Annotated in this window: 110 protein-coding genes and 5 pseudogenes (1 of these 115 cut by a window edge); 68 read left to right on the top strand and 47 right to left on the bottom strand. The window is 71.3% G+C overall.

Features of this window, described 5'->3' with window-relative positions; translation table 11 throughout:
• On the top strand, window positions 1-100 hold a 100-nt coding region (locus AB0C26_RS18540), incomplete at its 5' end, for an integrase core domain-containing protein (protein ID WP_139338199.1).
• Between the two features lie 9 nt (window positions 101-109).
• Here the strand turns inward: AB0C26_RS18540 and AB0C26_RS18545 are convergent.
• Window positions 110-1402 (bottom strand): annotated as a pseudogene (locus AB0C26_RS18545) (acetyl-CoA C-acetyltransferase); the annotation flags it as partial.
• Between the two features lie 52 nt (window positions 1403-1454).
• Between AB0C26_RS18545 and AB0C26_RS18550 the strand changes: the two are divergent.
• From AB0C26_RS18550 to AB0C26_RS18565, 4 genes are read left to right on the top strand one after another with little or no spacing between them, the layout of a single operon-like run.
• Entirely contained in the window at window positions 1455-2777 is a 1323-nt protein-coding gene (locus tag AB0C26_RS18550) for a 3-oxoacyl-ACP reductase (protein WP_360248359.1), read from the top strand.
• 4 nt (window positions 2778-2781) lie between these two features.
• Window positions 2782-3600 carry a MaoC/PaaZ C-terminal domain-containing protein gene (locus AB0C26_RS18555; protein WP_360248361.1) on the top strand — a complete coding sequence of 273 codons (819 nt, stop codon included), beginning with the start codon at window positions 2782-2784 and terminating at the stop codon, window positions 3598-3600.
• Window positions 3601-3610: 10 nt separating this feature from the next.
• Window positions 3611-4822, top strand: coding sequence for an acyl-CoA dehydrogenase family protein (locus tag AB0C26_RS18560; RefSeq protein ID WP_360248363.1), 1212 nt, complete (start codon window positions 3611-3613; stop codon window positions 4820-4822).
• On the top strand, window positions 4822-6354 hold the full coding sequence (locus tag AB0C26_RS18565; protein WP_360248365.1) for an AMP-binding protein: 1533 nt from the start codon (window positions 4822-4824) through the stop codon (window positions 6352-6354). Before AB0C26_RS18560 ends, AB0C26_RS18565 begins: the two co-directional genes overlap by 1 nt.
• Here the strand turns inward: AB0C26_RS18565 and AB0C26_RS18570 are convergent.
• On the bottom strand, window positions 6329-7129 hold the full coding sequence (locus AB0C26_RS18570) for a GNAT family N-acetyltransferase (RefSeq protein WP_360248367.1): 801 nt from the start codon (window positions 7127-7129) through the stop codon (window positions 6329-6331). The genes AB0C26_RS18565 and AB0C26_RS18570 overlap by 26 nt on opposite strands.
• A 72-nt stretch (window positions 7130-7201) precedes the next feature.
• Here AB0C26_RS18570 and AB0C26_RS18575 point away from each other — a divergent pair, with 72 nt between their 5' ends.
• Window positions 7202-7999 (top strand): SDR family oxidoreductase, encoded by a 798-nt coding sequence (locus AB0C26_RS18575; protein ID WP_360248369.1) that lies wholly within the window; start codon window positions 7202-7204, stop codon window positions 7997-7999.
• The gene (locus AB0C26_RS18580; RefSeq protein WP_360248371.1) at window positions 7996-8748 is read left to right on the top strand and encodes a hypothetical protein; all 753 of its coding nucleotides are present in this window, start codon (window positions 7996-7998) and stop codon (window positions 8746-8748) included. The genes AB0C26_RS18575 and AB0C26_RS18580 overlap by 4 nt, the downstream gene beginning before the upstream one ends.
• Here the strand turns inward: AB0C26_RS18580 and AB0C26_RS18585 are convergent.
• Genes AB0C26_RS18585 through AB0C26_RS18595 form a run of 3 tightly spaced genes read right to left on the bottom strand, consistent with a single transcriptional unit; the run spans window position 8699 to window position 12529 of the window.
• Complete coding sequence (locus tag AB0C26_RS18585) at window positions 8699-9151, bottom strand: hypothetical protein (protein ID WP_360248373.1); 453 nt, start codon at window positions 9149-9151, stop codon at window positions 8699-8701. The two genes, AB0C26_RS18580 and AB0C26_RS18585, sit on opposite strands and share 50 nt — an antisense overlap.
• 33 nt (window positions 9152-9184) lie before the next feature.
• Window positions 9185-11599: a glycogen/starch/alpha-glucan phosphorylase gene (locus tag AB0C26_RS18590; RefSeq protein WP_360248375.1), complete on the bottom strand. Its 2415-nt coding sequence runs from the start codon at window positions 11597-11599 to the stop codon at window positions 9185-9187.
• Window positions 11600-11617: 18 nt separating this feature from the next.
• Window positions 11618-12529 carry a LysR family transcriptional regulator gene (locus tag AB0C26_RS18595; protein WP_360248377.1) on the bottom strand — a complete coding sequence of 304 codons (912 nt, stop codon included), beginning with the start codon at window positions 12527-12529 and terminating at the stop codon, window positions 11618-11620.
• 66 nt (window positions 12530-12595) lie between these two features.
• Here AB0C26_RS18595 and AB0C26_RS18600 point away from each other — a divergent pair, with 66 nt between their 5' ends.
• The 3 genes from AB0C26_RS18600 (at window position 12596) to AB0C26_RS18610 (ending at window position 15660) form a co-directional block, all read left to right on the top strand.
• Window positions 12596-13423: an inositol monophosphatase family protein gene (locus AB0C26_RS18600; RefSeq protein ID WP_360248379.1), complete on the top strand. Its 828-nt coding sequence runs from the start codon at window positions 12596-12598 to the stop codon at window positions 13421-13423.
• Window positions 13424-13425: 2 nt separating this feature from the next.
• Entirely contained in the window at window positions 13426-14034 is a 609-nt protein-coding gene (locus AB0C26_RS18605) for an NAD(P)H-binding protein (RefSeq protein WP_360249968.1), read from the top strand.
• A 504-nt stretch (window positions 14035-14538) separates the two neighbouring features.
• On the top strand, window positions 14539-15660 hold the full coding sequence (locus AB0C26_RS18610) for a glycosyltransferase (protein WP_360248381.1): 1122 nt from the start codon (window positions 14539-14541) through the stop codon (window positions 15658-15660).
• Between the two features lie 38 nt (window positions 15661-15698).
• Here the strand turns inward: AB0C26_RS18610 and AB0C26_RS18615 are convergent, their stop codons facing one another.
• Complete coding sequence (locus AB0C26_RS18615) at window positions 15699-16481, bottom strand: hypothetical protein (protein WP_360248383.1); 783 nt, start codon at window positions 16479-16481, stop codon at window positions 15699-15701.
• A complete protein-coding gene (locus AB0C26_RS18620) occupies window positions 16478-17395 on the bottom strand; it encodes an alpha/beta hydrolase (RefSeq protein ID WP_360248385.1) in 918 nt (305 codons plus the stop codon). The genes AB0C26_RS18615 and AB0C26_RS18620 overlap by 4 nt, the downstream gene beginning before the upstream one ends.
• Window positions 17396-17488: 93 nt before the next feature.
• On the opposite strand from AB0C26_RS18620, the gene AB0C26_RS18625 reads away from it, so the two are divergent.
• A complete protein-coding gene (locus AB0C26_RS18625) occupies window positions 17489-17926 on the top strand; it encodes a MarR family transcriptional regulator (protein WP_360248387.1) in 438 nt (145 codons plus the stop codon).
• 292 nt (window positions 17927-18218) lie between these two features.
• Here AB0C26_RS18625 and AB0C26_RS18630 read toward each other — a convergent pair whose 3' ends face one another.
• Window positions 18219-18506: a helix-turn-helix transcriptional regulator gene (locus tag AB0C26_RS18630; protein WP_360249971.1), complete on the bottom strand. Its 288-nt coding sequence runs from the start codon at window positions 18504-18506 to the stop codon at window positions 18219-18221.
• Between the two features lie 28 nt (window positions 18507-18534).
• The gene (locus AB0C26_RS18635; RefSeq protein WP_360248389.1) at window positions 18535-18909 is read right to left on the bottom strand and encodes a cupin domain-containing protein; all 375 of its coding nucleotides are present in this window, start codon (window positions 18907-18909) and stop codon (window positions 18535-18537) included.
• 69 nt (window positions 18910-18978) lie between these two features.
• Between AB0C26_RS18635 and AB0C26_RS18640 the strand changes: the two genes are divergently transcribed.
• Entirely contained in the window at window positions 18979-19341 is a 363-nt protein-coding gene (locus AB0C26_RS18640; protein ID WP_360248391.1) for a hypothetical protein, read from the top strand.
• 136 nt (window positions 19342-19477) lie between these two features.
• Here the strand turns inward: AB0C26_RS18640 and AB0C26_RS18645 are convergent, their stop codons facing one another.
• The 3 genes from AB0C26_RS18645 to AB0C26_RS18655 all read right to left on the bottom strand — a co-directional run bounded on the left by AB0C26_RS18645 (window position 19478) and on the right by AB0C26_RS18655 (window position 23044).
• Window positions 19478-20944, bottom strand: coding sequence for a GGDEF domain-containing protein (locus AB0C26_RS18645; RefSeq protein WP_360249974.1), 1467 nt, complete (start codon window positions 20942-20944; stop codon window positions 19478-19480).
• 82 nt (window positions 20945-21026) lie between these two features.
• Complete coding sequence (locus tag AB0C26_RS18650) at window positions 21027-22604, bottom strand: DHA2 family efflux MFS transporter permease subunit (RefSeq protein WP_360248393.1); 1578 nt, start codon at window positions 22602-22604, stop codon at window positions 21027-21029.
• The gene (locus AB0C26_RS18655; RefSeq protein ID WP_360248395.1) at window positions 22601-23044 is read right to left on the bottom strand and encodes a MarR family transcriptional regulator; all 444 of its coding nucleotides are present in this window, start codon (window positions 23042-23044) and stop codon (window positions 22601-22603) included. Before AB0C26_RS18655 ends, AB0C26_RS18650 begins: the two co-directional genes overlap by 4 nt.
• Before the next feature lie 142 nt (window positions 23045-23186).
• Between AB0C26_RS18655 and AB0C26_RS18660 the strand changes: the two genes are divergently transcribed.
• Window positions 23187-23642, top strand: a complete 456-nt coding sequence (locus AB0C26_RS18660; protein WP_360248397.1) for a hypothetical protein — start codon at window positions 23187-23189, stop codon at window positions 23640-23642.
• A gap of 4 nt (window positions 23643-23646) precedes the next feature.
• Here the strand turns inward: AB0C26_RS18660 and AB0C26_RS18665 are convergent, their stop codons facing one another.
• On the bottom strand, window positions 23647-24504 hold the full coding sequence (locus AB0C26_RS18665; protein ID WP_360248399.1) for an acetyltransferase: 858 nt from the start codon (window positions 24502-24504) through the stop codon (window positions 23647-23649).
• Between the two features lie 184 nt (window positions 24505-24688).
• Between AB0C26_RS18665 and AB0C26_RS18670 the strand changes: the two genes are divergently transcribed.
• Entirely contained in the window at window positions 24689-25171 is a 483-nt protein-coding gene (locus AB0C26_RS18670; protein WP_360248401.1) for a DUF6069 family protein, read from the top strand.
• Window positions 25172-25223: 52 nt separating this feature from the next.
• Here the strand turns inward: AB0C26_RS18670 and AB0C26_RS18675 are convergent, their stop codons facing one another.
• The 3 genes from AB0C26_RS18675 to AB0C26_RS18685 are packed head-to-tail and all read right to left on the bottom strand — an operon-like array spanning window position 25224 to window position 26416.
• The gene (locus AB0C26_RS18675) at window positions 25224-25550 is read right to left on the bottom strand and encodes an SHOCT domain-containing protein (protein WP_360248403.1); all 327 of its coding nucleotides are present in this window, start codon (window positions 25548-25550) and stop codon (window positions 25224-25226) included.
• Between the two features lie 4 nt (window positions 25551-25554).
• On the bottom strand, window positions 25555-26001 hold the full coding sequence (locus AB0C26_RS18680; RefSeq protein WP_360248405.1) for a DUF6325 family protein: 447 nt from the start codon (window positions 25999-26001) through the stop codon (window positions 25555-25557).
• A 10-nt stretch (window positions 26002-26011) separates the two neighbouring features.
• Window positions 26012-26416: a DUF6325 family protein gene (locus AB0C26_RS18685; RefSeq protein ID WP_360248407.1), complete on the bottom strand. Its 405-nt coding sequence runs from the start codon at window positions 26414-26416 to the stop codon at window positions 26012-26014.
• A gap of 87 nt (window positions 26417-26503) precedes the next feature.
• Here AB0C26_RS18685 and AB0C26_RS18690 point away from each other — a divergent pair, with 87 nt between their 5' ends.
• Complete coding sequence (locus AB0C26_RS18690) at window positions 26504-27919, top strand: hypothetical protein (RefSeq protein ID WP_360248409.1); 1416 nt, start codon at window positions 26504-26506, stop codon at window positions 27917-27919.
• Here AB0C26_RS18690 and AB0C26_RS18695 read toward each other — a convergent pair.
• From AB0C26_RS18695 to AB0C26_RS18710, 4 genes are read right to left on the bottom strand one after another with little or no spacing between them, the layout of a single operon-like run.
• Window positions 27892-29205: a DUF2252 domain-containing protein gene (locus AB0C26_RS18695; RefSeq protein WP_360248411.1), complete on the bottom strand. Its 1314-nt coding sequence runs from the start codon at window positions 29203-29205 to the stop codon at window positions 27892-27894. The two genes, AB0C26_RS18690 and AB0C26_RS18695, sit on opposite strands and share 28 nt — an antisense overlap.
• A gap of 1 nt (window position 29206) precedes the next feature.
• Window positions 29207-29701 carry a DUF1269 domain-containing protein gene (locus AB0C26_RS18700; protein ID WP_360248413.1) on the bottom strand — a complete coding sequence of 165 codons (495 nt, stop codon included), beginning with the start codon at window positions 29699-29701 and terminating at the stop codon, window positions 29207-29209.
• On the bottom strand, window positions 29698-30834 hold the full coding sequence (locus tag AB0C26_RS18705) for an AI-2E family transporter (protein ID WP_360248415.1): 1137 nt from the start codon (window positions 30832-30834) through the stop codon (window positions 29698-29700). Before AB0C26_RS18705 ends, AB0C26_RS18700 begins: the two co-directional genes overlap by 4 nt.
• Window positions 30810-31007 carry a hypothetical protein gene (locus AB0C26_RS18710; protein ID WP_360248417.1) on the bottom strand — a complete coding sequence of 66 codons (198 nt, stop codon included), beginning with the start codon at window positions 31005-31007 and terminating at the stop codon, window positions 30810-30812. Before AB0C26_RS18710 ends, AB0C26_RS18705 begins: the two co-directional genes overlap by 25 nt.
• A 177-nt stretch (window positions 31008-31184) precedes the next feature.
• Here AB0C26_RS18710 and AB0C26_RS18715 point away from each other — a divergent pair, with 177 nt between their 5' ends.
• The 5 genes from AB0C26_RS18715 (at window position 31185) to AB0C26_RS18735 (ending at window position 40292) form a co-directional block, all read left to right on the top strand.
• Window positions 31185-31685, top strand: a complete 501-nt coding sequence (locus AB0C26_RS18715) for a DUF1269 domain-containing protein (RefSeq protein ID WP_360248419.1) — start codon at window positions 31185-31187, stop codon at window positions 31683-31685.
• A 64-nt stretch (window positions 31686-31749) separates the two neighbouring features.
• A complete protein-coding gene (sulP, locus tag AB0C26_RS18720; protein ID WP_360248421.1) occupies window positions 31750-33465 on the top strand; it encodes a sulfate permease in 1716 nt (571 codons plus the stop codon).
• A 29-nt stretch (window positions 33466-33494) separates the two neighbouring features.
• Complete coding sequence (locus AB0C26_RS18725) at window positions 33495-36176, top strand: glucosidase (protein WP_360248423.1); 2682 nt, start codon at window positions 33495-33497, stop codon at window positions 36174-36176.
• Window positions 36173-37621 carry an alpha-amylase family glycosyl hydrolase gene (locus tag AB0C26_RS18730; RefSeq protein ID WP_360248425.1) on the top strand — a complete coding sequence of 483 codons (1449 nt, stop codon included), beginning with the start codon at window positions 36173-36175 and terminating at the stop codon, window positions 37619-37621. The genes AB0C26_RS18725 and AB0C26_RS18730 overlap by 4 nt, the downstream gene beginning before the upstream one ends.
• Before the next feature lie 76 nt (window positions 37622-37697).
• Window positions 37698-40292: a LuxR C-terminal-related transcriptional regulator gene (locus tag AB0C26_RS18735; protein ID WP_360248427.1), complete on the top strand. Its 2595-nt coding sequence runs from the start codon at window positions 37698-37700 to the stop codon at window positions 40290-40292.
• 13 nt (window positions 40293-40305) lie between these two features.
• On the opposite strand, the gene AB0C26_RS18740 is transcribed toward AB0C26_RS18735, so the two are convergent.
• Window positions 40306-40740, bottom strand: coding sequence for a hypothetical protein (locus AB0C26_RS18740; protein ID WP_360248429.1), 435 nt, complete (start codon window positions 40738-40740; stop codon window positions 40306-40308).
• A gap of 170 nt (window positions 40741-40910) precedes the next feature.
• Here AB0C26_RS18740 and AB0C26_RS18745 point away from each other — a divergent pair, with 170 nt between their 5' ends.
• From AB0C26_RS18745 to AB0C26_RS18765, 5 genes are read left to right on the top strand one after another with little or no spacing between them, the layout of a single operon-like run.
• Window positions 40911-43535, top strand: a complete 2625-nt coding sequence (locus tag AB0C26_RS18745) for a LuxR C-terminal-related transcriptional regulator (protein ID WP_360248431.1) — start codon at window positions 40911-40913, stop codon at window positions 43533-43535.
• A 57-nt stretch (window positions 43536-43592) separates the two neighbouring features.
• Window positions 43593-44174, top strand: a complete 582-nt coding sequence (locus AB0C26_RS18750) for a DUF308 domain-containing protein (RefSeq protein WP_360248433.1) — start codon at window positions 43593-43595, stop codon at window positions 44172-44174.
• 3 nt (window positions 44175-44177) lie between these two features.
• Window positions 44178-46145 carry an alkaline phosphatase family protein gene (locus AB0C26_RS18755; RefSeq protein ID WP_360248435.1) on the top strand — a complete coding sequence of 656 codons (1968 nt, stop codon included), beginning with the start codon at window positions 44178-44180 and terminating at the stop codon, window positions 46143-46145.
• The gene (locus AB0C26_RS18760; protein ID WP_360248437.1) at window positions 46070-46906 is read left to right on the top strand and encodes a class II glutamine amidotransferase; all 837 of its coding nucleotides are present in this window, start codon (window positions 46070-46072) and stop codon (window positions 46904-46906) included. The genes AB0C26_RS18755 and AB0C26_RS18760 overlap by 76 nt, the downstream gene beginning before the upstream one ends.
• A 43-nt stretch (window positions 46907-46949) precedes the next feature.
• Window positions 46950-47687 (top strand): metallophosphoesterase, encoded by a 738-nt coding sequence (locus AB0C26_RS18765; protein WP_360249977.1) that lies wholly within the window; start codon window positions 46950-46952, stop codon window positions 47685-47687.
• Here the strand turns inward: AB0C26_RS18765 and AB0C26_RS18770 are convergent.
• Entirely contained in the window at window positions 47668-48150 is a 483-nt protein-coding gene (locus AB0C26_RS18770) for a hypothetical protein (RefSeq protein ID WP_360248439.1), read from the bottom strand. The genes AB0C26_RS18765 and AB0C26_RS18770 overlap by 20 nt on opposite strands.
• A 109-nt stretch (window positions 48151-48259) precedes the next feature.
• Between AB0C26_RS18770 and AB0C26_RS18775 the strand changes: the two genes are divergently transcribed.
• Together AB0C26_RS18775 and AB0C26_RS18780 are read left to right on the top strand one after the other, a co-directional pair.
• Window positions 48260-48802, top strand: coding sequence for a hypothetical protein (locus tag AB0C26_RS18775; RefSeq protein WP_360248441.1), 543 nt, complete (start codon window positions 48260-48262; stop codon window positions 48800-48802).
• 17 nt (window positions 48803-48819) lie between these two features.
• Window positions 48820-50238 carry an MFS transporter gene (locus AB0C26_RS18780; RefSeq protein ID WP_360248443.1) on the top strand — a complete coding sequence of 473 codons (1419 nt, stop codon included), beginning with the start codon at window positions 48820-48822 and terminating at the stop codon, window positions 50236-50238.
• A gap of 277 nt (window positions 50239-50515) precedes the next feature.
• On the opposite strand, the gene AB0C26_RS18785 is transcribed toward AB0C26_RS18780, so the two are convergent.
• Together AB0C26_RS18785 and AB0C26_RS18790 are read right to left on the bottom strand one after the other, a co-directional pair.
• Window positions 50516-51448 carry a YhjD/YihY/BrkB family envelope integrity protein gene (locus AB0C26_RS18785; protein WP_360249980.1) on the bottom strand — a complete coding sequence of 311 codons (933 nt, stop codon included), beginning with the start codon at window positions 51446-51448 and terminating at the stop codon, window positions 50516-50518.
• Window positions 51442-51825, bottom strand: coding sequence for a hypothetical protein (locus tag AB0C26_RS18790; RefSeq protein WP_360248445.1), 384 nt, complete (start codon window positions 51823-51825; stop codon window positions 51442-51444). The genes AB0C26_RS18785 and AB0C26_RS18790 overlap by 7 nt, the downstream gene beginning before the upstream one ends.
• A gap of 86 nt (window positions 51826-51911) precedes the next feature.
• Here AB0C26_RS18790 and AB0C26_RS18795 point away from each other — a divergent pair, with 86 nt between their 5' ends.
• Window positions 51912-52478: a hypothetical protein gene (locus tag AB0C26_RS18795; RefSeq protein WP_360248447.1), complete on the top strand. Its 567-nt coding sequence runs from the start codon at window positions 51912-51914 to the stop codon at window positions 52476-52478.
• On the opposite strand, the gene AB0C26_RS18800 is transcribed toward AB0C26_RS18795, so the two are convergent.
• Window positions 52450-53730 carry a diacylglycerol kinase family protein gene (locus AB0C26_RS18800; protein WP_360248449.1) on the bottom strand — a complete coding sequence of 427 codons (1281 nt, stop codon included), beginning with the start codon at window positions 53728-53730 and terminating at the stop codon, window positions 52450-52452. The genes AB0C26_RS18795 and AB0C26_RS18800 overlap by 29 nt on opposite strands.
• 113 nt (window positions 53731-53843) lie before the next feature.
• Between AB0C26_RS18800 and AB0C26_RS18805 the strand changes: the two genes are divergently transcribed.
• From AB0C26_RS18805 to AB0C26_RS18870, 14 genes are all read left to right on the top strand, one after another.
• The gene (locus AB0C26_RS18805; RefSeq protein WP_360248451.1) at window positions 53844-54695 is read left to right on the top strand and encodes a M48 family metallopeptidase; all 852 of its coding nucleotides are present in this window, start codon (window positions 53844-53846) and stop codon (window positions 54693-54695) included.
• 5 nt (window positions 54696-54700) lie between these two features.
• A complete protein-coding gene (gene ppk2 / locus AB0C26_RS18810) occupies window positions 54701-55495 on the top strand; it encodes a polyphosphate kinase 2 (RefSeq protein WP_360248453.1) in 795 nt (264 codons plus the stop codon).
• Window positions 55492-55710 (top strand): hypothetical protein, encoded by a 219-nt coding sequence (locus tag AB0C26_RS18815; RefSeq protein ID WP_097323098.1) that lies wholly within the window; start codon window positions 55492-55494, stop codon window positions 55708-55710. Before ppk2 ends, AB0C26_RS18815 begins: the two co-directional genes overlap by 4 nt.
• 12 nt (window positions 55711-55722) lie before the next feature.
• Window positions 55723-56175 carry a hypothetical protein gene (locus tag AB0C26_RS18820; RefSeq protein ID WP_360248455.1) on the top strand — a complete coding sequence of 151 codons (453 nt, stop codon included), beginning with the start codon at window positions 55723-55725 and terminating at the stop codon, window positions 56173-56175.
• 8 nt (window positions 56176-56183) lie between these two features.
• Window positions 56184-56723, top strand: coding sequence for a DUF308 domain-containing protein (locus AB0C26_RS18825; protein ID WP_360248457.1), 540 nt, complete (start codon window positions 56184-56186; stop codon window positions 56721-56723).
• Complete coding sequence (locus tag AB0C26_RS18830; RefSeq protein ID WP_360248459.1) at window positions 56720-57247, top strand: hypothetical protein; 528 nt, start codon at window positions 56720-56722, stop codon at window positions 57245-57247. The genes AB0C26_RS18825 and AB0C26_RS18830 overlap by 4 nt, the downstream gene beginning before the upstream one ends.
• Window positions 57248-57264: 17 nt before the next feature.
• Entirely contained in the window at window positions 57265-58275 is a 1011-nt protein-coding gene (locus AB0C26_RS18835; RefSeq protein ID WP_360248461.1) for a DUF4331 family protein, read from the top strand.
• A gap of 7 nt (window positions 58276-58282) precedes the next feature.
• A complete protein-coding gene (locus AB0C26_RS18840; protein ID WP_360248463.1) occupies window positions 58283-59581 on the top strand; it encodes a Dyp-type peroxidase in 1299 nt (432 codons plus the stop codon).
• Window positions 59578-60432, top strand: a complete 855-nt coding sequence (locus tag AB0C26_RS18845; protein ID WP_360248465.1) for an enoyl-CoA hydratase-related protein — start codon at window positions 59578-59580, stop codon at window positions 60430-60432. The genes AB0C26_RS18840 and AB0C26_RS18845 overlap by 4 nt, the downstream gene beginning before the upstream one ends.
• 19 nt (window positions 60433-60451) lie before the next feature.
• Window positions 60452-61510 carry a sulfite oxidase gene (locus AB0C26_RS18850; protein ID WP_360248467.1) on the top strand — a complete coding sequence of 353 codons (1059 nt, stop codon included), beginning with the start codon at window positions 60452-60454 and terminating at the stop codon, window positions 61508-61510.
• Window positions 61511-61544: 34 nt separating this feature from the next.
• Window positions 61545-62027 (top strand): DUF6896 domain-containing protein, encoded by a 483-nt coding sequence (locus AB0C26_RS18855; RefSeq protein WP_360248469.1) that lies wholly within the window; start codon window positions 61545-61547, stop codon window positions 62025-62027.
• Window positions 61993-63048, top strand: a complete 1056-nt coding sequence (locus AB0C26_RS18860; protein WP_360248471.1) for a hypothetical protein — start codon at window positions 61993-61995, stop codon at window positions 63046-63048. The genes AB0C26_RS18855 and AB0C26_RS18860 overlap by 35 nt, the downstream gene beginning before the upstream one ends.
• Window positions 63049-63199: 151 nt before the next feature.
• Window positions 63200-63328 carry a hypothetical protein gene (locus AB0C26_RS18865; RefSeq protein ID WP_360248473.1) on the top strand — a complete coding sequence of 43 codons (129 nt, stop codon included), beginning with the start codon at window positions 63200-63202 and terminating at the stop codon, window positions 63326-63328.
• Window positions 63325-63783 (top strand): DUF1877 family protein, encoded by a 459-nt coding sequence (locus tag AB0C26_RS18870; protein ID WP_360248475.1) that lies wholly within the window; start codon window positions 63325-63327, stop codon window positions 63781-63783. The genes AB0C26_RS18865 and AB0C26_RS18870 overlap by 4 nt, the downstream gene beginning before the upstream one ends.
• A 96-nt stretch (window positions 63784-63879) precedes the next feature.
• Here the strand turns inward: AB0C26_RS18870 and AB0C26_RS18875 are convergent, their stop codons facing one another.
• Genes AB0C26_RS18875 through AB0C26_RS18885 form a run of 3 tightly spaced genes read right to left on the bottom strand, consistent with a single transcriptional unit; the run spans window position 63880 to window position 67675 of the window.
• Window positions 63880-65088: a hypothetical protein gene (locus AB0C26_RS18875; protein WP_360248477.1), complete on the bottom strand. Its 1209-nt coding sequence runs from the start codon at window positions 65086-65088 to the stop codon at window positions 63880-63882.
• Window positions 65088-66191: an aminopeptidase P family protein gene (locus AB0C26_RS18880; protein ID WP_360248479.1), complete on the bottom strand. Its 1104-nt coding sequence runs from the start codon at window positions 66189-66191 to the stop codon at window positions 65088-65090. Before AB0C26_RS18880 ends, AB0C26_RS18875 begins: the two co-directional genes overlap by 1 nt.
• Window positions 66188-67675 carry an MFS transporter gene (locus tag AB0C26_RS18885; protein ID WP_360248481.1) on the bottom strand — a complete coding sequence of 496 codons (1488 nt, stop codon included), beginning with the start codon at window positions 67673-67675 and terminating at the stop codon, window positions 66188-66190. Before AB0C26_RS18885 ends, AB0C26_RS18880 begins: the two co-directional genes overlap by 4 nt.
• Before the next feature lie 87 nt (window positions 67676-67762).
• On the opposite strand from AB0C26_RS18885, the gene AB0C26_RS18890 reads away from it, so the two are divergent.
• The 4 genes from AB0C26_RS18890 to AB0C26_RS18905 are packed head-to-tail and all read left to right on the top strand — an operon-like array spanning window position 67763 to window position 72166.
• Window positions 67763-68923 (top strand): threonine/serine exporter family protein, encoded by a 1161-nt coding sequence (locus tag AB0C26_RS18890; RefSeq protein ID WP_360248483.1) that lies wholly within the window; start codon window positions 67763-67765, stop codon window positions 68921-68923.
• A 35-nt stretch (window positions 68924-68958) separates the two neighbouring features.
• Window positions 68959-70401: an APC family permease gene (locus AB0C26_RS18895; RefSeq protein ID WP_360248485.1), complete on the top strand. Its 1443-nt coding sequence runs from the start codon at window positions 68959-68961 to the stop codon at window positions 70399-70401.
• On the top strand, window positions 70398-70835 hold the full coding sequence (locus AB0C26_RS18900) for a hypothetical protein (protein ID WP_360248487.1): 438 nt from the start codon (window positions 70398-70400) through the stop codon (window positions 70833-70835). Before AB0C26_RS18895 ends, AB0C26_RS18900 begins: the two co-directional genes overlap by 4 nt.
• Window positions 70835-72166 (top strand): dipeptidase, encoded by a 1332-nt coding sequence (locus tag AB0C26_RS18905; RefSeq protein ID WP_360249983.1) that lies wholly within the window; start codon window positions 70835-70837, stop codon window positions 72164-72166. The genes AB0C26_RS18900 and AB0C26_RS18905 overlap by 1 nt, the downstream gene beginning before the upstream one ends.
• Window positions 72167-72206: 40 nt before the next feature.
• On the opposite strand, the gene lpdA is transcribed toward AB0C26_RS18905, so the two are convergent.
• Entirely contained in the window at window positions 72207-73589 is a 1383-nt protein-coding gene (gene lpdA / locus AB0C26_RS18910) for a dihydrolipoyl dehydrogenase (RefSeq protein ID WP_360248489.1), read from the bottom strand.
• 95 nt (window positions 73590-73684) lie between these two features.
• On the opposite strand from lpdA, the gene AB0C26_RS18915 reads away from it, so the two are divergent.
• Window positions 73685-73906: a hypothetical protein gene (locus tag AB0C26_RS18915; RefSeq protein ID WP_360248491.1), complete on the top strand. Its 222-nt coding sequence runs from the start codon at window positions 73685-73687 to the stop codon at window positions 73904-73906.
• A gap of 24 nt (window positions 73907-73930) precedes the next feature.
• On the opposite strand, the gene AB0C26_RS18920 is transcribed toward AB0C26_RS18915, so the two are convergent.
• The 3 genes from AB0C26_RS18920 to AB0C26_RS18930 are packed head-to-tail and all read right to left on the bottom strand — an operon-like array spanning window position 73931 to window position 75462.
• Window positions 73931-74800: a YhjD/YihY/BrkB family envelope integrity protein gene (locus tag AB0C26_RS18920; protein ID WP_360248493.1), complete on the bottom strand. Its 870-nt coding sequence runs from the start codon at window positions 74798-74800 to the stop codon at window positions 73931-73933.
• Between the two features lie 2 nt (window positions 74801-74802).
• Window positions 74803-74994 (bottom strand): hypothetical protein, encoded by a 192-nt coding sequence (locus AB0C26_RS18925; protein ID WP_360248495.1) that lies wholly within the window; start codon window positions 74992-74994, stop codon window positions 74803-74805.
• A gap of 42 nt (window positions 74995-75036) precedes the next feature.
• Entirely contained in the window at window positions 75037-75462 is a 426-nt protein-coding gene (locus AB0C26_RS18930) for a hypothetical protein (RefSeq protein ID WP_360248497.1), read from the bottom strand.
• A 362-nt stretch (window positions 75463-75824) separates the two neighbouring features.
• Here AB0C26_RS18930 and AB0C26_RS18935 point away from each other — a divergent pair, with 362 nt between their 5' ends.
• From AB0C26_RS18935 to AB0C26_RS18945, 3 genes are all read left to right on the top strand, one after another.
• Window positions 75825-78374 carry a LuxR C-terminal-related transcriptional regulator gene (locus tag AB0C26_RS18935; protein WP_360248499.1) on the top strand — a complete coding sequence of 850 codons (2550 nt, stop codon included), beginning with the start codon at window positions 75825-75827 and terminating at the stop codon, window positions 78372-78374.
• Window positions 78375-78427: 53 nt separating this feature from the next.
• Window positions 78428-79336, top strand: coding sequence for an HAD family hydrolase (locus AB0C26_RS18940; RefSeq protein WP_360248501.1), 909 nt, complete (start codon window positions 78428-78430; stop codon window positions 79334-79336).
• Window positions 79337-79399: 63 nt separating this feature from the next.
• Window positions 79400-80341: a phosphoglycerate dehydrogenase gene (locus tag AB0C26_RS18945; protein WP_360248503.1), complete on the top strand. Its 942-nt coding sequence runs from the start codon at window positions 79400-79402 to the stop codon at window positions 80339-80341.
• 441 nt (window positions 80342-80782) lie between these two features.
• Here the strand turns inward: AB0C26_RS18945 and AB0C26_RS18950 are convergent.
• Window positions 80783-80884: pseudogene (locus AB0C26_RS18950) on the bottom strand (IS5/IS1182 family transposase); the annotation flags it as partial.
• Window positions 80885-81284: 400 nt separating this feature from the next.
• Here AB0C26_RS18950 and AB0C26_RS18955 point away from each other — a divergent pair.
• The 3 genes from AB0C26_RS18955 to AB0C26_RS18965 all read left to right on the top strand — a co-directional run bounded on the left by AB0C26_RS18955 (window position 81285) and on the right by AB0C26_RS18965 (window position 85206).
• Entirely contained in the window at window positions 81285-81560 is a 276-nt protein-coding gene (locus tag AB0C26_RS18955; protein WP_360248505.1) for a hypothetical protein, read from the top strand.
• A gap of 9 nt (window positions 81561-81569) precedes the next feature.
• The gene (gene pip / locus AB0C26_RS18960; RefSeq protein ID WP_360248507.1) at window positions 81570-82523 is read left to right on the top strand and encodes a prolyl aminopeptidase; all 954 of its coding nucleotides are present in this window, start codon (window positions 81570-81572) and stop codon (window positions 82521-82523) included.
• 91 nt (window positions 82524-82614) lie between these two features.
• Window positions 82615-85206, top strand: a complete 2592-nt coding sequence (locus AB0C26_RS18965) for a tetratricopeptide repeat protein (RefSeq protein ID WP_360248509.1) — start codon at window positions 82615-82617, stop codon at window positions 85204-85206.
• A gap of 28 nt (window positions 85207-85234) precedes the next feature.
• Here AB0C26_RS18965 and AB0C26_RS18970 read toward each other — a convergent pair whose 3' ends face one another.
• Window positions 85235-85975, bottom strand: coding sequence for a peptidoglycan DD-metalloendopeptidase family protein (locus tag AB0C26_RS18970; RefSeq protein ID WP_360248511.1), 741 nt, complete (start codon window positions 85973-85975; stop codon window positions 85235-85237).
• A 107-nt stretch (window positions 85976-86082) separates the two neighbouring features.
• Complete coding sequence (locus tag AB0C26_RS18975; RefSeq protein WP_360248513.1) at window positions 86083-86577, bottom strand: GNAT family N-acetyltransferase; 495 nt, start codon at window positions 86575-86577, stop codon at window positions 86083-86085.
• Window positions 86578-86699: 122 nt separating this feature from the next.
• On the opposite strand from AB0C26_RS18975, the gene AB0C26_RS18980 reads away from it, so the two are divergent.
• The 3 genes from AB0C26_RS18980 to AB0C26_RS18990 are packed head-to-tail and all read left to right on the top strand — an operon-like array spanning window position 86700 to window position 88383.
• The gene (locus AB0C26_RS18980; RefSeq protein ID WP_360248515.1) at window positions 86700-87224 is read left to right on the top strand and encodes a hypothetical protein; all 525 of its coding nucleotides are present in this window, start codon (window positions 86700-86702) and stop codon (window positions 87222-87224) included.
• A complete protein-coding gene (locus tag AB0C26_RS18985) occupies window positions 87221-87670 on the top strand; it encodes an RDD family protein (protein ID WP_360248517.1) in 450 nt (149 codons plus the stop codon). The genes AB0C26_RS18980 and AB0C26_RS18985 overlap by 4 nt, the downstream gene beginning before the upstream one ends.
• Window positions 87667-88383: a potassium channel family protein gene (locus AB0C26_RS18990; RefSeq protein ID WP_360248519.1), complete on the top strand. Its 717-nt coding sequence runs from the start codon at window positions 87667-87669 to the stop codon at window positions 88381-88383. Before AB0C26_RS18985 ends, AB0C26_RS18990 begins: the two co-directional genes overlap by 4 nt.
• Here the strand turns inward: AB0C26_RS18990 and AB0C26_RS18995 are convergent.
• Window positions 88265-89194, bottom strand: a complete 930-nt coding sequence (locus AB0C26_RS18995) for a LysR family transcriptional regulator (RefSeq protein ID WP_360248521.1) — start codon at window positions 89192-89194, stop codon at window positions 88265-88267. The two genes, AB0C26_RS18990 and AB0C26_RS18995, sit on opposite strands and share 119 nt — an antisense overlap.
• Window positions 89195-89286: 92 nt before the next feature.
• Here AB0C26_RS18995 and AB0C26_RS19000 point away from each other — a divergent pair, with 92 nt between their 5' ends.
• Window positions 89287-92682: a bifunctional proline dehydrogenase/L-glutamate gamma-semialdehyde dehydrogenase gene (locus tag AB0C26_RS19000; protein ID WP_360248523.1), complete on the top strand. Its 3396-nt coding sequence runs from the start codon at window positions 89287-89289 to the stop codon at window positions 92680-92682.
• A gap of 69 nt (window positions 92683-92751) precedes the next feature.
• Here the strand turns inward: AB0C26_RS19000 and AB0C26_RS19005 are convergent, their stop codons facing one another.
• Window positions 92752-93135 carry a VOC family protein gene (locus AB0C26_RS19005; protein WP_360248525.1) on the bottom strand — a complete coding sequence of 128 codons (384 nt, stop codon included), beginning with the start codon at window positions 93133-93135 and terminating at the stop codon, window positions 92752-92754.
• A gap of 35 nt (window positions 93136-93170) precedes the next feature.
• Here AB0C26_RS19005 and AB0C26_RS19010 point away from each other — a divergent pair, with 35 nt between their 5' ends.
• Both AB0C26_RS19010 and AB0C26_RS19015 read left to right on the top strand, forming a co-directional pair.
• Window positions 93171-93698, top strand: coding sequence for a hypothetical protein (locus AB0C26_RS19010; protein WP_360248527.1), 528 nt, complete (start codon window positions 93171-93173; stop codon window positions 93696-93698).
• A 386-nt stretch (window positions 93699-94084) separates the two neighbouring features.
• A complete protein-coding gene (locus AB0C26_RS19015) occupies window positions 94085-95923 on the top strand; it encodes an adenylyl cyclase (RefSeq protein WP_360248529.1) in 1839 nt (612 codons plus the stop codon).
• A 168-nt stretch (window positions 95924-96091) separates the two neighbouring features.
• On the opposite strand, the gene AB0C26_RS19020 is transcribed toward AB0C26_RS19015, so the two are convergent.
• The 3 genes from AB0C26_RS19020 to AB0C26_RS19030 form a co-directional block, all read right to left on the bottom strand.
• Window positions 96092-96835 (bottom strand): serine hydrolase, encoded by a 744-nt coding sequence (locus tag AB0C26_RS19020; RefSeq protein ID WP_360248531.1) that lies wholly within the window; start codon window positions 96833-96835, stop codon window positions 96092-96094.
• 10 nt (window positions 96836-96845) lie between these two features.
• Window positions 96846-97097, bottom strand: coding sequence for a hypothetical protein (locus tag AB0C26_RS19025; protein WP_360248532.1), 252 nt, complete (start codon window positions 97095-97097; stop codon window positions 96846-96848).
• Between the two features lie 419 nt (window positions 97098-97516).
• Window positions 97517-97927 (bottom strand): hypothetical protein, encoded by a 411-nt coding sequence (locus AB0C26_RS19030; RefSeq protein WP_360248534.1) that lies wholly within the window; start codon window positions 97925-97927, stop codon window positions 97517-97519.
• A gap of 560 nt (window positions 97928-98487) precedes the next feature.
• Here AB0C26_RS19030 and AB0C26_RS19035 point away from each other — a divergent pair.
• On the top strand, window positions 98488-98715 hold the full coding sequence (locus tag AB0C26_RS19035; RefSeq protein WP_360248536.1) for a hypothetical protein: 228 nt from the start codon (window positions 98488-98490) through the stop codon (window positions 98713-98715).
• 149 nt (window positions 98716-98864) lie between these two features.
• Here AB0C26_RS19035 and rho read toward each other — a convergent pair.
• Window positions 98865-99923, bottom strand: a pseudogene (gene rho, locus AB0C26_RS19040) (transcription termination factor Rho); the annotation flags it as partial.
• Between the two features lie 195 nt (window positions 99924-100118).
• Between rho and AB0C26_RS19045 the strand changes: the two are divergent.
• Together AB0C26_RS19045 and AB0C26_RS19050 are read left to right on the top strand one after the other, a co-directional pair.
• Entirely contained in the window at window positions 100119-100976 is an 858-nt protein-coding gene (locus tag AB0C26_RS19045) for a hypothetical protein (protein ID WP_360248538.1), read from the top strand.
• A complete protein-coding gene (locus AB0C26_RS19050) occupies window positions 100973-102388 on the top strand; it encodes a hypothetical protein (RefSeq protein ID WP_360248540.1) in 1416 nt (471 codons plus the stop codon). The genes AB0C26_RS19045 and AB0C26_RS19050 overlap by 4 nt, the downstream gene beginning before the upstream one ends.
• 15 nt (window positions 102389-102403) lie before the next feature.
• Here AB0C26_RS19050 and AB0C26_RS19055 read toward each other — a convergent pair whose 3' ends face one another.
• The 3 genes from AB0C26_RS19055 to AB0C26_RS19065 all read right to left on the bottom strand — a co-directional run bounded on the left by AB0C26_RS19055 (window position 102404) and on the right by AB0C26_RS19065 (window position 104873).
• Window positions 102404-102730, bottom strand: a complete 327-nt coding sequence (locus AB0C26_RS19055; RefSeq protein WP_360248542.1) for a TraR/DksA C4-type zinc finger protein — start codon at window positions 102728-102730, stop codon at window positions 102404-102406.
• Between the two features lie 105 nt (window positions 102731-102835).
• The gene (locus tag AB0C26_RS19060) at window positions 102836-103936 is read right to left on the bottom strand and encodes a glycosyltransferase (protein ID WP_360248544.1); all 1101 of its coding nucleotides are present in this window, start codon (window positions 103934-103936) and stop codon (window positions 102836-102838) included.
• Entirely contained in the window at window positions 103929-104873 is a 945-nt protein-coding gene (locus AB0C26_RS19065; protein ID WP_360248546.1) for a glycosyltransferase family 2 protein, read from the bottom strand. Before AB0C26_RS19065 ends, AB0C26_RS19060 begins: the two co-directional genes overlap by 8 nt.
• Window positions 104874-105006: 133 nt before the next feature.
• Here AB0C26_RS19065 and AB0C26_RS19070 point away from each other — a divergent pair, with 133 nt between their 5' ends.
• Both AB0C26_RS19070 and AB0C26_RS19075 read left to right on the top strand, forming a co-directional pair.
• The gene (locus AB0C26_RS19070; protein WP_360248548.1) at window positions 105007-106149 is read left to right on the top strand and encodes an LCP family protein; all 1143 of its coding nucleotides are present in this window, start codon (window positions 105007-105009) and stop codon (window positions 106147-106149) included.
• A 115-nt stretch (window positions 106150-106264) separates the two neighbouring features.
• Window positions 106265-107116: an MEDS domain-containing protein gene (locus AB0C26_RS19075; RefSeq protein WP_360248550.1), complete on the top strand. Its 852-nt coding sequence runs from the start codon at window positions 106265-106267 to the stop codon at window positions 107114-107116.
• Here the strand turns inward: AB0C26_RS19075 and AB0C26_RS19080 are convergent.
• On the bottom strand, window positions 107113-107583 hold the full coding sequence (locus tag AB0C26_RS19080; RefSeq protein WP_360248552.1) for a nucleoside deaminase: 471 nt from the start codon (window positions 107581-107583) through the stop codon (window positions 107113-107115). The two genes, AB0C26_RS19075 and AB0C26_RS19080, sit on opposite strands and share 4 nt — an antisense overlap.
• A gap of 129 nt (window positions 107584-107712) precedes the next feature.
• Between AB0C26_RS19080 and AB0C26_RS19085 the strand changes: the two genes are divergently transcribed.
• Together AB0C26_RS19085 and AB0C26_RS19090 are read left to right on the top strand one after the other, a co-directional pair.
• The gene (locus AB0C26_RS19085) at window positions 107713-108228 is read left to right on the top strand and encodes a hypothetical protein (protein ID WP_360248554.1); all 516 of its coding nucleotides are present in this window, start codon (window positions 107713-107715) and stop codon (window positions 108226-108228) included.
• Window positions 108229-108241: 13 nt separating this feature from the next.
• Window positions 108242-108820 (top strand): HD domain-containing protein, encoded by a 579-nt coding sequence (locus tag AB0C26_RS19090; RefSeq protein WP_360248556.1) that lies wholly within the window; start codon window positions 108242-108244, stop codon window positions 108818-108820.
• 199 nt (window positions 108821-109019) lie between these two features.
• Here the strand turns inward: AB0C26_RS19090 and AB0C26_RS19095 are convergent.
• Window positions 109020-109247, bottom strand: a pseudogene (locus AB0C26_RS19095) (hypothetical protein); the annotation flags it as partial.
• Between the two features lie 271 nt (window positions 109248-109518).
• On the opposite strand from AB0C26_RS19095, the pseudogene AB0C26_RS19100 reads away from it, so the two are divergent.
• A pseudogene (locus AB0C26_RS19100) lies at window positions 109519-109881 on the top strand (SAM-dependent methyltransferase); the annotation flags it as partial.
• Between the two features lie 72 nt (window positions 109882-109953).
• Here AB0C26_RS19100 and AB0C26_RS19105 read toward each other — a convergent pair.
• Window positions 109954-110898: a class I SAM-dependent methyltransferase gene (locus tag AB0C26_RS19105; RefSeq protein ID WP_360248558.1), complete on the bottom strand. Its 945-nt coding sequence runs from the start codon at window positions 110896-110898 to the stop codon at window positions 109954-109956.
• Between the two features lie 211 nt (window positions 110899-111109).
• On the opposite strand from AB0C26_RS19105, the gene chvE reads away from it, so the two are divergent.
• Window positions 111110-111283, top strand: partial view of a multiple monosaccharide ABC transporter substrate-binding protein gene (gene chvE / locus AB0C26_RS19110; protein ID WP_360248561.1) — the 5' portion only. 960 nt of this gene lie beyond the right edge of the window; only the first 174 of its 1134 coding nucleotides appear in the window; it begins with the start codon at window positions 111110-111112; its stop codon lies off the right edge, out of view.

Genomic DNA, 111283 nt, shown 5'->3' on the forward strand with positions numbered 1-111283 from the left:
GGCCTTCCTGCATCACTACAATCACCACCGACCCCACTCAGCAATCGGTGGCCTACCACCCATCACCAGGTTGACCAACGTCCCTGGACAGCACAGCTAGGCGGCGCGGTCAGCGCTCCAGGATCGCGACGACACCCTGGCCGCCGGCGGCGCAGATGGAGATCAGGCCCCGGCCCGAGCCCTTCTGGGCCAGCAGCTTGGCCAGGGTCGCCACGATGCGGCCGCCGGTGGCCGCGAAGGGGTGGCCGGCGGCCAGCGAGGAGCCGTTGACGTTGAGCTTGGCCCGGTCGATCGAGCCGAGCGGGGCGTCCAGGCCCAGGCGCTGTTCGGCGAACTCGGGCGACTCCCACGCGGCCAGGGTGGCCAGGACCTGCGAGGCGAAGGCCTCGTGGATCTCGTAGTAGTCGAAGTCCTGCAAGGTCAGGCCGTTGCGGGCCAGCAGGCGGGGCACCGCGTAGGCCGGGGCCATCAGCAGGCCCTCGTCGCCGTGCACGTAATCGACGGCGGCGGTCTCGGAGTCGACCAGGTAGGCCTGGACCGGCAGGTGGTGCTCGGCCGCCCACTCCTCGGAGCCGAGCAGGACCGTGGAGGCGCCGTCGGTCAGCGGGGAGGAGTTGCCGGCGGTCATCGTGCCGTTCTCGCCGCCGAAGACCGGCTTGAGCCTGGCCAGCTTGTCCAGGCTGGTGTCGGCGCGCAGGTTCTGGTCGCGGGTCAGCCCCAGACAGGGCGTGACCAGGTCGTCGAAGAACCCCTTGTCGTACGCCGCGGCCAGCCGCTGGTGGGAGGCGAGGGCCAGCTCGTCCTGGGCCTGGCGGTCGACGTGCCAGCGGACGGCGGTGATGGCGGCGTGCTCGCCCATGGACAGGCCGGTGCGGGGCTCGGCGTTGCGGGGCACGTCCGGCTTGAAGGCCAGCAGGGGGTTGAGCTTGGCCAGCACCTTCAGCCGGTCGCCGAGCGAGCGGGCCCGGTTCAGCTCGAGCAGCGTACGGCGCAGGTCGTCGTTGAGCTGCAGCGGCGCGTCCGAGGTGGTGTCGACACCGCCGGCCACACCCGCGTCGATCTGGCCCAGCGCGATCTTGTTGCCGACCAGGATCGCCGTCTCGAGCCCGGTGCCGCAGGCCTGCTGCACGTCGTACGCCGGGGTGGTGGGATCGAGGCGCGAACCCAGCACCACCTCGCGGGTCAGGTTGAAGTCGCGGGAGTGCTTGAGCACCGCGCCCGCGACCACCTCGCCCAGCCGTTGCCCGGCCAGCCCGTACCGGGCCACCAGGCCGTCGAGGGCGGCGGTGAGCATGTCCTGGTTCGACGCCCGGGCGTACTTGCCGTTCGACCGGGCGAACGGGATCCGGTTGCCGCCCAGCACCGCGACCTTGCGTGGCACGGTTGCCTCCTTGGATGTCGCCTAGCTACCGATCAGTAGGCTACCAACGTGGGCGCCGAGTAGGCTGCGGCCCATGGGTGACAGGTACGCGAGTTTCGCGAACTCCGGTCCGGGCCGGACCCTCGTCAAGCGCCTCGGGCTGCCCGATCCGCCGCGGCTGCGCCGATACCGGGCGGGCGACCCGATCGCGGCGGGACCGGTGCTGCTCGGCGGTGCTCCGGGCGGGCGGCTCGGCGAGGAGATTCGCAAGGTCCTTTCCGGTACGGGGACCGAGGTGCTCGACGCCGCGGCCGGTCCGCACGGTGCGCTGGTGTTCGACGCCACCGGCATCACCAGCACGGCGGCCCTGAGCGAGCTGTTCGACTTCTTCCATCCGAACGCGCGCTCGCTGGCCCGCTCGGGCCGGGTGATCGTGCTCGGCACCCCGCCCGCCGAGACCGGCTCCGCGCGCGAGGCGACGGCCCAGCGCGCCCTCGAGGGGCTGACCCGCAGCATCGGCAAGGAGTTCGGCCGGGGCATCACCAGCCAGCTCGTGTACGTGTCGCCGGGCGGCGAGACCGCCGTCGAGTCGACGATCCGCTTCCTGCTGAGCGGCCGTTCGGCGTACGTCTCCGGCCAGGTCATCACGATCGGCGCCGGAACGCCGCCGGCCCCGGCCGACTGGGAACGGCCCCTGGCCGGCAAGACGGCGCTGGTCACGGGCGCGGCGCGGGGCATCGGGCCGGCGATCGCCCGGGTCCTCGCGCGCGACGGCGCCGAGGTGATCGCCCTGGACGTGCCGGCGGCCGGCGACGCTCTGGCCGGGGTGGCCAACGACGTACGCGGACGGGCTCTGCAGTTGGATCTCACCGCGGCCGGGGCGGGGGAGCGGCTGGCGTCCTACCTGAGCGGCCCGCTGGACATCATCGTCCACAACGCGGGCATCACCCGCGACCGCACGATCGCCAAGATGGACGCCGGCGGCTGGGGGAGCGTCCTGTCGGTCAACCTGGTCGCGCCCGAGCGGATCAACGAGGTGCTTCTGGAGCGCGGCCTCCTCCGTACCGGAGCCAAGATCGTCGGGGTGTCCTCGATCGCCGGGATCGCCGGCAACCGCGGGCAGACGAACTACGCGACCAGCAAGGCGGGCGTGATCGGACTGGTCCAGTCGACGGCTCCGGCGCTGCTGGAGAAGGGCATCACGATCAACGCGGTGGCGCCCGGCTTCATCGAGACGGCGATGACCGCGAAGATGCCGCTGACGCTGCGCGAGGCCGGCCGCCGGATGAACAGCATGTCCCAGGGCGGCTTGCCGGTCGACGTGGCCGAGACGATCGCGTGGTTCGCCTCGCCCGGCTCCGGGACCGTCACCGGCAACGTGGTGCGGGTCTGCGGGCAGAGCCTGCTGGGGGCGTGACGCCATGGCCGTCGAGGAGCTGACATCCGACCCGGCCGGCAACACCCTGCGGGCGGCCCTGGGGTTGCTTCCGCGCGAGCGGCGCACCTCGTTGCCCGACCTGGAACTCGTCCGGCGGGGCGTGCCCATCGACCGCGATCACCTTGCCCGCTACGACCGGGTGTGCGGATTCCGGCTGTCCGACACCGTTCCGGCGACCTATCCGCACGTGCTGGCGTTTCCGCTCGCGATGCGGTTGATGACGGCGCCGGACTTTCCCTTCTCGGCCATCGGGCTGGTGCACATCGCCAACCGGATCACGGTGTCCCGGCCCGTCTCGGCCGATGACGTTCTTGATTTCTCGGTACGGGCGGCCGGCCTGCGGCCACATCCACGCGGGCAGCAGGTGGACGTGGTCGTCTCCGCCTCTGCCGGTAGCTCCGTGGTGTGGTCGGCCGTGTCGACGTACCTGTCCAAGACGTCGTTCTCCGGCTCTTCCCGGTCCTCCGAGCGTTCCTTCCCCGCCGCTTCGGCCGTGTGGCGCGTGCCCGCCGCCGTCGGGGGCTCCTATGCCGCGGTGAGCGGGGACCGGAATCCGATTCACACGTCCCGGATCGGGGCGCGGCTGTTCGGATTCCAGCGGCCGATCGCGCACGGGATGTGGAGTCTGGCCCGCTGTCTGGCGTTCTTCGAGGGGCGGCTGCCGGGCGCGTACACCGTGGACGTGGCCTTCAAACAGCCGATCCTGCTGCCGTCCACGGTGTCGTTGCACGCCTCGCCTTCTCGGGAATTCGAGCTGTACGGCAAGCGTCCCCATCTTGTGGGCCAAGTTACCCCTGAGTAGGGTTGCCCTCGTGGAGTTCTGGCTCGATCTCAACGAAGAGCAAAACGACCTGCGTGAATGGGTGCACGGTTTCGCCGCCGGCGTCATCCGGCCCGCCGCCGCCGAATGGGACGAGCGCGAGGAATTCCCCTGGCCCGTCCTCCAGGAGGCTGCGAAGATCGGGCTGTACGGCTTCGAGTTCCTGGTGAACACGTGGGCCGACATGGCCGGGCTGTCCCTGCCGATCGCCAACGAGGAACTGTTCTGGGGCGACGGCGGCATCGGGATGGCCATTTCCGGCACGTCGCTGGCGGTGGCGGCCATCTATGGGTCGGGCACGCCGGAACAGCTCGTCGAATGGGTGCCGCAGTGTTTCGGCGACGCCTCCGCGCCCGCCGTCGGCGCCTTTTGCACGACCGAGCCCGCGGCCGGTTCCGACGTGGGCGCCATGCGGACCCGGGCCGTCTATTCCGAGGCCACCGACGAGTGGATTCTCAACGGCCAGAAGGCGTACGCCACCAATGGCGGCATCGCCGACGTGCACGTCGTGACGGCCTCGGTCGACCCGGCACTCGGCTCGCGGGGACAGGCGGCGTTCATCGTGCCGCCCGGCACGCCCGGGCTGGCCGCGTCGCGCAAACTGAAGAAGCTGGGGCTGCGGGCGTCACACACGGCCGATGTGTTCCTCGACGACGTGCGGGTGCCCGGGTCGTGCCTGCTCGGCGGCAAAGAAGCGCTGGACGAACGGCTCGCCCGGGCGCGAGCGGGCCAGAAAGCGTCCCGGCAGGCGGCGATGCGCACGTTCGAACTGTCCCGCCCGGCGGTCGGCGCGCAGGCGATCGGGATAGCGCGGGCGGCGTACGAGTACGCGCTCGACTACGCGAAGGACCGGGTCCAGTTCGGGCGGCCGATCGTGGAGAACCAGGCGGTCGCGTTCGCCCTGGCCGACATGAAGACCGAGATCGACGCGGCCCGGCTGCTCGTGTGGCGGGCGGCGTGGATGGGCCGCAACGACAAGCCGTTCGAGGCGGGCGAGGGCTCGATGTCGAAGCTGAAGGCGGGCGAGGTCGCGGTCGCGGTGACGGAGAAGGCGGTGCAGATCCTGGGCGGGGCGGGCTACCTGCGCGACCACCCGGTGGAACGCATGTACCGGGACGCGAAGATCTACACCATCTTCGAGGGCACGTCGGAGATCCAGCGCCTGGTCATCTCCCGCGCGATCACCGGCATGCAGATCCGCTGATGTTCGTCGCCCGCACGATGGCCCGGCGGGGCCTGCTGAACCCCGGCCACCCCGGACGGATCGTGCGGCAGTTCGCGGCCCTGGGCCGCTGGGGCTTCGGCCTGGCGGGCGAACTGAGGCAGGCGGCGGCGCGCAGCCCCGGGCGGGTCGCGGTGATCGACGACCGGGGCCCGACGACGTACGGGGAACTGCTGGCCCGCTCGTCCCGGTTGGCGGCGGCGCTGCCGTTCGGCCCGGGCGACCGGGTCGGCCTGCTGCGCCGCAACTCAGCCTCGATGATCGAGACCCTGATGGCGATCACCCAGCTGGGCGCCGATCCGGTGCTGATGAACACGGGACTGTCGGGCCCGCAGTTGGCCGCCGTCATCGACGACCAGCAGCTGAACGGCCTGATCCACGACGACGAGTTCGCTCCGCTCCTGGCCGCCGCGCCACCGGCGTGCGTTTTCCTGGGCGAGGCGGACGTCGAAAGGCGGGCCGGGCGGGCGAGTGGTCGGCGGCCTCGGCTGCGACCGCCGGTGCGGGCCGGGCGGACCATCGTGCTGACGTCGGGGACCACGGGTACGCCCAAAGGGGCTCGGCGGCCCACGCCGGGTGGGTTCTCGCCGCTGTGCTCGATCATCGACCGGATTCCGTTGCGGGCCGGAATGCGGATGCTGATCGCCGCCCCTCTCTTCCACACCTGGGGATTCGCCGCTCTTCAGATCGCCATCGCGCTCCGGGCGACGGTCGTTCTGCGCCGGCGGTTCGAGCCGGCGGACGCGCTGGACACGGTCGTCCGGGAGAACTGCGCCGCCCTTGTCGGCGTACCCGTGATGGTTCAGCAGTTCATGGAACAGCCGGCGCGGGAACTGCCGCTCCGTGTGGTGGCCGTCAGCGGGTCGGCGCTGCCCGGTGGGCTGGCCACGCGTTTCATGGATCGGTACGGCGACGTCCTCTACAACCTGTACGGGTCGACCGAGGCGTCCTGGGCGTCGATCGCCACCCCGGCCGACATGCGGGCGGCGCCGTCGACGGCGGGGCGGCCGCCGCACGGCACGGTGGTTCGGGTGCTCGACGACGACGGGAAACCGGTGCCGGCCGGAACGCCGGGGCGGCTCTTCGTGGGGAACGAGATGCTGTTCGAGGGCTACACCAACGCCTCCTCCGGTGATGTCCGCGACGGGCTGTTGGCCACCGGCGATCTGGGGCACCTGGACGAGGCGGGCCGGGTCTTCATCGACGGCCGCGCCGACGACATGATCGTGTCGGGCGGCGAGAACGTCTTCCCGTCCGAGGTGGAGAACCTGCTGGCCGACCTTCCGCAGGTACGGGAGGTCGCGGTGATCGGTGTGCCCGACGAGAAGTACGGGCAGCGCCTCGCCGCCTACGTGGTCGCCCGGGACGGCGCCGCCCTGGACGAGGACGCGGTGCGTGACCATGTGCGGGCGCATCGCGCTCGTTTCTGCGTACCCAGGGATGTGGTTTTTCTCGGCGCCCTTCCCCGCAACGCCACCGGCAAGGTTCTTACCCGCGAGCTGCCTCGTCCTTAGTCCACTTGTAGAGCGTCGACGTGGTGATCTGGTGAAATCCGCGCCGGCGCAGGATGGGTGCGCTGTCCGGGGACGCGTCGACGTGCAGCAGCCGGAAGCCGCGGGCGGCGGCCTCGCGGGCCCGGGCGGCGATCATGGCGCCGTACAGGCCGTGTCCCCGCCACTCGGGTAGTGTCGTGCCGCCCAGCAGCGCCACGAATTCGGTGCCGGGATGGTAGATCGTCCAGGCGGTGCAGACGAGCCGGCCGTCGGCCTCGGCGATGAGGATGGTGATCTGTTCGGGGTCGGCCGACACTTGGGCGTTCAGATGCTCGGCGACCCAGGAACAGTCGAACCCCCACACCGCGGTCTGCTGGTCGGCGATGCGGCGGAGGTCGTCCGCCGCGCTGACTCGGCGCAGCGCGACGCCGTCGGGCAGGACCGGTTCGGCGGCCACGTCGCCGGCGATGCCGATCAGCACGGCGAACGGGTCCTCGGGCACGAACCCGGCCGCTGACAGGCGTTCGGGGAGACTCGTCGGAAGGTCGTGGGCCCGCAGTTTCCATTCGACGCCCTCGCCCCGCGCCTGGAAGTACTCACGCTGGCGGACGATCAGCCGGTCCAGCTCAGCCCCGTCCACGCCGAGGTCGCGCGGTGTCCGTACGCGTCCCATGTGGCCGCCGACGACCCGGAGGACCGGCCCGTCCTGCTCGTACGTCATGCCGGCCGGCACGGCGCCCGGCGGCATCCGCATCTGCGCGTCGTAGGCCGCCAGGAGCGTGTCAGTATCGATCATCGTCACATAGTGCCCGATACGCCGTTCAGAAGATGTCCCATTCCCTCGCGGGACGTTCGATATTGTGCGTCGATGGATCGCACTGCTCTGGTCACGGGGGCCTCGTCGGGTATCGGACGGGCGACGGCGGTGGCGCTGGTGGCGGCCGGCTACCGGGTGTACGGCACGTCGCGCAAGCCGTCGTCGGTGGCGGATCCGGTCACCGGCGTCGAGTACCTGCCGCTGGAGCTCGACGAGCCGGACTCGATCGAGGCCTTGGCCGGGACGCTCGGCGGCGTCGACGTGCTGGTGAACAACGCGGGCGAGAGCCAGTCGGGCCCGTTCGAGGAGCTGCCGGACGAGGCCCTGCGGCGGGTCTTTCAGATCAACGTCTTCGGTCCGGTACGCCTGGCGCAACTCGCCCTGCCGGGCATGCGCTCGCGCGGATACGGGCGGGTGGTGATGGTCGGCTCGATGCTGGCCTCCTTCCCGCTGGCCTACCGTTCGTCCTACGTCGCCTCGAAAGCCGCGATCAAGGGCTTCAGCAACGGGGCGAGACATGAGTTCTCCCCGTACGGCGTCTGGCTGACCACCGTCGAACCGGGTTCCATCGCCACCGGCATCAGCGAACGCCGCACCGTGTACGGCGAACCGGATTCCCCGTACCGCCGGCGCTTCGAGACGATGCTCGCCGCCCTCGACCGCAACGAGCGGGCCGGCACCTCACCCGAGCGCGTGGCCCAGACCATCCTGAAGGCGATCGCGGCTCCCCGGCCCCGCCAGCGCTACGCGGTCGGCAGCAACGCCCCGCTGGTGTTCGCGCTCCGCCGTGCCGTCCCGGCCTCACTGGCCGAGCGCCTCACCCACCGCCGCCACGACCTGTCCACATGACGACGCCGCGGTCACCTTTCGGGCCACGGCTGTGGCGGCTGCTGGCCGTACGCCGGCCGGACGCCACGACGGTGATGGAGGAGATGGTGGCCGCTCTCGCCGGGGAGGCGGGCGTGGCCGAGGCCGAGCTGCGGGCCGTCGTCGACGGGGCCGGGCCGAGTCCGGAGCTGCTGGAACGGCTGGCGCCGGCGGTGCGCATCGCGCCGGCGGACCTCTACACCGTCGCGGGGCTGCCGGTCCCGCCGGAAGAGGCGTCGGCTCTGCCCACCAAGCCGTGGGATGTGGGGCATCTCCTGCGCGCGGCGGCTCGGCTCGACCGGGAGCGGATCGCGGAGATCGACGAGCTGGTCCGGGCGATGCCACCGCGACCGCGGGCCGAGCCGGCGGAGGAGCCCGGCTTTCCCGAGTCGGCGGGGTCGATGCTCGTGCGGCTGGCGGGGAACCGGAACATCAAGCCGCACAACGCGCGCGTGCTGCTCGAGGTGGGCGGCGGGCCGTACGTCTCCGACTCGACCATCTGGATGCTCGGGGCGGGGAGGGTCGTGGTGACCCCGCTCTACGTGACGGCCTTCGCGCACCTGCTCGGATACGACCCCGGAGAACTGGTCGCGCTGGCCGGGGTGGGGCCGGTCGCCGAACAGGCCCGGCCGCACCCCGAGCACGCGGCGCTGGCCGCGCTCGCCTGGAACGCCCGGCGGCTCACCGGCGACCAGCTCCGACAGGCGCTGGCCGCGGCGCGCGCGGCTTGAGCCGGAGCACGGTCTTGCGCAGGAACGGGTCGGTGACCGAGGAACGCCAGGCCGCCGAGCCGGCGGGGGTGGCCAGGTAGCGGCGGACGGCCGGGGCCGGGCCGTGGCGGAACGGGGCGTGGCCCTCGTGGCCGCGGGTCAGGTGGTGGTGGGGGTGGGTTTCCGGCTCGTCGTCGGCGCACGTCACCAGCTCGCCCGAGCGGACCAGGGCCAGCACGTCGGACTCGAAGGTGGCCCACGCGCGGCCCGGCGACGGCCACCGCACGAGGTGGCTGGCCGAGGAGGTCACCGAGGCGGCCCAGGCCGCGTAGACCTCCTCGACCAGCAGCGGGCGGGTCGCGCCGGACACCGCGCGGAGGATGAAAGGGGCATAGCCGATGCGCTCGAACTCCACTGTGAACATGGCCCTGATTCTTCCCGGGGGGTATGACATTTTTCAGGGGCGGACGGGAGCCGCGTGCCAGATGCGGTCCAGATAGTCGGCGACCGTGCGGTCGGCGGAGAAGAAGCCGGCCCGGGCCGTGTTGAGGATCGACATCGTGGTCCAGCGCTCCTGGTCGCGCCAGGCGGCGTCGACCTCGGTCTGGCAGTCGACGTACGACCGGTAGTCGGCCAGGGTCAGGTATTCGTCGCGGTCGAGCAGGGACGCCGCCACCTCGTGGCCCACCCCGCCGAAGGCGCCGGCCTGGACGGCGTCGAGGGCGGCCCGCAGCTCGTCGTCACTGTGGTAGTGGTCGCGGGGCTGGTAGGCGTCGGAGCGCAGGGCGAGCGCGGCCGGCGCGTCCAGGCCGAACAGGAAGAAGTTGTCGGCGCCGACCCGGTCGCGGATCTCGATGTTGGCGCCGTCGAGGGTGCCGATGGTGAGGGCGCCGTTCAGGGTGAGCTTCATGTTGCCCGTACCGGAAGCCTCTTTTCCGGCCATGGAGATCTGCTCGCTCAGGTCGGCGGCCGGAATGATGTGCTCGGCCAGCGTGATGTTGTAGTTGGCCGGGAAGACCACGCGCAGCAGGCCCGCCGTGGCCGGGTCCGCGTTGACGACGGTGGCCACCGCGTTGATCAGGTGGATGATGTTCTTGGCCGCCTGATAGGCGGGCGCCGCCTTGCCGCCGAACAGGACCGTTCGCGGTACGCCGTCGTAGCCGCCCGCCTTGATCCGGTGATACAGCGTGATCACGTGAAGCAGCTTGAGTTGCTGGCGCTTGTACTCGTGGAAGCGCTTGATCATGACGTCCATCAGCGCGTCCGGGTCGCCCAGCCCGAGGGCCGCCTTGGCCGCCCGTTTCACGTCACGCCACTGCTCGCGGAACGAGGCGTCGTCCGTCAGGGCCGCCAGGCCCTCCAGAAGAGACAGGTCGGTGAGCCATCGGTCGCCGCCGAGCCCGGACGAAATCAGCGCGGACAGTCCCGGGTTGGCCAAGCGGACGAATCGCCGAGGAGAAACGCCATTCGTCACATTGGCGAAGCGGGACGGCCACAGGTCGTGGAAATCCCGCAGAACGGTCGAGGACAGCAGCTGCGTGTGCAACTCGGCCACCCCGTTGGTCATGGCGGTGCCGGTGACGGCGAGATTGGCCATGCGGACGAGGCGAGCCGGCTCCTCCTGAATGAGCGACATCCGCCGTACCCGATCGAGGTCGTCGGGAAAGCGTGACCGAACCTCGTCGAGAAGACCGGCATTGATCAGATAGATGATTTCCAGATGGCGGGGCAGGAGGTGGCCCAGCATGTCCACCGGCCATGTCTCGAGCGCTTCCGGCAGCAGCGTGTGACACGTGTAGTTGAACGTTCGGCGGACCAGCGACCAGGCGTACTGCCAATCGAGGCCCTCCTCGTCGACCAGCAGCCGCATCAGCTCCGGGATGGCCAGCACCGGGTGGGTGTCGTTGAGCTGAATCGCCGTCTTGTCGGGGAACGTGTCCCAGTCCGCGTTGCGGATGTGGAAGCGGCGGACGATGTCCCGCAGCGAGCAGGAGACCAGGAAGTACTGTTGCTTGAGACGCAGCTCGCGCCCCGACGCCGTACTGTCGTCCGGGTAGAGGACCTTGCTGATGTTCTCGGCGCGCACCGCGTCCTGCACGGCTTCCGCGTACTGCCCGGCCGAGAAGCGCGTCAGGTCGAACGAGGCCCGGTGGGCGCGAGCGCGCCACAGCCGTACGATATTGACCGTCGTCGTCCCGTATCCCGGCACCAGCAAATGGCTCGGCTCGCCGAGGACGACCTCGCCCGGAATCCAGGCGCGACGGCCGTCCCTCTCCTCGACATGACCGTAAAAGCCCACCGTCTGGACGTCGTCCGGCGCGGGGAACTCCCACGGGTCGCCCTGGAACGCCCAGTCGTCGGGCCGCTCGACCTGCCGCCCGTCCTGGAATTCCTGGCGGAAGATGCCCAGGTCGTAGCGGATGCCGTAACCCACCGCGGGAATGTCCATCGTGGCCAGCGAGTCGAGCAGGCAGGCCGCGAGCCGCCCCAGGCCACCATTGCCGAGGCCCGGCTCGACATCGAGCGCGGCGATCTCGTCCGGCGCGAAACCGCACGCCTCCAAGGCCTGGCGCGCGGCCTCGCCCGTACCCGAATACAGCAGATTCTGTTCCAGTTGCGGCCCGAGCAGATATTCGGCGCTCAGGTAATAGACCCACCGGGGATTGCTCTCGTATTGCGCCGCCGCGGTCCGGGCGCGGCGTTCGGCCAGGCGGTCCCGCACGGTCAGGGCCAAGGTCTCGTACGCGTCCTGCGCGCTCGCCGATTCCACGGTCGTGCCGCGCCGGTAGTACAGATTGCTCAGCAGATCCCGCCGGAATTCGCCGGGCGTGGTGCCGAGCGACCGAATTTCCACCCCGTTACGAAGGTCCATGCGTGCACCTTGCCCGAATCAGGTTTCCGGCAGTTGTCGCATTGCCGACGCCAGGGCGGCCCCGACCTGTGTGCGCAGCCACAGGTGCCCGGGATCGGTGTCGTAGCGCTGATGCCACACGCCGATGATCGGCACATCCGGCACGGCCACCGGCAGCGGCACGGTGACCAGGCCGAACGCCGCGATCAGCGGGCGGCTAAGGCCGAGCGGAAGGGTCAACAGGCAGTCACTGCGGCTGATCACCTGGGCCGCCGCCGCCACCGTGCCGACCGAGGCCAGCACGCGCCGGCGCAGGCCGTGCGTGGCGAGGATCTCGTCGACCGGGTCGGCCAGGCGGCCCCGGCGCGAGACGAGCACATGCGGTTTCGCGGCGAACCGCTGAAGATCAATTGCTGGGGTGTACGGATGTGAGCGCCCCATCGCCACCACCAGCTGGTCGTGCCCGTAGGTCTCGGAACGCAGCTCCGGCGACACGGGGAGGCCGGCCCCGACCTCCAGGTCGACGCGCCCGTGCCGCAGGTCGTCGGTGTCGATCGCGGTCTCGGCCAGGAAGCGCAACCGCACGCCGGGTGCCTGCTCGTCCACGACTTGGAGCAGGGGCGCGGCGAGGGCCGTGGCGAGGGTGTCGTGGCAGCGCAGGGTGAAGGTGCGCTCGAGGGTGGCCAGGTCGAGCTCGCGGCTCGGGGCCAGCACCTGATGGGCCTGCTGGACCAGGTCGCGCACCTGATCCCGGACGGCGAGGGCGTACGGCGTGGGGGTCATCGTCCGCCCGGTGCGCACCAGGATGTCGTCGCCGGTGTGCCGCCGGAGACGCCCCAGCGTGCGGCTGAGGGCGGGCGGGGAGAGCCGCAACCGGCCGGCGGCGCCGGTGACGCTGCCCTCCTCGAGCAGCGCGTCGAGGGCGGTCAGCAGGTTCAGATCTAGTTGCATGGCGGTAAATCATAGACTAACAAGAGTGCACTGGACTTAACTGAGCCACGGCCCGAAGCTCGACACATGACAAACGAACTCCTTGCCGTAGTCACCGACGCCGTCCGCCAGGCCGGAGCCCGCCTGCTCACCCGCTACTCCGCCTCGGCCCGGCCCGCCGATCTCCAGGAGCTCGTGGCGGCCGTCCGAGCCAACGACGGCGCCGTGGCCGGCCTGCTCCGCCCGGTGCTGACGGCGGCGCTGCCCGGGTCCCGGTGGGAGGAGGACGAGCACGCCACCGGCCCGATGCCCGACGGTGACTGGTGGGTGGCCGACCCGGTCGGTGGCAACGTCAACGCGGTCCACGGCATGACCGACTGGAACATCGGCGTCAGCCTGGTCCGCGACGGCCGGCCGCGGTTGGCGGTGCTGTACGTCCCGCTCACCGGCGACCTGTTCACCGCGGTGGCCGGCGAGGGCGCGCGGCTCAACGGCGCACCGCTGCGCGTGTCGGCCAAACAGGACCTGGCGGCCGCGCTGGTCGGGACCGGCCAGGCCAAACCGGGACGCGACGCCGCGGCCGCCGCCCGGGTGGGCGCCGGGATAGCGGCGATGATGAGCGAGGCGCTGTACGTGCGGATGTCCGTCCCGGTCACCCATGAACTGGCCCAGCTCGCCGCCGGCCGGATGGACGCGGTGTGGCAGTTCGACAACGTCCGCTCGCACATCGGCCCGCTCCTGCTCGTCCGTGAGGCCGGCGGTGTGGTCACCGACCTGGACGGCCGTCCCTGGGAGATCACCAGCAGTGGCTACCTGGCCGCCGCCCCGTCCCTGCACGCGGCGGCGCTCGCCGCGCTGAGCGCCCCCGGCATCGACGGTGTGGCGGGCCGCGCCGTGGCCGGTGGGGTGAGGTGAGCATGCGGATCGCGGTGCTCGGCGCGACCGGGGCGGTCGGGTCGCTGCTGGTGGAGACAGGGCTCGCACGAGGACTGGAGGTCACGGCGCTGGCGCGTGACCCCGCCCGCGTGCCGGCCCGGCCCGGCCTGACCGCCGTGGCGGCCGACGTGCACGACCCGGCGTCGATTGCCCGTGCCGTCGAGGGAGCCGACGTGCTCGTCTCCGGCCTCGGGATGCCGAAGGGTGACCTGCCCGGGGTGCTGACCGCCGGGGCCAAGGCCGTGGTGGCCTCCGGCGTGGGGCGGATCGTCTGGCTCGGCGCTCTCGGCACCGGCCCGTCGGCTGCGGCGGCTGGTGCTCTCACACGAGGGCTGCTGGCCCTGGTCATGCGGGCCGAGATCCCGGACAAGGTCGCGGCGGACGCGGCCGTCCTGGCCGCCGGGGGCACGCTCTTCCACGTCGGCCCGCTGGCCGGCGGGACGGCGGAGCACCACACTTTCCCACTGGAGGACATGCCGCGCCGCTTCTTCCCGGCGCGGGTGAGCCGAGCGGCGGTGGCCGCCGCCATGACCGACGAGGCGATCCGGCCTCGCTTCCCGGGCCGCGTCATCGTCACGGCCAACGGCTGAGCGTCCGGGGATGCTCCGATGGATCCCAAGCAAGATTGTCAGCCGTGCCGAGCTGGTGCGTCGTTACATGAAGTCGCAGGTGCGGGGCTCACAGCGCAGGCGCCCGAGCACGACCGGTAGAGGGCGGCGTCGGCGTGCCGGTCGCCGCCGCAGAGCTCGGCGCGCGCGGCTGAGGAGGTGAGCCGGTCGTGGTTCTCCCCGGCGCTGACCTATAGCTGCCCGGCGATCTCGGCGCCGACGCCGTTGGCGGCCGTCAGGCTGGGGCTGATCGCCGTGACGAGGAGGTCAGGTCGGTATGCCGGGGCCGTGAACTGTTGAGTGCCAGCACTCGCCGATCGGGTGTCGGCGTACGGCTAAGACTGGCTCTGGCAAGATTTTCGTAGCGGGAGATCGTTACGACCTGGGGATCAATAGTGGTGGTTGTTGAGGGTTGGAGGTGCTTGAGTCTGGTTCAGGCTTTGCCGGTCTCGGGGAACGCCGCGGGCGGGCGGTAGGCTCGCCGGAGTGCGCATTCTCTTCACTTTCATCGGCGGCAGTGGGCATTTCCGGCCACTTATCCCATTTGCTCGTGCGGCGCGGGCCGCTGGTCACACTGTGGCCGTGGCGGGCTCCGGGGGCCGGTACGAGGAGATCACGGCGGCGGGCTTCACGGCGTTGCGCACCAGCGAACCGAAGCCGCGGCCCGCCGACGAGCCCGAGCAACGTCTGGAGCCAGTCGACCTGGCCCGCGAGGAGCAGGTCCTTCGCGACTCGTTCGCCGGCCGGGGTGCGCGCCGCCATGCCAAGGCGATCCGGGAGATCGCGCTTGAGTACAAGCCGGACGTCATCGTGCGCGACGAGATCGACTTCGGCTCGGCGATCGCCGCGGAGACACTCGGTATCCCGTGTGTGAATGTCATTGTGCTGCTGGCGGGGGGCTTGGCCCGCAAGGAGGTCATCCTCGACCCGGTCTCTGCGTTGCGTGCCGAGTACGGGCTGGTACCCGACCCCGAGCTGACCCGGCTCAACGGCCAACTGGTCATCATGCCCGCACCGCCGAGCCTGCGCGATCCGCGCCACCCGCTGCCGCAAAGTACCTTCTGGTGCGCGCCAGGCAACCGCGTCCCGCGGCGAACGCACACAGCCGGCAAGCCCTTGATCTACTTCACGCTCGGGACGCTCGATACACACCGCGAGGTCTTCGAACGCGTGCTCGCCGGGCTTCGCGACCTACCGGTCCGCGTGGTGACGACAGTGGGGCGGCGGCTCGATCCCGCATCGTTCGGACCGCAGCCGGAGCACGTGCGCATCGAGCAGTTCATCCCGCAGCAGGAAATCCTGGCCGAAGCAGACCTCGTGATCGCACATGGCGGGTCCGGCACCCTCATCGGCTCGCTCGCCCACGGCATTCCCTCCGTGCTACTCCCGATGGGCGCCGACCAGCCGCACAACACGAGGCGCTGCGTCGAACTCGGCACGGCGCTGGAGCTTGACCCGGTGACGTTCACGCCCCAGGACGCAGCCCGCGCTGCAGCTACCTTGCTGCACGAGGACTCATACCGGCTCGCCGCACAGCAGATCCAGGATGAGATCAACGCTCTGCCACTGCCTGCGCAGGCGCTCGGCATGATTGAGGCGCTCGCTTAACGACCTGGGGTCACCCCCCGGACATGACCTTGATCGTCTCATGCACGTGCGCGGTGTCGGCGTAGGAGTGGGGCCCTTGCTCGGCCGGCCATGAGTCTCGTCTGGAGTTTCACGTCGGTGATGCGGCCTTCATTGACGCCGGAGCTGTAGGGAGAGGTGACAGATTGGACCACGGCCGGCAAGTCTTCGCGGATCACCTTGGCGAAGCTGGGCAGTCCGGGCAGGCGACTCGCCTCGAGTTCGTTGAGCCAGCCCGGTAGCGGTCCGGGGTCGCTGGTATCGAACATGGCCGCGAAGGCTCGGACCGGGGTGTGAGCGCGGTCGAGTTCAGCGCAATGCGCGAGCAGCCGCTGTAGTCGTCCGGCGGTGTCGAGGGTCCGCCGTGGTGGGCTGCTGGTGATCCACCGGGCGACTTCGCGCGGTGACGGCGGACGGTTGCGGGGCTGATCGACCGGCAGGCCCCGGCGCGGCGGTGCGACCGCCATCTTCACGCGTGGACAGTGGCCGAGATAGCCCTTGGCCTTCAGCTCTTCGGGCAGCACCTTCACGCTGTGTTCGCCTTCATCCCAGCGTTGCCGCAGGTACCCCAGGTAGCGGTCGAGCGGGGACGGGACCCGCGGACGCGCGCGACGCACGCACTCCTGCCAGCTGGAGGCGGTTGCACACTTGCGAACGGTGCGCCAGTTGAGCCCCAGCCCACGGGCGGCGGTGGTGTCGCCGGTGAACCTGCCGTCCAGGTGCATGTCGTGCGGAAGTGTGGCGAACGCGGGGAGTTCGCTTTTCGATAGCCGGTGAACGCTGCTGAGGTCGGCTCCGGTCATTGATGCCGCTCCGTTGCGGCCTTCAGGTGCTGGGTCAGGAACAGTGCGGCGCGGTCGAGCGCATGCTCGGCTTCGTCGAGCTGGCCGAGGAAGGCCTGGTACACGTGCGGCACGCCGGCGGTGATGTCGAGGATGACGTCGACCTCGGCGTCGCGGGCGCGTTCGGCCAGCCGTACCGAGTCGTCGAGCAGCAGTTCGTTGGTGCCGACCTGCAGCAGTAGTGGCGGGAAGCCGGTCAGGTCGGCCAGGACAGCAGGGGCGAGCAGTTCCTGGTTCGGGTCCTGCCCGCCCAGATAGAGCTCGCCGGTGTACGCCATGCCCTCGCGGGTGAAGAGTGGGTCGATGCCGGCTTTGGTATCCATGCTGGCGCCCGTGCGGGTGTGATCCAGCCCGGGCGAGAACGCGACGATCGCGCCCGGCACCGGCAGCCCGGCCTTCTTGGCGGCGAGCGTGGTCGTCACGGTCAGGCCGCCGCCGGCCGAGTCTCCGGCAAACGCGATTGATTCCGGGTTGACGCCGTCGTCGAGTAGTGCGCGGTAGGCGGCGAGACAGTCCTCGATCCCGGCGGGGAACGGGTGTTCCGGTGCGAGCCGGTAGTCCAGCGACAGCGCCCGGAACCCGGTCCGATTGACCAGGCCGGCGGTCAGCCCCATCGCGGTCTGGGGGGAGCCGAGGGAGAACGAGCCGCCATGGAAGTACAGAATCGTGGCGTCCGGACGGATCTCGCCCACCGGTTCGACCAGGACTGCGGGCCGACCACCGAGCGTCGTCTCCGAGGTTCGCGCAGGCGGAACCGGGAACAGCGCCATCAGCTTGGCGAAGTTCTCGCGCATCTGCTGCACCGGCACCGGCGTGAAGCTCTGCGGGCTCTGCCGCAGCATCGCGTCGACCGTCGCACGTTGTGCCTTGCTCATCGCTGTACTCCCTAACCTGCAAGCGGCTAAACTGTATGCCGTGGAAGATATTTACATGCCGCGGCATCTAACTGCGAGCCGTCGGCGGCAAGTGTGACTTTTTTCAGCGACCTGGTCAGATGCGAGACACGGCTGTACAACAGCTTGAACGACCTGATGCGCACCCGGCACGGAATCGCCGCATCGCAGTTCGAGTCGCTGCACTACCTGCGCGATCACCCCGGCGCGCGGGTCGCTGACCTCGCCGAGTTCTTCGCCGCCGGCGTCGGGGCGATCAGTAAGGGCATCGACCGCCTCGAAGGACGCGGATGGGTCAAGCGGATCCCCAACCCGGCGGACCGGCGATCCTCGCTGCTGGAACTCACCGACTCCGGCCGCGCCCTCGTCAGTGATGCGAGCACCACCTTCACGACCATCACCGAACTTATCCACGCGGTTCTCGAACCCGAACACCTGGACGCTGCGACACAAGCGCTGCGCATGCTTCGTGCCGCACTCGAACGCGACAAGATCGGCATTCCGGTTGGCTGACCGATGAACATCCACTTGGCTGAGAACTTTCCGTTATGGCACTTTCGGGCATCCCCGGCAGAACACGATTTGTGTCATGGAAGGGTCGTTCCTGAGCGAGTCGCGTCCCGCCTCGACGGGATCCTGGTCAGGAGGGTTCGCGAGGGAGCGAACCCGTTGGTCGCTGCGGGATGCTTCCGGCGAGGCGCCGTTCGCCGCGGTGATTGGCAGGCCGCTCGTTGTTGTGGAGCCGACCCGCAACCACCAGCTGTAGCCGGCTAACGCCCGGATCTGCCGATGAGCGGATGTCGCTTCAATCCGGGTGCGGGTGGTGATCTCGTCCGGGTCTCGGATCGGCACCGGCACGCCGGTATTGGCCGGGCGCCATGTCGAATCGGCGTTTGAAGGCGTTGCTGAAGGCGAATGTCGAGGTGTAGCCGACGCCGGCGGCGATCGCGTCGAGTGGGGCGTCACTGGTTCGCAGTAGGCGAGCTGCGGTAGTCAACCGCCACCAGGTGAAGTAGCGGACTGGCGGCTGGCCGATGGGTCCGGCGAACCGGCGGGCGAAGGTTGCCCGAGACATCCGCGCCCGGTCGGCCAGGGTGGCGACAGTCCAGGGCCGTGCCGGTTCAGTCGGCGTTCCGGTCCAGGACGTTGCGGAGCGCGTACACCAGCAGGGTGTCCAGCAGCGCGAGCACGAGTGCTTGCGTGCCTGGCCCGGGCTGGCGGAGTTCGGCGGTGAGGAGTCCCGCGGTCGCCTGCAACCGCGGGTCGGCCTGTGCGGCGGCGCGGATGTGGATCACTTGGGGCAGGTCGCGGAGCAGTGGATGGACCAGATCGGCGTTCATCTCGTAGGCGCCGCACAGCAGCAGTCCACCGGCGCCGTCGCGGCGGCCGTCGGCCGCGGCCGGCCGTGGGATCCGCGTTCGAGCCGACTGTTGGGGCGGGGTGTCCGCCAGCAGGTGAGCGTTGCCGTGCGGGCGGAGTGGCCCGTCGGTGATCATGCTCGACGAGGTTCCCCGTCCGGCAACGTCTCCCAGCGCCACTCGCTTAGGCCTCGGCACATTTGGCGTATGCGGCTCCGCACCGGAACCTGTACGCCGACACGCGGCCGGCCCCGCAGCCGAATGCCGAAGGTTTACGCCGACCGCAGGTATCGCCACGACAAGTACCGCACCCTGGTCCGGGAACTGGGCATCACCCCGGTCATCGCACGGCGCGGCACCGAACACGGGGCAGGGCTGGGCAAGCTGCGGTGGGTCGTGGAACAGGGCTTCGCGCTGCCGCACTGGTTCCGGCGACTACGCATCCGCTGGGAAATCCGCCACGAGGTCCACGAACCCGGTAGAGCGCGGCGTTGGCTTGCCGGTCGCCGCGGGTATCGGGGCGGCGCCGCGGAGCATGGCGCACGCGGCCTCGGAGGGGGCCGGTCGTGATTCTCCCCGGCGCTGACCAGGAGCTGGCCGGCGACCTCGGCGCCGACGCCGTTGGCGGCCAGCAGGCTGGGGCACATCGCCGTGACGAGGGGTCGAAGATTTTGGTGGACAGGAGTGCTCGTCGACATCTTCTCTGTCAGGCTGCGACCGGGGTGGGGCCGGCGATGGTCACGCGGTCGCGGCCGGCGTTCTTGGAGGCGTAGAGGGCGCGGTCGGCGGACAGGACCATTTCCTCGGGGGCCTGGGTGGCGGCCACGCCTACCGAGACTGTCACCTGGTGGAAGCGGTCGCCGGCCACCGCTATCGGGGTGGCGGCGATGGCCCGGCGCAGGCGGTCGGCGATGTCGGCGGCCTCGGCGGGGCCCGCGCCGGGGAGCAGGACGGCGAACTCCTCGCCGCCGTAGCGGGCTACCAGGTCGCCGGGGCGGACGGCGGCGTGCAAGCGGTCGGCCACCTCGACCAGGACGCGGTCGCCGCCGGCGTGGCCGTAGGTGTCGTTGACGGTTTTGAAGTGGTCGATGTCCAGCAGCAGCATGCTCAGGTCGGCGTCGTGGCGGGCCGCGCGGGACGACTCGGAGCGGAGGGACTGCTCGAAGAAGCGGCGGCTGCGCAAGCCGGTCAGGGCGTCCGTGATGGCGGCGTGCCGCTGGGCGCTGACCAGGCCGGCCATGCGGCCCATGACCAGCAGGAACAGGAGGTTGCAGACGAGGCCGGCGACGATGATGTGCGAGGTGGCGCCGCGCAGGTACTGCACCATCATGACCGTCGGCGCCATGATGGCGGCCACGGCCAGGACGATCAGGCGGCGCGGGGTGGCGTCGGCCGTCACCGCCGCGTTGCGGATCAGCAGCCGGGGCGCGGCGGGGTGGGCCACGCCGGCGGCCAGGATGAAGGCGGCGCTCATCCAGAAGAGGTCCAAAATGTTGCCGGCTCGGTAGGTGCCGTCCAGGATTTGCACCATGTAGAGGGTGTCCGAGAACAGGACCAGGGCCAGGTAGGCGCCGATCATCAGGAGCGGGGCGGTGCGGGCGCCGCCGATCATCAGGCGGGCGCCGACCACGATGAGCATGAGGTCGCCCACCGGGTAGGCGACGGAGACCAGGGTGGCGATGTTGGCCGCGCTGATCTCCATGGTCGGCAGGATCGTGAACTCGAGGACGAGGTAGCCGGCGCTGACCGCCACGATCGCGGCGTCGAGGGCGCTCGTGAAGTCGCGGCCCGGGGTGCGGCGGCGTACGAGGAGCAGGAGGCCGCTGGCCAGCAGCGGGTAGGCCGCCAGGTAGCCCAGGTCGGCGATGCTGGGGTACGCCACCTCGCCGCCGACCAGCGCGAGGAAGTAGAAGACCACGTCACCGAAGATGGAGGTGAGGGCCGACGCGGCGAACAGCAGCAGGATGGCGCGCAGGTCGCGGCGGCGCCAGGCGGTGATCAGGCAGCTCAGCGCCAGGACTCCGTTGGCGCTGGTGTACAGGGCGACCTGTGCACCGCCCCAGTCCGGGCCCAGGTGCAGGAACCAGTAGTAGAGGGCGATCACCGGGACGCCGAGGGCCAGGATGAAATGCCACCCCGCCCATCGGCGGAGCGGCGCGGTCAGGAAGGCCATCGGCACCTCTGAAGCCTGCGCCGGCCGGGGCGTTCTTTCCGGTGTGGTTCGGGTGCAACCTGGTTGCACCCGAACCCCGGGGTCAGTGGGCGGCTGCGCCCTCGGTGGGGGTGGAGCCCCGGCGGACGCCGATGACGGCTACCGCGGCGGCGGCCAGGCAGAGGAGGGCTGTGGTCAGGGCGGCCACGTGCAGGCCGTTGATGAAGGCCTGGCCGGCGCCGTCGGTCACCGCGGCCCTGAGGGTGGCGGTCATGTCGGGGGAGACCGGGGCTACGCCCATGGCCACCGCGTCCTTCGCCTCCTGCAGGCCGGTGGCCAGCGGGGCGGGAACGCCGGCGCCGGTCAGGGCCGTGTAGAGGGTGGCGCCGGCCCTGCTGCTGATCAGGGAGACCAGCACCGACGTGCCCAGGGCGCCGCCGATCTGCAGGGCGGTGGCCTGCAGGCCGCCGGCCACGCCGGCGTCCCGCACCGGGGCGTTGCCGACGATCGCCTCCGAGGAGGCGGCCATGATCATGCCTACTCCCAGGCCCAGGAGGATGAACGAGGGCCACATCACGGCGTACGGGGAATCGGTTCGCAGGAGCAGGAAGCCGAACGAGGCCAGCGCCTGCAAGGCCATGCCGAGCGGCATCGTCAGGCGCGGGCCGAACCGGTCGGTGAGGGCCGCGCCCAGCGGGGACGCCACCACCGAGGCCAGGCTCAGCGGCAGGGTGAGCACGCCGGCCATGACCGGGGTGTAGCCGCGGACGTTCTGCAGGTAGAGCATCACGTAGAAGATCGAGCCGAGCAGGACGAAGAAGTTCACGGCGGTCAGCACCGTGCCGATGGTCAGGGCCGAGTTGCGGAACAGGCGCATCGGCAGCAGCGGGTGCTCGACCCGGGTCTCGTACCAGCCGAAGACCACCAGGATCGCCAGGCCGGCGGCGATGGTGCCCAGCGTGGCCGCCGAACCCCAGCCCCACGACTCGCCCTTCACCACGCCGAAGACCATCACCACCAGGCCCGCCGCCAGCAGCACGATGCCGGGGATGTCGAACCTGTGGTGACCGGTCGAGTTCTTGCTCTGCGGCAGCACGAAAGCGCTCACGGCCAGGGCGATGACGCCGATCGGGGCGTTGACGTAGAAGACCGACTCCCAGTTGACGTGCTCGACGAGCAGGCCGCCGACGATCGGGCCGAGCGCCGTCGACACCGAGGAGACCATGGCCCAGATGCCGACCGCCATGCCGAACTTCTTCGGCGGGAACACGGCTCGCAGGATGCCCAGCGTGTTCGGCATCAGCAGGCCGCCGAAGAAGCCCTGCACGGCCCGGAAGACGATCACGCCGGTGATCGAGCCGGAGAGGCCGATGGCGACCGAGGCGACGGTGAAGCCGGCCACGCCGACCAGGTAGTAGGTGCGGCGGCCGAACCGGTCGCCGAGCTTGCCGCCCAGGATCAGCGAGGCGGCCAGGGCCAGCAGATAGGCGTTGGTGACCCATTGCAGGCCGGCGGTGCTGGCGTTCAGGTCGCGGCCGATCTCCGGGTTGGCGATCGACACGATGCTTCCGTCCAGGCCGACCATGAACAGGCCGAACGCGACGGCGATCAGGGACAGCCAGGGCTTGTTCCGCCTCGAGACGACGGTGGGCGGGGTGGGCGCCTTGGTGAGGGTGGTCACTTACTCTCCTGCTTGATTTGTTCCACGATGCGGTGAAGCACCGGAAGCGCCGCGGCCACATCACGGCGCTCCGAGTCGGTGAGGGTGGTCAGGGCCGCCTCGACGTAACCGGTGAACAGGTCCCGTACGGCGTCGTGCCGCTGCCGCGCCTGGTCGGTCAGCCGCAGGCGGACGACCCGCCGGTCGTCCGGGTCGTTCTCCTTGACCAGCAAGCCGCCGGTGACCATGGCGGTGACCAGGGCGCTGGCGTTGTTCGGTTTGAGCTGGAGCTCGCCGGCGAGTTCCCGCACGGTCGTGCCGGGATGCCGCCGGACCAGGCGCAGCGCCGAGAGCTGCAGATCCGGCGGCCGCGGGAAGTCGATCTCGGTGTCGGCGCGGCGCTCCAGCGCCCGGTGCAGCGCCGGCGCGAGTTCCACGACTTCGGCGGCGATCTCGTTCACCAGCCGAGTATTAGGTATGACGGCATACCAATATAAGCGAGTGAGTCTCAGGTCACCCGGGGGCGGCGCCCGGGGCACACCCGGGACCGACCAGGGTGTCCCACCGGCTCGGCGGGGGTGCTTCGGCTGACAAGCTGTTCACATGTCGACCATCCGCATGCACGAGACCACCACCCTCACCCCCGAGCAGTTCGTCGCCGGGCTCACTGACTTCGGGCCGGGCCGGCAGAAGCTGTTCGGCAACAGCTCCGACGCCGACCTGAAGGTGCACGAGCTCGGCGCCACCCACGCCGATGTGACCGAGGGCGGCGGCGGAGTCTGGGAACGCCTGTCCTACGACTGGTCCGATCCCACCCACGTGACCATGAAGACCACCGACTCCAACATCTGGGGCGGCGACTCGGGGCACACCTACACGCTGACCCGGCAGCCCGACGGCACCACCACCCTGGACGCGGTGGTGGTGCGCGAAGGGAAGAACCTCAAGGGCAAGGTGACCGGGCTGCTGCTCGGCAGCGTCGGCAAGGGCGTCCTGGTCAAGGCCCTGCACAACACCGTCAAGGCGATCGAGGCGCGACAGGCCACGATCAACAGCTGACCTGTCAGGTGAGGACCACGCGGGAGCGGACCTGGCGGAAGCCGGTCCGCTCCAAGGCCGCCAGCACCTCGACCCGATAGGAGTCGACGTCGGCCACCACCTCCCGGGCGCCGCCCTCGGCCAGCACGCGGACCGCCTCGGCGATCAGCTCCTCCCGGGCGCCCGCGTCGAGAAGACCCAGATAGCCGATCAGCGGATAGCAATGGTCGCCGGCGGCGGCGACAAAGCCCGCCTCCTCGGCGACAAGCCAATCGGCGGTACGCAGCCAGGGCAGCGGAGCGGAAGCAAGGTCGGCGCCCAGCACGGCGAGCGCGGTCTCGGCCCCGGTGACGACGTCGGGCCGCCCGATCCGGGCGACCAGGGCGGTGATCTCGTCCTCGCCGGTGACCGGGCGGAAGGCGTACCGCCCGCTGGTGGCCGGCAGGGCCGCCCCGGCCCAGGTCAGCCGGAGCCGCTCCCCGTGCTCGACCAGGCCCGCGCGGCGCGCGGCCGCTAGCCGTACCTCGACGACCGCTTTCGACTCGGGCCTCTGCCGCCAATGCGCGGGAGCGGCGGCGTAGTAGGGCAGCGGACCACCGAGCGCCTCGTGGGCCGCGGTGAGAAGGGCGGCGCCGATCTCCGGACTGGCGGCGTCGAACCGTTCCAGCCAGGGCCGGCCGACGGCGCCGGGCGGCAGAACCCACGCGGCGCGGGCGACGAGCTCATCGCCGCGCAGCGCCACCCAGGCGCGCGGCAAGGCGAAACCGCCGGAGGCGAGGCCGTCGGCGAAGGACGCCTGGCGCAGCTCGGGCAACGGATCGGGCAGCGAGTCGAACAGATCTTCCTCACCCGCGACGAGCGGGCGGAATGTCACAGCGGTCATGCCGGGCCTCCGGAAAGGAGCGCGCCTCGCTAGAACCGCGGAGACGCCGGGCCGCGGAAGGGGCGCAGAACATCGGACATTGTTCTGACCTCCCTTCGGCTTGTCGGCGTGCCGGATCACGATATCAGGAACCATCCATGCCGGGTGAAGCGTCCCGGCGGCGGCGTCGGCCAGGCTCCGACGCATGACCGGTATCAACGAAACCCGCCCGGCCGTCAACGCCGGCAAGCTCTGGGCCGGCGGCGCGGCCACCGCCGTGGTGGCGGCCCTGATCGCGATCGCCGGGATCCTGTTCGGCCGCGGCCTGTTCGACATCGACGTGCTGGCGCCCAAGGGCCAAGGCACGTGGGGGGACGCGTCGACCGGCTGGTACGCCTTCGGCGCGGGCATGGCGGCCCTGGTCGCCACGGGCCTGGTCCACCTGCTGCTGCTGACCACGCCACGTCCCATGCGCTTCTTCGGCTGGGTGATCGGCCTGGCCACGGTGGTGGCGATGCTGGCGCCGTTCGTCACCGACGCGAGCCTGGGCGCCCGCGTCTACACCGCCGGCCTGAACATGGTCCTCGGTATCGCCGTCGGCTCCCTCGTCGCGGGCGTCGCCAAGTCGGCCGTCATCCGCGTTCCCCAGCCGCCGGCGTCCCGCCCGTATCCGCGCACCTACAGCTGACAGCGAACGCCGGCCGTCCCCGGGCGATCGGGGGCGGCCGGCGCGTTCGTGCCTACTGGCCGAGGATGCGGGCCTTCTGGGCCTCGAACTCGGCGTCGGTGAGGATGCCCTGGGACTTCAGATCGGCCAGCTGCTTCAGCTGGTCGATCTTGGCGGACATGTCGGGGGCGGCGGGCGCGGCGGCGGCGGGCGGAGCCGCGACGTAGACCTGCTGGGGCGGCGGAGCGTAGGCCGGCTGCTGCGGCTGCTGCGGCATCTGGTCCTGCGCCTCCTGGCGGGCCCAGCGGCCGTCCTGGCGATGGCGCACGCGGCCGGAGACCGCCGACGCGGTTCCCGCCACCACGGCGGTTCGGGCTATTCCTCGGAGCAGGCCGGGCATCCGGTCACCTTCCCTTCGCCGCGTACTGCGGCTCTGTCTCGTCCAAAGCCTGAAGCAATTGCTGTACCGGGATGCGCCCGCTCGCCAGCAGCTGAGCGCCCACGTGACGCAGCTGGCGGGCCAGCGGGGCCGCCCACGTGTTCTCGTAGACCAGGATCACCGCGGCCGCGCCCGGCTCCAGCAGCTCGCCGGCCTCCCGCAGGTCCTCGCCGCCCAGGACGCCGGAGGCGGCGCCGTGGAAGGAAGCGAGGCCGTTCCCATCGAACTCGGATTCCTCGAGGACGCTCACCTTGCCGTCCGGGCTCTTGCGGACCAGCGCGATGTCCAAAACCCGGATGATGTGCCGGTCGACCAGATCTTCCAGCAGCGAGAACGCCTTGCCGTCCATGCTGCCGGGTGGCAGCTCGACGCACAGGTAGTCGATGGGGCCCATCTCGTCGACTTCGGGCATGTCGATCCTTTCAGTACACCGGGCTCGGAGCGCCCGAGATGTGGGTGAGAGCGACGATCTGGCCGCGCGTCGCGGCGACCCGGCCGGCCAGGTCGCCGATCCAGCGGTGTTCCAGCAGGACGGCGAGCACCTCCATGGCGTCGTCGTCGAGCAGTTCCGCCACGTCGGTGATGTCGGTTTCGGTGATCAGCCCCGTCGCCAGGGCGGCCAGGACGTCGGGGTCGCCGCGGATGCCGGGCAGGTCGATGAGCTCGACCGCGTAGCCACCACCGGCCTGGTCGCTGCGGACCACCAGCGCGTCGACGACACACATCTGGTCGGCCCGCTCGAGCCGGTCCAAAGTCGCCCATACGCCGTCGTTGAGATCCTCCGCGGGAAAGGACACGACCATGAGTTCCAGCGGCCCCAATGCCATGCGTCTCAGCGTGCGCCAGGCGGTGGGGGCGGGATTCATCCGGCAGGGATGAATCGGCCCGCCACGCCGATCGGCGACGGTCGGAGCATGACGAGCAGCGTGCCCACGGCGGCCGAGGCTGCCGGCGACGGCGACCAGCCCCACCAGGTGCAGACCAGAAACGCGAGTGAGGTCGAGCTCGAGCGACTGCGCGCCGAGGTTGCCGATCTTCGCGGCAGATTGACTACCAGAAAGCGGACCGGCGGCCGCCGGGTCCGCGGTGTCGTCGCGGCGATCCTGGCCGCGGTCGCGGCCTTCGCGCTGGTGCTCAGCGTGGTCGGCCTGTGGGCGGCCCGCACGACTTTGAGCACGGACCGCTGGGTCGGCACCGTCGCGCCGCTGCCGCAGGATCCGCAGATCTCGGCCGCGGTCGCCGAGTACGCCACCGCGCAGACCTTCGCGGTCCTGAACGTGGAGCAGCGGCTGCGTGACGTCCTGCCCCCGCAGGCCGCGTTCGCCGCCGGCCCGATCGCCGGGCAGCTGCGCACCCAGGTCCGCACCGTGGTGACCACCGTGCTGCGCAGCGACGGCTTCCAGACCGTCTGGATCGAGGTCAACCGCCGCGTCCACGACCGCGTGATGGCCGTCGTGGAGGGCGAGAGCGAGGTGATCACCGCACAGAGCGACCACATCGACATCGATCTGCTGCCGTTGATCAACCAGGCGCTGCGGGAGCTCAGCGCGCAGCTGCCGACGTTGTTCGGCAAGACGATCACCCTGCCCGACCTGAGTTCGGGGGCGATTCCCGACAATCTTCGGGTACGGGTGGAGGACGCGCTCGGCGTGCGCCTGCCGGCCAACTTCGCGCAGTTCACCGTGTACGACGGCGGCCAGCTCAAGGCGCTGCAGGACACGGTGGCCGCCTCGAAGCGGTATCTGGCCCTGTTCGTCGCCTCGACGATCGTGTTGGTGCTGGCCGCTTTCGTGGTGTCGCCGAGGCGGCGCCGGACCGCCGTACAACTGGGAATCTGGCTCGTCGTGGCCGCCGTGACCGTCACGGTCATCGTGCGGGCGGTGCGCCGCCAGGCGGTCGAGCAGGTGCCGGAGGGTGTCTACCGCGACGGCGTCAACGCGGCCGTCGACAGCATCTTCTCGGTGTTGCGGGAGCGGGGCACGCAGATCATCTGGATCGGCGCCGTCCTGGCCCTGATCGCCTATCTGGCCGGCCCCGGCCGGATCCCCCGGTGGCTACGGCGGCAGACCGTCGCCGGCGCCCGGTGGGCGTGGCGGGGCGCGCGCGTGGCCGGCGATCACGCCCCCGGCTTCATCGCGCGCTACCTCGACGCCGTACGGATCGGCGGGCTGGTCGTGGCCGGGATCGCGGCCCTCATCTGGTCGTCCTGGATGAGCCTGCTCGTGATCGTGGTGCTGCTGGCCGCGTACGAGGTGGCCGTGACCCTGATCGCCCGGTCCGCGGACGGGCGGCCGGAAAGCCCTCAGGACGCGGACTTGAAGGCGGCGTGATCGCCCTCGGTCCGGTCCGCGTAGTCCTCGGCGAACCGGACCAGGGCGCGGTCCATGGTGTCGTCCGTGCCGAGGTAGGCGGCGATCGCGATCCGGTCGCCGCCGCGGGCGTGGGCCCGGGCCAGCGTCCACGCGCAGATCTCGCCGTAGACCCGCAGGCCCTCCGGCTTGAACGTCGAGGACTCCATCGTGCCCTTCCAGTCGCGCAGCTGGCGCACGTAGAAGTCCCGCCCGCCGTAGCTCTGCCAGCCCAGGAAGATGTCGCTGTGCGCCTGCATGAGCCGCTGGCCCGAGACCACCCGGCGGCCGTGGTTGTCCCACTCGCCGGCCTCGACGTGCTCGGCCAGCACCGACGGGCCGCTCTCCTTGACCTGCAACAGCAGCGGGTCCTCGTCGTCGCGGCCGGTGAGCAGGATGATCCAGCACCGGGTGCCGACGCTGCCGACGCCGACCACCTTGCGGGCCATGTCGACGTAGGTGTAGCCGTCGAACAGCCGCCGGCGGTCGTCGGGCAGGGTGTCGCGGTAGCCGGCGAGCAGTTCGCGGATCTCGTCCTCCAGGTTCTCGTTGCCCTGGATGATGTCGCGGACCGGCATCAGCAGCGGCGGGTCGGCGACGATGCGCCGGCGGCCGTCGACGACCTGGGTGAGTTTGCGGAACGCCTGCAGGCTCGTCCGGGCCCGGGCCTTGGCCCCCGCCGCCGCTACCTTCTTGCTGCGGGTCTTGTCGAGCTGTGACCGCAGCGACTCGACGTCCGCGTGGGCGTACCACAGATCGAGGTGGCCCATGGCCGCGAACGAGGCCATCGCCTGGCGGTAACCGCGCGCGGCGTCGCGCGTGATGACCGCGCGTTCCTTGCGTTTGAGGCCGTTGGCCCGCCCGGCCAGGGCCAGGCTGGCGATCAGGCGCTTGAGGTCCCACTCGAACGGGCCCGGGTGGGTCTCGTCGAAGTCGTTGAGGTCGAAGACGAGACGCCGCTCAGGCGACGCGAACATGCCGAAGTTGGCCAGGTGCGCGTCGCCGCAGAGCTGGGTCCGCAGGCCGGAGGACGAGCCGGCGGCCAGGTCGGCCGCCATCACGGCGGCGCCGGCCCGGTAGAAGGCGAACGGGTCGGTGCTCATCCGCTCGTGCCGCAGGGGCAGGAGCTCCGGCAGCCGGTTCTCCTCCTGCTCGGCGAGCACCGCGTTGGCGTCGCGGCCGGCCGGGGTGGGAACCTCGGCGTGCGCCTCGAGCGGAACCTGTGCGCGGGCGGCACGGCCGGCCGCGGCCCGTTCGTCCGGTGTCATGTCAGCCCTTGGCGCCGGAGAAGGTCTCGAGCAGGATGTCGCGCTCGCCCTCGGTCAGATTGGTGGCGATCAGCTGGCTGTGCTCGCCGCGGAACCGCTCGCCGAGCCGGTCCAGGTTGCCGCTGTCGGTGACCAGGAACAGCGCCGAGGTGCCCTCGGTGACCTGGGTCCGGATCCGTTCCAGCTGGTCCTTGGAGATGCCGGTGCCCTCGGTCGCCTTGGCCAGCGCGCCGACGCCGGCGCCGACCGCGCCGCCGACGATGGGCACGAGGAAGAGGCCGCCGACCACGATGCCCCAGAAGGCACCCCATCCGACGCCGTGCTTCGCGCTGTCGTGGGAGTGGTGGATGTCGGGCTTCTCGGCGCCCTCGGGCCAGCTGACGATCGCGTGGTCGACGATGTGGATCAGGTGATCGCCGGCCGCTTCCTTGACGATGCCGAACACGTTCTCCGCGCGTTTCGGGTCGTCGAACTTCCACACCGTGAAGGTGGTCATGAGGTGCTCCTAGCGGATCGGGGACGCCGCCATCGTCCGTTGGCGCGCGCGGGGGGCGCCTCATCCGGAGAGGGCGATTCGGCCGGTACGGCGTTCGACAGCAGCCCGTTGACCCAGCGTGTGCTCGGGTCGATGTCGATCAGCAGGCCCTTGGCGAGCAGCGTGAGCGGGATGGCCAGCAGCGCGCCGAGCCCACCCAGCACCCACGCCCAGAAGATGAGGGCCAGGAACGAGACGGTCGCCGACAGCCCCACGGCGTCGCCGACGACCTTCGGCTGGATCACCGACTGGATCACGAAGTTGACCGCGCAGTACATGACGACGACGGCCACCATCAGACCCGGGCCGCCCTCGAGCAGCCCGAGCAGCGCCGGCGGGATGAGCCCGATGACGAAGCCGATGTTCGGGATGTAGTTGGTGATGAACGACAGCAGACCCCACAGCAACGGCAGGGGCACGCCCAGGGCCCACAGCCCGATGATGTCGATGACCGCCACGATCAGCCCGAACACCGTGGAGACGAGCAGGTAGCGCCGGGTGCCCTGGGCGAACGACCGCAGCGCGCCGACCACCTCCGGGCGCTCGCCGGCGGTCGAGACCAGGCGCCGCGGGAAGTCGACGGTGTCCAGGCACATGAACAGCAGCACGGCGAGCAGGAAGACGGTGTTCGACAGCGCGCCGGCCAGGCCGCCCAGGATGCTCTCGGCCGCGTGCAGCACGGTGCCCGAGTCGATGCCGGACAGCGCCGAGTGCACCTGGTCGGTGCTGATCCCCAGGCCCGCCAGCTGCCCGGCCAGGTCGTCCCGCAGTTGTGCGAACTGGTCCTGGTATTGCGGGATCAGGTCGAGCAGCCGGGCCGCCGACACGTAGAGGGCGCCGCCGAGGGCGAACAGCACCACGTTGACGACGACGATCGTGGCGAGCGCGGCCAGCCACACCGGGGTGCCGCGGCGGCGCATCCACTCGGTGAGCGGGCTGACCGTGACGGCGAGCATCAGCGCCAGCATGACCGGCGCGATCAGGCCGGCGATGCCCTTCATGCCGGCCACGACGACGACCAGGCAGGCCGTGCCGAGCAGGACGACGACACCGCGCGGCATCGGCGGGCTCAGTGGGGAACTCGGCTCAGGCACAGCACCTCCACCCCGGACCGGTCGAGCCGCTCGATCAGCCGCTCCAGGTCCTGCTCGGACAACCGGCCCTGAATGACGCTCTGCCGCGGCAGAGCCCGGCAGCGCAGGCTGCCCAGCGCTATGCGAAGCACGGGGCCGAGGAAGCCACGGACCCGGAACTCGTACTGCTCCATACCGTCCGACCTTCGCCGAAAGCCGGTGGCGATCCTTCCTCCGACAGGGATGAACGCTCGCCGGTTTCATCCTCGCGAGGTGAGTCGCGGCCCCGCCCGCCCATGGCTGACTGTGCGGGACGCCGCCGCCACGGCGGCGACGGCAAACACCACGCGGCACGAAGGAGAAGGTCAATCATGGCAACTCTGGTCGCCATCGGGTACCCCGACGAGACCACGGCGACGGCGGCGTCGCTGGAGGCGAACCGACTGGCCAAGGATCTCATCATCCAGCCGGACGCGATCGCTGTGATCATCCGGGACAAGGAAGGCAAGTTCCACGTCACCACGAACCATCAGCCGGTCGGCGCGGGCGCGACGTGGGGCATGTTCTGGGGCCTGCTGTTCGGTGTCCTGTTCTTCATCCCCATTCTGGGCATGGCCATCGGCGCCGGCCTGGGCGCGCTCACCGGCAAGCTGACGAAGAACGCCATCAGCAAGGAGTTCCAGGAGCGCATCCGCGACGAGCTCCAGCCCGGCACGTCGGCGTTGTTCCTGGTCGTCGAGGCGGTCACGCCGGACAAGGCCGTCGAGGCACTGAGCCAGTACGGCGGTACGGTGATCAAGTCCTCGCTGTCCAAGGAGGCCGAGGCCGAGCTGCAGGACGCGCTGCACGGCAAGGGCGACACCGTCGCCTGATCCGACGCGACGATCGGACGCCGCCCGCTCGCGCGGGCGGCGTCCGCCGTGAGAGGGGTTGGTGATGGCGCTCTCCGACTGGATACCCGGGCTGCGGGTGGCGGCCACCTACAAGCCGGGATACCTGCCCCGCGATCTGGTCGCCGGCATCGTGCTGACCACGCTGCTGGTGCCGCAGGGCATGGCGTACGCCGAGCTGGCCGGCCTGCCCGCGATCACCGGCCTCTACACGTCGATCCTGTGCCTGGTCGCGTACGCCGTCTTCGGCCCCTCCAAGGTCCTGGTGCTGGGACCGGACTCGTCGCTCGGCCCGATGATCGCCGCGGTGGTGATCCCGATGGTGGCCTCGGGCGGCGACCCGGAGAAGGCGGTGGCCCTGGCGTCGGTGATGGCGCTGCTGGTCGGCGTGTTCATGACGATCGCCGCCGTGGCCAAGCTCGGGTTCGTGGCCGACCTGCTGTCGCACCCGACCCAGCTCGGATATATGAACGGCCTGGCCCTGACCATCCTCATCGGCCAGCTGCCGAAACTGTTCGGCTTCTCGGTCGACGCCGACGGGCTCTTCGCCGAGGCCGGCGCCTTCGCCCGGGGCGTCGCCGACGGCGAGACGGTGCCGGCCGCGCTGGCGGTCGGTGTGGGCGGCCTGATCGTCATCGGCGTGCTGCGCCGCTGGCTGCCCAGGGTTCCCGGTATCCTGGTCGCGGTGGTGCTGGCGATCCTGGCCGTCGGCGTGTTCGACCTCGAGAACCACGGCGTGGATCTGGTCGGCCCGCTGCCGCAGGGCTTCCCGCCGTTCACCATCCCCTCGGTCAGCTGGTCGGAGCTGGGCCTGCTGGCCGCCGGCGCGCTCGGCATCACCCTGGTCTCGGTCACCGACACCATCTCCACCGCCTCGGCCTTCGCCGCCCGCAGCGGCCAGGAGGTGCGCGGCAACCAGGAGATGGCCGGCATCGGCGCGGCCAACCTCGCGGCCGGGCTCTTCCAGGGCTTCCCGGTCAGCACCAGCGGCTCGCGGACGGCGGTCGCCTTCCAGGCCGGCGCCCGTACGCAGGTGACGGGGCTGGTCGGCGCCGCCGCGATCACCCTGATGCTGGTCCTCGTGCCCGGCCTGCTGCGCGATCTGCCCCAGCCGATGCTGGCGGCGGTCGTCATCGCGGCGTCGCTCTCGCTGGCCGACATCCCCGGCATGGTCCGGCTGTGGCGGCAGCGGCGGATCGAGTTCTCGCTCGCGCTGGCCGCGTTCCTCGGCGTCGCGGTGCTGGGCGTGCTGCCGGGCATCGCCTTCGCGGTCGCGCTCTCCGTGCTCAACGTCTTCCGGCGGACCTGGTGGCCCTACCGCACGACGCTGGGCCGGGCCGAGGGGATCAACGGCTTCCACGACGTCCGGGAGCATCCGGAGGCCGAGCTGATGCCGGGCCTGGTGCTGTTCCGCTTCGACGCCCCGCTGATCTTCGCCAACGCCCGCAGCTTCCGGCAGGAGATTCGGCACATCGCGAACGCCGACCCGGCGCCGCAGTGGATCGTCGTCGCCGCCGAGCCGCTCACCGACGTCGACACCACGGCGGCCGACATGCTCGAGGAACTGGACGCCGAGCTCGACGCCGAGGGCATCGCGCTGGTGTTCGCCGAGATGAAGCACCCGGTGCGGGCCAAACTGGACCGGTACAAGCTGACCGGGAAGATCGAGGAGGAGCACTTCTTCCCGACCGTCGAGGACGCGGTGGCGGCCTATCAGCGGCGCACCGGGCGGGCCTGGAGTCATCCGCCTCGGGTGTTGTGACTGAGAGTGATCAAGCCGACGCTGACCGCATGGCCAACTCTTCCGGCGCCGAAGCACGGCGCCTGCACGACGCCGACATCAACGCCACCGCCTGGCGGCGATGGGGCCCGTATCTCAGTGATCGGCAGTGGGGCGGGGTCCGCGAGGACTACAGCCCCGGCGGGGACGCCTGGTCCTACCTCACCCACGACCACGCGCGGTCGCGGGCGTACCGGTGGGGCGAGGACGGCATCGGCGGCTTCAGCGACGACAAGCAGCGCGTCTGCCTGGCCGTGGCGATGTGGAACGGCAACGACCCGATCCTCAAGGAGCGCTACTTCGGGCTGACCAACGGCGAGGGCAACCACGGCGAGGACGTCAAGGAGTACTGGTTCCACGTCGACGGGACGCCCACCCATTCGTACCTGAAGATGGTCTACAAATACCCGCAGCGCGAGTTCCCGTACCACGACCTGGTCGCCACCAACGGGTCACGGGACCGGAAGGCTTTCGAGTACGAGCTGCTGGACACCGGGATCTTCGCCGAGGACCGCTATTTCGACGTGACGATCGAGTACGCGAAGGACGGCCCCGAGGACATCCTGGCCCGGATCACCGTGGCCAACCGCGGGCCCGACCCGGCGATGCTGCGGCTGCTGCCGACCGTATGGTTCCGCAACACCTGGTCGTGGGACGAGGGCGCGCCCCGGCCGGTGCTGCGCGAGGAGGACGGCGCGGTCAAGCTGGAGCATCCCGAGCTAGGGGAGCGGTGGTGGACGGTCCTGGGCGACCATCCGCTGATCTTCACCGAGAACGAGACGAACAACGAGCGCCTGTTCGGCGGGACGAACCGGACCCCGTACGTCAAGGACGCCTTCGATCGTTATGTCGTGCAGGGCGAGAAGGAGGCCGTCAATCCCGAACGGGTGGGCACCAAGGCGGCCGCCGACATCGTGCTGGAGATCGCGCCGGGAGCGGAGACGACGGTCCGGTTCCGGCTCAGCGAGTCGCCGCCGGGTGGGGACTTCGACGCCGTCTTCGCGGCGCGGCGGGCCGAGGCCGACCAGTTCTACGCCGAGACGCTGCACCCGGACCTCGGCGAGGCCGAGCGGAAGATCACCCGGCAGGCGTTCGCGGGCCTGCTCTGGAGCAAGCAGTACTACGAGTACGACGTGGAGCGCTGGCTCGCCGAGCACGGCCAGGACACCCTGGGAGCCTCCACCATCCGCAACGGCGAGTGGTATCACCTGTCCGGCTCCGACGTGTTCTCCATGCCCGACACCTGGGAGTACCCGTGGTTCGCGGCCTGGGACCTGGGCTTCCAGGCGGTCGCCTTGGCCGGCATCGACCTCGGCTTCGCCAAGGCGCAGATCGACCTGCTCCTCGGGCGCCGCTACCTGCACCCCAACGGCCAGATCCCGGCCTACGAGTGGAACTTCGGCGACGTCAACCCGCCCGTGCACGCCTGGGCCGCCTACCTGATCTACGAGGTGGACAAGGCCCGCAACGGCCGGGCCGACCACGACTGGCTGGAACGGACCTTCCACAAGCTGGCCAAGAACTTCATGTGGTGGGTCAACCGCAAGGACGTCGACGGCCGCAACATCTTCCAGGGCGGCTTCCTCGGCCTGGACAACATCGGCGTCTTCGACCGCAGCGCGCCGCTGCCCACCGGCGGCCACCTCGACCAGGCCGACGGCACGGCCTGGATGGCGCTCTACGCGCAGTGCATGCTCCAGATCGCCCTCGAACTGTCCACCACCGACCCCGTCTACCTGGAGCAGGCGCAGACGTACTTCGAGCACTTCGCCTGGATCTCGGTCGCGGTCAATCACGCGGCGGCCGGTGACGGCATGTGGGACGAACAGGACGGCTTCTTCTACGACCTGCTGCGCCTGCCGGACGGCTCGGCCCGCCGGCTCCAGGTGCGGTCCATGGTCGGGTTGCTGCCGCTGGCCGCGGCCACCGTCTACGACCCGCGCCTCATCGAGCACCGGCCCGAACTGGTCAAGGGGGTGCTGGAGTTCGCCGAGCGGCACCCGGCGGTGCGCGCGCTGCTCGAGCCCGGCCTGGCCCCGGGCCCGAACGGCGAACGGCTGCTCGCGCTCTTCGAGCGCAACCGGCTGCGGCGCGTCCTGGAGAAGATGCTCGACGAGGGCGAGTTCCTCAGCCCGTACGGCATCCGGTCGCTCTCCCGGCACCACGCCGAGCACCCGTTCGAGTTCCCGGTCGGCGACCGGGTCTTCGAGGTCACCTACCAGTCGGCCGAGTCGGACAGCGGCATGTTCGGCGGCAACTCCAACTGGCGCGGCCCGGTCTGGTTCCCGGTCAACGCGCTGATGATCAGGGCCCTGCTCAACCTGTACGTCGCCTACGGCGACGACTTCACCGTGGAGTGCCCGACCGGCTCCGGGGTCCGGATGACCCTGTTCGAGGTGGCCCGGGAGATCTCCGGCCGGCTCACCCGGATTTTCGTGCCCGACGAGCACGGCCACCGGCCCTGTTTCGGGGGTCAGCCGATCTTCGCGACCGAGCACTGGAAGGATCTGATCCTGTTCGCCGAGTACTTCCACGGCGACAACGGCGCGGGACTCGGCGCCGCCCACCAGACCGGCTGGACCGGGCTGGTGGCGCTGTTCCCCAACCTGTTCGCCGGCCTGAGCGGGCAGGAGCTGCTGTCCGGCGGCATGACGGGCGTGCTGCGCCCGGGCGGTGAGGAGAGGAAGTCATGAAGGCCGTGTACGAGATCTTCACCTGGCCCTGGCTGACCGGGCTCGCCCGGCGGTACGGCCGGCCGGTCACCCTCGGCGACGTGCCGGGGGAGGTCTGGGACGAGGTGGCCGCGTCCGGCCTGGACGCGGTCTGGCTGATGGGCGTCTGGGAGCGCAGCCCGGCCGGGCTGGCCGTGGCCACCGCCGACGAGGGGCTGCAACGGTCGTTCCGCGAGGCCCTGCCGGACTACAGCCCCGCCGATCTGGCCGGTTCTCCCTATTGCGTACGCCGGTACCGCGCCGACGACCGCGTCGGCGGCCCGGCCGGACTGGCCGCGGCGCGGGCCGAGCTGAGGGCGCGCGGGCTCCAGCTGGTCCTCGACTACGTGCCCAACCACGTGGCCCCGGACCACCCGGCGGTCACCGCGCACCCCGACTGGTTCGTCCAGGGCACCCGGGAGGACCTGGCCCGCGACCCGGCCGGGTTCTTCGCCGCCGGCGACCGGGTCATCGCCAACGGCAAGGACCCGTACTTCGCCCCCTGGCCCGACGTCGCCCAGCTCAACGCGTTCTCGCCGGGCCTGCGCGACGCGGCGGCCGAGGCGCTGATCAGCATCGGCGACCAGTGCGACGGCATCCGCTGCGACATGGCGATGCTGCTCACCAACGAGATCTTCGCCCGCACCTGGGGCGACCGGGTGGGCGCCGCCCCGGCCGAGGAGTTCTGGCCCTCGGTGCTGGGCCGGGTGCGCGAGCGGCACCCCGATCTCACGCTGATCGCCGAGGTCTACTGGGACATGGAGTGGACGCTGCAGCAGCAGGGCTTCGACCTCTGCTACGACAAGCGGCTCTACGACCGGCTGGCCCACGAGGACGCCGGCTCGGTGCGCAAACACCTCACCGCCGGGCTCGACTACCAGCGGCGGCTGCTGCGCTTCATCGAGAACCACGACGAGCCGCGGGCCGCCGCCACCCTGCCCGGCGGGCGGGGGCGGGCCGCCGCCGTGGCGATCGCGACCCTGCCCGGCACGACGCTGTGGCACGACGGGCAGTTCGAGGGCCGCCGGGTGCACCTGCCGGTCTTCCTCGGCCGCTTCCCGGACGAGCCGGCCGACACCGGCCTGCGCGAGTTCTACCGCAAGGTGGCCGGCGCGGCCGCCATCGCGCGCCGCGGACAGTGGACGCTGCTGGAGCCGGGCGGCTGGCCGGACAATCCCACCCACCAGGACGTGCTGGCCTGGTCCTGGCACGACGAGGGCACCCGGCACGTGGTCGCGGTGAACTTCGGCGACCACGACTCCCAGGCCCGGATCGCCCTGCCCTGGGCGGATCTGGGCGGCCGGGCGTGGCGGCTGACCGACCTGGCCGACGGCCGGGTCTTCGACCGTGACGGCGACGACCTGGCCGGTAACGGCCTCTACGTCGGCCTGCCACCGTGGGGATACCACGTATTCAGCTTCACGTAGTCGTAACACGACCGTCGGTCACGTCTATCCGATTCGAACGATGTGCACGGGTCCAGCCCCCGCAAGGGTGAGAGTCGTGCTCGAGACATTCGCCGACAACGCGATCCTGGCCAGCAAGTTCGCTGTGCCGGCGGCGCCGCCGTTCATGGTGGAGCGGCCGGCACTGCGCGACCGCGTGACCGAGGGAGTGCACGGATCGGTCACCCTCGTCACCGCCGTCGCCGGCGGTGGCAAGACCCAGCTGCTCGCCTCGTGGGTGCGCAGCCGCCCGGTGGACTGGCCGATCGCCTGGATCACCGTGGAGAGCGACGACGCCTTCTGGGTCTACCTGGTGGAGGGCCTGCGCCGGGCCGGGGTGCGGGTGCCCGAGCTGGTGCCGGTGACGCCCGGCATGGGCGCCGGCCGGGCCCTGCTGACCCGGCTCGCCGGCATCGTGGCCGCCCAGCCCACCCCGGTCGTCCTGATCCTCGACGGCGTCTCCCAGCTGCCCGGCGACCGCTGGGCCGACGGCCTGGAGTTCCTCCTCGAGCACACCGCCAACCTGCGCGTGGTGCTGGCCGGCCGCTGGGACCCGCCGCTGCCGCTGCACCGCTACCGGCTCGCCGGGCAGCTGCGCGAGATCCGTACGGCCGATCTGGCCTTCACCGACGCCGAGACCGCCCACCTGCTCGACCTGCACGGGGTGCCGCTCGACGCGGCCCACCGGCGGGCCCTGCTGACACACACCGAGGGCTGGGCCGCCGGCATCCGGCTGTGCGCCTGCGCCCTGCAGTCCAGCGAGAACGCCGAGGACCTGGTCGCCACCATCTCCGGCGACGACTCGACCATCGCCGAGTACTTCCTGGCCGAGGTGCTGCGCATCCAGGCGCCCGAGGTGCGCCGCTTCCTGCTCGAGACGAGCGTGCTCGACACCTTCACCCCGGGCCTGGCCACCGCCGTGACCAGCCGGTTCGACGCCTCCCAGCTGCTCGCCGAGCTCACCCGGGACAACGCGTTCATCCAGCCGGTCGGCGAGGGTTCGCACGTCTACCGATACCACCGCCTGTTCGCCGAGCTGCTGCAGGCCCAGCTGGCCTGGACCGAGCCCGACCTGGTGGCCGAGCTGCACCAGCGGGCGGCGGTCTGGCTGGCCGACCACGGACGGCTGGAGGAGGCCGTGGACCACGCGGTCCGCGCCGGCGACTGGAGCACGGCGGCCACCATGGTGATCGAGGACTACGCGGTGGGCCGGCTGGTCATCGAGGGCGGTGCGGGCCGGCTGGGCCGGCTCTTCGCCGGCCTGCCCCAGCACCTCGCCCACGCCGAGACGGTGGTCGTGCGGGCCGCCATCGCGTACGGCGACGGTGACCACCTCGGCGCGGCCGACCAGCTCCGCTACGCCGGTCAGCTGCTCAGCGTGCACGGCAGCGGCTGCGGTGACGGGATCACCCTGGCCTGCTTCCTGCTGCGGATCCTGCTGATGCGCGGGGCCGACCCGGACCGGGTGGACGAGCTGGTACCGGTGGCGAAGACCTTCCTGTCGGTGGCGCCGGCCGGCCGCCTGGCCCGGCACCCCGAGCTGCCGGCGCTGCTGCGGGCGGCCGAGGGCATGGCGCACAGCGACGCCGGCGCGGTCGACCGGGCGGTCGAGGCGCTGGCCGAGGCGGTGGCGCTGACGCCGGTCGGCAGCGAATCGCTCAAGGTGGACTGCCTGCGGCAGCTCGCGCTGCTCGAGGCGCACCGCGGCCGGCTCAGCCGGGCCGAGACCTTCGCCCAGCAGGGCCTCGACCTGGCCGCCCAGTGCGGCCTGACCGGCGCCCGGTGGCCCGGCGGGGCCGAGGTCGCCCTGGCCTGGGTCGCGCTGGAACGCTACGACGTCGAGGCGGCCGACCGGCACCTGCGCGCCGCCCAGCCGCTGTGCGGACCGGGCGGCGACCCGCTCTCGGCGGCGGCCTACACCATGGTCAAGGCACGCCGCCTGCAGACGCGGGGCGAGCAGCGCAGCGCGCTGTCCACACTGACCACCGGCACCGTTCCGGCCGCACCGGCCTGGCTGCGCTCGGCTCTGGTACTCGGACACTGCCGCCTGCTGATCGGCTCCGGTCACCTCACCGAGGCCGCCGTGATCCTCAGCCCCTACCCGGCTCCGCGGCCGCCCGAGGTGGCGATCGTGGACGCCGCCCTGCTGCACGCGCGCGGCGACGCGGTGCGGGCACACGAGGTGGCCCGGACCGTGGCCGACGGGGTGCGCGTGCCGGTGCCGGTGGCCATCGAGGCCTGGCTGCTGCTGGCCGTGCTGGCGGCCGACGCGGACGACGCGCCGGCCGCGCGGGAGGCGCTGCGCCGGGCCATGCGGGTCGCGGCCCCCGACGGGCACCGGCGGCCGATGCACCAGGTCCGCTCGCAGTTGCGCCGGGTGCTGCGAGCCGACGATCAATACCGCTGGCTCGGCGCGGAACCACCGGCCGAGGGGCCGGCCGCGGCCCCGCCGGCGATGGTCGAGCCGCTGAGCCGCCGTGAGCTGGACGTGCTGCGCGGCATGGCCGAGATGCTGCCGACCGAGGAGATCGCGGCCCGGATGTACGTCTCGGTCAACACCGTGAAGACCCACGTCCGCAGCATCCTGCGCAAATTGTCGGCGGCCCGGCGCAACGAGGCGGTGCGCCGGGCGCGCCAGCTCAATCTGCTCTGATCAATCCGCCTGATCAGCCCGCTCTGACGTCGCGGCCGTGCGCGCACAGCGCGTAGATGATCACGATGTCCATCACGATCAGGATCGTGCACCACACCGGCGCCGCCGGCAGGAACATGGCGTGCACCAGCGTGGCCACGAAGGCGACGACGACACCGGCGATCCGGGCCCACAGCCAGCCGGCGAAGACCCCGGCGCCGGCGACGATCGCGAGCAGGCCGAACAGGAGGTGAATCCATCCCCAGGTGGTGTAGCTGACCTCGATGAGCAGGGCGCCCGGCGCGACCAGCAGGACCTCGTCGCGCAGGAGCGCGGTCAGGCCCTCGATCGCCTGAAAGGCGCCGGCGACCATCAGCATGATGCCGCCGAAGACGATGATGCCGATCCATCCGGTGGCCGGCGGCGCGGTAGCGGCGCCCGGCGGTCGTTCCGTGGCGTAGCTGGACATGACGGCCACTATGGCCGCCGCCTGGTCCGCCCGCCTCATGCCCGCGGGATGAACGCCGTCAATTCTTCGTGCCTCGCCAATACCGGGGCTTGTTGGCGCTCCGCCTGATGTGCTTCGGTGACGGTGGTACCGGGCCGTGGGAACGGCGTCTCCTGCCGGAGGGTGGCGATATGGGCGATTCCGTGGTGCGCGGCCGTGCCGTGCCCGCGCTGGGCGCCCGGCCGTCCGGCCCGCGCCTGCCGCCGAGGCTGCTCTGGCGTGGCCGCCTCGCCGAGCGGCTCGATCAGGGTGTCCGGCAACCGGTGACGCTCGTCTGTGCCGGCCCGGGCTGGGGCAAGACCGCGCTCGCCGGTTCGTGGGCGGCGGCCCGCGCGGTGTCGGGCCCGATCGCCTGGCTGAGCTGCGAGCCGCGGCACAACCATCCGTACGCGCTCTGGTCCGATCTGGTCCTGGCCCTGCGCACCTCCGGCGGCGTTCCGCCCGGGCACCCCCTGCCGGAAGCCGGTCCGTCGCCGGCCGAGGACGGCCTGGACTACGCGGCCCGCGTCGCGGCCGCCGTCGCGGCCCTGCCCGCGCCGGTGGTCCTCGTCCTCGACGACCTGCACCGGGTGACCGACGAGCGGACCCTGGCCGGGCTCGCCGCCCTCGTGGCCCGGCCCGGCGGCCGGCTGCGCTTCGTGCTGATCACGCGGGGGGAGCTCGGAATACCCCTGCACCGCGAGCGCGCCGCCGGCGAGCTCACCGAGATCAGGTCGGCCGATCTGGCGTTCCGGCCGGCCGAGACGGCCGAGTTGTCGGCACAGTCCGGCCGGCGGCTGTCCGCCGAGCGCCTGGCCGACCTGCTGCGCCGCACCGAGGGCTGGCCGGCCGGCCTGCGCCTGGCCATGGAGGCGCCCGAGGGCATCAGCCCGGCCGCCGCCGCCGAGGACTACCTGCTGCGCGAGGTGCTGGCCACCCAGCCCGCCCACCGGCAGCTTTTCCTGTTGCGCACCAGCGTCTGCGACCGGGTCTGCGCGGGCCTGGCCGACGCGCTCACCGGCCAGCAGCACAGCCAGCGGATCCTCGAGGAGCTGGCGGCGGCCAACCTCTTCGTCGAGCGGATCGGCTCCGGCCGGTGGTTCCGCTACCACCCGCTCTTCCGGGCCACGCTGCGTCACCGGGTCACCGTGAGCAAGCCCGGCGAGGTGCCGCGGCTGCACCTGCTGGCCGCCCAGTGGCACAACGGTCAGGGCGACGGCCTGACCGCGCTGCGGCACGCGGCCGCCGCCGGCGACTGGGGCCTGGTCGGCCGGCTGGTCGTCGACCATGGACTGACCCTGGTCGCCTCGGCCGACCACGCCGAGCTGTTCGAGGTTCTGCGCCGCATCCCGTCCGGCCGTCTCGCCGACAGCCCGGAGCTGCTGCTCTGCTCGGCGATCCTGCGCTACGCGCACGGCGACCTGGCCGCTGTCCCGCAGCAGCTGGCCCGGGCCCGGGCCCTGCTACAGACCTACGCCCCCGGTTACCGCGGGCGGGTCGAGCTGGCCGCCGCGGTGCTGGAGTCGGGCACGGTCACCCGGCGCCGCGGCGACATGCCGGCCGTCATCGAGGACACGACGGCGTTGCTGGCCGAACTGACCCGGCTCGACGCCAACGTGCCGTCGTTGCTGCCCTACCGGGCCATGGTCCTCAACAACAAGGGCTCGGCTCTGTTCTGGACCGGCCGGCTCGACCACGCCGACCGCTACCTGTGGGCCGCGGCGTCGGCGGCCCGGGTCACCCGGACGCCGCTCATCGAGATCAACGCGCTGAGCCACCTGGCCCTGCTGGTCCACCGCCAGGGCTCGCCGGCCGAGGCGGCCGGTCACGCCATCGCGGCGATCGAGGCCGCGCGCCGGATCGACGCGCTGACCCACCCGGCCGTCGCGCCGGCCTACCTCGCACAGGCCTTCATCAAGCTCGACCAGGGCGCCGACGTCGACGCCGAGGCGGACCTGCGCCAGGCGTTCATGGCGCTCGGCGAGCATCCGGAGACCGTGATGGCCGGGTTGGCCGCGGTGCTCCGGGCCCGGCTGCTGATCGACCGGGGAGAGCCCGCCGCGGCCCGGACCGTGCTGGCCAAGGCGGCCGCCGAGGCCGGGCCGGAGCAGCACGCGCCGTTGCTCGACCGCTCGTTCGACCTCGCCCGGGCCGAGATCGACCTCGCGCTCGGCGAGCCGGCCGCTGTCGTGAAGCGGTACGCGGCCGGTCCGCTCGCCCCGGCCGAGCAGGTCTGCCTCGCCCGTGGCCACCTGGCGCTCGGCGACTTCACCGCCGCCGAGCAGCTGCTCGCCCTGGCCCGGGAGGGCTCCGACCGGGTGTCGGTGGTCGCGGCGTGGGTGCTCACCGCGCTCGCGGCCGACGCGCACAGCCGCAGCGGCCGCGCCGCCGACGCCCTCGGCCACGCCCTGGCCGCCGCCGAGGCCGACCGCATCCGGCGCCCGTTCCGCCGCCTCGATCCCGAGCGGATGCTGGTGCTGGCGGGCCGGCAGCAGTGGCTCAGCGAGCCGCGGGGGCCGGTCGCCGACGGGGTGCTGGCCGAGATCACCGGCGAGATCCCGGTGCTGGGCGGCCTGCCCTCGGCGGACCCGCTCAGCGAGCGCGAGATCGACGTACTGCAATATCTGCCGACCGTGCTGACGGCCGGGGAGATCGCCGAGAGCCTGGGCATCTCGGTGAACACGGTCAAGGCGCACATGCGCTCGATCTACCGCAAGCTCGGCGCCGGCCGCCGCCGCGAGGCGGTCGTCCAGGCCCGGCAGGCCGGCCTGCTCTGAGGTCGCTCACTCGCGGGGGATGAGGCCGGTGCCCCCGGGAGAGCCGACGCTGGTCACATGACCGAGGCAACCATCCGGACGCAGCCCCCCGACCTGCTCGCCGAGGTGCGGTCCCAGCCGTTCCCCTGGTGGGCCATGCTCGTCACCGGCCTTCTCGGCACCGGCTTCGGCGTCGCCGTGCTCGTCTGGCCCGACATCAGCCTGCGCATCATGGCGCTGCTCGTCGGCATCTGGCTCTTCATGTCCGGCGCCGCCTGGACCGTCGGCGCCTTCATCCCCGGCCGCGGCAAGAGCGCCGGCGAACACGTGCTCACCGGCGTCGTCGGCATCGTGGTGCTGGTCGGCGGGCTGCTCTGCCTGCGCGACCTGGTCACCCGGCTGACCGTGCTGGCCCTGATCTTCGCGGTCACCTGGATCCTCAGCGGCATCGCCGAGGTCATCGCCGCCTACCGGACGTCCGGGGTGCGCCGCGCCGGCCTGATCGGCGTCGGCCTGCTCTCCATCGTGGCCGGTCTGATCCTGCTGTTCGCGCCCGGCCTGTCGCTGACCGCCCTGGTGCTGCTCACCGGCATCAGCAGCATCGTGGTCGGCCTGGGCGAGGTCGTACTCGCGTTCTACCTGCGCCGCACGGCGCACTGAACGATGGGCGCCGTCGCGCGGGCGGTGGCCCTCGTCGCGCTCGGATGGGTGGCCGCGGCGTTCACCATCGCCGTGCTGCCCGGGATCAGCGCCGACGGCGCCGGCGACGTGCTCCTGGTCGCCGTCATCGTCGGCCTGCTCGGCGCCGTGCTGCGCCCGGCCCTGGCCGGGCTGCTGACCTGGATCGGCTGGGCCGGGGTGGTGACCGGCTGGCTCGCCGGCCAGGCGCTCATCGTCTACGGGGCCCTGCTGCTGGCGCCGGGCGTGCACGTCGACGGCTTCTGGCCGGCGTTCTGGGCCGCCTGGATCGGCGCGACCCTGATGGCCCTCGGCCTGTGGCTGGTGACCGCGGGCCAGCCCGGCGTGGTCACCCGGCACCTGATCCGGGCCCACCGCCGGTACCGGCGCGACGTCGTCCGCACCGGCACCCCGGGCCTGGTCATGATCCAGATCGACGGGTTGTCGGCGCCGCTGGCCCGCTGGGCGGTCGAGGCCGGCAATCTGCCCACGCTGAGCCGCTGGCTGCGGACCGGGCACACGCTGACCGAGTGGCACGCCCGGCTGCCGGCGACGACGCCGGCCAGCCAGGCGGGACTGCTGCACGGCGCCAGCGATCAGGTTCCGGCTTTCCGGTGGTACGAGAAGGAGCCCGGCCGCCTCGTCGTGACGAACCGGCCCGCGGACGCGGCCCTGGTCGAGCAGCGGTGCGCCGAGGGCCTGCTCAGCGACGGCGGGGTGAGCATCAGCAACGTCTTCTCGGGCGGCGCGCCGACGTCCCTGCTCACCATGAGCACGGTCCGCTCCGGGCGTGGCCCCGACCGGTACGTCAGCGCCTATCTGCTGGACCCGTTCGGGCTGACCCGCTCGCTGGTGCTGACCGTCGGCGAGATCGTCAAGGAGCTCTACCAGGCCCGGCGCCGCCGATTGCGGGGCGTGGAGCCGCGGATCGGCCGCGACTGGGGCTACGTACTGCTGCGCGGCGCGACGAACGTCCTGCTGCGGCATCTCAACCTGGCGCTGCTGGCCGAGCACGTCATGCGCGGGGCGCCGGCCATCTACTGCGACTTCGTCGACTACGACGAGATCGCGCACCACGCCGGCCCGATCCGGCCGGAGGCGCTGGCCTCCCTCGAGGGCATCGACGCCGTGCTGGCCACGCTGGAGGAGGTCGCGGCGGCGGCGCCCCGGCCGTACCGTTTCGTCGTGCTCTCCGACCACGGGCAGAGCCAGGGCGCCACCTTCGCCCAGCGCTACGGCCTGCGCTTCGAGGACCTGGTCGGCCAGCTCACCACGCCGGGCGAGGTGGTGGCGCTCGAGGAGGACGAACAGGAGGGTCGGGCCCGGGTGCTGCGCCCCGGCGCCGATCGGGCGGAGACCACCATCGGCCGCCCCGAGATCGTCGTCGCCGCCTCCGGCAACCTCGCGCTCGTCTACCTGGCCCGCCTGCCCGGGCGGGTGACGCTGGAGGAGATCGAACAGCGCCATCCGAAGCTCATCGACGGCCTGGTCGCGCACCCCGGCGTCGGCTGGGTCATGGTGCGCTCGGGCCGCGACGGCCCGGTCGTACTCGGCCGCGGCGGCCGCCGGTGGCTCGACGGCGACCGAATCGAGGGCGCCGACCCGCTCGACGGCTTCGGCCCGCACGCCGCCGACGACCTGCGCCGCCACGACGGTCTCGCCCACACCGGTGACCTGCTGGTCAACAGCCTCTGGGACCCGGACACGCAGGAGGTCGCCGCGTTCGAGGAACTGATCGGCTGCCACGGCGGCCTCGGCGGCTGGCAGGACCGGCCGCTGCTGATCCACCCGCGGGAATGGCCCGCGCCCACCGGCCTGACCGGCGCCGACGCCGTACACCGGCTGCTGCGCCACTGGCTCGACGAAAAGGAAGCACCATGTGCCGCTGGCTCGCCTACTCCGGAACGCCCATCCGCCTCGACGAGGTCCTCTACAAGCCCCAGCACTCCCTGATCGATCAGAGCATGCACTCCAAGCTCGGGGTGGAGACGACGAACGGCGACGGATTCGGCGTCGGCTGGTACCCGGTCGACGGGCCGGCCGAGCCGGCCCTGTTCCGCGGGGTCGGACCGGCCTGGAGCGACGCCAACCTGCGCGAGATCGCCGCCGCCACCTCCTCGCCGCTGTTCCTGGCCCACATCCGCGCCAGCACCGGGACGGCCGTGCAGCAGACCAACAGCCACCCCTTCCGGCACGAGAACTGGCTGTGGGTCCACAACGGCTCGATCCGCGACTTCGCCCGCCTCAAGCGCGACCTGGTCCTGGCGATCGACCCCGACCTGTACTCGTCGCTGGCCGGCTCGACCGACTCCGAGGTCATGTTCCATCTGGCCCTGACCTACGGCCTGCGGGACCGGCCGATCGCGGCGGTCGAGCGGATGGCCGGCCTCATCGAGTCGGTGGCCCGGGCCCACGGCGTACCCGATCCGCTGCAGATGACAGTGGCCACCACCGACGGCGACCGGATCTGGGGCTTCCGCTACTCGAGCGAGGGGCACAGCCGGTCCCTGTTCTACAGCACCGACATCTCGGCCCTGCACCAGCTCTACCCTGAGGACAAGCGGCTGCGCGGACTGTCCGACGAGACCCGCCTCGTCGTCTCGGAGCCGCTGGGCGACCTCAAGGGCGCCTGGCAGCCGGTGCCCGAGTCGAGCTGGGGTGTCATTCAGAAGGGCGAGGATGAGATGGGCCGCTTTGAACCGGCTATACCATGATCTGGCGTGGGTTTTCCGCCGCGGAGAAGGCACAGCCTTGACGGTGCTTGTCGCGCACGTGTCGGACCTGCACCTGGGTGCGCACGACCGGCGGGCGGCGGCCGGGCTGGCCGCGGACGTGATGGCGGCCCGGCCCGATCTGACCGTGGTCACCGGGGACAGCACCATGCGGGCCCGGCCGCACGAGTTCCGGCAGGCCCGGGAACTGCTCGACCGGCTGCCGCGGCCGCTGCTCGTGGTGCTGGGCAACCACGACGTGCCGCTGCTGAGCCGGCGGCGCCTGCTCGACCCGTACGGCGCCTATCGAAGCGCGATCACCGACGACCTCGACCCGGTCCGCCGGGTCCCGGGGCTGACCGCGCTCGGGCTGCAGTCGATGCCGCGGTGGCGCTGGAAGAACGGCCGGCTCACCGGCCGCCAGACCGAGCTGGCGGCGGGCGTGTTCGGCCGGGCCCCGGCGGGCGACGTCCGCCTGATCGCGCTGCATCATCCGCCGGGGGAGGGATGGCTGCCGGGCTGGCCGAGGCTGCGGCGCGCCGCCCGGCCCGACATCGTGCTGGCCGGGCACACCCACGTGCCCCGGGTGCTGCCGATGGCCGGCTGCCTGATCGTCGTCGCGGGCACCGCGACCAGCCACCGCACGCGCGGGGTGCCGCACTCGTGGAGCCTGATCTCGATCGCACCCGGCGCCTTCGCGGTCAGCGAGCGCTACCTCGACGACGTCGGCTGGTACACGGCCCGGGTCGTCGACGTGCCCCGCTTCAGTGCAGCAATGTCTTGAGCACGACCAGGCCCGCGCCGAACATGCCGGCCACCAGCGTGGACACCAGGCGCTCGTTCGTCGTGAGCCGGCCACCGGCGCCGATCCGCCAGCCCGCCATGCACAGCAGCACCGTCGTGGTGGCCAGCGAGGCGATCTCGGCGCCGATCAGCGACGTTCCGGTGACCTTCACCGCCAGCAGCACCAGCAGCGGCAGGATCGAGGCCGACACCAGCTCCCAGCCGCTGGTCAGCTGCCGGCGCACCGTGTGCCAGGTCGGGCGGTGGCCCTGGTGGATCCGCTCGGCCACGATCCGGGCGTACCGCTCGGCCGCCCAGTAGATGACCAGCGTGACGATCACCGCCACGACGACCGCCCGCGCGGTCGCGGCGTGCCCGGCGACCAGCACGGCCGCTCCCACGATGAGGCCGTAGATGCCGGAGGCGGTGGCCTCCTCGTCCTCGGCCCGCAGGCGTCTGCTCAACGGTATCCACGTGCGCGCCATGCCACCGAGCCTGGCCGCGATCCCCTTCCGAGGACTCATCCGGCGAGGGTGAACCCATCAGCGGCCCGCCACAGGGATGCTGGATGACGTGCCGAACGAGTTGCGCCGCGCCACCGATCGCCTGGAGGGCCTGATGCTCTTCACTCTGGTCATGACCTTCCTGGCCGGCGCCCCGCTGCTGGGCTGGTGGGCGGGTCAGAGCGCGTACCGGACCGACCTGCGGGCGCAGCGCTGGGAGCAGGCGCACATCTTCCAGGTCGAGGCCGTGCTGCGCGGCGACCCGGTGCCGTCGGTCGGCGGGCGCACCGGCGCCACCCTGACCGCCCGGGCCACCTGGACGGCGCCGGACAACACGCCGCGCGAGGGCGCCGTCCCGGTCACGCCGAACGACACGGCCGGCGGCCGCGTCCCCCTCTGGGTCGACGACCGGGGCACCCCACGGCAACCGCCGCCGCGACGCCAGCCCGCCTCCCAGGGCTTCATGGTCGGCGCCGCCGTCGTCCTGTGCGCCGCCGCGGCCACGGCCGGGCTGCACCGCATCGGCCGCGCCCTGCTCGACCGGCACCGCTACCGCAATTGGGAACGCGAATGGCTCGAGGTCGGCCCGCGCTGGAGCCGCGAGAGCCGCTGAGTCATACCCTCCGGAGGATGCCGGGCGCCCGCCGGAACGGAACGCTCGGGGCCATGGCCGTCCGCTTTTCCGCCTCGCTGCGGCGAGCACTCATCCCGTTCGCGCTGGCGCAGTTCATCTGCAGCTACGCCGGCTCCAACATGAACGTCATGATCAACGACATCAGCGAGGACCTGAACACCACGGTCTCCGGTGTCCAGGTCACCATCACCGTCTTCCTGCTGGTGATGGCCGCGCTGATGATCCCCGGAGGCAAGCTGACCGACCGGTACGGGCGTAAGCGGTGCCTGACCGTGGGCCTGCTCATCTACGCCGTGGGCGCCCTGCTGAGCGCGGCCGCGCCCGGCATCTGGGTCCTCGTGCTCGGCAACTCCATCCTGGAGGGCGTCGGCACGGCCCTGCTCATCCCGCCCGTCTACATCCTGACCACGCTGCTGTTCACCGACATGGCGTCGCGGGCGCGGGCGTTCGGCGCGATCAGCGCGATGGGCGGCATCGGCGCGGCCACCGGCCCGCTGATCGGCGGCTTCATCACCTCGTTCTTCAGCTGGCGGGTCGCCTTCCTGTTCCAGGCGGCGATCGTCATCCTGATCGCCGTGCTGTCCCGCCGCTGGGTCACCGACCCGCTGCCGGCCGACCCGAACATGCCGTTCGACGTCCGCGGCGCCATCACCTCGGCGCTCGGCCTGGTCCTGGTGGTCAGCGGCATCCTGGCCGCCGACAACAACCTGGCGCTCTGCGCCGGCATGGTGATCGCGGGCATCCTCGTCCTGGCCTGGTTCTTCGTCTCGGTCCGGGCCCGCGAACGCGCCGGCAAACCGGTGCTGCTCTCGATGGTCCTGTTCAAGAACAAGACGGCCAACCTCGGCATGATCACCCAGAACCTCCAGTGGCTGATGCTGATGGGCACGTCCTTCGTGGTCTCGGCCTACCTCCAGGTGGTACGGGGATACAACGCGATCGAGACCGGAGCCATCTTCACGGCGACGACGGCCGGGCTGCTGCTGTCCTCGCTGGGTGCGGAACGCTTCGCCCGCCGGCGCACCCAGCGCACGCTGATCGTGGCCGGCTTCGTCATCGCCGTGCTGGGCATCGCGATCCTGGTCCCGATGGTCAGCACCATCGACGGCGCCTGGGCGTTCGTCCCCGGCCTGTTCGTGAGCGGCTTCGGCCTGGGCGCGATGCTGACGCCGTCGGTGAACGTGGTGCAGTCCGCCTTCGGCGAGGAGTTGCAGGGCGAGATCTCCGGCCTGTCCCGCAGCGTCTCCAACCTGGGCTCGTCCCTGGGCGGCGCGATAGCCGGCACGATCCTGGTCGCCGGCCTGGCCGCCACCCCGGGCCGCAACTACGCCCTGGCCATGATCGCCGTAGCCGCGGCCGGCGTCCTCGGCCTGGCGGCGGCCCTGGCCCTACCCCGAGGCCGCGTCGCCACATGACAACGCGTCGGCCCGGCGGAGCTGGTCGCTGCGGTGCCGGCGCCCGCGATGCCGGTGGTGCTCGCGGTCGGTTCCGCATCCGGCCCGACGGCTCCGCCCGCCGCCGTGCCGCGGGTGTGTGGAGCCCGCGGGCTCGGTAAGCGCATGCGCCGGCTCCGGCTCCTCCTGCTCATCGCGGCCGCACTCGCCGTGGTCGCGGGACGGCGGGGTGCGCCAGCCGCCGGGGCAGTGGCTGGTCGGGCCGCTGATCCGCGCTGCCATGATCGTGCGGGCCGTGTCAGCGGGTGGGTGGGGGTGCCGGCTCGGGAGTGGGGGCTCGCCGGTGGGTGACGACCTGGTCGTAGGGGCCGCGCTCCTGTTCGCGGGCCAGCAGGGCGAAGGCCCGGGCATCGGCCTCGGTGGGGCGTTCGGGGTCGAGGGCTCGCGGCCACAAGCGCGCATGACGGACGGCGGCGGCCTCCGCCGCGTACACCAGGATGTTGCTCAGGAGGTAGAGCAGGGTGAAGGCGGCCGCCACCGTGGCGAACGCGCCGTACACCGGGCCGGCCCGCCGGGCCATGCCGGGCAGCACCGACGCGCTCAGGCTCAGGACCAGGGCGATCGCCACGCCGCCGGGCAGCGCGGCCGGCCACAGGGCCCGCAGCGGGGCCGGGCGGGCCAGCAGCAGCTTGGCCACCGCGGTCAGGGTCAGGCCGGCGACCAGCGCGCTTCCCGCCAGCACGACCGTCGCCGTGGCGGCGGCGGCCGCGGTGCCGATCAGGACGACCAGCAGGGCCGCGAAGACGCGCAGGAGCCAGGCGAGCATGCCGTGGCGTTCGCGGAAGGGAACGGCGGCCAGGTGGTTCAGCGTCCGGTAGGCCGAGAAGACCACGCCGGCGCCGGTGAACAGCAACGTGCCGAGGCCGACGGCCAGGGCCACGTACGACGAGGGAAGCTCTCTCTGGATGTCGTCGGCCAGCGTCGGCGGGACGATGGCCTCGATCAGCTCCGCCAGCAGCTCCGGGCGGTTGGCCAGCACCTGGGTCAGCGCCGCCACCCCGAGCAGCAGCAACGGGAACAGGCTGAGGAAGCCGTAGTACGTGATCAGCGCGGCCTCCCGCGCGCCGCCGTCGTCGAGGTATTTGCGGACGACGGCGTGGGGGAAGCCCAGGACGGCGTGCCGCCGCTGGAGGTCGTCGAGGCGGCGGAGCAGCGCGGCCGGGGTCAGCAGGTTCCCTTCAGCGCGTCGACCAGGTTCGTTCCGGCCGTACGGACCTCGTTGACCGCCGTCCGGACCGCGCCCAGGTCGGCCGGCCGTCCCCGCAGCGCCGCGCCGAGCTGGTCGGTCGCCGTGCGCAGCGCGTCGGCCTGCGGCTTGAACTGGGCCTGGGCGTCCGCGACGACCTGGTTCAGGTCGTCGCGCAGCTGGGCCAGCAGGGTCCGCATCTGGCTCACGCCGGTCTCCGACACGTTGGTGTCGCGGATGTGGTTCACCGTGTTCTGCGCGGCGTCCACGCTCTCGCACACGGCCGGGGCGGCCGAGGCCGCGCTGTCCGAACAGCCGGCCAGGGCACCGAGGAACAGCAGCACAATCACCAGTCGCTTCATGTCTGCCACGATCCGCCGCCGGGGCCGCGGGCTCCTCGCCCGCGCGGGATGAGGTGGCCGCCGGTGCGCCATTCGACGATGGGGGCATGGCGATCGGACCGGTACAGCTCATCGTGCTCGGCTTCAGGCGCCCGGACTTCCACGCCGAGATCGTCGACGAGCTTGAGCGGCTTCGCCGGTCCGGCACGGTACGGGTCATCGACGCGCTCGCCGTCTACAAGGGCCCCGGCGACGAGATCGAGGTCGAGCACCTGAACGACCTCACCCTGGACGAGGCGGTCGAGCTCGGCAGCCGGGTCGGCGCCCTGGTCGGCCTGGACATCGAGGGGGAGCCGGGCATGGTGGCCGGCACCGCCGGCGACCCCGGCGACGGCGACGGCGACGCCTGGGATGTGATCGGGGAGATCCCGCCGGACAGCGCGGCCGCCCTGGTCCTGCTGGAACACCACTGGGCCGCGCCGCTGGGCGACGCCGTCGCCCGGGCCGGCGGGTTCCGGCTGTCGGACGGCTTCATCAGCCCGGTCGACCTGGTCGAGGTGGGCCTGCTCAGCCCCGAGGAGGCGCTTCCGGTGCTCGGATCGCGCCGGATGGCCCACCCGAAAGGGCGGCGGACCGCCCGGCGGGTCAGCCGGCGGGCGGCGCGCCGCCGTTGAAGGCCAGCCGCCGGAGCCGGGCCCAGTCCAGGTCCGGCCGGGCCGGGGGCACACCCGGCCGGTGCCTGGGCACCCGGACGCGCAGCGCGCCGGGGCGGATCGTGCACCGCACCGGCGTGGCCAGCACGAGCGCCTCGCCGTCCACGCCGACCGGCAGTTCGGCCACGTCGGCGTCGATCACGGCCTCGGTGACCTCCCGGGTCGCGACCGAGCGGGCCCGGCCGCCGGCGCTGATCAGGGCGGCCGCGTCGCGCGCGCCCCGCACGGTCACCGCCAGCACGCCGAGGACGCCCTGGTCGAGCCGGGTCCGCCGGCCGGATCCGCTCGCGTACGGGTTGTTGCTGACCAGCACCGCCTGCGGCCCGCTGAGCGTGCCGTCGCCGGTGGTCAGCCGCAGCGGCCGGTCCTCGGTCAGCACCGCCGGCAGCATCTCCAGCGCCGTGCCGATCTTGTCGTCGCGGTAGGCCGCGCTCTGTACGATCTCGGCGTACGCCCCGAACGAGGCGTTGTTGACGAAGATCCGGTCGCCGATCACGCCGAGGTCGATGCGCACCTCGACCCCGTCGGTGAGCGCGTCCAGGCAGGTGGCCGGGTCCTCCCGGTCCAGGCCGAGGTCGAGCGCGAAGTGGTTGCGGGTGCCGGCCGAGATGACCAGGAACGGCAGGCCGTGCTCGGCGGCGATCCCGGCCACCAGGGCCTGGGTGCCGTCGCCGCCGGCCACGCCGAGCAGGTCGGCGCCGTCGCGGACCGCCTGCCGGGCGACATCGGCCACGTCCACGGCCGCGCCGTCCAGCAGGTACACCTCGGCGCCGAGGGTGCGGGCCCGGTCGGCCAGACGGAAGCGCTCGACCTTGCCGCCGCCGGAGCGTGGATTCATGATCAGGTACGGTCGGCGGGGCGGCTCCGACTCGTACTCCTCGGGACCGCTCGTGGCCGTCGTGAGCGCCCGTCGCCCGGCGGCGACCGCACCCGCCCACAGCAGCCCGAACAGGAACACCACCCAGACCAGGTTCGCGCGCGCGAACAGCACGGCCACGGTCAGCGGCGCCAGGACCACGACGGCCCCGGCCAGCCAGCGCAGCACCCCGTGGTGGGTGAGGAACCACCACGCGGCGGCCAGGCCGGCCGCGACCCCGGCGATGCCGGTGATCAGCAGCGCGAGGCTGCCCCGGATCCCCGCCGCGGCGAGGACGAGCACTCCGGCGGCCGCGATCAGGACGAAGGCGAGCCGCGCCAGCCAGCGTTCGGACATGACACCAGCCTCGGCCCGGCCCGGGCCCCGCACCTCATACCAGCGGGATGAGGTGCGGCCGAAGGCGTGGGGGGACCGTCATCGTCAGCCTCTCCTGCAGAAGGGACCATGCCGTGCCGACGACCCAACGCCTGCGGCACCCCGCCGAGATCCCCATGTTCATCTTCATGGTGGTCCTCAACGTGATCATCATCTGGGCGATCCTTCAGGCGGCCATCACGCTGCCGTTCCTGCCCGACCGGATCCGCGAATCGGGCTGGGGCACGACGATCCGTTCCGCCTTCATCGCGCTGCTGCTGCTCGTACCGGCTCTCGTGGTGATCCGCGAGACGCAGCGCGCCTCGATCCGCGGCGGCGCCGTCGAGCTCAGCCCGCGGCAGTACCCGGACCTCTACGCGATAGTGGACGAGTTCGCCGCCAAGCTGGCCCTGCCCCGGCGGCCCAGCATCTACCTGGCCAACGGCAACGGCACCCTCAACGCCTTCGCCGCTCAGGCCACCGGCCACGACTACGTGGTGATCGCCAACGAGCTGTTCGTCAACCTGCGCCACGAGAACCGGGCCGGGCTGCGGTTCATCCTCGGGCACGAGGTGGGGCACATCAAACTGCACCACGTCGCGCTCTGGTACCAGCTCGCCGTCGCCTACTCGGAGCGGATCCCGATCCTCGGCCCGACACTGTCGCGGCTGCGGGAGTACTCGTGCGACCGGCACGGCGCCCACCTGTGCCCGGACGGCGCGACCGGGCTGGTGCTGCTGGCCGGCGGCCGGTACACGGAGAACACCGTGGACATCCCCGAGCTGGTCCGGCAGGGCAAGCGGCTGCACGGCTTCTGGGTCGGGCTGGCTCAGCTGCCGATGTCCCACCCGTTCACGGTGCGCCGCCTGGAACGGCTCGTCTCGCTCGGGATGCTGCGGTCATCCGCGACGGATGACGTGCGGTCCGTCCACCGCGTAACAGGCTGATCGTCATGGATCTCGAACACTCGCACGAGAAGGCGGCCCGCAAACTGGACGCCGAGCACGCCCTGAAGCCCTGGCAGGTCGAGCTGCTCAAACTCCAGAAGCACCTCGAGATCCAGAACCTGCGGATGATCGTGCTCTTCGAGGGTCGCGACGCGGCCGGCAAGGGCGGGGCGATCCGCCGGGTCACCCGCTTCATGAACGAGAAGCGGTACCGGGTGGTCGCCCTGGGCCGGCCCACCGAGGAGCAGCGCTCCCAGTGGTACTACCAGCGCTACGTGGCCCAGTTCCCGGCCGGCGGCGAGATGGTCCTGTTCGACCGCAGCTGGTACAACCGCGCGATGGTCGAGCAGGTCTTCGGATTCTGCACGCCCAAGGAGTACATGGACTTCCTCGACGGGGTCACCGGATTCGAGAAGGACCTCGTACGCACCGGGACGATCCTGGTCAAGCTGTACTACAGCGTGACCCGTGAGGAGCAGGCCCGCCGGTTCGAACGCCGCCGGACCGATCCGCTGCGGCAGTGGAAGCTCAGCGAGATCGACCTGCAGGCGCAGGACCGCTGGGACGACTTCACCAACCGCAAGTACGACATGTTGCGGCGCACCGGAACACCGATGGCGCCGTGGACCATCGTGCGCTCCAACGACAAGCAAAAGGCACGGCTGAACACCATGAAGGTCATCCTCAACGCCGTCGACTACAAGCACCGCGCTCCCGACCTCGACTTCACGCCGGATCCGCGGATCGTCGTGCCGGGCGACGAGGAGGTCGCCCTGATGGAGGGAGGCACGTGGTCATGACCGACGCGACATACCAGGTCAGGGTCTCCGGGGTGATTCCCGAGGAACTCCTGGAGGAACTGCGCGACCTGACGGTCAGCGTGGAACCGCCGGAGACGATCCTGCACGGCTCGCTGCCGGACCAGTCGGCGGTGGTGGGGCTGATCTCCCGCATACACGGCCTCGGACTGCGCCTGATCGAAGTCCGGCGCATTCCACCTTCGCAAGAATCCTGATTGGGGACGGACATGTCCGAGACACAGGCAAGGTCCAACTACACCGGGGACGAGGCGTACGCCGCGTCGCGCCGCCGCACCGCGGAACCGACCGCGTGGGTCGGTGTGGTCATCTTCGCCGCCGTGATGCTGCTGCTGATGGGCGGCTTCCAGATCATGGAGGGCATCGTCGCCATCTTCCGCGACGACTACTACCTGACGACCAGCCGCGGGCTCGTGCTCACCCTCGACTACACGGCCTGGGGCTGGACCCACCTGATCATCGGCCTGATCGCGGTCGGCACCGGCATCGGCATCTTCGCCGGCCAGACCTGGGCCCGCGTGGTCGGCATCATCATCGCCAGCGTGAGCGCCCTGGCCAACGCGGCGTTCCTGCCGGCCTACCCGATCTGGTGCGCGATCCTCATCGCGATCGACGTCCTGATCATCTACGCGCTCGCGGTGCACGGCCGCGAGGTCAAGTGAGCGTTGCCGTGTCACGCTCGCTCAACTGGCTGAGGCTGGCCGGCGGGGTCCTCGCCATCGTGGTCGGTGTCGTCGCGTACGCCTGGCCGGAGGCCACCCTGAGGGTCGTGGCCGTCCTGTTCGGCCTCAACCTGCTGATCGCGGGCGTCGTGCGCACGGTGACGCTGCTGATGAGCCCCGGGTACCCGGTCCTGAACCGGGTGCTCGGGATCATCCTCGGTGTGCTGACCGCCCTGCTCGGCATCCTGTGCATGCGCAACGTCGTCGCCTCGCTGGGCATCCTGCTGCTGATCGTCGCCCTGGGCTGGATGCTCGACGGCCTGGCCGAGATCTTCTCCACGGTCGGCAACGGCGAGTCCGGCGGCAGCTGGCGCATCGGCCTGGGCCTCGTCGCCGTCCTGGCCGGCGTCGCCCTGCTGGTGTGGCCCGGCATCGGCCTCAAGGCTTTCCTCTTCTTCGGCGCCACGGTCCTGGTCTTCGTCGGTATCTGCCTGGTCTTCGTTTCCATCGCCCGCCTGCGGGCCCGGCCGGAAGGCGCCTACTCGTGACCACTTCCCGTCCCGGCCTGAGTATCGGCCCGACCAGCGAGTTCACTCTCTTCTTCCACGTGCGCCCGGGTCACGGCCCGGCCCTGCGCGAGGCGCTGCGCGAGCTTCAGGCGGCGCCCGGCTACCGCGACGGCGACTACGACCTGCCGATCGCGACCATCCACGAGGCGCGGTTCGTGCCGTTCGACGACGACACGAGGCTGCTGTTCGCGACGAGCTTCGACGGGTCGTGGGACGCCTACATGGACGACTTCGCGGCCAAACCGCTGAAGCTGTTCGACGCGATCTTCCGGCACGTGGAGGGCTACGACGGGCTGCCGGACCTCGAGGCGGTCAAGAAGTTCATCCTCAGCGCGCAGCTGACCGCCGGCGGTTACTCGCGCAACTACGGCGGCACGGTCAAGGAGATCCGCAAGGCCGAGCGGGTGAACCGCGCTTTCCAGGCGGTGCTCGACGACCCGGCGGCGGCCGAGGCGCTTCAGGCGCCGGCCCTGGCCCCGCTGCTCGCCGAAGCCGCCGACTGAGGCCGGGGAGCCCGCCCATGTCCGACCACATCTCGGGTCCCCGCGCGCTCGCCGAGCCGATCGCCGACATCACCGACGTGTACGCCTTCCCCAGCCCCGAGGCGCCGGGCCACCTCGTGCTGGTGATGAACACCCTGCCGTTCGCGCCCTTCGACGCCCGGCACTCGGACGGCCTGATCTACCGGTTCCGGCTCAAGCCGCTGCCCGACGGCGTACCACTGGTCATCGATGCTGTCTTCTCCGCTTCGGGCGAGATCGAATGCCAGGGACCGGTTCCCGTGGTACGGGCGTTCGGCGGGCCGCGCTGGGACCCGTTCATCCTCGACGCGCCGGCCGCCCTGCGGACGGTGGCGGCCGGGAAGCTGGCCTTCACCGACCCGTCGGCCATCTATCTGGACGGCAAGAACGTCCTGAGCCTCGTCCTCGAGATCGACTGCACCGGCCACACCCTGCTCGGGGTGGTGGCCGAGACGCTGACCCGGGGCCGGCTGAACGTGCGCATCGAGCGCACGGGCCGGCCCGAGGTGAAGAACCTGCTGCTCGGCCCGAAGCAGTTCGACCAGGTCAATCGCGACCTGGAGATCCGCGACCTCTACAACATGGAGGACGCGTTCCACCTGGCCGACGGCTACCTCGGCGCCTACCGGGCCCGGCTCGACGCCAACCTGGCCTTCTGGGACGGGCTCGACGGCCGGACCGACTGGCCGGCCGGACCGGACGGGCGCCACCCGCTGACGGACTTCTTCCTGGCCGACCATCTCGTCGTCGACGTCACCAAGCCGTACCAGGAAAGCGGCTCCTTCCTCGAGATCGAGCGGGCCCGGCTGGCCGGCACCGCCCATCGCACCTGCGGCGGGCGTGCCCTCAACGACGACGCCATGGACACCTTCTTCACCTTCCTCGTCAACGGCGGCCGCGGCCCGGTGATCCGCGACGGCGTCGACCGGTCGAGCCGGCCCGCCACCAGCACGTTCCCGTACCTGGCCGAGCCGAACCCGGACCCGCCCAAGCCACCCGCACACCTCTAGGACCGCGATGGACCTCGACCTTGACGACATCCAGGCCGGCGCGCTCCACGAGCGGCCCTCACCGTACGTCGGCACGTACCTCCTGCTGCGGGTGAACGACCCGCGCGACGGGCGCCGGCTCGTCCGGCGGCTCGTCCCGCTGCTGTCGCCGGCCCGCGCCGGCGACGCGTGGCTGACCGTCGCCTTCACCTACCACGGGCTCGAGGCGCTCGGCGTGCCGCCGGAGTCGCTGGCCAGCTTCGCCCCCGAGTTCCGGCAGGGCATGGCCGCCCGCGCCGGCATCCTCGGCGACGTCGGCGGAAGCGGCCCGGAGAACTGGGAACCGCCGCTCGGCGGCCCGGACGTGCACATCGCGCTGGCCACCCTGGCCCCCGACCAGGCGAGCCTGGACGAGGCGGTGGCGAAAGCCCGCGCGGTCCGCGACGACTTCCCCGGCGTCGAGGTGATCTGGCAGCAGGACTGCTATCAACTGCCGACCGGGCGTACGTCGTTCGGCTTCCGGGACGGCATCGGGCAACCGGCCGTCGAGGGCGTGGGGGAACACCCGGGCGAGACCCCGATCAAGGCGGGCGAGTTCATCCTCGGCTACCCGGACGAGACCGGCGGGCAGGCGCCGGTGCCCATCCCCGAGGTGCTGGGCCGCAACGGCACGTACGTGGTCTTCCGCAAACTGCACACACGCGTCGCCGCCTACCGCCGCTACCTGCGCGACCGCGCGGCCGACCGGCGGGAGGAGGCGCTGCTCGGCGCCAAGATGGTCGGCCGCTGGCCCAGCGGGGCGCCGCTGTCGCTCGCGCCCGAGGCCGACGATCCCTCACTCGGCGCCGATCCGAAGCGCAACAACGATTTCCGGTACGGCGACGACCTCCGCGGCCTCAAGTGCCCGGCCGGGGCACACGCCCGGCGGGCCAACCCCCGCGACGCCCTCGACGTCGAGGGCACGGTCGACGTACGCCTGCACCGGATGATCCGCCGGGGCACCAGCTACGGGCCTCCGCTGCCCGACGGCGTGCTCGAGGACGACGGCGCCGACCGGGGCATCATCTTCGTCTTCGCCGGCGCCCACCCCCACCGCCAGTTCGAGTTCGTCAAGACGCAGTGGCTCAACGACGGGATCTTCATCGGCGCGCCGCGGGAGAGCGACCCCCTCGTCGGCCGGGGCGGCGACTTCACCGTCCCCCGCCGGCCGATCCGCCGGCGGCTGCGTGACGTACCACCCTTCGTCGTCACCCGCGGCGGCGAGTACTGCTTCGCGCCCAGCCTCAGCGCCCTGAAGTGGATCGCCGACCTTGGAGAGATGCCATGACCACCACCGACCGCTGGAAGTCCCTCGACTTCGGGCCGCCCGCACCGGACGACGGCGATCCGGCCGAATCCGTCCGGCTCGACTACGTCTCCGGCGGCGCGATCGCGGTCATCACCCTGAACCGGCCCGGCGCCGACAACGCGATCAGCACCGAGATGGGCGCCCGGCTCACCGAGGTCCTGGAGACCATCGCCGTCGAGCCGCCGGTCCGCGTCGCGATCCTCACCGGCGCCGGCACCCGGGCCTTCTCGGTCGGCAGCGACCTGCGTCAGCGCCGGAGCATGACCAAGCAGCAGTGGCTGCGCCAGCGCCAGGACTTCGACCGCACCCTTTACACGCTCCGGCAACTCCGCAAACCGATCTTCGCGGCGGTCAACGGCATCGCCTACGGTGGCGGCTCCGAGATCGCCCAGAGCACCGACTTCATCATCGCCGCCGGCAACGCCACCTTCGGCCAGCCCGAGGCGATGATCGGCCTGTCGGCCGGCGGCGGCTCACCCGCCCTGCTGCCCCGGCTGCTGCCGCCCGGCCGGGCCCTGCAGATGCTGATGACCGGCGAGCCGATCACCGCCGACGAGGCGTACCGGCTGGGCCTGGTCACCGAGGTCCACCCGCCGGGCGACCTGATGCCGGCCGCGATGCGCATCGCCGAACGGATCGCGAGCAACTCGCCGACAGCGGTCCAGGCGGTCAAGCGGGCGGTACGGATGGGCGAGGGCCAGCCGATCGAACAGGCCATCGCGATCATGATGGAGGCCCACTGGCGCTCGGCCGTGCACCCCGACCGGGCCGAGGGCATCGGCGCGTTCAACGACAACCGTGATCCGCACTTCCAGGACGCCGACTACTGACCCGTCAGGAGCGCCGCCGATGACCACCACCTCCACCTCCTCCCTCGTCATGATCAAAGACGCGCCGTTCAACGCCGAAGCTCCCCATTCCGGCTTGATCGGTCCCACGACACCGACGGAGCTCCACTACGTACGCAGCAATTTCGCCCTTCCCGACCACGACGGCACCCTGACCGTGGGCGGGGCGGTCGACCGGTCCCTGACCCTGACCGTGGACGACCTGCGGGCCCTGCCGCCGGTGACGCGGGCGGTCACGCTGGAATGCGCCGGAAACGGCCGGCTCGACATGCGGCCGCTGCCGACGGGGGAGCCGTGGGGCGGATACGCGGTGTCCACGGCCGTCTGGACGGGCGCCCGCCTGGCCGACGTGCTGGCCCAGGCCGGCCCGCGCGCGGAGGGCGTCGAGCTGCGCTGCGAGGGAGCCGACCGCGGCAAGTACCACCTGGCGTCGGTGCTGGAGCCGGCCGACGCCGAGCTGACCTTCGTACGATCGCTGGCGCTGTCGCACGCGAGCGACCCGGCGGCCGACATCCTGATCGCGTACGAGATGAACGGGGAACCCCTCAGACCGCACCACGGCGCCCCGTTCCGCCTGGTCGTGCCGCACTGGTACGCGGTGGCCTCGGTGAAGTGGCTGCACCGCCTGGACGTGATCACCGAGCCGTTCGCCGGCGAGTTCCAGACCGGCCACTACGTCTACCAGTGGCCCGACCGCCCGGCCGAGCCGGTGACGCTCATGCGCGTCCGGGCCCGGATCACCGACCCCCAGCCCGGCGCGACCCTCCCGGCCGGGGTGCACATGATCCACGGCAAGGCGTGGTCCGGCGCCGGCCCGATCACCGAGGTCGGCCTGAGCTTCACCGGCGAGAGCGAATGGCTGCCGGCCACTGTGGAGCTCGCCCGCGGCCCCTACCAGTGGCAGGACTGGAGCTTCCGCTGGGAGGCCACCCCGGGCCGGCACAGCCTGCGCGCCCGCGCCCGCGACGCCGCCGGCAACGTCCAGCCCGAGGTCTCACCGTGGAACCGCCTCGGCTACGGCAACAACGCGGTCGAGCTCTCCTACGTCGAGGTCCGCTGACCCTCCACCGGTCCTGATCGTCGATGATGGCCGTGTGCGTGATGAGGTGGCGGACGTTCGGCGTTTCGTGGCGGCCCTGGGCGACATCAGGGCCCGCCTGTTCCGCGACCTGGCGCCGGTCGCGGACGTGGCGGGGCTGCTCGCCGCCGTCCGGGCCACCCGCGAGTTGCCGCGGAGCGGATCGACGATCAGCGGCCTCGAGTACCGGGTCCACGGGGCCGGTTGCCGCATGACCGCTTCCGACGGCCGGCAGGTCGACGTGGACCTGGTCCGCGACCCGGTGACCGGCGAGTGGGCGGAGGTGTTCGACGGCTGGCGCGTTCACTGGTTCCTCGGCGAAGCCGTCAGCGGAGCCCAGCGGGCCGCGCGGCTCACCGCGGCGTGCGGGGAACTGGCCCGGCGAGGGGAGCTGCGCGAGGTCGTACCCGAGCGCTGGTTCGCACTGCTAGAGTGCCGGACGGTCGACGGGGACGGGGGTTCGGGTGACGGTTTTCGGCTGCCGGGTCTGTGGAAGTGAGCTGACGGTTCCGGTGTCGAAGGTGGCTCTTCCGGTGCACGCGCACCAGAAATACGGGAACGGGCCGGGTTCGCTCGAGGCGGTGCTGGAACCCGGGACGTACGCGGTGGATCCGCTGCCGTTCGGTGAGCCCTGGCGGCGCTGGGAGGAGCTGGGGAGCGGCGAGGCGGAGGCGCTCGGCTGGTACGCCCCGACGTTCGGGGTTTCCAGCGGGCCGTCCGGCCGGGTGCTGCTCGCGCCGGGGGACGCCCGCCACGCGGTCATCGATCCGGCGCTGGTGGGCGACACCGCGTGCTGCGGGCTGGACGGCCGGGAACCCAACATGGTCTGCGTCTCCTGCCGGACGCCGGTGGCCACCCGGATCGACGACTGCGGGCTGCGGCACGCGGTGTGGCTGCACCCGCCGGCGACCCACGTCATCCAGGAGGGGCCCGGGCCGCATCCGGCGCTCGACTGGGAAGAACTGTTCGACCGGCGGCCCGGCGTTCCCGCGCTGGAACCGGAAGGTCACTGGAACCCGATGTGGGAGGCGGCCGTCGCCTCGGCGCTGGCCCATCTGCTGGCCGCCACGGGCGGCGACCCCATCCGGATCCCCGATCATCGGGTGGCCGGGATCTTCCAGCCCGTACTCGACCGTCTCCTCGGCCCCGCTGTCTCGGAGCCGGAGCTCACCCTCGTCCTGGCCGGACCCGGCCTGCCCGCCGCCGGCGGCGACGTCGCGCTCGTCCCGGACCATCCGCAGACCGGCGAGTACTGGCCGGTGGCCCCACCCGTGACGCCCGTGCCGCTGGCCTGGGACGCCTGGCGGTACCTGGCCTTCCACCGCGATCCGAAGCCGGTCGGGCGCTCCGTCCCGGTCCCGCCGGAGGCGCCGCCGCCCCGGCTTCCCGATCATCACCTCCGGCCGGACGGGCGGGTCTTCCTCCGCGTGCTGGCCCGGCTGCCCCAGGTCAGGCAGCCCCGGCTCCGTGCCATCTATGAACGGGGCAGTTTCTTCGGCTACAGCTACTACTCCTTCTAGGGTGCGGCGATGGATGAGGCATGGGCCGAGCGGTGGCGCGATGACACTCGTACGGCGATAGCGGCGTTTCTCGGCACCTTCGAGGCCCGGTTCGGATTTCCGCCGGGGGAGCACGAGGTCAGCGGCCCCCTCCGCCGCGGAGTTGGCCAGATTGTCCGGTGACCTGCTGACCTTCCACCGGGCCGTGGCGGACGCCGATGGCGCCACCGAGGTGGCCGCGAATCTGCGGGACTTCCTGACGTCCCCGCGGCGGGAGCTCACCGGAGACGAGTTCACATGAGTGTGCTGGGGGAGTTCCGCCGGATGTCGCCGGCGCTTCTGGAGGAGATCAGGGCGGACCCGGCGAACGCCTGGAACCGGGTCGGCGCGCTCGACGACATGCTGGACCTCGATCGGGCCTGGGAAAGGCTGGCCGACCTCATGGACCGGTCGGGCTTTCCGCTCAACCCGATCACCGGCGGAGTGCCCTTTCCCGACGAGCGCCATGACTTCGGGTCGTCCCTGACCGCGAAGCAGGTCAAGGCGGCGGCGGAACACTTGTCGGTGACACCGTTCGGGGCCTTGGAGGTCCATCTGCGGCCACTGCTCGAGACCGAGGAGCCGCACGGCGGCCACGTCGACGAGAGAAGAGCGCGGGCCATCCGCGACAGGCTCGCGCTGGCGTACTTCCTGTTGGTGGGGTTCTACCGGACAGCCGCGGCCGAGGGGCAGGCCACAGTCTTCTGGGCCGCCTGACGCCACTCTCTCCGATGTCGGCCAGGTTCGGCGGCGCCGCCGCCGTGTATTGCCGCGACGGCGGGCGCCGTTCAGAACGCCGGGCCTGGCGCCGGCTCAGGTCGGAGACGGCTCGGGGCCGGGGCGACCGGTCGAGGGCGGGCCGTCCCAGGGGCCGGGTTCCCGTCCTTGACCCGGTTGCGGCGGTGTGCCGGGACCAGGGTCGGAGCCGGCGCCAGTACCGGAGCCAGGACCAGGAGCGGGACCAGGACCAGGAGCGGGACCAGGACCAGGGCCAGGAGCGGAACCGGGGCCAGGAGCGGGGCCGGGGCCGTAGCCGGGCGGGGTGGGGCCTGGGCCATAGCCGGGTTGAGGGGTGGTGGGTGGGGTTGCGTTCGGGTCGGGGGGTGGGGGTGGGGCCAGTTCCGCGTTCAAGGCGTCCAGGACCGTGTAGACCTGCGGGCGCAGCAGGCGCCAGTCTCGCGCGGCGGCCTGGGCGTCGCTCTCGTCGTCGATGGTGGCTATCAGGTCGCGGAGCAGGACGGCGATCTGGTTCGCCGTGGCCTGGCGGGTGGGGTCGGTGGTGCGCGAGGACAGCGACTCCCAGCGGGTGATCAGGGCGATCAGGTCGTCCCGGACCGGCGGCCAGGCCAGGCGGCGGTCGGCGAAGGTGGCCGTCTCCAGGACCCGGGGGATGCCGCGGTCCAGCAGGGCGCGGGTTTCGGCGGTCAGGCCGTCCAGTTCGGTGTCCCAGGAGTCCTTCTTGCGGGTACGGGCGATCAGCACCGCCGCGATCACCCCGCCCACGGCCAGGAAGAGCAGGAACCAGGCGAGCAGGCTGCCGGAGTCGCTGTCGTCCGAGGCCGGCACCGCGGCGGCCGCCGAGGACGACTTGGCGGTGGCCGCCGGAGGCTGCTCGGCGGCGGCGGTCGTGGTGCGTGTCGGCTCGGGCTCGGCGGTCTGCGGCGGTTCGGTGGTTCGCGGCGGTTCGGCCGTCTGCGCAGGCTTGGTGGTCCGCGGCGGCTCCGTGGTCCGCGGCGGCTCCGTGGTCCGCGGTGGTTCGGTGGTGCGGGCGGGCTCGGTGGTACGGGTCGGTTCCGGGTCCTGCGTGCGAGTGGCCTCGGCCCGGGTCCGGGTCGGCTCGGCCTCCTCGGTGGAGTCGCCAGTGGGCTCGCCGGTCGACTGGGGGCGGTCGAGGGTGACGGACGGCCGGGTGGAGGGCAGCGAGACCCCACCATCCCCGTCGCCGCCGCAGGCCGTCAGGGGCATGAGGGCGGCGGCGGTGATCATCCCGCCCAGGAGGGTGCGCGTCAGAGCTCTCATCATCAGGCCACGATGTGCAGGTCGTGGCTGGTGTTGTTCAGCCGGCGGCCCGCGTTCTCGGTGACCGTGACGATGTCCTCGATGCGGACGCCGAAGCGGTCCGGCAGGTAGACGCCCGGTTCGATGGAGAAGCACATGCCGGGCACCATCGGCCGGGTCTCGCCCTCCACCATGTACGGCGGCTCGTGCGTGGTCAGGCCGATGCCGTGACCCACCCGGTGGATGAAGTTCTCGCCGTAGCCCGCGTCCGTGATGACCCGGCGGGCCACCCGGTCGATCTCCTGGCACGGCACCCCGGGCTGGACCGCCTCGAACGCCGCCTGCTGCGCGGCCCGGACGATGTCGAACACGTCCCGTTCGAGCGGGGTCGGCGGCCCCACGTGGACCGTGCGGGTCGTGTCCGAGCCGTAGCCGTCCTTCAGGCCGCCGAAGTCGAGCACCACCATGTCGCCCTCGGCGATGACCCGGTCGCCCATCTCGTGGTGCGGGTTGGCGCCGTTCGGCCCCGACCCCACCACCGTGAAGTCGACCTGCGAGTGGCCGTTCTCGCGCAGAAAACCGGCCAGGTCGCGGCCGACCTGCGTTTCCGTACGGCCGGCGAAGCGTACTTGTTTGATCTGCTCGTACGCGGCGTCCGCGGCCGCCCCCGCCGCCTCGAGCAGGGCCAACTCGTCCGGGCCTTTCACCGCCCGCAGCATCGGCAGCGACGCCGTCATCGACGTGTAGCGCGACTGCGGCAGCGCCGCCTGCAGGCCGAGCAGGTGCATGGCCCAGGCGTTGTCCGAGATGGCGTAGCGGCCGGCCGGGTCGAGCAGGCGCGAGACCGGCTCGTACGGATCGGTGCCGTCGGCCCAGTCCGTCGTCTCCACCACCGAATAGCCGGGCGCCGCGGCCGCGTCGGGGCGTTCCAGGGTCGGCACGATGAGGTGCGGGTCGTGGTCGCCGTCGAGGATCAGCAGGGTGAGCCGCTCGGTGATCGCTGTCGGCTTGTATCCGGTGAAGTAGGCCAGGTCGGGGCCGGGCGTGACCAGCAGCCCGGTCAGGCCGGCCGAGGCCGCCTGCTCCATCGCGCGCTCCATGCGGCGGGCGAAGTCTTTCGCAGTCATGCCGATGCACCTTCCGGAAGGGGCTTGGTCGGGATGGTGTGGCTCGAGGCGGCGGCGGCCGCGGCCAGGTGGACGGCCTGTACGGGTTCGGCGCGGTGCCGGCGCAGCAGGACGACGAGGGCGACGCCGGCCAGCGACATGATGGCCAGGAACACCGACGCGGCGCTGAGCCCGGCGGCCAGCGCGTCCGCGGCCGGTTCGCCCTGATGGTTCGCGGTGGCGGCGGCGGAGACGGTGGCGGCGGCCGCCACGGCCAGCGATCCGCCCACGTACCGGGCCATGTTGGAGATGCCGGAGGCCTGGCCGACCTGGCTGGCGTCGACCGACGAGGTGGACGCGGACGAGGCGGGGCCGTTGGCGAAGCCGAGGCCGACGGCCAGGACGATCAACGGAACGACGAACGCCGCGTATGCCCAATCGGCCGTGACGAAGATCAGCGCCCCGGCGCCGATCGTGGCCAACAGGAAGCCGCCGGCGACCGCGACCCGCCCGCCCAGCTTGACCGCGAGCGGGGTGATCAGCGGGGTCACGGCGATCATGGCGGCCGCCGCGGGCAGGGTCGCGAGGCCGGCCTCGAGCGCGGTCATGCCGAACCCGGCCGGATCCTGGAAGTACAGGGACAGCAGGTACATCAGCGCGTTGATGACGCCGGCGACGAGCAGGATGGCGATGGTCGAGCCGACCAGCACCGGGTTGCGCAGCAGCTTCAGGTCGACCAGGGGCGCCGCCGCGCGTTTCTCCACGGCCACGAAGCCGGCGCCGCCGAGGACGGCGATGACCAGGCAGGAGATGGTCGGTACGGACAGCCAGCCCCAGCTGCCGCTCTCGCTGAGCGCCAGCACCAGCGGCACCAGCAGCACGGCCACGAGCAGGGTGCCGAGGATGTCGATCGACTTGCTGCGATGCTCGTCGCGCGATTCCCGTACGGCCGCGAGGGTGAGCGGGACGCACGCGGCGGCGATCGCGGCGTCGATCCAGAACAGGCCCTGCCATCCGGTCGATCCGACCAGGACACCGCCGATGAGCGGGCCGATCGCGGCCCCGATGGCGGACGCCGCGCCCCACATGGTGATGGCCTTCATCTGGGCCGCCCCGGACGAGGCGACCGACAGCAGGCTCATCCCGCAGGCGAGGATGGTCGATCCGGCCGCGCCCTGGATCATCCGGCCCGCGATGACGCCGGCGGCGTTCTGCGACAGCGCGATCAGCGCGCAGGAGGCGACGAACAGGACGAGGCCGCCGAGGAAGATCTTGCGGCGGCCGAAGACGTCGCCGAGCGCGCCCGAGGTGACGATGACCGCCGCCCCGACCAGCATGTAGCCGGTCACCGCCCATTGCAGCAGGTCCACCGAGGCGCCGACGTCCTGGCTGATCGCCGGGAGGAGAATCGTGACCGCGGACGTGTTGGCGTTCACCACCAGCGCGGAGACGCACGCGGCGAGGAGCACGCCGGTGCCCGCGGCCCGGTTCGTTGTCACCGTCATGCGATCAGGGTCGCTGCCGCCTCCGTACGCCGGGATCCTTCGTTCCGGATGAATCCGGTTCGCACCGGGCACGGTTAGCTTCGGCCGATGGAGATCCTCGGACCGCTCGTGGAATGGCTCCTGCGCGGCAGCTTCGAGGGCACAGAACGCAACGAGCGCATCGTGTACGACGTCGCGAAGCGCTACGGCTACGCCGCCGAGGTCACATTCCTGGCCGATTCGGCGCTGCTCACAGTCGACGGCCGGGCCTACTCGTACAGCCGGGAACCTGGTGTCCCGCCGCTGAACCAGGTCACCGCTTTTAAGAGGCTGCTGCACGGCCTGCCCGATTTGTCGGAGGTGGAGGCGGCGGCCCGATTCAAGAAGATCACCGCCATGCCACCCCGCTGGAACAAGGCCTGGCAGGTGGTGGGGCTCGTGCTGTTCAGCGTCGGCTTCGGCATCTCGGTGCAGGCCACCTGGCAACAGGTCGGCGTCTCGGCGCTCACCGGCCTTCTGGTCGGCGGGCTCGTCGTCTCGGGCCGCATGCGCCTGGCCCAGCCGTTCGTCGCATCCGTGCTGGTCACGGCCGTGGTTCTTCTGCTGTACGACCACGGGGTGCTCGACGGGGGACCGATCCAGCTCATCGTCCCAGCGCTGTTCTACTTCATCCCCGGCGACGCGATCAGCGCTGGCGCCCTCGAACTGGCCATGAACCGGATGACCGCCGGCGCCGCCCGCCTCATCTACAGCACCGTCGTCCTGCTCGTGCTGGCGTTCGGCGCGCTGGTCGCGACCGTGCTGCTCCAGATGCCGCCGAGTGTGCTGTTCGACGTGACAGTGCCCGGCAATCTCGGCCCGTTCGAGGTGTGGGGCGGCTGGGTGCTGTTCGCGCTCGGGGTGATGTTCGTCTTCCAGATGGCCCCGCGCGACTTCCCGTGGGCGCTCGGCCTCATCCTTCTCACCGCCGCGGCGGCCGAGCTGGCGACCCGGGTCCTGGGCGATCCGTTCGGGACCTTCTTCGGCGCCGTGGTGATGACTGTCGTCGCCTTGCGGCTCGGCCGGCGTCCGGGCGTGCCCCCGGCGTACGTCCTCTATCTCGGCGCCTTCTATGTCCTGACCCCGGGATCGCATGGCCTGCGCGGGCTGGAGAGCTGGGTCGGCGGCAATCCGATCCAGGGCGTGGGTGGCGTCGCCGACATGGTCGGGCTGCTGATCGCCATCGCCGTCGGGATGCTGGTCGGGGCGACACTCACCCGGAAAGGGTGAGGTGCGTTGCATCCAGGGCCACCGATGATCCGAGGATGAGCGCGACGGATGTGCCCGCCAACACGGGCGACAGGGCCGCGAAAACCCAGCAGGCGGTCAGATACATCTCCTGGGTCGCACTTGCCCTGATGACGACGAGTTCGGTGGCCAGCCTGAGGCCGGCCCCGACCATGGCGGTCTACGGACTGGCCAGCATCTTCCTCTACCTGCTTCCGGCCATCGTGTTCCTGCTGCCGACCGCGCTGGTCTCGGCGGAGCTCGCCTCCGGCTGGAACGGCGGGGTCTACAAGTGGGTGAGCGAGGGCATCTCGAAGCCGATGGGCTTCCTGGCGGTGTGGTGCCAGTTCGCGATGACCATCTTCTACTATCCGAGCCTGCTGGGCTTCGTCGCCAGCACCCTGGCCTACGTCATCAACCCGGATCTGGCCTCCAGCGGCGTCTGGACCGCGATCGTCATCATGGTCTGCTACTGGACCGGCGTCTGGGTCTCGTCGCGCGGCACCAGCGGCGTGGCCGGCCTGGCCAGCGCCGGTCTGGTCATCGGCACGCTGATCCCGGGCACCCTGCTGGTGATCCTGGGCATCGCGTTCCTGGGACAGGGCAACGAGTCGGCCGCCCCGATGACCGCCGACAACCTGCTCCCGGCGTGGGCCGGCCTGTCCAGCCTCGTGCTCATCGTCAACAACTTCCTGTCCTACTCGGGCATGGAGATGAACGCGGTGCACGTGTCCTCGCTGCGCAAGCCCGGCCGCGAGTTCCCCCGGGCGATGTTCCTGGCCATGGGTCTCGTGCTGCTCATCTTCATCCTGCCCGCGCTGGCCATCAGCTGGATCGTTCCGGCCGACCAGCTGTCGCTCACGGCCGGTGTCATGCAGGCCTTCGACGCCGTGTTCGCCGCGTTCGACTCGCAGTGGCTCACCCCGATCCTGGGCGTCATGCTGGTGGCCGCGTCGCTCGGCGGCATGCTCACCTGGCTGGCCGGCCCGTCCCGGGGCCTGCTGCTGATCTCGCGCCAGGAGGGCTACCTTCCGCCGTTCCTGCAGAAGCTCAACAAGCACGGCGTGCAGCAGAACATCCTGGTCACCCAGGGCCTGGTCACCACGGTCATCGCCCTGGCCTACGCGCTGATCCCGGACGTCTCCAGCGTGTACTGGATCTTCTCGGTGATCACCACCCAGGTCTACCTGATCATGTACCTGCTGATGTTCGTGGCCGCGGTGCGGCTGCGCCGCAACAACCCCGACCACCCGCGCGGCTACCGGGCTCCCATGCTGACCGGCCTGTGCGGCGTCGGCTTCGCCGCCTCGCTGGCGGCGCTGCTCATCGGATTCGTGCCGTCATCCCAGTTCGGTGACGGCAACGTCGCCGCCTACCTGGCGATCGTGGCCGGCGGCGCGCTCGGGCTGGGTCTGCTCGTGCCGTATCTGTTCTACCGCTCGCGCAAGCCGTCCTGGAAGACCGAGGAGGCCCCCGCATGAACGTCTCGGTCCAGCACAAGAGCAACACCGTCACGTACATCGTGCTCGGCATCGTCTTCCTCGTGCTGTTCGGCACGGCGCTGTTCGCCTTCAGCAGCGCCCACGAGTCGCGGCAGGCGCAGGAGAAGGCGCAGGAGCTCCAGTCACAGCTGTCGGCCGCCGGCATGCGGGTTCCCCCGACCGATCAGATCGTCCGGGTCCTGGGCGACGACGGCGGCGCGGTCTGCGACAACCCGGGCAACGCGCTGCGGCGGGCCACCCTCTACGGCCTGCTCACCAACGGGGCCGCCGGGCCCGGGCAGCGGCCGGTGATCGCGGACAACAAAGCCGTACAGGGCCAGTTGATGATCATCAAGGTCTACTGCCCGCAGTACGTGGAGGACTTCCAGAAGGTCATCGACGACCTCAAGCTCGACGACGTGGCGGCGGCGTGATGCGTGCACAGATCGACGAACTGATGGGCCGGGCCCGTACGGACCTCGCCGAGCTGGTGTCCATCCGCTCGGTCGCCGACCCGCGGCAGTATCCGGCGTCGGAGTGCGCGCGGGCGGCCCAGTGGGTGGTGGACAACTTCGCCGAGGTCGGCTTCACCGACCTGGCGCTGAAGGAGACATCGGACGGGAGCCGCGCTGTTTACGGCGTACGGGCGTCAAGCGTCCCGGACGCGCCGACGGTGCTGCTGTACGCGCACTACGACGTGCAGCCCCCGCTCGACGAGGACGCCTGGCGGACGCCGCCGTTCGAGCTGACCGAGTCGGGCGGGCGCTGGTACGGCCGGGGCGCGGCCGACTGCAAGGGCAACATCGTCATGCACCTGACGGCGTTGCGCGCCCTGGGCCCCGACCTTCCGGTGAACCTGAAGCTCATCGTGGAAGGCTCCGAGGAGCAGGGCACGGGCGGCCTCGAGGACTTCGTCGCTCGCCACCCCCCGTTGCTGTCGGCCGACGCGATCCTGGTCTGCGACACCGGAAACGCGGCCGTAGGCGTGCCCGCCGCTACCGTTACGTTGCGGGGTCTGGTCAATGTAGTCGTCACCGTGAACACGCTCTCCGGCGAGCTCCACTCCGGAATGTTCGGAGGCGCGGCGCCGGATGCCCTGGCGGGACTGATCCAGATATTATCGTCTTTGCGCGACAAATCGGGCAACACGACGATCGCGGGACTCGACCATACGCAGACCTGGACGGGCGCGCCGTACCCGACCGACCAGTTCCGCTCCGACTCCGGCCTGCTCCCCGGCGTGGGCCTGCTCGGCGACGGCACGGTGTCGGACATGATCTGGGCCCGCCCCGCGGTCACGGTCCTCGGCATCGACGCTCCGCCGGTGGTCGGCTCGGCCGCGGCGATCCAGCCGCACGCCCGGGCCCGGCTCAACCTGCGCGTCCCGCCCGGCACCGACGCGGTGAAGGCCCAGGACGCCCTGATCGCCCAGCTGCACGCCGCCGCCCCGTGGGGCGTGCGGGTCACCGTGGAGAAGGAGGCCATCGGCCAGCCCTTCGAGGCCCGGACCGGCGGCCCGGCCTACCAGGCCCTGTCGGCGGCCATGAAGGAGGCCTTCGGCCGCGACATGACCACCCTGGGGCAGGGCGGCTCCATCCCGCTGTGCAACGTCTTCGCCGACACCTATCCCGACGCCGAGATCATCCTGATGGGCGTGGAGGAGCCCCAGGCCCTGATCCACGCCCCCAACGAGAGCGTCGACCCGGCCGAGATCGCCGCCCTGGCCCACGCCGAGGCGCTGTTCCTCCAGTCGTACCGGAAGTAGGCGCGAGCCCGGCCTCCCACATGGGAGGCCGGGCTCGTCATCAGAGGTTGATCATGTGGCCGGCGATGCCCTCGATGGCCTCCTTGACCGCCTCGGACAGGGTCGGGTGGGCGAAGACGTTGCGGGCCACCTCGTCGGCTGTCAGGTCCCACATCTGGGCCAGGGTGAGGGCCGGCAGCAGCTCGGTGACCTCGGGGCCGATCAGGTGGGCGCCGATGAGCTCGTTGTGCTCGGCGTCGGCGACGATCTTGACGAAGCCGGCCGTCTCGGCCATGCCGCGGGCCTTGCCGTTGGCCGAGAACGGGAACTGGGCGACCTTGACGTCGTACCCCTTGGCCCGGGCCTGCTCCTCGGAGTAGCCGAACGAGGCGATCTGCGGCTGGCAGAACGTGGCCCGCGGGATCATGTCGAAGTCGATCTCCTGGGTCTCGGCGCCGGCGATCGTCTCGGCCGCCACCACACCCATCGCCTCGGCGGTGTGCGCCAGCATCAGCTTCGCGGTCACATCGCCGATGGCGTACACGCCCTCGACGTTCGTCCGGCCCCGGGCGTCGACCTCGATGGCGCCGCGGTCGGTCAGCTTCACCCCGGCCGCGTCCAGCCCGTAGCCCTCGGTGCGCGGGGCGAAACCGAACGCGGCCAGCATCCGGTCGGCCTCGAGCACCTTCGCCTCGCCGCCGCCGGCCGGGCTCACCGTGACCCGTACGCCCGTGCCGGTGTCCTCGACCTGCTCCACCTTGGTGCTCAGCAGGACCTTGACGCCCAGCTTGCGGTAGTGCTTGAGCAGTTCCTTGGACACATCGGCGTCCTCGGTGGGCACCATCCGGTCGAGGAACTCGACGATCGTCACGTCCACGCCGAAGTTGGCCATCACATAGGCGAACTCGACGCCGATCGCGCCCGAACCACCGATGATGATCGAGCCGGGCAGCTTCTCGTCGAGGATCTGCTCCTCGTACGTCACCACGTTCTGGCTGGTCGCCATGCCCGGCAGCATCCGCACGGTGGCGCCGGTGGCGATGATCAGGTTGTCGAACGTGTGCTGCTCGCCGTCCACGTCGATCGACTTCGGCCCGGTCAGCGTGCCCCAGCCGTTGATCTCGGTGATCGCGTTCTTCTTCATCAGGAAGTGGACGCCCTTGGCGCTGGCCTCGGCCACCTTGCGGCTGCGCTGATGGGTCGGCGGGAAGGACATGGTGGCGTCCCCCTCGATCCCGAACGTCTTCTTCTCGTGCGTGATGATGTGCGCGATCTCGGCGTTGCGCAGCAGCGCCTTGGACGGGATGCAGCCCACGTTGAGGCAGACCCCACCCCAGTATTTGTGCTCGACCACGGCCACGGTCTTGCCGAGCTGCGCCGCGCGGATGGCTGCGACATATCCCCCGGGCCCGGCACCGAGGACAAGAACATCAAAATGACTCACCCACCAAGCCTATCGACGCCGCCCGCCTCGCCCGCTCCGACAGCGCCGATCAACCCGCCGGTCGCTGTGTCGACCACGTGGCGGACGATCGCGGGGTGAGCGCTTTCGGTGTGTGCCCGAACTGCGGACAGGATGACATCATCCGGATCCCGCCGAGTACGGCCGCCGGGCAGGGGGCCAGCGGGGTGCCGGTCAACGCCCTGCGCCTCATCCTGTTCGCCCGGCTGATCTGCCTGACTTGCGGCCTGGTGCGGGAGTGGGTCGACGACCGGGACAAGCTCGACCAGCTGCGCGCGAAATACGGCCGTCAGCAGTAGTTGCCGCGATCAGCCGCGGCCGGGTCAGGCCGTCGGTGAAGGACGGGCTGAACGGATGCCGCGGATCCACCGGCCCAGCCGGCCGGGGTCGGTGGCGATCACCTGGCCGGCGGCGGCCGTCAGAAGGTAGGCGAACGAGAGCACGTACAGCCAGCCGATGTAGGTGAAGGCGACGCCGATCGTGCCGAAGCGGGCCGCGCTCACGTCCAGCGCGTGCGGCAGGTAGAACGCGCCGGCCGGCCGCAGGATCAGCATGGCGGCCGCGTACAGAAGCGCGCCGGGCGCGAGCAGCCGGGCCGGGATCTGCCGGGCGGTCAGCACCCACGGCAGGAACAGCGCGCCGCCGAAATCCGCGATCAGGGTCACCAGAGCCACGGTGAAGTACGGGGCGGGGGCCTCCCACGCGGCCCGCTCCAGCAGCCGGATCACCACCACGCTGAACGCCAGCACCAGGACCGCCACCAGCCATCGCCAGGCGTGCCGGGGGTTGCTGCGCGGGCGGGGCCGGCCCCAGATCGTCGCGTAGGCGCGGGTGAAGGCCCGGGCCAGGCTGGTCGTGGAGACCAGCACGATCAGGGCGCCGACCAGGCCGAACGCGTTGACGCTGCTGCCCGAGATGGCCTCGTTCAGCACCTTCGCCACCTCGTCGGGCACCTTCACGACCTCGGCCAGCTTCTCGTCGAAGGTCCGGCCGAGCAGCACCGCCATCATGATCAGGAGCGGGAAGATGGAGGTGAAGAGCTGCGCGGCCAGCGTCATGGCGCGATCGAAGATCTCGAGGCGGACGATGACCGCGAGGGTGCCGAGGCCGACCCGGCCGGGCCAGCGGGTGGACGCCCACGACCACAGGGCTTCCGCCCAGCGCGGCGCGCTGAGCACCGGCCGGGTCGTCACCGTCAGCGGCTGTCGGTGCTCACCGGGGCAAGCGGCGTGGCCGTGCCGGCCTCGGCCGCGGGCTCCGACTCGGCGCGGCTCTTCTTCCGGCGGCCGATCACCACCGCGGCCGCGCTCGCGGCGGCCACCCCGGCCGCGGCGATCAGGGCGGGCCGGCGCGACTTCCCCTTGCTCTTCTTCCGAGACTTCGTCATGGCTGAATCCTCCGATCGCGGACGCCCGGAATGCCTCATCCGCTAAGGATGGGCGTCGTAGTCGGGCCGGACCTCTCGGCCGTGCGCGGTGACGGCGTAGATCGTGATCATGTTGAAGGAGATGATCAGGACGGCGTACACCGGGAACGCGGCGAGGAAGGCCAGGTTGGTCAGCGAGCTCAGGAACGCCAGCACGATCGCGAAGATCCGTCCCCAGCTCGTGCCGGCGAGCAGGCCGAGACCGACGACGATCTGCACGGTGCCGATGATCAGATGGGTCCAGCCCCACGCCGTCCAGCTCGTGGCGACCAGCAGCCGGGACTCGTCGATGGCGAACAACTCGTGCCGGAACAGCGCCAGGACACCCAGCGTGACCTGGAGAATGCCGACGATGGCGAGCAGCACCGCGGCGAACACGACCCAGCCCGCCCATGCGGTGGCCCCGGTCGGGCGATTCTGTACGGACATGACCTCAGGGTGAGCCGCCGTACGCCTCGCGACCTCACCCGCGAGGAATGAGCCCGGCTCAGTCGCGGGCCGAGCTCGCGTCCCTAGGCGGGAGAGCCGGAGCTCGCCGGCGATCCGGTTGAGGGGTGAGGTCGGTCGGCCGGAGCGGCAGCACCCGCTGTTCGGCCGCGGTGAGCCTGGTTCATGACCTGGCCACTATCCACTCCGGTCATCCATCTACGGAATCACCCAGGTCGGGTGATGTGACTGTTGATGATCGGGAGAAAACTCTGCGTAGACACCGGAGTCCCCGTGGGCAGGCCGCGATGTGCCCGGGTGACACCGATGCGTACAGGCGGGGCGATCGCATATGGGGGTCATTGATGCATGGGGAGATCGCTACCGAGCTGACGACGACCGACGGCGAGCCGATCATGACGATCAAACTGGAGCCGCCGGGTCTCCCGCCGTGGTGGGTGGTTCGCGAACGGCTGCGTGAACGGCTCGACGCCGGGCCGGCTCGCGGTCTCACCGTCGTGACCGGACCAGCCGGATCGGGCAAGAGCAGCCTGGTCGCCGACTGGACGGCCAGCGGGCACGCCGGCGGCCGGGTCGCGTGGCTGACGCTGGAACCGGACGACGACCGGCCCGAGACGTTCTGGTCGTACGTGCTGGCCGCGCTCCAGCGAGCCGGTGTGCACGTGACCAGCCAGTGGCGCGAGGGCGCAAAACGGTCCTTCCTGGTCCGGCTCGTGGTCGCCCTGTCGGCCCAGGACGAGCCGGTGGTGCTGATCCTCGACAACGTGCACGCGCTGACCCGGGCGTCCATCCTGGACGGTCTGCACTTCCTGGTCGAACACTGCGGGCCCGGGCTGCGCTGCGTCCTGGTCGGCCGCACCGATCCGCCGCTGCCGCTGCACCGCTACCGGCTGGCCGGATCGATCACCGAGATCCGCCACGACGAGCTGGCCTTCACCCCGGCCGAGGCGGACGCGCTGCTCACCGCGCACGGCGCCCGGCTCGACCCGAACTCCGTGGCCGAGCTGACCGAACAGACGCACGGTTGGGCCGCCGCGCTGCGGCTCGAAGCCCGGGCTCTGCCCATGTCGGGGGACAAGAAGGACGAACTCGCCGAATACATCCGCGGCGAACTGCTCGGCGAGCAGACCGCCGCGACCCGTGAGCTGCTGCTGCGCACGTGTGTGGCCGAGCGGCTGCCGGCCGGGCTGGCCGTCGAGCTCAGCGTCCGCCGCGACGCCGCGCAGGTGCTGGACCGCCTTGCCCGGCAGGGCGTCTTCGTGACCGCCACCGCCGGCGGCGAGCGGACCTACGTGCATCACCCGCAGATCCGCGAGGTGCTGCTGACCGCCCTGAGCGAGGGACCGGTCGACCGCGTCACCGGCCTGCACCGCCGGGCCGCCCGCTGGTACGCCGGCTTCGACCGCTACGCCGAGGCGCTGCCGCACGCCCTGCTCGCCGGGGAATGGCTGCTGGCGGCCACCTCGGTGGTACGCAGCCTCGGCATCACCGACCTGCTGGACGGCCACGGCGCCGCCCGCTTCACCGCCCTGCCGCCCGACCTCGACCGGCCCGAGGCCGCTGTCGTCGCCGCGGCCGTCGCCCACTACCTCGACGACCCCGAGGCCTGCGCCAAACACCTGCTGCGGGCCGGCGAGATGGCCGGCGGGCACGACGTCCGCCTGCCGCTGAGCCTGGCCGCCGTCGACGTGGCCCGGGCCCGCCGGCACGGCCGGCCCGACGATCTGGCCGCCTCGGCCGAGATCGCCTGGCGGATGCTCGACGAGGCCCTGGTCACCGGAGTCGCCGTACCACCGGCCCTGGCCTCGCTGATCCGCCTGGCCCGGGCCGAGAGCCTGCTCTGGCGGCACGACCTGACCGGCGCCTGCGCGGTGCTGCAACCGTCCGAGAACGACGGCGGCGAAGTGCTCGGCCGGCTCGCCCTGGCCGAAGCGCTCTGCGGCCGCCTGCGCCGGGCCAACGAACACGCCCGCCGGGCCCTGGACCGCACCGGCCCCGACGACGGGCCCGGCGACGCGGCGGCCGACCTGGCCCTGGCCTGGGTGCACAGCGAGGAGTACGACCTCACCGCGGCCCGGGTCCACGCCGAACAGGCGGCGGCCCGCCTCGACGAGCGCCCGGACGCCCTCCTGGCCGGCCTGCTGGCACTGGTGCGGGCCCGCGTGCACCGCGGCGGCGGCGACACCGCCCGGGCGGCCGAGGCCCTTGCGGCCGCGCCGGCCGGCGCCATGCCACAGTGGCTCACCGAAATGCTCACGCTGACCCGCGACGCGCTGCTCACCCCCGGCCGGCCGCCCGCGGCCGGCGGCACGACCGCGCAGCACGCCATCGCCGAGGCGACGGCCGCGGTGGCGGCGGGCGAGACGACCAGGGCCCGGGGCATCGTGGCGGCGCTCGGCGAACGGCCCGGCCTGCCGCTGGACGTGCGGGTCGACGGCTGGCTGGTCACGGCCGCGGCCGAGCTGACCGACGGGCACCGCGACCGGGCCCGGCGCGCCCTGCACCGGGCGCTGGCCCTGGCCGAAAGTGAACGCCTTCGGCGGCCGATGCTCGAGATGGCGGCCCCGGTGCGGCGCTTCCTGCGCGAGGACCGCGACCTCGCCGTACGACATGATTGGCTCGGTGTGACCCCGCGCCCCGCAAGCGTGCCGGTTCCCGCCGCGCCGCCGCCCCCGGCGGTCCCGGCGGCCCCGGTCATGGTCGAACCGCTCACCGCCAAGGAGACCGAAGTCCTGGGCTACCTGGCGCAGCTGTTCTCCACCGAGGAGATCGCCCGCACCATGTACGTCTCGGTGAACACGGTCAAGACCCACGTCCGCGGCGTGCTCCGGAAACTGGCCGCGACCCGGCGCAACGAGGCGGTCCGCCGGGCCCGTGACCTGGGTCTGTTGTAGCTCATCCGGCGAGGGTGACGACCGGCGTGAGCTCAGGCGAAATGGTGAACGACATGACGTCCGTCCTCCCCTCGTGGCGGGAAACCCCGTCGAGACAGCGGATCCTCGAGTTCGTCGCGGTGGCGGTGGCCGGGATCCCACCGGAGGACCGCATCGCGGTCTTCGACAACGACGGCACGCTGTGGTGCGAGAAACCGCTGCCCGTGCAGGCCGACTTCCTGCTGCGCCGCATCGGTGAGCTGGCCGGCCGCTATCCGGCGCTGCGCAGCCGGCAGCCGTTCAAGGCGGTGGCGGAAAGGGACCACGACTGGCTGGGCGGGGCGATCACCAAGCACTACCAGGGCGACGACGCCGATCTGCGGGAGATGGCGGCGGGATTGTTGCAGGCGTACGAGGGGACGACTGTCGACGAATTCGCCGAACTGGCCCGGGACTTCCTCGTCAAATGCGAACACCCGACCCTCGACCGGCCGTACGTCGACACGGCCTACGTGCCGATGCGGGAGCTCATCGACTACCTGATGGCGAACGGCTTCAGCTGCTACATCGCGACCGGGGGAGGACGCGATTTCCTGCGCACGGTCAGCGCGGACGTGTACGGCATCCCGGCCGACCGGGTGATCGGCAGCTCGGTGGCGCTCGAATACCGCGACGGCCGGATCGTGCACACGGCCCGGCTGGACGTCTTCGACGACGGCCCGGCCAAGCCGGTGCGCATCTGGAGCCGCGTGGGGCGCCACCCGATCCTGGCCGCGGGCAACGCCAACGGCGACCTGCCGATGCTGCGGGCGGCGGGCGGGGGGCGCCGCGACCCGCTGCGCATCGTGGTGGTCCACGACGACGCGAAGCGCGAGTTCGCGTACACGGCCGGCGCGGGGGAGGCCATCGCGGCGGCGGAGGCGGAGAACTGGGTGGCCGTCAGCATGGCCGGAGACTGGTCACAGGTCTTCGGCCCACGGTGAGGGGGGAAACCGAGGGTGCGCGGGGAGGGCGATCCCCGCGCACCCGAGGTTAGGTTTGGGACCATGAAGCTCCTGATCCCGGACAGCATCACGCTGGACCTCTCCCTGCCCTCGGGCGTGACAACCTCCGAGTACGCGGTCGACAAGCCGCTCAGCGACGACCAGACCGGCGCCGAGGCGATAGTGGTGTGGGGCAACACGGCCGAGCAGCTGCGCGACACGGCGGCGCGGCTGACCGCGGTGCGCTGGGTGCAGACGCTGGCGGCGGGGCCGGACGCGGTGCTGGCGGCGGGCTTCGGGCCCGACGTCGTGATCACATCGGGGGCGGGACTGCACGACCTGACGGTCGCGGAACACACGCTGGGGCTGACGCTGGCGGCGGCGCGGCGGCTGAATTTGCTGGTACGGGCGCAGGTGGGGCACCGGTGGGCGCGGGAACTGGGCGGCAACCAGCCGGTGCACGACCCGACCGCGTTCCGCACGTTGCGGGACGCGCGCGTGGTGATCTGGGGGTTCGGGGGGATCGCGGCGACGCTGGCGCCGTACCTGACGGCGCTGGGGGCGACGGTCACGGGGGTGGCGCGGAGCGCGGGCAAGCGGCACGGCTTCGAGGTGGTGACGGAAGACGAGTTTCCGTCGCTGCTGCCGGAGACCGATGTGCTGATCTCGATCCTGCCGGCTACGGCTTCGACTCGGCACGCGGTGAACGCCTCGGTGCTGGCGCTGCTGCCGGCCCGAGCATGGCTGATCAGCGTGGGGCGGGGGTCGGTGGTGGACGAGAGCGCGCTGCTGGCGGCGCTGCGGGCGGGGCGTCTGGGTGGGGCGGCGATGGACGTCTTCGAGACCGAACCGCTGCCGGTGTCGTCGCCGTTGTGGGATGAGCCGAACGTGATCATCACGCCGCATGCGGCGGGTGGGCGGCCGGTGGGGGCGGCTGAGTTGGTGCTGTCCAATCTTTCGGCGTTTCTCTCCTCGGGGGCCTTGAAGAACGTGGTGGAACGGTAGGCGTCGTTCTTGCGGTGGACGGCCGGGGGCGGAGGGCGGCCGCTCTCGGCTGGCTGGGGAGCGCTTTACGCCGTGAGCGGCCACCCTCCGCCCCCGGCCTTGCCGGGTATCGAGCTGCGGGTACGGGTGGGTCACTGGACTCTGGGGTGCCGGGCTCGGCCGGGGGTCACCTTGCGGAGGTGGGTGGGGGGGCTGGTCGGCCATTCCAGGCCGGTTGCGCTCTTCTTGGCTGAATTCTGCGACAGCCTTGGACTGGGATCGCCACGCCGGACTTCGCGGGCGGGCCGGCGTTCGTCGCCCCCGCCGAGCGGGTCGGCCACCTTTCGGACGTCGGCCTGCGCTCGGCGAGCGGCCCGGTCTTCGGGCTTGGACACGCCGGACAGCAAACGGGTGATGCCGTTCTGGAAGGCGGTGTTCGGCCCGGCAGTGCGGCGACCAGCCCGTGTTTCGTAGGGCTCGGAGCCATTGGTTGATGGCGGGCGGGCGTCCGCCCTTCGACCCTTTGGCTTTGCGGTGGGCGTCCTGGTCGCTCTTGCTCGGAATGCGCGCGGCGATACCGTGACGGCGCAGGCCGGCGCCGGTGCGGGCCACCGAAGTTTGGCCGGCACGGTGATGAAATGAGGGCTGTCGCCGCGTTGCCCGGCGGTGACCACAGCGGCCATCATTCTGCGGCCTTGCTCGCAGACCAGATGGGTTTTGGTGGTCCGGCCGCCCACCTGCGCGGCCGATCACGGCCCGTTCCGGCAGGCAGCAACGGTTCCAGCGTCGCCCACTGCAGGTCGGTCAGGTCGTGTCGCCTCGCTGCCGCTACGCTCGGCCGAGTAGGCCGACCCGGAAGGCAACGAGGTTTGCCGGCGTACCTGGTGGAACCGCGAGGACGATCAGCGGCTTGTTCGTGGGGACGGGCGGCACCTAGCATCGGTGGATGGAGCGCCGTGGGGCTGTGGCTGCTGTAGTCGGGGGCTATGTCGTGGGGGTCGCCTTTCTTGTGGGGGCCCTGCTGGTCTTCTCGGGGGCGGTGACTGTTGCCGGCCTGGGCGAGGAGACGGTCGTGCAGCGGGTCGGCGCTGGGATGCTGGCTGTCCTGCTGGGTGGTGTGACGCTGTGCGCTGCCACTCTCCGGCTGGGCGGCGGCAACGCGGGGGCTGGTACGGGGGCTTCTCCGGTCGAGGACGCCTACCTCTATCCGGGGGCGCATCCCGGGGTGGGCGAGTTCTAGAGTCTGGTGGTGGAGACGCGGGGGCTTTATCCGGCTGTCGAGCCGTACGCTGCTCATCGCTTCGACGTGGGCGGTGGGCATCGGGTCTATGTGGAGGAAGCGGGGAATCCGGCGGGGATTCCGGTGGTCTTCGTGCACGGTGGGCCGGGGAGTGGCATCACGCCGGTGATGCGGCGGTTCTTCGATCCGGGGCGGTATCGGATCATTCTGCCGGAGCAGCGGGGGGCCGGGCGCAGCACGCCGATGGGGGAGTTGCGGGAGAACACCACCTGGCATCTGGTGGCGGACCTGGAGAGGGTGCGCGGGTGGCTCGGGGTTGACGCCTGGCTCGTGTTCGGTGGGTCGTGGGGGTCGACGCTCGGGCTGGCCTACGCGCAGGCTCATCCCTCCCGGGTGACGGGGCTGATCCTGCGGGGGATCTTTCTGGTGCGGCGCAGCGAGCGGGACTGGATCTACCAGAGTGGGCTGCACAACCTGCAACCGGAGGAGTGGGAGCGGTTCGTCGCGCCGATCCCGGTCGCGGAGCGCGACGACATTCTGATGGCCTACTACCGGCGGCTCGCCGGCGAGGATTCCGAGGTGGCGCGGCGGTGTGCCGACGCTTGGATGCGGTGGGAGGCGGTCAATTCGACGCTGACTCCGGATCCCGGCTTGATCGCGTCGCTGACCGCCGACTCGACTGTGCTGCCGGCCGCGCGGATCCTCGCGCACTACGCGGTCAACGGCGGTTTCTTCGAGTCGGAGAACCAGCTCCTGGACGGCGTGGACCGCATCCGGCACCTGCCGGCCACCATCATTCAGGGCCGCTACGACTTGTGCTGCCCGCCGGTGACCGCGTACGACCTCACCCGCCGCTGGCCCGAGGCCACGCTGCACATGGTGCCGGACGCCGGTCACTCGTCGCTCGAGCCGGGCATCACCCATCACCTGATCAGCAGCACGGACAGCTTCGCGGAGCGCTGACGCGGGCCTGTCGTCTGGCGGACACCATTCACCCCTCTCGCCACTCAGAATGAGTGAGTAGTCACTCAAAGTAGTCTTGCGGGGTGGGTGGATGGTGCTGTCGGAGAAACGGCCGGCCTTCACCGCATTGCCCGATCCCACGCGGGCAGTCAGCGTCGACGACCTGGTGGAGCGGCTGCGGCTGCTGAAAACGTGGGCCGGCAATCCGTCGTACGCCGTCATCAAGGACCGCGTGAACGCGGCGTGGGCCTCGGCCGGGCGGCCGGCCGGGGAGCTGACGCACAAGCCCACCGTCGCCCACTGTTTCCGGCCCGGCCGGCGGCGGCTGAACACCGACCTCGTCCTCGCCGTCGTCCAGGCGCTGCACGCCGATCCCGGCTATGTGGCGCAGTGGCGTCAAGCCATGCGCGTGGTCGACGGGGAGTCGCAGGCGGCGTCCCAGGTCCGCGTGCACGGCAGCCTGCCGCCCGACCTCGCCCGGTTCACCGGCCGGTCCGATGAACTGCGCCGGCTTCGCGCCGCCCTGCGCCGCGCCGCGCGGGCCGGTGAGCCCGTGGTGGCGGCGATCGAGGGAATGGCGGGGGTGGGTAAGACTCGCTTGGCCATCCACGCCGGACACGTGCTCCATCAGCGGGAGCCGTTCGATCGGGTGCTCTTCGTCAATCTGCGCGGCTTCCACCCCGACCCGAACCAGCCACCCGCCGATCCTGCCGCCGTGCTCGACGGTTTCCTCCGCCTGATCGGCATGAACGGCTATCAGATCCCGCACGGTCTCGGCGCCCGGGTCGCCGCCTACCGCAGGTGCCTCGCCGGTCAGCGGGTCCTGGTCATCCTGGACAACGCCGCCTCCGCCGAGCACGTCCGTCCGCTGATGCCGGCCGGCCCCGGATGCCTGACGCTGGTCACCAGCCGATGCGGCCTCGCCGGGCTGCGCCCCGCGGCCCGGCTGACCATCGACGTGCTCAACTCGGCCGAGGCGACCACGTTCCTGGCCGAGGCCGTCCCCGAGGTGCCCGCCGGCGCGGATCCCGGCGCCCTCGACCGGATCGCCCGGCGCTGCGGGCGCCTTCCGCTGGCCCTGACCCTGATCGCCGGGCACATCCGGGCCATGCCGGGATGGACCTTGACGGATCACGCCGACCGGCTCGACGAACGTCACCGCGAATGCCGTCTCGACGCCGGCGTCGAACTGGCCCTCGACCTGTCGTACCGGCGCCTGCCGGCCGATCGGCGGCGGCTGCTGCGCGTGCTCGCCCTGCACCCGGGGGAGGACTTCGACGCGTACGCCGCGGCCGCCCTGACCGCTATCGACCCGCGGGCCGCCGAGGCGGGGCTGGCCGACCTGCACAGCGAACACCTTCTCCAGCGGGCGCATCCGGGCCGATACACCTTCCACGATCTCGTGCACGCTTTCGCGGCCGTACGGGCACACGACGAGAACCCGCCTTCGGAACGCCGGGACGCGCTGACCCGCCTCTTCGGCTACTACCTCGCCACCACCACGGCCGCCATGAACACGCTGTACCCGGCCGAGGCACGGTATCGGCCGCAGACCGCGCCGGCTGCCGAACACGCCCCCGATGTGGCCGGTCACGATGCCGCCATCGCCTGGCTGGAGACCGAACGGGTCACCCTCGTCGCCGTCACGGCCCACACCGCGGGCAACGGCTGGCCCGGGCACGGCATCGATCTGGCGAGGGCATTGTTCCGGCATCTCAACACCGGCTACTTCGCCGACGCTCTGAGCGTGCAGACCTGCGCTCTGCGGGCCGCGAGCGGCCTGCGTGACCTCAGGGGCCAGGCCGACGCCCTGCTCGGCATGGGGATCGCCCGCGCCAGCCTCGGGCGGCCCGGTCAAGCCGCCGAGGACTTCCGGCAGGCGCTCGACGGGTACCGGCGAACCGGCGATCTCGTCGGCCAGGCACTGAGCATGTATCGACTCGGAAGTGTCACGCGGATCGCCGGGCACGGTGCGGACGCGGTCGAGCATTTCCGGCAGGCGCTGGTGCTGCACCGGCGGGCCGGTGACCGGACCGGTGAGGCGATGGCGCTGGTACGCCTCGGCGGGGCCCTGCACGAGCTGAACGGCTCCGCCGAGGCCATCGAGCGCTGCCGGCGAGGACTGGCCCTCACCCAGCAGATCGGGCACGGCGCCGGCGAGGCGTACGCGCCGGGTGTCCTCGGCGAGTTGGAGACGGTGTCCGGTCAGTACGGGCCGGCCTCCGACCGCCTGTACCGGGCACTCGCCCTCGTCACCCGGTTCGGCATCCGCAGCGGTGAAGCCGGCGTGCTCGACGCCCTCGGACTGCTCCACCTCCGCCTCGGCCGGCTCGACCAGGCCGGCGAGCTCTTCCGCCGGAGCCTGACCATCTTCCGCGGGATCGGCCACCGCAACGGCCAGGCCACCGCGCACAACGGTCTCGCCGAGACCGTCTGCGCCGCCGGGCGAGCCGCGGAGGCTCTCACCCATCACACCGCGGCCCATGCCATCGCCGTCGACATCGGCTCCCTCGGTGAACAGGCCCGCGCGCACGCCGGCCTGGGCAACGCCTACCGCGCCGCGGGCGACACCGTCCGAGCCCAGGAACACTACCTACGGGCCAGGGCTCTCTTCGCCGACCTGGGCCGGCCGGAGACGGAAACGATCAGCGCCGGCCTCGGCGAACTCGAAGCCGGCGGATGACCGAGTCGGCCGCGCCCTCGAGCGGCGGTCAGTGCCCGGCGAGAGCGGCGCGGAGGGCGGCCGCGGTCGCCGGCCCGTACAGGCCGTCCGGGTCCAATCCGCGTTTGCGCTGGAAGGCCTTGACGGCGGCCTCGGTCGCCGGGCCGAATTCACCGTCGACCGCGAGGCCGGCCCTCATCACCTTGTTCAGCGATTCCTGAAGGGTGCGCACCGCGGGCCCGCGCGAGCCGAGTTGCAGGGTGCCGTCGCCCGACGGACCGGCCGGTGCGTGACTCGTCAGGATCTGGCCGTGGCCGACCCGGACCTGCACGGGCTCCCCGTTAAGGACGGACCGGACCGTGTTCTCACCGGCGATCTGCTCGTAGAGCAGGTGGGGGGCGCCGCTGTCGCCGGTGCTGCCGACCCGGCCGATGCGCTGGCCCTGCGTCACCCGCTGTCCTTCCTTGACCGCCGGCTCCTCGATCATGTGCAGGTAGCGGGTCTGCCATCCGCCGCCGTGGTCGATGCGGACCATCCAGCCGGCGTGGAGTTCATGCCGAGCCTTCACCACCTGCCCGGACGCGGAGGCGAGGATCGTGCGCCCGTTGGAGCCGCCGCCCTCCCGGAACAGGTCGAGGCTGTGCGGGTTCGGCTTGTGGTCGGCTCGGGTCTGAGCGAGCCACCGTTCCCCGCGGGGGAACGGAAGCTGGAAGGGAGGCCGGGCTCCGACCGCCCGCGCGGCGTCCGGCTCGTCGGTGACCGCGGTAGCGAACAATTCCTCGTTCGTCATGGCGACTTGTCCCTCATCTCGACGCGGCCGGATCGTTTCCGGCGCGTACCACCGAGTTTTGGAGCCGGGCCCGCGACGCCGGGAAAATCGAGACGAACTGAGACGCCCTACGACGACAGGTCGCGCTGGAACCAGGTGCCGGGTTGGCCGCCCAGGTGGGACGGGTCGGCCGGGCCGACGGGGACGAAGCCGGCCTTGGTCAGAACCGTTCGGGAGGCGACGTTGCTCTCGGCGGTGGCCGCGCGCAGCGAACGCAGGCCGTGCTCGGTCACCGCCAGACGGCACAGGGCGCGGACGGCTGCTGTCGCCACCCCCCGGCCGGTGGCCGGCTGGGCGACCCGGTATCCGAGGTCCGCGCTGTGGGTGTCGATGTTGTACAGGTTGAAGCGGCCCAGTATCGCGCCGTTGCCGTCGGTGAGCACGTAGAAGGCGCACTTACCGGTCTCCTGCTCGGCCAGCGACGCCTCGTACAGCTCGGTGAACCGGTCGAAGAAGTCGTCGCCGCGATCGGAGATCGACGCCGCGAACCAGGCCCGGTTCGCCAGCTCGAAGGCCAGAACCGCGGGGGCGTGATCGGGGCGCAGCCGCGTCAGGTCGGACATCGGCCGACCTTAGCGGCGGCAACGCCCAGCGGTCGAGCAAGCGGCTCTCATCCTTGCGAGATGAGGCAGGGCGGCCGAGCGGGGCGGCACGATGAGGGCCCGCGACGGATGAGGTGAGCGCGATGGCAGACGGTCTCGGCAAGTGGCGTGACGCGGCGCTGGGCGCGGTCTTCCAGGCGCAGGACGCGACGGTGCGAATCCTCGTCGAGGTGCGTGAGGCGGGGGCCGGGGCGGCCGGCCGGTTGAGTGCGAACGTGAACGGGCTCGCCGGGCGCGGCGCCACCGAGCGGGAGCAGGCCTCGGCGGAACTGCTCGGGCGGACCGCGCGCGCCAAGGCGGCGTTCGACGCCGCAGTCATGGCCGTGGCGACCTCCGAGCTGGCCGACCGGGTGGTCGACGCGCAGCTCGAACGGGTGCTGCGGCCGCTGGTCCGGACGATCCTGGACGATGTGCTCGCCCTGCTGGCCGAGGAACCGGAACGGATCCAGCCGCTCGTGCGCGGCCAGCGCGACACCATGGTCGACGAACTGGTCGGCCGCATCCGTAACGGCGCCGCGGCCGGGGACACCGCGGTCGACCGGGTCACCACCCGCGTGCTGCGGCGCGGCGGCGACCCGGTCCCGGTGCCCCCGGCCGACCCGCGGTGAGCGACACCGGCCTGGCGCGGCCGGTGAAGGTCTACGCCGGGCCGGTCAGCCGCCTGATCGCCTACGTCATCGACGCCCTGATCGTCACCGGCTTCGGCACCGCCGCCATCGCGGTGCTGGCCCTGGTCGGTGAGCTGGCCGGGTTCCTCGTCCGGGAGACGCAGACGCTGCTGGCCACCACGTTCGCGCTGGCGCTGCCGGCCGTCTTCGGCGTCTACTGCGCGGTGTTCTGGCTGCTCGCCGGGCGCACCCCGGGCATGGCGCTGCTGGGCCTGCGGGTGGTCACCGCCGGCGGCCGGCCGGTGGGCTGGCTGGCCGCGCTGGTCCGCGGCCTGGTGCTGGGATATTTTCCGATCGGGGCCGCCTGGATCCTCGTCGACCGCCGCCACCAGGCGATCCACGACAAGATCGCCCGGACCGCGGTGCTGCGCCTGAGCCCGGAATGACGCCGAAGCGCTCGTACCTGCCGGTGATCATCCTGATCGCCACCACCTACGTGCTCGCCACCTCGCTCAGCGGGTACTGGTCGATCTCGATCGTTCTGCTCGTGCAGGTCGGCACCGTCTGGTACACGCTGCGGGTCTCCGCCCTCCGCCGGGGCATCCGGGCCGTGGCCAGCGTGGTGCTGGTGCTGGCGCTGATGACCGCCGCCTGGAACGCGATCACCGACGGCAACCGGGTGCTCACCGCCGCCACCTTCATCACCAGCAGCGCGCTCTACCTGATCGCGCCGATCGCGATCGTGCGCGACGTGGCCCGCCGTCCCGACGCCGACCGGGAACTGATGTTGGGGGCGCTCTCGGCGTACCTCATGCTGGGAATGGCTTTCGGGTTTGCCTATCGCTGCATAGCGACGCTGCAGCCGGGCCCGTTCTTCGGCCGGGGGGTGGGCGACGGAGACCTGGCCGACACGCTGTTCTTCAGCTTCGTCACGCTGACCACCACGGGGTACGGCAATGTCGTGCCGGCCGGCAACCCGGGGCAGACCCTGGCCGTGCTGGAGGCCCTGGTCGGCCAGCTCTTCCTGGTCACGGCGGTGGCTAAGGTGGTGGAGGCGTGGCGTCCGCGATTGTGGCACCGGAACTCGCCGTCTCCTCCAGAGCCGTCCGGAACGCCCGCGCCGCCGGCGACGCCGCCCCCGCCACCCGCTGAGCGGTGAAGATGGTCCGCCGCGGCCGCAGCGGCAGGTCGAGCAGGCGGCACGACGTCTGCCGGCCCGCCCACACCAGGTCCGGGATGAGCGCGACCGCGTTGCCCGACTCGACCAGGCGGATGTGTGCCTGCAGGTCGGCGGTCTCGTAGCGTACGTCCGGTTCGAAGCCGGTGCTGCGGCACAATTGCTCGGCGAAATGCCGGGAGGCGGCACCGCGCGGCTCCATCACCCACGGCATGTGCCGGGCCTCGGCCAACGACGCCACCGGACGCAGCGCGACCTCGGCGGCCGGCAACGCGAGACGGATCGGGTCGGTGGTCAGCGGACGGCGATCGAGGCCGGAGTGGTGTGGCGCGGCGTGCGCCGGGTATTGCTCTGCGATCACCATGTCGAAGTCGCGGGCCCAGGTCTCGCGCAGCGCCTCCTCGGGTTCGCGCTGCACCATCTCGACCCGGACGTCGGGAAAGCGGGTGGCCATGGCGAGCAGGGTGGCCGGCATCAGCGCCAGCGCCGCGGACTGGAACACCGCGACGCGCACCCGGCCGCTCACGCGCGTACCGGCGGCCTGCAGGCGGGCCTCGGCCCGCTCCAGGGTGTCGAGCACCTCGTCGACCGAGGCCACCAGCACCTCGGCCTGCGGGGTGAGCTGGACCCGGCGGCCGGCCTTGCGCAGCAGCGGCATGCCGGCCTCCTTCTCCAGCAGGCTGAGCTGCTGCGACACGGCCGAGGGAGAGAAGTTCAGGGCCTCGGCGACGGCCGCGATGGTGCCGCGGATGGCCAGCTCGCGCAGCAGCACCAGACGCCGGATCTCAAGCATGCGCACCCCTGAATAAAGCGTAAGAAGAACTGAAGAGTACTCGTCATGAACCGTCGCTTTTCCTGAACGGAACTCGGAAGGACACTTTCGGCATGACTGACGTCGCCCACTCCCCGGCCAACACCCCGGCCGCGGACAACGAACTCGCCGACGAGGCGGTTGCCCTGGTCCGCCGCTGGCTGCACGAGGCCGCGACGATCCCGGTGGGCGGTTCCGCCGCGCAACTCGCCGGCGTCCTGAAGGACCCCAAGGGCCTCGCCTTCACGGTCGGGTTCGTCGACGGCGTCGTCCGCCCCGAGGACTTGAAGGTCAGCGCCCGCGCCCTGCACACCCTCGCGCCGGACGTGCCGCGCTTCCTGCCGGCCCCGCTGCGCGCCGCGGTGCGTCTCGGTGGCGCCCTGGCGCCGGTCATGCCGGGCGTGGTCGTCCCGATCGCCCGCCGCGTGCTGCGCCGCATGGTCGGCCACCTGATCGTCGACGCCACCGACGCCAAGCTCGGCAAGGCCATTTCCAGGATCAAGAGGCGTGACGTACGGCTGAACGTGAACCTCCTGGGCGAAGCCGTCCTGGGTCGCGGGGAGGCCACCCGCCGCCTGCGCGAGACCGAGCGGCTGCTGGGCCGGCCCGACGTCGACTACGTCTCGATCAAGGTGTCGGCCACCGTCGCCCCGCACAACCCGTGGGCGTTCGACGAGGCCGTCGGCCACATCGTGGAGCAGCTGACCCCGCTGTTCCGGCTGGCCGCCACCGCGCCCACCAAGAAGTTCGTGAACCTCGACATGGAGGAGTACAAGGACCTCGACCTCACGATCGCGGTCTTCACCCGCCTGCTCGAGAAGCCGGAGCTGCGCGACCTGGAGGCCGGCATCGTCCTGCAGGCGTACCTCCCGGACGCCCTGGCCGCGATGATCCGCCTGCAGGAGTGGGCGGCCGCTCGCCGCGCGGACGGCGGCGCCGGCATCAAGGTCCGCCTGGTCAAGGGCGCGAACCTGCCGATGGAGCAGGTCGAGGCGAACGTGCACGGCTGGCCCCTGGCCACCTGGAACACCAAGCAGGACAGCGACACCAACTACAAGCGCGTCCTCGACTACGCCCTGCACCCCGACCGGATCGGCAACGTCCGGCTCGGCGTCGCCGGCCACAACCTCTTCGACGTCGCGTACGCCTGGCTGCTGGCCGGTCGGCGAGGCGTACGGCCGGGAATCGAATTCGAAATGCTTCTCGGCATGGCCGAGGGCCAGGCCGAGGTGGTCCGGCGCGAGGTCGGCGGTCTGCTGCTGTACACCCCGGTCGTACGCCCGGAGCAGTTCGACGTCGCCATCGCGTACCTGATCCGCCGTCTCGAAGAGGGCGCGAGCAGCGACAACTTCATGTCGGCGGTCTTCGAGCTGGACAAGAACGAGGCATTGTTCGCCCGCGAGCGCGACCGTTTCCTGGCGTCGCTGAACGCTCTCGACGACACCGTGCCCCCGCCGCACCGCGTGGCCGACCGGTTCGCCGCCGTGGCCCCCTCCAAGCCCGGCCACTTCGAGAACACCCCCGACACCGACCCCTCCGTCGCGGCCAACCGCGACCTTGTCCGCGCGGTCCTGGCCCGCGTACCCTCGTCCGAACTCGGCGTGGCCGCGATCGCCGCGGCCCGCGTGACCACCGAGTCGCAGCTCGACTCCCGGCTGAACGCCGCCGTCGCGGCCGCCGCCAACTGGGGCTCGCTGCCCGGCTCACTACGCGGCGAGATCCTGCACCGCGTCGGCGACGCCCTCGAAGCCCGGCGGGCCGACCTCATCGAGGTGATGGCGGCCGAGACCGGCAAGACGGCCGACCAGGCCGACCCCGAGGTCTCCGAGGCCATCGACTTCGCCCACTACTACGGCGAACTCGCGGCCGGCCTCGACGACATCGACGGCGCCACCCACGTACCGGAGAAGCTGACCCTCGTCACCCCGCCCTGGAACTTCCCGGTGGCCATCCCGGCCGGCTCGGTGCTGGCCGCCCTGGCCGCCGGCTCGGCCGTGGCCCTCAAGCCGGCCGGTCCGGCCGAACGATGCGGAGCACTGCTCGCCGAGATCATCAAGCCGGTCCTGCCCGACGCCGACCTGCTCACCCTGGTGCAGGTCGAGGAGCAGGCGCTGGGCCGCCAGCTCGTGGGCCACGCGCTCGTCGACCGGGTGGTGCTGACCGGAGCGTACGAGACGGCCCAGCTCTTCCGGTCCTTCCGCCCCGACCTGCCCCTGCTGGCCGAGACCAGCGGCAAGAACGCCATCATCGTCACCCCGAGCGCCGACCTCGACCTGGCCGTGAAGGACGTGGTGTCCTCGGCCTTCGGGCACGCCGGCCAGAAGTGCTCGGCCGCGTCGCTGGTCGTGCTGGTCGGCTCGGTGGCCCGCTCGCAGCGCTTCCGCCACCAGCTGATCGACGCGGTCGAGTCGCTGACCGTGGGCTGGCCGTCCGACCCGGAGAGCCAGGTCGGCCCGGTCATCGAACCCGCCGCCGGCAAACTGCTCGACGGCCTGACCAAGCTCGGCCCCGGCGAGAGCTGGCTGCTGGAGCCGCGCGAGCTCGACGACAGCGGCCGCCTGTGGAGTCCCGGTGTCCGCGACGGCGTCCGCCGAGGCTCCGAGTACCACCGCACGGAGTACTTCGGCCCGATCCTCGGCATCATGACGGCGTCCACCCTGGACGAGGCGATCGACCTGGTCAACGAGGTCGACTACGGCCTCACGTCGGGCCTGCACACCCTCGACCCGGACGACCTGGGCACCTGGCTCGACCGGATCGAGGCGGGCAACCTGTACGTCAACCGCGGCATCACCGGCGCGATCGTCCGCCGCCAGCCGTTCGGCGGCTGGAAGCGCTCCGCGGTGGGCGCGGGCACCAAGGCGGGCGGCCCCAACTACCTGATCGGCCTGTCCCGCTTCGAGCCGGCCCCGTCGACGGCGACCGCGACGGCCGACCACCCCGCGGTGCGCGCGTTGCTGGCCGCGACGGACAGCGAGTTCCTGGCCCGCGCGGCCCGCAGCGACGCCGCGGCCTGGGCGGCCGAGTTCGGCCAGCTGGCCGACGTGTCCGGCCTGTGGGCGGAACGCAACGTGCTGCGCTACGTGCCCGTCCCGGTCACGGTCCGCCTGGCCGCGGGCGCCCCGGTCGAGCAGCTGCTGCGCGTGGTCGCGGCCGGCCTGCGGGCCGGAGCACCGCTCCGCATCTCGTCGGCGGTCCCCGTGCCGGTCGACCTCCCGGTGCCGGTCCAGGTGGAGGACGACGCCACCTTCGCCGGCAACCTGGACGGCGTCAGCCGGGTACGCCTGATCGGCGGTTCCCTGGCCCAGCTCACGGCGGCCACCGGAGGCCGCCCCGACCTGGCCGTCTGGCACGGCCCGGTGACGGAGTCCGGCCGCATCGAGATGCTGCCGTTCCTGCACGAGCAGGCGGTCAGCATCACCGCCCACCGGTTCGGCAACCCGGACCGCCTGGCCACCACGGCCCTGTAACCGGCCGTATCCGAGGCCCTTCCCACCACCAGGTTGGGGAGGGCCTCGTTCGATCTCGATCAGACAGGCTCAGTCGAGGCAGAACTCGTTGCCCTCGACGTCCTGCATCACCTGGCAGGACTCGTTGTCCTCGTCGGCGAGCAGCAGACGGACCCGCGTGGCGCCCAGTGCCTCGAGCCGGGCGCTCTCGGCCTCGAGGGCGGCCAGGCGCTCGGCCCCGACGAGGCCGGTGCCGACCCGTACATCCACATGCACCCGGTTCTTGACGACCTTGCCCTCGGGCACGCGCTGAAAGTAGAGCCGAGGCCCTTCCCCGGTGGGGTCCACGATGGCGAACGAGGAGTCGTCCTCCTCCGGCGGCGCCACGTAGCCCAGAACCTCGCACCAGAAGCGGCCGACCCGCACGGGATCAGCACAGTCGAACGTGACCTGGATCTTCCTCACCGACGCCATCGGGCCACGATAGTGGCTCCGCATAGGATCATGTGATGCTTCCCGAGCCTGACGACGCGCGGTGGGTTGAATCCGCCGGTCGAGGCCTGGCCGAGGGCGATGGCGTACGGGCGACGTTTCTCCATCTGTTGCGGGACGGCGCCGACCCTGATGCTGCCGCGATTGCCGTCTGCGTCGCGGCCGGCTCCCGTCGCGAAGAAGCGGTGGACCGCCTACGGCAGTTCGCGGGTCTGTGGGATGCGTTCCCTCCCGAGCGGGAAGCCGACGGCGTCGATCTGCTTGTCCTGCTCGGCTACTTCGAGCCGGACGCCGTCCTCGATGATCGGCATCAGGCGGCTCTCGCGCACTTGCGGGCGGCACTGCGATCGGTCGTGGGGATTCCCAGTGGATCCGCGGCTACGTTGAGCATTCACCTCCGTACGGGACGTCTCGTCGACGCCTACCGGCAACTCGAACACCTCGGGGATCGCCGATGGCCCGGCAACGCACAGTTCTGGGCGGCGATGCGCCAAGCCGGGCAGATCATCGAACCTGATGCCCCTTCTGAGAACGTTGGCCGTTGATCCGTCGCTTCTGAGCCGGTTTCGGGCGCGCTGTCGATCCCCGAGGGACAGCGGTTGCAGAGGTTCACGCGAACCGCGAAGAACCCGGTGCCCGGCGACGTTGCCGGCCACCACTGCGAGCGGGTGCAACAGCGGCATGCCGAGATCTTCCGCGAAGGGCTTGCGGCTTGGCGCCCGTCCCGGCGAGTTTCCGACACCGATCCCGGAACCGGTACCGGCGTCGAAGGTCCAGGGCTGATGACCGTTCGGGCAACGTCGGTTCCGGAACCGCGGCGAGATGTCCGAACACTGGCGATTCACGCATGGGCATCTCTTGACATGCCACGGCGTCTATTGCTTCCTGTGATCCAGTTTGTTGCCTCCCCGTTAACGGAAGGACCCACCGCATGCGCCTTCGGCGTCTGTTCGCCGTCGGGCTGACCGTGGTCACCGCGGCCTCGCTCACCGGCACCTCTGCCTCAGCTTCACCCTCCACGGCAACCAAGAGCGCCCCGTCGCTCGGCGCCAACGTTACGATCTTCGACCCGAGCACCCCGATCGCCGAGATCCAGGCCAAGCTCGACGCCGCGCACGCCCAGCAGGTCGACAACGAGATGGGCACGCAGCGGTACGCGTTCCTGTTCAAGCCGGGCACGTACGGCACCGACGAGCACCCGCTGCAGATCAAGGTGGGCTACTACACCGAGGTCTCCGGCCTCGGCGCGTCACCCACCGACGTCGTCATCAACGGCAAGGTGGAGGTCTACAACCGTTGCCTGGCCGACGGCGGCACCAGCAACTGCCTGGCCCTGGTCAACTTCTGGCGTACGCTGTCGAACCTGTCCATCAAGGTCAACGGCGCCGGCCAGGACGGCTGCCGGGCCGGCGCGAACTTCTGGGCGGTCTCCCAGGCCGTCTCGATGCGCCGGCTCAAGGTCGACGGCGGGTTCACCCTGATGGACTACTGCACGGCCGGCCCGCAGTACGCCAGCGGCGGCTTCATCGCCGACTCGGCGTTCGGCAACGTCACCAACGGCTCGCAGCAGCAGTGGCTGACCCGCAACAGCAGTGTCGGCCAGTGGTCGAACGGCGTCTGGAACCAGGTCTTCGCCGGGGTCCAGGGCGCGCCGGACGACGCGGCGTTCCCCAACCCGCCGTACACCACCCTGGAGCAGAACCCGCTCAGCCGGGAGAAGCCGTACCTGTTCGTCGACGCCAAGGGCAAGTACAACGTCCGTGTCCCGTCGGCGCACCGCAACACCAGCGGCACGTCGTGGGCGGCCGACCTGACCCAGGGCCGGACGATCCCGCTCAGCGACTTCTTCGTCGCCAAGCCGTCCGACCCCGAGTGGCTGATCAACGCGCAGCTCCTGCTGGGCAAGAACCTGCTGCTCACCCCGGGCGTCTACAACGTCGACCAGACCATCCAGGTCCGGCGGCCCAACCAGGTCGTGCTCGGCATCGGCCACGCCACGCTGACGGCCGTCAACGGCGCCACGCCGCTGAAGGTGGGCGACGTGCCCGGCGTGATCGTCGCCGGGGTGACCATCGACGCCGGTCTCAAGGAGTCGAAGACGCTGCTGCAGGTCGGCGACAAGCACGGCCTGAAGATCAGCTCCCCGGCGAACCCGACGACCCTGAGCGACGTCTACTTCCGGGTGGGCGGCCCGCACATCGGCAAGACCGACACGGCGCTCGAGGTCAACAGCGACAACGTGCTCATCGACCACACCTGGGTGTGGCGCGCGGACCACGGCGTCGAGGGCTTCTCGGGCGACACCGAGCGGTGGAACACCAACACCGGCCGCTACGGCGCGGTCATCAACGGCGACAACGTCGTGGCGACCGGCCTGTTCGTCGAGCATTTCCAGAAGTACAACACCGTCTGGAACGGCGAGAAGGGCACCACGGTGCTCTACCAGAACGAGCTGCCGTACGACCCGCCGACGCAGGCCGACTGGATGAACGGCAAGGTCGAGGGCTACGCCGGTTACAAGGTCGGCAACCACGTGCGCAACCACACGCTGTACGGCGGTGGCGTGTACGTGTTCAACCAGAACAACCCGTCGATCCACACCGAGAACGGCTTCGAGGTCCCGAGGAGTCCCGGCGTGAAACTGCACCACATCATGACGGTCAACCTGGCCGCCGGCACCATCGACCACGTCGTCAACGGCGTGGGCGAGGCCGCCGACACCAGCAAGATCGGTGTGCCGGTCTACCTCAACGAGTACCCGGCACCGTGATCGCTTAAGGGGATGGGCCCGGAGTGATCCGGGCCCATTGTCATGGATGCCCCCTGGCGGGGAAAGGCACCCATCCCACCTGTAATTCTGCCTTGATCATCGCGCCCCGCCACTGTCCTATCGGCCAATAACGGTTCTGTCCAACATCTGCCACTCGGCTTCGTCCGGTCAGCGCAGGGCGGCGCCGATCTCCCGCATGGCGGTGAGGACCTCGGCGGTCCGGTCACCCTGGGCGGGATTCCAATTGGTCAGTACGGCGTACGGCTGTCGCCCGCGGAAGCCCACGTCGGCGCGGATCCCGTCGTCGGTGCCGGTCTTGTTGCCGAACTCGCCCGGATGCCACAGCGGGTCGGCGTGCCAGGCGCTCGCCACCATGGACAGGTCGGTGTTGGTGCCCAGCCAGGCCCGCATCCGCCGTTCGACGGCGGTGTCCCCGGTGGCGACGCGCCGCATGAGGGCGGCCAGCTCCCGGGCCGACCCCGTGGAAAGGGTGGGCGGGTGATGGGGTTCGCGCTTGTCCCGTACGAAATCAAGCAGTGCCGTGTCTTGGAAGGCGGCCTGGCCCACATTGTCGAGGCCGATCCGCTGGAGCAGCACGTTCGTCGCGTAGTTGTCGCTGACCGCGGCGACCAGCGCGGCCACGTCGGCGGCGGGCAGCGCGTCCACGGCCAGCAGATGCCACAGCCCCGAGTCGGCCACGGCGAGCGCCGGATCCTTGCGAAGAAGCTCGTGGGGGTCGAGCTCCCCGCTGTCGAAGCGCTTCGCGGTCTCCAGGAGCAGAAGCAGCTTCCCGATGCTGGCCGTCCGCAGCTTCCGATCCGGGGCGTGCTCGGCCAGGCCGGGCACCGAGATCGACCATTGCACGCCCGGCGTCGCGGCCACGACCCGCTCGACGACTTCCCGCACACTCATGAGCACGACCCTAGAGCGGCGGCAGCATGCCTTCGCCGCCGCAGGGCCCGCACACGTGGAAGACGGGCGCGCCGAGATAGCCGGCCGGGGTGGAAACCTTCCCCGACCCGTCACACCGGGGGCACGGCAGCCAGCCGGCCTCGATGAGCCGCCGGAACCGCCCTTCCTCGCGCCGCCGGGCCCACCGCCGCCGCACTTTCGCCCCGGCAACAAGCGCGACAACGACCCCGGCGGCGACGAGCGTCCATCCGAAGAGGCCCATGCCGCACGGTAGCCCCTCCCCATGCCGCGAGAACAGTTTCCGCCGCCGCACAGTCAGTCATCGATTGCGACACGGCCTACCGGAAGTCTGCCCAGCATGAAGCCCATCGACCGATCCCGCGCGTCCCACCGGCGCCTTGCTCCCCGCCGGCTTCTCGTCGCAGGTCCCCTCGAAATTCCTTCACACGGGCGGCAAAGCGATCTCGGAGCCGGCCGTCTTCGGTCTATTCCACCCGCTGTCGGCAACAGCCCAGCGCCACCGTCGTCGCGCATCCCGCCGTCGGACAATAAGGCACCGCCGATTGATGTGTTCGCCGCGCTTTTCGAGGGGGTGCGCCGCCGCCGGCCGCAGCACCACTCCACTCGGCAAAGTCGCCCTCGCTCGTACCGCCCGTTCCGCTGCTTCGGCCGGGTCCACTGCTACCGCTGATTCGCCATTTTTCCTGCGCTCCTTTCCTTGGCTGGGGTCAGCGATTCGGCCGGGGTCAGCGCCCCAAACGGGGTCGCCGCTTTGGCTGCGGCCACCGCATTGGCCGCGCTCCTTGCCTTGGCGGGGATTACCGCCTTGTCAACGGCCACGGTATTTGCTGCGCTCGCCGCCATGGCCGGGATTGCCGCCTTGTCTGCGGCCACCGCTTCAGCCAGGCGCTCGACGTTAGCCGGGATCACCGTCTTGGCTGGGGCCGCCGCATTGGTTGAGGTTCCCGCCGCAGGCGGAGGCGCGGTCTCGTCTGGGCTTACTGTGTTGCCCTGGACCACTGTCTTCGCTGGGCCTGGCGTCTTTGCTTGGGCCATTACATCGGGGCTATCCACTGCATCGGCGGAAATCATTACCGTGGCGGTGGCGGTGGCGGTGGCGGTGGCGGTGGCGGTGGCGGTGGCGGTGGCGGTGGCGGCCGGTGTCGCCGGTGGCTGGGGCCGCCGATCAGGCCCGGGTTGCTGCCTTGGTGGGTGGGCCTGGGCCGGCTTCCCCTCTCGACGTGCCGCCGGGGGTTGCGCTGTGTCAGGCGTCGGAATGCCGTCGGCCGACGCCCACCACGGGGCCTCGTCGTCGCAGATCAACGGAGGTATCCGCTCGGTCGGGTCGTGTAGGCCCAACTCTCCACACTTCCGCGAACAGCCGTGTAACTGACACAACTTCAACGCGTGGCGCCGTTTGAGGCCCCACCGCCGACGCTCCGGATGATCCTGCTGAAAATCTGCCAGGCTTGGCGAATAATTGCGCGCCTTAGTCCAGTCACGCATTGTGGAAATGATCGACCTAGAAAACAACCCCAGCTGCGCCATGAACCATTATCCCGTAACCCGAAGATCGAAGGCAAAGGAAGTATCATACCAAATTATTGAAACCGAGGGAGGGTTTGTGAATTCGGTTAGTGAGTGTTTGCGAGATGGTCGCCCGGGTGTGCCGTCATCGCGTGTATCCGGCGGACCTGACTGGCGAGCAGTGGGAGATCATCGAGCCGATGCTCTCGCTGATCAAGGAGCCGGGGCGAATCCCGAAGCATCCGTGCCGCGCCGTCATGGACGCGATCTCGTACTCCGACTGGTCCGGGTGTTTTCGGCGCAAGCTTGATCTCGGCGAGCAGGGCGGGTGTGGGGGCGAGGCCGGCGTGTAGATGGGGGAGCGGTCCCCGGTGGCGGCCGACTGGTGGTGGCGTTGCAGGGCGACTGTGCAGTCGATGAAGTCCGGGTCCTGCCACGGCTCCGCGACGCCCAAGGCTTGGCGTAGCCGTCGAGTTTCAAACGGCGCAGGTGAGGATGTATCTCATGCGGCCAGGGCGAGGGCGGCCCGGCGCAGGAAGTCGCGGTTCGAGGTTGTGGCCCGTAGCTGGTCGAGGAGCTGTTTCATGGCGTCTCGGCGGTCGGCGCCGGCCAGTGCTCGGCGGACCTGGGTGACCACGGCACGTTCGCTGGGGGTCAACAGGGCTTCGTCGTGGCGGGTGCCGGAGGCGAACAGGTCGATGGCCGGGAACTGGCGGGACTCGGCCAGGGCGCGGTCCAGCTTGAGTTCGGCGTTTCCGGTGGACTTGAACTCCTCGAAGAGGAGGGTGTCCATGGCTGAGCCGTTCTCGACCAGGGCCGTGGCGATGATGGTCAGGGAGCCGCCGCCCTCGAGGGCGCGGGCCGCGCCCAGGAAGCGTTTCGGCGGGTAGAGGGCGGTCGAGTCCAGGCCGCCGCTCAGGGTGCGGCCGCCTCCTCGGGCCATCAGGTTGTACGCGCGGCCCAGGCGGGTGATCGAGTCGAGCAGGACGACCACGTCCTCGCCCTGTTCGACCAGGCGTTTCGCGCGTTCGATGGCCAGTTCCGCCACCGCCGCGTGTTCCTGGGGCGGGCGGTCGAAGGTGGCCGCGATGACCTCGCCCTTGACCGTGCGCTGCATGTCGGTGACCTCCTCGGGGCGCTCGTCGACCAGGACGACCATGAGGTGGCATTCGGGGTTGTTCACGGCGATCGCGTTGGCGATCTGCTGGAGGATGATCGTCTTGCCGGCCTTGGGCGGGGCGACGATCAGGGCGCGCTGGCCCTTGCCGATGGGCGTCACCAGGTCGATGAGCCGGGTGGTCAGGATCTGCGGCTCGGTTTCCAGGCGCAGCCGTTCCCGGGGGTGGAGCGAGGTCAGCTCGGCGAAGTCGGTGCGTTTCCCGACCGGGTCGATCTGGAGCGTGGCCGGTTTGGTGCCGGCCCGTTTCGCGGTGCCGTTGACGCGGTCGCCTCGGCGGAGGCCGTGACGTCGTACGTCATGGATGTTGACGGGAATGTCTTTCGGTCCTGGCAGGTAGCCGTCGGCGCGCAGCCAGGCGCGGTCGTCGACGATGTCGAGCAAGGCATCGACACGTGTGGATACGTAGGGTTCACTCATAGAGAGCACTCCTGAGAAGAGTGGGAAAGATGTGCCGGGAGACTCACGGCGGGGAATTCCGGGGGCGAACGCCAACTCCAGAACTCAACTGCCGCTAACGGTAACACGCGGGCCACCGGGAGTTTGCCCCCCGTACGTCTGCGGGGTATGGAATGCGGCGTGCACCATGCCAACCACTACTACGGTCACTCGGCCGTCCTGGCCCGGTACTGCGGGCTCGACGACGCCGAGGCGCCCCGGATCCAGGGCTACCTCCAGCACGGCTGGAACATCGGCGACGGGCTCGCCCCCGACCACGAGTTCGTGCCGGGCGTGGCGAAGTTCGTCTGGTCCGAACGGGTCCGCCGGCGCGCCTGGTCCCTCGGGCGGCGCGACGTGTACGTGGTCGGTGCCCCCTGGGCGTACCTCCTGGCCCTGGAACCGGACCCGGCGCCCGAGCGCGAGGGAACCATCTGGTATCCCTTCCACGGCTGGGAAGGACAGCACGTCCTCGGCAGCCACGAGGGCCTGATCGCCGAGATCAAGGAGACCGAGCCGGGACCGGTGACCGTCTGCCTGTACTGGCAGGAATACCGCGATCGGGGCGTGCGGGCCACGTACGAGAAAGCGGGTTTCCGGGTCATCTGCCACGGTTACCGCGGTGGCTGGTGGAAAGACCTGGACCCCGGATTCCTCTATCGCCAACTCGCCGAGCTGCGCAAACATTCCCGCGTGGCCTCGAATCGGCTGTGCAGCGCCGTCTTCTACGGCACGCTGGCCGGCTGCGAACCGGCCGTCTACGGCGACCCGATGCAGCTGGAGAACGAGAAGTCCGCGTTCGGCGGGCAGGCCCGCATCCTGCGCGAGTGGTCTGACATGATCGGCGCCGAGGTCGACCTCGAGACCGCGCGCCGCGTCGCCGTTGCCGAGCTGGGCGCCGACCGCCTGCTGCCGCCGGCCGAGCTGCGCCGCCTGTTCGGCTGGCCGGTCCCGCGCAGCACCGAAGACATCGAACTCACCGGAGCCGTGACCGCATGACCATGACCCTGCTCGGCGGCGAGATGCTCAGCTGGTCCGATTCCGCTCCCGCGGGTTCGGGCCTGCGGCCCCTGGCCAAGACAATCAGCGGTCGTACGCTCGTGGCCGGCCCCCACACGCGAGAGTTCGTCGCCGCCCTGCCGGCCGACCGGGTCACCGTCCTGCTCCGCGGCCAGGCCGACGCCGAAACGGTGGCCGCGCTCGGCGTACCGGTGTGGTGCGGCAGTCTGGAGAAGGCGGCGGCGTCCCCGGCGTTCGACACGATCGTGGCCCTGGACGGCCTGGACCGGCTCTGCTCGGTCGAGGCGGAGACGCTGGACGGCTGGGACGAGCGCCTGGCCCATCTGCTGTCGATGCTGCGCCCCGGCGGCCGCCTGCTGCTGGCCGTGGAGAACCTGTTCGGCCTGCACCGGCTGCTGACCCCGCCCCGAGCGCTGACCGACGACGAGTGGCTGGTCCCCGACGACCGCGACCCCCGGCGCCCGGCCGGCCTGGCCGCCCTGCGCGACCGCCTGGCCGGGGCCGGCCTGTCCGCCGAGCGGGAGTACGCCGCGTACGGCGGCGCCCTGCTCAGCCGCACCCTGCTGGCCGACCGCGACGTGTCCGGCTTCCTGACCGCGACGTTGGCCGGCTTCCACCTCGAGAACGCCCTGGCCGACCCGGCCACGCTGGCCACCCGGGCCCTGCGGCACGGCCTCGCCGCCGACCTGGCCCCGTCCTGGGTCGTGATCGCCGACCGTGACACCGGCGGCCCGGAAACGCCCGAGGCGGTGGTGGACGGCCGCGCCCTTTCGGCGGGCGAGCTGCCCCGCGGGCGCACGCTGGAGGACCTGCTCTTCGTGGCCGCCCAGCAGCGCGACCTGCCCACCATGCGCACCTTGCTGACCCGCTGGCAGAAGAGCCCCGCCGCCGGCGTGGTGGCGGCCCAGATCGTCGTCGTCCCACCCGGCGACGGGACCTCGCTGATTCCGGACGGCGGTGACCTGATCCCGCTGGCTGCCGGCGGCGACCCGCTGGTGGCGTTGCGTCAGTTCGCCGCGGCTGCCGTTGAGGGCGACATCGCGGGCCTGTGGCCGGCGCCGGCCGATGAAGCGGAACTGACCGCGCTGATCGCCGGCATGACCGGCCGGGAGGTCGAGCCCGCGGCCATCCCGCCGCGGCCGCCCCGCACCGCCCCGGGAGCCGTCCGCGAGCTGACCGCCGACCGCGACCGCCTGGCCCGCGAACTGGCCGAGGCCCGAGCCAGGCACGAGTTCTACGAACGGCAGATCCGCGGCCGCGACGCCGAACTCAAGCGCGTCCGCCAGATCAACGCGGTTTTGTCGGCCACCGCCCCCGGAAAGGCCGTCCTCGGCGGCCTCAAGGCGGGCCGCCGAGCCGTGCGGGCGGTGGTGAAACGGGGCCGCGGGTAGCGTTTCCGGCGGTTGCTAGGCGCAGCTCATGCAGAACCGGGCGAACGGCCGCACCTCGAGCCGTTCGGCGCCGATCGGCTTTCCGCAGCGTTCGCAGACGCCGTAGGTGTCGTCGTCCACGCGGCGCAGCGCGTCGTCGACCTCGGCGATCCGGTCGCGGGCGGCGGCCAGCAGCGCGGTCAGCTGGGCCCGCTCGAAGCCGATGGTGGCGCCCTCCGGGTCGTGCTCGTCGTCGGCGTTCGAGTCCCGCGACGCCGCGAACACCGCCTCCAGATCGCGAGCCAGCGTCGCCGCGTCCTCCTCGGCGCTCGACTTCAGCCGCAGCAACTCATCCCGGGCCATCACTCAACTGTAGGCCCGTCTTGCGGACCTGGATGCGGTCGGCGCCGGGGGAGACCTTCTGAAACGACGACCTCAGGGTCTGTGAGCGCATGGTGGCACCGCCGGTCAAAGGAGCGCGTCGTAAAGGTCCTCGAGGCGGCGGGACTGGGTGGCGACGTTGAAGTTCGCCTCGGCGTGGGCGCGGGCCCGCTCGCCCATGGTGACGCGGAGGGTGTCGTCGTCCAGGAGCTTGCGCAGGTTGGCCGTCAGGGCCTCGCGGTCGCCCTCCGGGCCCAGCAAGCCCGTCTCGCCGTCGAGGACGGCCTCGGGGATGCCGCTGTGCACCGTCGACACCGCCGGGAGGCCCAGGGCCGCGGCCTCGACGATGGTGGTGGGCAGGCCCTCGGTGTCGCCGTCGGCGGCGGTTTTCGACGGGGCGGCCAGGACCCGGGACTCGGCCAGCAGGCGGTAGACCTCGGACGCGGGCTGGGCGCCGGTGAACGTCGCGTCGGTGCCGGCCCGGGCGGCGTACGACCGAATCTCGGGAAGCAGCGGGCCGTCGCCGATGAGGATCGCCTTGGCCGAGCCGAGCGCGGCCAGGGCGGCGATCAGGTCGTCGGCGCCCTTCTTCTCGACGAAGCGGCCGACGAATGCGACGTCCCAGCGTTTCCCGGCGGACGGTACCGACGCGGGCACGGGCACGCCGGTGTGGTGTACCCGGACCTTGGCCGGGTCGGCGCCCCAGCCGATCGCCTTCTGGCGGATCACCTCCGAGACGGCGATCAGCAGGTCGGCGCGCTGGAAGACGGCGCGCAGGTTGCGGCGGTACCGCAGGCCGTGGGCGCCCGGCGACAGCGGCTGGCGGGTCACGTCGTGGCCGTGCAGGGTGACCACCAGGGGCACGCCGACGCGTTTCGTCTCACCGGAGACCAGCCAGCCGTCGCCGCCGAAGTGGGCGTGCACCAGGTCGGGCTCGGCGCCGGCCAGCAGCAGGCGCAGGCGGGGGGAGCTGCCGGTCAGGCGCAACCGCAGGAACGGGCGGCGGTCGGCCGGCGACGGGTAGGCGATCAGGTCGGTGTCGCGGGCCAGCGTCGACTCGACCTTGGTGGCGCCCACGTAGACGGGCCGCCAGCGGGTCAGGTTGTCGGCCTGGTTGCGGATGAAGGTCTCGGAGGCGGGCAGCATGGCGCTGCGCCAGACCGCGACCCGCCGGGGCGCCTCAGGCATCGGCGGTCTTCCGGCCCAGCACGACGTCGCGCAGGCGGTGCCGAACGGCCGGGGGCAGCGCCCAGATCTGCAGGTACGTCACGTAGTCGATCGCGCCGGGGCGGCCGTGCTCCCGCGCCTCGGTCAGGATCTCGCGGAAGACCCGGGTGCTGCGCGTCGGCGCGGCCATGGAGCTCAGGACGCTCATCGTGAAGGCAGCGTACGCGCGCGGGGTGAACAGCTCCCGGCTGGCGCGCAGCCATTCGAGCTGTTCCTCCCACGGGTTCTGCAGGCTGATCCGCTCGCGGTTCTCGTCCTGGTGCCACAGCACGAGCGCCTCGGGGGCGTACAGCAGCTCGACGTCCTCGTGCCGCAGCGCGCGCAGCGTCCAGTCGAGCTCTTGCTGCCGGCGCAGGCCGACCGTGAACGGCACCCGGCGCAGCAGTTCGGTGGGGGCCATGATGGTCGAGGTCTGGATGAAACCGTCGCCGTAGAACAGGCCCCGCCGCACGGTCAGGTACTCGCTGAGCGGTTCGCCGGGCTCGGGCAGGCGGCGCGGCATGACCGAGTCGGCCCGGGGCGTCCGGCTGATCATCCGCGTGGCCACGATCGGCGAGGCCAGCTTCGAGGTCGCCGCGAGTGCCAGCTGCGTCTCGATCTTCTCCGGCAGCCACTCGTCATCGTCGTCCAGCAGGGCGACCCATCTGCCGTACGCGTGGTGGACGCCCTGATTGCGGGCATTCGGCGCTTTTCCGCTCTCGGGGAGCTCGATGACCCGCAAACGATCGTCATCCACGGCGGCGAGCGCCGCCGCCGACAACGGGTCCGGGCCGTCGATGACGACGATGACCTCGAGATCGTGGTGCGTCTGCCCGAGCGCGCTCCGCACGGCGCGGACGGCGAGCTCCGGGCGGTTGCGCGTCGGGATGACGACGCTGACGTCCGGCTGTGAGGACATGTCGACCTGCTTACGAGGGCTGGGAGTCGCGGAAAACCGGACATTAGGGAGCCTCGGTGAATGCCAGGGGTGATCTCAGCAACTCCGCAGCGAACTCTCATCGGCTTTTGATCAGCCCGAGGGAGGCTGGAGCGTGCGGAAGAAGAAGAGCCCCCGGTGGGCGCGCTGGTGCGTGGGCTTCGGCGCCCTGCTCGTGATCGCGGGCGGCGGCTCGGTGATCGCCCTCCAGGCCACTGTCAGCGCGGCCACGAACTCGATCAAGCAGGAGAACCTGCTCGGGTCGTCGACGACGGTCGAGACCGAGAAGCACGCGTCGGTCACCGGCGCCAAGAACATCCTGCTCGTCGGCATCGACCAGCGCGCCTCGGCCAAGCCGGGCGAGCCCACCCGCTCCGACTCGATCATTCTCCTGCACATCGGGGCCGACCACAGGAACGCGTACCTGATCTCGCTGCCCCGCGACAGCTACGTGCCGATCCCGGCCTACGACAACGGCGCCCAGAAATACGCCGGCGGCAAGAACAAGATCAACGCCGCTTTCGCGTACGGCAGTAGGGGTTTGACCGGGAATGCGGCCCTTTCCCATGGATTCGAGTTGTTGTCGCTCACCATCAAAAAACTCACCGGCATCACTCCCGACGCCGGCGCGATCATCGACTTCCAGGGCTTCCAGCAGATCGTCAACGTCCTGGGCAAGGTCTGCATGTACGTCGACGAGGACACCACCTCGATCCACATCGGCCACACCGCTGACGGCAAGCAGGCCGCCCCGTACGTCATCAACAAAGACGGCACCCTCAATCACAAGATCAAAGGCGTGACGGCGAACTTCTACGGCAAGGGCAACCACTGCTTCACACCGACCGAGGCGCTGGACTTCGTCCGCCAGCGTGACCTGCTCGCCAACGACGACTTCGACTACGGGCGGCAGCGCCACCAGCAGCAATTCCTCAAGGCGGTCGTGCAGCAGACGGTCAAGGACGGCCTCGACTCGCCGACGAAACTGCCCGGTCTGCTCAGCGCGATCGGCAAGGCGGTCACCGTCGACTCGGGCGGCATCTCGCTCGAGGACTGGGTCTTCGCGATGCGCGGCGTCAACCCGAACGACCTGGTCACCCTGAAGACCAACGACGGCAAGTTCAACAGCGAGAACATCCCCGGCGTGGGCAGTGTCCAGCTGCTCAGCGACGACAGCCTGGACCTGCTCCGAGCGGCCCGAAACGACACGGTCGCGCAATTCGCGGCGGCGCACCCCACGTGGGTCGCGGCGACCTGAACGGCGTCGGCCGCGACTTCACCCGTACGGGTCACACACCGGTGACGTTTCGTAGCGTACGGTGAACGACACTTCGCGACCAGGAGGAGCGGCGCGGACCTGAGGGGGTGTCGCGTTGGGCGGGCTGGGTGTTCTCGATCAGCTCGAACTCGGTGACCACGTCTGCTGGACCGTCGACGACGACGCCGTACGGCTGGACGTGGCCGTCGACGTTCTCGCGTCCGGCCTGCGCCTCCGGCAGAAGGTCTGCTACCTGGGCCCGTCGCCCGAGATGGTCCTGGACGGGCTGATGAACCGCGGCGTATCCCCGCGCAGCGCCCTGGCCACCGGCCAACTGGTGGCGCGGACGCCCGAGGGCAGTTACCTCGCCGGCGGCTCGTTCGACGCGGCGGCGACCGTCGAGCATTTCCTGGCCGAGAAGCAGAACGCCCGCGACGAGGGCTACGGGGGCCTGCGGGTGGTCGGCGACATGTCGTGGGCGGCCCGGGGTGTGCCGGGCGCGGAATCCCTGGACCGGTACGAGTTCCGCATCAACGAGCTGTTCGTCGACGGCTTCGTGGCGGGCGTGTGCGCGTACGACCGAAGGCTCTTCGATCCGTTGACCCTGCGCCGCCTGGCGCTGGCCCATCCGGGCGCGGCCGGCCCGCTGCTGCCGTTCGACCCGGCGTCGTCGCTGCGCTGCCGGCGCACCACCGAGCCGTACGGCGTCAAGCTCAGCGGCGAAGCCGACATGTCGAACCGCTACGCGCTGGAGTCGGTGCTGGCCGGGGTCATCGCCGACCTGGAGCCGGACGGCGAGGAGGCCGTCGTCGACGTCACCGCCCTGCGTTTCGCCGACACGTCCGCGGCCCGCGTGCTCATCCAGGCGGTGACCGCCAGCGACAACCGCATGCGGGTGCGCGGTTGCCTGCCCGTGGTGGGCCGCCTCCTGCGCTTCCACGGCCTCACCAGCGAGGCGATGCGTTAATTCCAGAAGCCGTCGTGTACGGCGGTGGCGTCGGGCCGGGGCACGGGCCCGTCCACGACGATCTCGCGGCCACCATGGGCGAACACCTCCCGGCACGGCAACCGCAGCGGCGGAACGCCTTCCTCCTCCTCGACCAGGCCGGCCAGGTCGGCCTCGGAGAGCGCGAAGACGACACGGCCGATGCCCGACCAGTAGATCGCCCCCGAACACATGGCACACGGCTCGGTGCTGGTGTACAGCACACTGCCGGACAGTTCCTCGAACGACAGGGACCCGGCCAGCCGTACGAGGTTGGTCTCGGCGTGGCCGGTCGCGTCCTGGCCGGTGACCACGCTGTTGCGCGCCTCGAGCGTCGTGCCGTCCGGGGTCAGGAGCAGCGCGCCGAAGGGGTGGTCGCCCCGCCGGCGGGCCTCCCAGGCGAGTTCGATGGCGCGCTCCAGATAACGGTTGTCCACGTCCACGTCCATGATCACCACCATACGTTCTGTGGATCATGTGACGCCTCGAGGAGAGCGTTCCGCTTACTCCCGGCCCCGAGAGATGACCGACAGCACCCCCACGTTGACCAGCCGGAACGCCCTGAGGACCATTGACCCATGTCCAGGTCAACGGGGAAAATCGCCGCCCTCGTGGTGGCTGTCGTGGTGGTTTCCGGCGGGGGCTGGCTGTTGCTGCGGCCGCGCGGGCCGGGGGCCGCCGAGGTGGTGGCGCGCCAGGTGGCCGCCCTCGGCGGGCCGGCCGGCCGGGGCCAGGCCGGCACGCCGGTGACGCTGCTCGAGGCGCGGGGCAAGGCGTACGGGCCGATCGTCGTCAACGAGGAGACGGGGCGGTTCGCCGTCAGCTGGACCACGACGGTGACGCCCGCGTCGGCGGGCGAGGTCTGTGGTGCGCTGGCCGACTGGACCGTGCGCGCCGTGGCGCATCCGGCCCCGGCCGAGGTCGCGACCGCCTGCCAGGACGTCGTGGCGTCACCGGGGGAGGGCGGCATCTTCGACAGCTACGGCACCGAGGACCGGCACGTCTACTCCGCCTTCGTCGACTACGACGCCGCGGTCGAGACGACGTTGTCCGTGACATTCGACTACCGGCCCGCAGTGACGAGCGACGGCTAGAGTCGACGGGATCATGGAGATCCCCACGGATGAGGAAATTCGGGCGCTGCACGAGCGCCATGCGCCGAGCCGGGAAGCGTTCGAGCTCGTCCACACGCACTGCCAGATCGTGTGCGAGGTGGCCGAGCGGCTGCTGCGCGGCCGAGAGGGCGAGGTCGACGTCGCGCTGGTGCGGGCGGGCGCACTGCTGCACGACATCGGCGTCTACCGGCTCGCGGTGGGCGAAAGCTACCTGAGGCACGGCTTGCTCGGCCACGAGCTGCTGCGCGGATCCGGCCTACCCGAGCCGTTGCAGCGCTTCTGCTCGTGTCACACGGGCGTGGGCATCACCCGAGAGGACATCGAGCGGCAGGGCCTGCCGTTGCCGCCGGGCGACTACACGCCCGGCAGCCCTGAGGAGACCCTGGTCATGTACGCCGACAAGTTCCACAGCAAGACAACGCCGCCGGTGTTCGTGAGCGCCGCAACCTACCGCGCCGACCTCATCCGGTTCGGCCCGGCCAAGGCCGAGCGCTTCGACGAACTGATCCGCGACTTCGGCCAGCCCGAGCTGTCAGACCTGGCACAGCATTACGGACACGCGCTGACCTGACCACCCCACCCGCCGCCACGAAGACGGGCGGTGGCGGAAGACGGCGTTCCCGGTCTCCCGGAGAGCGCGCCGGCGTCGCTCCTGTCGTCCTCGTCCTGGGCCCGCCTGCGCCGCCCGTCTCACCGACCCCGCCCCAGCCGGGGGCGCAGGGCCTCGTGACGCACGCCCAACTGCCGGCCCACTCGAGGTCCGGCACGGCCTGGTTCTTCTCCTGACCGAGATGCTCGGTCATCTCCGCGTTCAACGCCGTCTGGAGAACACTCTTGGTGAACAGCAGGACATTCGGGCCGGTCAGTTCCAGTCCGCGGGCCTTGGCCGCGGCCACCATCGCCGCCGCGGCGGCCGGCTCAGGCGACAACTGCCGGCCGTCACCTCGGTCTTCTGCCGTGGATTCGTAACGTTCGGTGTCATCACTCACGGTGCCCATCCCGCCAGGTCTTCAGCCCGGCGTGTCGGGCCGGAAACACCTCTCCTGGCACAGTCCCGGTTCAGAAGCTTCGCGACAGCTGGGGAACGTGCGGTGGCCGGCGCTCGGGGCAGGGATGGGCGCGTGGGCGGTGCGGACTTGCGTGAGGCGCCGCATGAGAGGGGGCGGGCGCGTGCGCCAAGCGCGCGGTGCCGGGGGCGAGCTGGGGGAGTGGAGGCACCTCGGGGATGAGCGGCAGGCGGGGTAGGAAGCGCGGTGCCAGACTGGGCGGGTGAGTGACTACACAGTGGACACCAGCTTTCCGCATTCGGCTCGGGTCTGGAACTACTGGCTTGGGGGGGAAGGACAACTTCGCGGTTGATCGGCGGGTGGGGGATCAGGTGCGGGCCGTGTTTCCCGAGATCGTGGAGGCGGCGCGGGAGACCCGGGGGTTTCTGCGGCGGGCGGTCGGGTTTCTCGGGGAGCCAGGGGTTCGGCAGTTCCTTACATCGGCAGCGGGCTGCCGGCCGCGGGTAACACGCATGAGGTGGTGCCGGCGGGGAGCCGGACCGGGTATGTCGACAACGATCCGCTGGTGGTCGGGCATGCTCGGGCGCTGGTGCGCGACCGTGGTGTGCGGGTTGTCGAGGGTGATCTGCGGGAGGTGGACTCCGTTGTCGAGCGGGCCGGTGACGGTCTCGACTTCGGGCGGCCGCGACGTCGACGGCTACGCGGGTGTGGGCGCGAAGACCTTGGGGCGGGCGTAGACCGTCAGCTCGGTGGTGCACAGGTCGACCGGATCGAAGGCTTCGAAATCCTTGTGTACGGGGAAAGCGCCGTCCAGGGCCGCGCGGGACGCCTCGTCGACGACACGGTCGCAGCGTTCCAGGCCGAAGCCGGCGTCGGCGACCATGCGGATCAGCTGGGGGGCGCGCAGGCGGTTGCAGTAGGCGTACTCGTTGCCGGCCAGGCGGGTCCACTGCTTCGGCGAGTAGCGCAGGAAGTTGATCCGGGTGATGGACGGGTCCTGGTGGGCGAAGTGGTCGCTGGGATCGATGAGGTGCGCGGCGAAGCCGGCCGGGGCGAGCAGGCGGCGCGACTCGGACAGGATGGCTTGCAGCGCGCGCGGTGTGACGTGTTCAAAAACGGTCATGGAGAAGCTGAGGTCGAAGCTGCCGTCGGGGTCCGGCATGCGGGCGGCGTCGCCGGGGGCCAGGTAGCGGACGCCGATCCGGCGGAACAGCTCACGCGGGCGGTCGGCCAGGCCGGCGATCACGGAGAGTCGCGCCCGGAGGGCGGCGGGTGGTACCAGGCCCTCGTACAGGGAAAGAATTCGATCCTCGGCCTTGACCATCTTGTGCAGCATCTGGGTGGTCAGGTCGGGTTGCAGGCGACGGTGCAGGTCGACGGTGACGACCTCGCGGGCGCCGCAGAGGTGCATGGCGACCGGTGCGATCGGCAGGTGGCCGGTGCCGATCTCCAGACAGCGCATGCCGTCGAGCTTCAGGCCGAGGCCGGCCAGGTGGCGCATCATCTCGGCGTGCTGCGGCAGGCGGCGGAACGGGTCGGCGGCGAGGCGGCCGAGGCGGCGCTGGATCTGCCGGTAGGCGAGGTCGCCGCCGGGCGCCGCGGCGCAGATCCGCTGGATACGGGCCTTGGTGGTCCACCGCATAAGGCCACCCTAGAGGCCTGCGGGCGGTGGCGCGGAAATACCACGAACGCCGCCGGAACGCTGCTGTTGAGACCCACCTGTTATCGATAACAAAGTTTCGGTCTCGTGTCCGCAACGTTGCTTTGAACGGTTGACATGTTCCTATGTGAGCGTTCACACTCGACCGCACTCCCACCCCAAAGAACGAGTTCGGAACGAAGGAGTCCCCCGCATGAGACTGTCCAGGATGGGTGCGGTGGTGTCCGCCGCCGTGCTGGCGACAGCCCTGACCGCGTGCGGTTCGGCCGAGAAGACCGTCGATAAAGAGGCCGGCGCCGGCGCCGACAATACGGGCGCCCTGATCGGCGTCACCATGCCCACCCGCACCTCGGAGCGGTGGATCAGC

It is taken from the genome of Actinoplanes sp. NPDC048796 (assembly GCF_040650035.1).
Classification (GTDB): Bacteria; Actinomycetota; Actinomycetes; order Mycobacteriales; family Micromonosporaceae; genus Actinoplanes.

Coding starts and splice junctions, on each gene's coding strand:
- AB0C26_RS18550 (WP_360248359.1), top strand. CDS start 1,455: ATGGGTGACAGGTACGCGAGTTTCGCGAACTCCGGTCCGGGCCGGACC.
- AB0C26_RS18555 (WP_360248361.1), top strand. CDS start 2,782: ATGGCCGTCGAGGAGCTGACATCCGACCCGGCCGGCAACACCCTGCGG.
- AB0C26_RS18565 (WP_360248365.1), top strand. CDS start 4,822: ATGTTCGTCGCCCGCACGATGGCCCGGCGGGGCCTGCTGAACCCCGGC.
- AB0C26_RS18570 (WP_360248367.1), bottom strand. CDS start 7,129: ATGATCGATACTGACACGCTCCTGGCGGCCTACGACGCGCAGATGCGG.
- AB0C26_RS18575 (WP_360248369.1), top strand. CDS start 7,202: ATGGATCGCACTGCTCTGGTCACGGGGGCCTCGTCGGGTATCGGACGG.
- AB0C26_RS18580 (WP_360248371.1), top strand. CDS start 7,996: ATGACGACGCCGCGGTCACCTTTCGGGCCACGGCTGTGGCGGCTGCTG.
- AB0C26_RS18585 (WP_360248373.1), bottom strand. CDS start 9,151: ATGTTCACAGTGGAGTTCGAGCGCATCGGCTATGCCCCTTTCATCCTC.
- AB0C26_RS18590 (WP_360248375.1), bottom strand. CDS start 11,599: ATGGACCTTCGTAACGGGGTGGAAATTCGGTCGCTCGGCACCACGCCC.
- AB0C26_RS18595 (WP_360248377.1), bottom strand. CDS start 12,529: ATGCAACTAGATCTGAACCTGCTGACCGCCCTCGACGCGCTGCTCGAG.
- AB0C26_RS18600 (WP_360248379.1), top strand. CDS start 12,596: ATGACAAACGAACTCCTTGCCGTAGTCACCGACGCCGTCCGCCAGGCC.
- AB0C26_RS18605 (WP_360249968.1), top strand. CDS start 13,426: ATGCGGATCGCGGTGCTCGGCGCGACCGGGGCGGTCGGGTCGCTGCTG.
- AB0C26_RS18615 (WP_360248383.1), bottom strand. CDS start 16,481: ATGACCGGAGCCGACCTCAGCAGCGTTCACCGGCTATCGAAAAGCGAA.
- AB0C26_RS18620 (WP_360248385.1), bottom strand. CDS start 17,395: ATGAGCAAGGCACAACGTGCGACGGTCGACGCGATGCTGCGGCAGAGC.
- AB0C26_RS18635 (WP_360248389.1), bottom strand. CDS start 18,909: ATGATCACCGACGGGCCACTCCGCCCGCACGGCAACGCTCACCTGCTG.
- AB0C26_RS18640 (WP_360248391.1), top strand. CDS start 18,979: ATGCGGCTCCGCACCGGAACCTGTACGCCGACACGCGGCCGGCCCCGC.
- AB0C26_RS18645 (WP_360249974.1), bottom strand. CDS start 20,944: ATGGCCTTCCTGACCGCGCCGCTCCGCCGATGGGCGGGGTGGCATTTC.
- AB0C26_RS18660 (WP_360248397.1), top strand. CDS start 23,187: ATGTCGACCATCCGCATGCACGAGACCACCACCCTCACCCCCGAGCAG.
- AB0C26_RS18665 (WP_360248399.1), bottom strand. CDS start 24,504: ATGACCGCTGTGACATTCCGCCCGCTCGTCGCGGGTGAGGAAGATCTG.
- AB0C26_RS18670 (WP_360248401.1), top strand. CDS start 24,689: ATGACCGGTATCAACGAAACCCGCCCGGCCGTCAACGCCGGCAAGCTC.
- AB0C26_RS18675 (WP_360248403.1), bottom strand. CDS start 25,550: ATGCCCGGCCTGCTCCGAGGAATAGCCCGAACCGCCGTGGTGGCGGGA.
- AB0C26_RS18680 (WP_360248405.1), bottom strand. CDS start 26,001: ATGCCCGAAGTCGACGAGATGGGCCCCATCGACTACCTGTGCGTCGAG.
- AB0C26_RS18685 (WP_360248407.1), bottom strand. CDS start 26,416: ATGGCATTGGGGCCGCTGGAACTCATGGTCGTGTCCTTTCCCGCGGAG.
- AB0C26_RS18690 (WP_360248409.1), top strand. CDS start 26,504: ATGACGAGCAGCGTGCCCACGGCGGCCGAGGCTGCCGGCGACGGCGAC.
- AB0C26_RS18695 (WP_360248411.1), bottom strand. CDS start 29,205: ATGACACCGGACGAACGGGCCGCGGCCGGCCGTGCCGCCCGCGCACAG.
- AB0C26_RS18700 (WP_360248413.1), bottom strand. CDS start 29,701: ATGACCACCTTCACGGTGTGGAAGTTCGACGACCCGAAACGCGCGGAG.
- AB0C26_RS18710 (WP_360248417.1), bottom strand. CDS start 31,007: ATGGAGCAGTACGAGTTCCGGGTCCGTGGCTTCCTCGGCCCCGTGCTT.
- AB0C26_RS18715 (WP_360248419.1), top strand. CDS start 31,185: ATGGCAACTCTGGTCGCCATCGGGTACCCCGACGAGACCACGGCGACG.
- sulP (WP_360248421.1), top strand. CDS start 31,750: ATGGCGCTCTCCGACTGGATACCCGGGCTGCGGGTGGCGGCCACCTAC.
- AB0C26_RS18725 (WP_360248423.1), top strand. CDS start 33,495: ATGGCCAACTCTTCCGGCGCCGAAGCACGGCGCCTGCACGACGCCGAC.
- AB0C26_RS18730 (WP_360248425.1), top strand. CDS start 36,173: ATGAAGGCCGTGTACGAGATCTTCACCTGGCCCTGGCTGACCGGGCTC.
- AB0C26_RS18740 (WP_360248429.1), bottom strand. CDS start 40,740: ATGTCCAGCTACGCCACGGAACGACCGCCGGGCGCCGCTACCGCGCCG.
- AB0C26_RS18745 (WP_360248431.1), top strand. CDS start 40,911: ATGGGCGATTCCGTGGTGCGCGGCCGTGCCGTGCCCGCGCTGGGCGCC.
- AB0C26_RS18750 (WP_360248433.1), top strand. CDS start 43,593: ATGACCGAGGCAACCATCCGGACGCAGCCCCCCGACCTGCTCGCCGAG.
- AB0C26_RS18755 (WP_360248435.1), top strand. CDS start 44,178: ATGGGCGCCGTCGCGCGGGCGGTGGCCCTCGTCGCGCTCGGATGGGTG.
- AB0C26_RS18760 (WP_360248437.1), top strand. CDS start 46,070: ATGTGCCGCTGGCTCGCCTACTCCGGAACGCCCATCCGCCTCGACGAG.
- AB0C26_RS18780 (WP_360248443.1), top strand. CDS start 48,820: ATGCCGGGCGCCCGCCGGAACGGAACGCTCGGGGCCATGGCCGTCCGC.
- AB0C26_RS18790 (WP_360248445.1), bottom strand. CDS start 51,825: ATGAAGCGACTGGTGATTGTGCTGCTGTTCCTCGGTGCCCTGGCCGGC.
- AB0C26_RS18795 (WP_360248447.1), top strand. CDS start 51,912: ATGGCGATCGGACCGGTACAGCTCATCGTGCTCGGCTTCAGGCGCCCG.
- AB0C26_RS18800 (WP_360248449.1), bottom strand. CDS start 53,730: ATGTCCGAACGCTGGCTGGCGCGGCTCGCCTTCGTCCTGATCGCGGCC.
- ppk2 (WP_360248453.1), top strand. CDS start 54,701: ATGGATCTCGAACACTCGCACGAGAAGGCGGCCCGCAAACTGGACGCC.
- AB0C26_RS18815 (WP_097323098.1), top strand. CDS start 55,492: ATGACCGACGCGACATACCAGGTCAGGGTCTCCGGGGTGATTCCCGAG.
- AB0C26_RS18820 (WP_360248455.1), top strand. CDS start 55,723: ATGTCCGAGACACAGGCAAGGTCCAACTACACCGGGGACGAGGCGTAC.
- AB0C26_RS18835 (WP_360248461.1), top strand. CDS start 57,265: ATGTCCGACCACATCTCGGGTCCCCGCGCGCTCGCCGAGCCGATCGCC.
- AB0C26_RS18840 (WP_360248463.1), top strand. CDS start 58,283: ATGGACCTCGACCTTGACGACATCCAGGCCGGCGCGCTCCACGAGCGG.
- AB0C26_RS18845 (WP_360248465.1), top strand. CDS start 59,578: ATGACCACCACCGACCGCTGGAAGTCCCTCGACTTCGGGCCGCCCGCA.
- AB0C26_RS18850 (WP_360248467.1), top strand. CDS start 60,452: ATGACCACCACCTCCACCTCCTCCCTCGTCATGATCAAAGACGCGCCG.
- AB0C26_RS18870 (WP_360248475.1), top strand. CDS start 63,325: ATGAGTGTGCTGGGGGAGTTCCGCCGGATGTCGCCGGCGCTTCTGGAG.
- AB0C26_RS18875 (WP_360248477.1), bottom strand. CDS start 65,088: ATGATGAGAGCTCTGACGCGCACCCTCCTGGGCGGGATGATCACCGCC.
- AB0C26_RS18880 (WP_360248479.1), bottom strand. CDS start 66,191: ATGACTGCGAAAGACTTCGCCCGCCGCATGGAGCGCGCGATGGAGCAG.
- AB0C26_RS18885 (WP_360248481.1), bottom strand. CDS start 67,675: ATGACGGTGACAACGAACCGGGCCGCGGGCACCGGCGTGCTCCTCGCC.
- AB0C26_RS18890 (WP_360248483.1), top strand. CDS start 67,763: ATGGAGATCCTCGGACCGCTCGTGGAATGGCTCCTGCGCGGCAGCTTC.
- AB0C26_RS18895 (WP_360248485.1), top strand. CDS start 68,959: ATGAGCGCGACGGATGTGCCCGCCAACACGGGCGACAGGGCCGCGAAA.
- AB0C26_RS18900 (WP_360248487.1), top strand. CDS start 70,398: ATGAACGTCTCGGTCCAGCACAAGAGCAACACCGTCACGTACATCGTG.
- AB0C26_RS18905 (WP_360249983.1), top strand. CDS start 70,835: ATGCGTGCACAGATCGACGAACTGATGGGCCGGGCCCGTACGGACCTC.
- AB0C26_RS18925 (WP_360248495.1), bottom strand. CDS start 74,994: ATGACGAAGTCTCGGAAGAAGAGCAAGGGGAAGTCGCGCCGGCCCGCC.
- AB0C26_RS18930 (WP_360248497.1), bottom strand. CDS start 75,462: ATGTCCGTACAGAATCGCCCGACCGGGGCCACCGCATGGGCGGGCTGG.
- AB0C26_RS18935 (WP_360248499.1), top strand. CDS start 75,825: ATGCATGGGGAGATCGCTACCGAGCTGACGACGACCGACGGCGAGCCG.
- AB0C26_RS18940 (WP_360248501.1), top strand. CDS start 78,428: ATGACGTCCGTCCTCCCCTCGTGGCGGGAAACCCCGTCGAGACAGCGG.
- AB0C26_RS18945 (WP_360248503.1), top strand. CDS start 79,400: ATGAAGCTCCTGATCCCGGACAGCATCACGCTGGACCTCTCCCTGCCC.
- AB0C26_RS18965 (WP_360248509.1), top strand. CDS start 82,615: ATGGTGCTGTCGGAGAAACGGCCGGCCTTCACCGCATTGCCCGATCCC.
- AB0C26_RS18970 (WP_360248511.1), bottom strand. CDS start 85,975: ATGACGAACGAGGAATTGTTCGCTACCGCGGTCACCGACGAGCCGGAC.
- AB0C26_RS18975 (WP_360248513.1), bottom strand. CDS start 86,577: ATGTCCGACCTGACGCGGCTGCGCCCCGATCACGCCCCCGCGGTTCTG.
- AB0C26_RS18980 (WP_360248515.1), top strand. CDS start 86,700: ATGGCAGACGGTCTCGGCAAGTGGCGTGACGCGGCGCTGGGCGCGGTC.
- AB0C26_RS18990 (WP_360248519.1), top strand. CDS start 87,667: ATGACGCCGAAGCGCTCGTACCTGCCGGTGATCATCCTGATCGCCACC.
- AB0C26_RS18995 (WP_360248521.1), bottom strand. CDS start 89,194: ATGCTTGAGATCCGGCGTCTGGTGCTGCTGCGCGAGCTGGCCATCCGC.
- AB0C26_RS19000 (WP_360248523.1), top strand. CDS start 89,287: ATGACTGACGTCGCCCACTCCCCGGCCAACACCCCGGCCGCGGACAAC.
- AB0C26_RS19005 (WP_360248525.1), bottom strand. CDS start 93,135: ATGGCGTCGGTGAGGAAGATCCAGGTCACGTTCGACTGTGCTGATCCC.
- AB0C26_RS19010 (WP_360248527.1), top strand. CDS start 93,171: ATGCTTCCCGAGCCTGACGACGCGCGGTGGGTTGAATCCGCCGGTCGA.
- AB0C26_RS19015 (WP_360248529.1), top strand. CDS start 94,085: ATGCGCCTTCGGCGTCTGTTCGCCGTCGGGCTGACCGTGGTCACCGCG.
- AB0C26_RS19020 (WP_360248531.1), bottom strand. CDS start 96,835: ATGAGTGTGCGGGAAGTCGTCGAGCGGGTCGTGGCCGCGACGCCGGGC.
- AB0C26_RS19025 (WP_360248532.1), bottom strand. CDS start 97,097: ATGGGCCTCTTCGGATGGACGCTCGTCGCCGCCGGGGTCGTTGTCGCG.
- AB0C26_RS19030 (WP_360248534.1), bottom strand. CDS start 97,927: ATGATTTCCGCCGATGCAGTGGATAGCCCCGATGTAATGGCCCAAGCA.
- AB0C26_RS19035 (WP_360248536.1), top strand. CDS start 98,488: ATGGTCGCCCGGGTGTGCCGTCATCGCGTGTATCCGGCGGACCTGACT.
- AB0C26_RS19050 (WP_360248540.1), top strand. CDS start 100,973: ATGACCATGACCCTGCTCGGCGGCGAGATGCTCAGCTGGTCCGATTCC.
- AB0C26_RS19055 (WP_360248542.1), bottom strand. CDS start 102,730: ATGGCCCGGGATGAGTTGCTGCGGCTGAAGTCGAGCGCCGAGGAGGAC.
- AB0C26_RS19060 (WP_360248544.1), bottom strand. CDS start 103,936: ATGCCTGAGGCGCCCCGGCGGGTCGCGGTCTGGCGCAGCGCCATGCTG.
- AB0C26_RS19065 (WP_360248546.1), bottom strand. CDS start 104,873: ATGTCCTCACAGCCGGACGTCAGCGTCGTCATCCCGACGCGCAACCGC.
- AB0C26_RS19080 (WP_360248552.1), bottom strand. CDS start 107,583: ATGGACGTGGACGTGGACAACCGTTATCTGGAGCGCGCCATCGAACTC.
- AB0C26_RS19085 (WP_360248554.1), top strand. CDS start 107,713: ATGTCCAGGTCAACGGGGAAAATCGCCGCCCTCGTGGTGGCTGTCGTG.
- AB0C26_RS19090 (WP_360248556.1), top strand. CDS start 108,242: ATGGAGATCCCCACGGATGAGGAAATTCGGGCGCTGCACGAGCGCCAT.
- AB0C26_RS19105 (WP_360248558.1), bottom strand. CDS start 110,898: ATGCGGTGGACCACCAAGGCCCGTATCCAGCGGATCTGCGCCGCGGCG.